The organism is Kribbella sp. CA-245084 (assembly GCF_050942355.1).
Taxonomy (GTDB): Bacteria; Actinomycetota; Actinomycetes; order Propionibacteriales; family Kribbellaceae; genus Kribbella.
The window spans coordinates 6,281,390-6,392,587 of sequence record NZ_CP192053.1; the positions used below are offsets into that span (position 1 = coordinate 6,281,390).

111 protein-coding genes and 3 rRNA genes (2 of these 114 only partly in view) are annotated in these 111,198 nt (G+C 66.9%); 38 read left to right on the plus strand and 76 right to left on the minus strand.

Annotated features, from left to right (window positions below; all coding sequences use genetic code 11):
* From ACQPYH_RS29815 to ACQPYH_RS29825, 3 genes are all read left to right on the plus strand, one after another.
* Positions 1-1,104, plus strand: partial view of a chromosome segregation ATPase gene (locus ACQPYH_RS29815; protein WP_432877961.1) — the 3' end only. 2,013 nt of this gene lie to the left of the window's left edge; only the last 1,104 of its 3,117 coding nucleotides appear in the window; its start codon lies beyond the left edge, outside the window; the stop codon is at positions 1,102-1,104.
* 99 nt (positions 1,105-1,203) lie between these two features.
* Complete coding sequence (locus ACQPYH_RS29820; RefSeq protein ID WP_432877964.1) at positions 1,204-3,063, plus strand: glycoside hydrolase family 76 protein; 1,860 nt, start codon at positions 1,204-1,206, stop codon at positions 3,061-3,063.
* Positions 3,064-3,302: 239 nt separating this feature from the next.
* A complete protein-coding gene (locus tag ACQPYH_RS29825) occupies positions 3,303-3,950 on the plus strand; it encodes a hypothetical protein (RefSeq protein ID WP_432877966.1) in 648 nt (215 codons plus the stop codon).
* A gap of 3 nt (positions 3,951-3,953) precedes the next feature.
* Here the strand turns inward: ACQPYH_RS29825 and ACQPYH_RS29830 are convergent, their stop codons facing one another.
* The gene (locus tag ACQPYH_RS29830) at positions 3,954-4,424 is read right to left on the minus strand and encodes an AAA family ATPase (RefSeq protein WP_432894521.1); all 471 of its coding nucleotides are present in this window, start codon (positions 4,422-4,424) and stop codon (positions 3,954-3,956) included.
* 81 nt (positions 4,425-4,505) lie between these two features.
* Here ACQPYH_RS29830 and ACQPYH_RS29835 point away from each other — a divergent pair, with 81 nt between their 5' ends.
* Positions 4,506-4,784 carry a helix-hairpin-helix domain-containing protein gene (locus ACQPYH_RS29835; RefSeq protein ID WP_432877969.1) on the plus strand — a complete coding sequence of 93 codons (279 nt, stop codon included), beginning with the start codon at positions 4,506-4,508 and terminating at the stop codon, positions 4,782-4,784.
* Positions 4,785-4,852: 68 nt separating this feature from the next.
* Here the strand turns inward: ACQPYH_RS29835 and rrf are convergent.
* The 7 genes from rrf to ACQPYH_RS29870 all read right to left on the minus strand — a co-directional run bounded on the left by rrf (position 4,853) and on the right by ACQPYH_RS29870 (position 13,377).
* Positions 4,853-4,970, minus strand: a 5S ribosomal RNA gene (gene rrf, locus ACQPYH_RS29840).
* Positions 4,971-5,137: 167 nt separating this feature from the next.
* Positions 5,138-8,258, minus strand: a 23S ribosomal RNA gene (locus ACQPYH_RS29845).
* 486 nt (positions 8,259-8,744) lie between these two features.
* Positions 8,745-10,269, minus strand: a 16S ribosomal RNA gene (locus tag ACQPYH_RS29850).
* The 16S, 23S and 5S rRNA genes sit together here, the layout of an rRNA operon.
* A gap of 822 nt (positions 10,270-11,091) precedes the next feature.
* Positions 11,092-12,405, minus strand: coding sequence for a serine hydrolase domain-containing protein (locus ACQPYH_RS29855; protein WP_432877972.1), 1,314 nt, complete (start codon positions 12,403-12,405; stop codon positions 11,092-11,094).
* Positions 12,406-12,471: 66 nt separating this feature from the next.
* Complete coding sequence (locus tag ACQPYH_RS29860; protein WP_371403546.1) at positions 12,472-12,699, minus strand: hypothetical protein; 228 nt, start codon at positions 12,697-12,699, stop codon at positions 12,472-12,474.
* Between the two features lie 69 nt (positions 12,700-12,768).
* Positions 12,769-12,972 carry a KTSC domain-containing protein gene (locus tag ACQPYH_RS29865; protein ID WP_432877975.1) on the minus strand — a complete coding sequence of 68 codons (204 nt, stop codon included), beginning with the start codon at positions 12,970-12,972 and terminating at the stop codon, positions 12,769-12,771.
* A 51-nt stretch (positions 12,973-13,023) separates the two neighbouring features.
* Positions 13,024-13,377, minus strand: coding sequence for a helix-turn-helix domain-containing protein (locus ACQPYH_RS29870; RefSeq protein WP_432877978.1), 354 nt, complete (start codon positions 13,375-13,377; stop codon positions 13,024-13,026).
* Between the two features lie 139 nt (positions 13,378-13,516).
* Between ACQPYH_RS29870 and ACQPYH_RS29875 the strand changes: the two genes are divergently transcribed.
* Positions 13,517-13,810 carry a hypothetical protein gene (locus ACQPYH_RS29875; RefSeq protein ID WP_242000911.1) on the plus strand — a complete coding sequence of 98 codons (294 nt, stop codon included), beginning with the start codon at positions 13,517-13,519 and terminating at the stop codon, positions 13,808-13,810.
* A 59-nt stretch (positions 13,811-13,869) separates the two neighbouring features.
* Here the strand turns inward: ACQPYH_RS29875 and ACQPYH_RS29880 are convergent, their stop codons facing one another.
* Positions 13,870-14,835, minus strand: a complete 966-nt coding sequence (locus ACQPYH_RS29880) for a hypothetical protein (protein WP_432877980.1) — start codon at positions 14,833-14,835, stop codon at positions 13,870-13,872.
* A gap of 231 nt (positions 14,836-15,066) precedes the next feature.
* Positions 15,067-15,696, minus strand: a complete 630-nt coding sequence (locus tag ACQPYH_RS29885) for a hypothetical protein (RefSeq protein ID WP_130449426.1) — start codon at positions 15,694-15,696, stop codon at positions 15,067-15,069.
* Positions 15,697-15,907: 211 nt separating this feature from the next.
* Here ACQPYH_RS29885 and ACQPYH_RS29890 point away from each other — a divergent pair, with 211 nt between their 5' ends.
* Positions 15,908-16,732: an aldo/keto reductase gene (locus ACQPYH_RS29890; protein ID WP_432877983.1), complete on the plus strand. Its 825-nt coding sequence runs from the start codon at positions 15,908-15,910 to the stop codon at positions 16,730-16,732.
* Here the strand turns inward: ACQPYH_RS29890 and ACQPYH_RS29895 are convergent, their stop codons facing one another.
* The 4 genes from ACQPYH_RS29895 to ACQPYH_RS29910 form a co-directional block, all read right to left on the minus strand.
* Positions 16,733-17,134: a hypothetical protein gene (locus tag ACQPYH_RS29895; RefSeq protein ID WP_432877985.1), complete on the minus strand. Its 402-nt coding sequence runs from the start codon at positions 17,132-17,134 to the stop codon at positions 16,733-16,735.
* Between the two features lie 236 nt (positions 17,135-17,370).
* Positions 17,371-20,292, minus strand: coding sequence for a vitamin B12-dependent ribonucleotide reductase (locus tag ACQPYH_RS29900; protein WP_432877987.1), 2,922 nt, complete (start codon positions 20,290-20,292; stop codon positions 17,371-17,373).
* A 105-nt stretch (positions 20,293-20,397) separates the two neighbouring features.
* Complete coding sequence (gene nrdR, locus ACQPYH_RS29905; protein WP_432877989.1) at positions 20,398-20,892, minus strand: transcriptional regulator NrdR; 495 nt, start codon at positions 20,890-20,892, stop codon at positions 20,398-20,400.
* 357 nt (positions 20,893-21,249) lie between these two features.
* Complete coding sequence (locus tag ACQPYH_RS29910; RefSeq protein ID WP_432894523.1) at positions 21,250-21,501, minus strand: glycerophosphodiester phosphodiesterase family protein; 252 nt, start codon at positions 21,499-21,501, stop codon at positions 21,250-21,252.
* Between the two features lie 126 nt (positions 21,502-21,627).
* Between ACQPYH_RS29910 and ACQPYH_RS29915 the strand changes: the two genes are divergently transcribed.
* Positions 21,628-22,578 (plus strand): nucleoside hydrolase, encoded by a 951-nt coding sequence (locus ACQPYH_RS29915; protein WP_432877992.1) that lies wholly within the window; start codon positions 21,628-21,630, stop codon positions 22,576-22,578.
* On the opposite strand, the gene ACQPYH_RS29920 is transcribed toward ACQPYH_RS29915, so the two are convergent.
* Positions 22,571-23,188, minus strand: a complete 618-nt coding sequence (locus tag ACQPYH_RS29920; protein WP_432877994.1) for a TetR/AcrR family transcriptional regulator — start codon at positions 23,186-23,188, stop codon at positions 22,571-22,573. The two genes, ACQPYH_RS29915 and ACQPYH_RS29920, sit on opposite strands and share 8 nt — an antisense overlap.
* A 74-nt stretch (positions 23,189-23,262) precedes the next feature.
* Here ACQPYH_RS29920 and ACQPYH_RS29925 point away from each other — a divergent pair, with 74 nt between their 5' ends.
* Both ACQPYH_RS29925 and ubiG read left to right on the plus strand, forming a co-directional pair.
* A complete protein-coding gene (locus ACQPYH_RS29925; RefSeq protein ID WP_432877996.1) occupies positions 23,263-23,829 on the plus strand; it encodes a GNAT family N-acetyltransferase in 567 nt (188 codons plus the stop codon).
* Positions 23,819-24,628: a bifunctional 2-polyprenyl-6-hydroxyphenol methylase/3-demethylubiquinol 3-O-methyltransferase UbiG gene (gene ubiG / locus ACQPYH_RS29930; RefSeq protein ID WP_432877999.1), complete on the plus strand. Its 810-nt coding sequence runs from the start codon at positions 23,819-23,821 to the stop codon at positions 24,626-24,628. The genes ACQPYH_RS29925 and ubiG overlap by 11 nt, the downstream gene beginning before the upstream one ends.
* Here the strand turns inward: ubiG and ACQPYH_RS29935 are convergent.
* Positions 24,588-25,097, minus strand: a complete 510-nt coding sequence (locus tag ACQPYH_RS29935) for a LysM peptidoglycan-binding domain-containing protein (protein WP_432878001.1) — start codon at positions 25,095-25,097, stop codon at positions 24,588-24,590. The genes ubiG and ACQPYH_RS29935 overlap by 41 nt on opposite strands.
* Before the next feature lie 369 nt (positions 25,098-25,466).
* Here ACQPYH_RS29935 and lexA point away from each other — a divergent pair, with 369 nt between their 5' ends.
* Positions 25,467-26,255 carry a transcriptional repressor LexA gene (lexA, locus tag ACQPYH_RS29940; RefSeq protein ID WP_432878004.1) on the plus strand — a complete coding sequence of 263 codons (789 nt, stop codon included), beginning with the start codon at positions 25,467-25,469 and terminating at the stop codon, positions 26,253-26,255.
* Between the two features lie 48 nt (positions 26,256-26,303).
* On the plus strand, positions 26,304-26,813 hold the full coding sequence (locus ACQPYH_RS29945) for a glutathione peroxidase (protein ID WP_432878006.1): 510 nt from the start codon (positions 26,304-26,306) through the stop codon (positions 26,811-26,813).
* 158 nt (positions 26,814-26,971) lie between these two features.
* Here ACQPYH_RS29945 and ligD read toward each other — a convergent pair whose 3' ends face one another.
* The 3 genes from ligD to secD all read right to left on the minus strand — a co-directional run bounded on the left by ligD (position 26,972) and on the right by secD (position 32,318).
* Positions 26,972-27,949 (minus strand): non-homologous end-joining DNA ligase, encoded by a 978-nt coding sequence (gene ligD / locus ACQPYH_RS29950; RefSeq protein WP_432878009.1) that lies wholly within the window; start codon positions 27,947-27,949, stop codon positions 26,972-26,974.
* Positions 27,946-29,943, minus strand: a complete 1,998-nt coding sequence (locus ACQPYH_RS29955) for an ATP-dependent DNA helicase (protein WP_432878011.1) — start codon at positions 29,941-29,943, stop codon at positions 27,946-27,948. Before ACQPYH_RS29955 ends, ligD begins: the two co-directional genes overlap by 4 nt.
* A gap of 74 nt (positions 29,944-30,017) precedes the next feature.
* On the minus strand, positions 30,018-32,318 hold the full coding sequence (gene secD, locus ACQPYH_RS29960) for a protein translocase subunit SecD (RefSeq protein ID WP_432878013.1): 2,301 nt from the start codon (positions 32,316-32,318) through the stop codon (positions 30,018-30,020).
* Positions 32,319-32,637: 319 nt separating this feature from the next.
* Between secD and ACQPYH_RS29965 the strand changes: the two genes are divergently transcribed.
* Both ACQPYH_RS29965 and ACQPYH_RS29970 read left to right on the plus strand, forming a co-directional pair.
* The gene (locus ACQPYH_RS29965) at positions 32,638-32,895 is read left to right on the plus strand and encodes a hypothetical protein (RefSeq protein WP_130449400.1); all 258 of its coding nucleotides are present in this window, start codon (positions 32,638-32,640) and stop codon (positions 32,893-32,895) included.
* 308 nt (positions 32,896-33,203) lie between these two features.
* Positions 33,204-33,908, plus strand: coding sequence for a hypothetical protein (locus ACQPYH_RS29970; RefSeq protein ID WP_432878016.1), 705 nt, complete (start codon positions 33,204-33,206; stop codon positions 33,906-33,908).
* 348 nt (positions 33,909-34,256) lie between these two features.
* On the opposite strand, the gene ACQPYH_RS29975 is transcribed toward ACQPYH_RS29970, so the two are convergent.
* Both ACQPYH_RS29975 and macS read right to left on the minus strand, forming a co-directional pair.
* Positions 34,257-34,889, minus strand: a complete 633-nt coding sequence (locus tag ACQPYH_RS29975; protein WP_130449394.1) for a response regulator — start codon at positions 34,887-34,889, stop codon at positions 34,257-34,259.
* On the minus strand, positions 34,886-36,001 hold the full coding sequence (gene macS, locus ACQPYH_RS29980; protein WP_432878019.1) for a MacS family sensor histidine kinase: 1,116 nt from the start codon (positions 35,999-36,001) through the stop codon (positions 34,886-34,888). Before macS ends, ACQPYH_RS29975 begins: the two co-directional genes overlap by 4 nt.
* A 190-nt stretch (positions 36,002-36,191) precedes the next feature.
* Between macS and ACQPYH_RS29985 the strand changes: the two genes are divergently transcribed.
* A complete protein-coding gene (locus ACQPYH_RS29985; protein WP_432878022.1) occupies positions 36,192-38,570 on the plus strand; it encodes an immune inhibitor A domain-containing protein in 2,379 nt (792 codons plus the stop codon).
* Positions 38,571-38,620: 50 nt separating this feature from the next.
* Here ACQPYH_RS29985 and hflX read toward each other — a convergent pair whose 3' ends face one another.
* Positions 38,621-40,102, minus strand: coding sequence for a GTPase HflX (hflX, locus tag ACQPYH_RS29990; protein WP_432878025.1), 1,482 nt, complete (start codon positions 40,100-40,102; stop codon positions 38,621-38,623).
* An 84-nt stretch (positions 40,103-40,186) separates the two neighbouring features.
* Entirely contained in the window at positions 40,187-41,029 is an 843-nt protein-coding gene (dapF, locus tag ACQPYH_RS29995; RefSeq protein ID WP_432878027.1) for a diaminopimelate epimerase, read from the minus strand.
* 15 nt (positions 41,030-41,044) lie between these two features.
* On the opposite strand from dapF, the gene ACQPYH_RS30000 reads away from it, so the two are divergent.
* Positions 41,045-41,290 (plus strand): hypothetical protein, encoded by a 246-nt coding sequence (locus ACQPYH_RS30000; RefSeq protein WP_130449384.1) that lies wholly within the window; start codon positions 41,045-41,047, stop codon positions 41,288-41,290.
* Here the strand turns inward: ACQPYH_RS30000 and ACQPYH_RS30005 are convergent.
* Genes ACQPYH_RS30005 through ACQPYH_RS30020 form a run of 4 tightly spaced genes read right to left on the minus strand, consistent with a single transcriptional unit; the run spans position 41,283 to position 45,257 of the window.
* On the minus strand, positions 41,283-42,833 hold the full coding sequence (locus ACQPYH_RS30005; RefSeq protein WP_432878030.1) for an N-acyl-D-amino-acid deacylase family protein: 1,551 nt from the start codon (positions 42,831-42,833) through the stop codon (positions 41,283-41,285). The genes ACQPYH_RS30000 and ACQPYH_RS30005 overlap by 8 nt on opposite strands.
* 4 nt (positions 42,834-42,837) lie before the next feature.
* Positions 42,838-43,968 carry an o-succinylbenzoate synthase gene (gene menC, locus ACQPYH_RS30010; RefSeq protein WP_432878033.1) on the minus strand — a complete coding sequence of 377 codons (1,131 nt, stop codon included), beginning with the start codon at positions 43,966-43,968 and terminating at the stop codon, positions 42,838-42,840.
* Complete coding sequence (locus ACQPYH_RS30015) at positions 43,958-44,602, minus strand: MurR/RpiR family transcriptional regulator (protein WP_432878035.1); 645 nt, start codon at positions 44,600-44,602, stop codon at positions 43,958-43,960. The genes menC and ACQPYH_RS30015 overlap by 11 nt, the downstream gene beginning before the upstream one ends.
* Positions 44,595-45,257, minus strand: a complete 663-nt coding sequence (locus tag ACQPYH_RS30020; RefSeq protein ID WP_432878036.1) for a hypothetical protein — start codon at positions 45,255-45,257, stop codon at positions 44,595-44,597. Before ACQPYH_RS30020 ends, ACQPYH_RS30015 begins: the two co-directional genes overlap by 8 nt.
* Before the next feature lie 68 nt (positions 45,258-45,325).
* Here ACQPYH_RS30020 and ACQPYH_RS30025 point away from each other — a divergent pair, with 68 nt between their 5' ends.
* Entirely contained in the window at positions 45,326-46,402 is a 1,077-nt protein-coding gene (locus ACQPYH_RS30025) for a M20/M25/M40 family metallo-hydrolase (RefSeq protein ID WP_432878039.1), read from the plus strand.
* On the opposite strand, the gene ggt is transcribed toward ACQPYH_RS30025, so the two are convergent.
* The 4 genes from ggt to miaA form a co-directional block, all read right to left on the minus strand.
* Positions 46,395-48,197 carry a gamma-glutamyltransferase gene (ggt, locus tag ACQPYH_RS30030; protein ID WP_432878041.1) on the minus strand — a complete coding sequence of 601 codons (1,803 nt, stop codon included), beginning with the start codon at positions 48,195-48,197 and terminating at the stop codon, positions 46,395-46,397. The two genes, ACQPYH_RS30025 and ggt, sit on opposite strands and share 8 nt — an antisense overlap.
* A 70-nt stretch (positions 48,198-48,267) precedes the next feature.
* Positions 48,268-48,951 (minus strand): hypothetical protein, encoded by a 684-nt coding sequence (locus ACQPYH_RS30035; protein WP_432878043.1) that lies wholly within the window; start codon positions 48,949-48,951, stop codon positions 48,268-48,270.
* An 8-nt stretch (positions 48,952-48,959) separates the two neighbouring features.
* Positions 48,960-49,475 carry a SigE family RNA polymerase sigma factor gene (locus ACQPYH_RS30040; protein WP_130449374.1) on the minus strand — a complete coding sequence of 172 codons (516 nt, stop codon included), beginning with the start codon at positions 49,473-49,475 and terminating at the stop codon, positions 48,960-48,962.
* On the minus strand, positions 49,462-50,424 hold the full coding sequence (gene miaA, locus ACQPYH_RS30045) for a tRNA (adenosine(37)-N6)-dimethylallyltransferase MiaA (RefSeq protein WP_432878046.1): 963 nt from the start codon (positions 50,422-50,424) through the stop codon (positions 49,462-49,464). Before miaA ends, ACQPYH_RS30040 begins: the two co-directional genes overlap by 14 nt.
* Before the next feature lie 155 nt (positions 50,425-50,579).
* Between miaA and ACQPYH_RS30050 the strand changes: the two genes are divergently transcribed.
* The 5 genes from ACQPYH_RS30050 (at position 50,580) to ACQPYH_RS30070 (ending at position 54,375) form a co-directional block, all read left to right on the plus strand.
* Entirely contained in the window at positions 50,580-50,804 is a 225-nt protein-coding gene (locus tag ACQPYH_RS30050; protein WP_130449370.1) for a hypothetical protein, read from the plus strand.
* A gap of 134 nt (positions 50,805-50,938) precedes the next feature.
* Positions 50,939-51,181, plus strand: coding sequence for an antitoxin (locus ACQPYH_RS30055; protein ID WP_432878049.1), 243 nt, complete (start codon positions 50,939-50,941; stop codon positions 51,179-51,181).
* 181 nt (positions 51,182-51,362) lie between these two features.
* A complete protein-coding gene (locus tag ACQPYH_RS30060) occupies positions 51,363-51,953 on the plus strand; it encodes a GNAT family N-acetyltransferase (protein ID WP_432878051.1) in 591 nt (196 codons plus the stop codon).
* Positions 51,954-51,995: 42 nt separating this feature from the next.
* A complete protein-coding gene (locus tag ACQPYH_RS30065; RefSeq protein WP_432878054.1) occupies positions 51,996-52,451 on the plus strand; it encodes an NUDIX hydrolase in 456 nt (151 codons plus the stop codon).
* 70 nt (positions 52,452-52,521) lie between these two features.
* The gene (locus ACQPYH_RS30070; protein ID WP_432878057.1) at positions 52,522-54,375 is read left to right on the plus strand and encodes a LamG-like jellyroll fold domain-containing protein; all 1,854 of its coding nucleotides are present in this window, start codon (positions 52,522-52,524) and stop codon (positions 54,373-54,375) included.
* 338 nt (positions 54,376-54,713) lie between these two features.
* Here the strand turns inward: ACQPYH_RS30070 and ACQPYH_RS30075 are convergent, their stop codons facing one another.
* The 3 genes from ACQPYH_RS30075 to miaB all read right to left on the minus strand — a co-directional run bounded on the left by ACQPYH_RS30075 (position 54,714) and on the right by miaB (position 57,448).
* Positions 54,714-55,175, minus strand: coding sequence for a hypothetical protein (locus tag ACQPYH_RS30075; RefSeq protein ID WP_432878060.1), 462 nt, complete (start codon positions 55,173-55,175; stop codon positions 54,714-54,716).
* A 111-nt stretch (positions 55,176-55,286) separates the two neighbouring features.
* Entirely contained in the window at positions 55,287-55,979 is a 693-nt protein-coding gene (locus ACQPYH_RS30080) for a phosphotransferase (protein WP_432878063.1), read from the minus strand.
* A complete protein-coding gene (miaB, locus tag ACQPYH_RS30085) occupies positions 55,976-57,448 on the minus strand; it encodes a tRNA (N6-isopentenyl adenosine(37)-C2)-methylthiotransferase MiaB (protein WP_432878065.1) in 1,473 nt (490 codons plus the stop codon). Before miaB ends, ACQPYH_RS30080 begins: the two co-directional genes overlap by 4 nt.
* Before the next feature lie 101 nt (positions 57,449-57,549).
* On the opposite strand from miaB, the gene ACQPYH_RS30090 reads away from it, so the two are divergent.
* Positions 57,550-59,070 (plus strand): amidohydrolase family protein, encoded by a 1,521-nt coding sequence (locus tag ACQPYH_RS30090; RefSeq protein WP_432878068.1) that lies wholly within the window; start codon positions 57,550-57,552, stop codon positions 59,068-59,070.
* Here ACQPYH_RS30090 and ACQPYH_RS30095 read toward each other — a convergent pair.
* Genes ACQPYH_RS30095 through ACQPYH_RS30140 form a run of 10 tightly spaced genes read right to left on the minus strand, consistent with a single transcriptional unit; the run spans position 59,006 to position 68,175 of the window.
* Positions 59,006-59,395 (minus strand): ArsR/SmtB family transcription factor, encoded by a 390-nt coding sequence (locus tag ACQPYH_RS30095; RefSeq protein WP_432878070.1) that lies wholly within the window; start codon positions 59,393-59,395, stop codon positions 59,006-59,008. The two genes, ACQPYH_RS30090 and ACQPYH_RS30095, sit on opposite strands and share 65 nt — an antisense overlap.
* Complete coding sequence (locus ACQPYH_RS30100) at positions 59,392-59,586, minus strand: iron dependent repressor, metal binding and dimerization domain protein (protein WP_130449351.1); 195 nt, start codon at positions 59,584-59,586, stop codon at positions 59,392-59,394. Before ACQPYH_RS30100 ends, ACQPYH_RS30095 begins: the two co-directional genes overlap by 4 nt.
* Positions 59,587-59,596: 10 nt before the next feature.
* Positions 59,597-61,246 carry a chaperonin GroEL gene (groL, locus tag ACQPYH_RS30105; RefSeq protein ID WP_432878073.1) on the minus strand — a complete coding sequence of 550 codons (1,650 nt, stop codon included), beginning with the start codon at positions 61,244-61,246 and terminating at the stop codon, positions 59,597-59,599.
* Positions 61,247-61,270: 24 nt separating this feature from the next.
* Positions 61,271-62,296, minus strand: a complete 1,026-nt coding sequence (locus ACQPYH_RS30110) for an NAD(P)-dependent alcohol dehydrogenase (RefSeq protein ID WP_432878075.1) — start codon at positions 62,294-62,296, stop codon at positions 61,271-61,273.
* The gene (locus ACQPYH_RS30115; RefSeq protein ID WP_432878078.1) at positions 62,293-63,042 is read right to left on the minus strand and encodes an iron-sulfur cluster assembly protein; all 750 of its coding nucleotides are present in this window, start codon (positions 63,040-63,042) and stop codon (positions 62,293-62,295) included. Before ACQPYH_RS30115 ends, ACQPYH_RS30110 begins: the two co-directional genes overlap by 4 nt.
* Complete coding sequence (locus ACQPYH_RS30120) at positions 63,039-64,037, minus strand: amidohydrolase family protein (RefSeq protein ID WP_432878080.1); 999 nt, start codon at positions 64,035-64,037, stop codon at positions 63,039-63,041. The genes ACQPYH_RS30115 and ACQPYH_RS30120 overlap by 4 nt, the downstream gene beginning before the upstream one ends.
* A gap of 6 nt (positions 64,038-64,043) precedes the next feature.
* Positions 64,044-64,379, minus strand: coding sequence for a propane 2-monooxygenase effector subunit MimD (gene mimD / locus ACQPYH_RS30125; RefSeq protein ID WP_130449341.1), 336 nt, complete (start codon positions 64,377-64,379; stop codon positions 64,044-64,046).
* A 2-nt stretch (positions 64,380-64,381) separates the two neighbouring features.
* Positions 64,382-65,479: an aromatic/alkene monooxygenase hydroxylase subunit beta gene (locus ACQPYH_RS30130; protein WP_432878082.1), complete on the minus strand. Its 1,098-nt coding sequence runs from the start codon at positions 65,477-65,479 to the stop codon at positions 64,382-64,384.
* A 1-nt stretch (position 65,480) separates the two neighbouring features.
* Positions 65,481-66,518: an FAD-binding oxidoreductase gene (locus ACQPYH_RS30135; protein ID WP_432878084.1), complete on the minus strand. Its 1,038-nt coding sequence runs from the start codon at positions 66,516-66,518 to the stop codon at positions 65,481-65,483.
* Positions 66,519-66,528: 10 nt separating this feature from the next.
* On the minus strand, positions 66,529-68,175 hold the full coding sequence (locus ACQPYH_RS30140; protein ID WP_432878086.1) for a hypothetical protein: 1,647 nt from the start codon (positions 68,173-68,175) through the stop codon (positions 66,529-66,531).
* A 193-nt stretch (positions 68,176-68,368) separates the two neighbouring features.
* Between ACQPYH_RS30140 and ACQPYH_RS30145 the strand changes: the two genes are divergently transcribed.
* From ACQPYH_RS30145 to ACQPYH_RS30170, 6 genes are all read left to right on the plus strand, one after another.
* Positions 68,369-70,021: a sigma-54-dependent Fis family transcriptional regulator gene (locus ACQPYH_RS30145; RefSeq protein ID WP_432878088.1), complete on the plus strand. Its 1,653-nt coding sequence runs from the start codon at positions 68,369-68,371 to the stop codon at positions 70,019-70,021.
* A 142-nt stretch (positions 70,022-70,163) separates the two neighbouring features.
* Positions 70,164-70,925: an amino acid ABC transporter ATP-binding protein gene (locus ACQPYH_RS30150; protein ID WP_432878091.1), complete on the plus strand. Its 762-nt coding sequence runs from the start codon at positions 70,164-70,166 to the stop codon at positions 70,923-70,925.
* 49 nt (positions 70,926-70,974) lie between these two features.
* Entirely contained in the window at positions 70,975-71,811 is an 837-nt protein-coding gene (locus tag ACQPYH_RS30155) for a glutamate ABC transporter substrate-binding protein (protein WP_432878094.1), read from the plus strand.
* Between the two features lie 80 nt (positions 71,812-71,891).
* Positions 71,892-72,581 carry an amino acid ABC transporter permease gene (locus ACQPYH_RS30160; RefSeq protein WP_432878097.1) on the plus strand — a complete coding sequence of 230 codons (690 nt, stop codon included), beginning with the start codon at positions 71,892-71,894 and terminating at the stop codon, positions 72,579-72,581.
* Positions 72,578-73,489: an amino acid ABC transporter permease gene (locus tag ACQPYH_RS30165; protein WP_432878100.1), complete on the plus strand. Its 912-nt coding sequence runs from the start codon at positions 72,578-72,580 to the stop codon at positions 73,487-73,489. Before ACQPYH_RS30160 ends, ACQPYH_RS30165 begins: the two co-directional genes overlap by 4 nt.
* Before the next feature lie 212 nt (positions 73,490-73,701).
* Positions 73,702-73,833 (plus strand): hypothetical protein, encoded by a 132-nt coding sequence (locus tag ACQPYH_RS30170; RefSeq protein WP_432878103.1) that lies wholly within the window; start codon positions 73,702-73,704, stop codon positions 73,831-73,833.
* A 178-nt stretch (positions 73,834-74,011) separates the two neighbouring features.
* Here the strand turns inward: ACQPYH_RS30170 and ACQPYH_RS30175 are convergent, their stop codons facing one another.
* Entirely contained in the window at positions 74,012-75,301 is a 1,290-nt protein-coding gene (locus ACQPYH_RS30175) for an aspartate aminotransferase family protein (protein WP_432878106.1), read from the minus strand.
* A gap of 59 nt (positions 75,302-75,360) precedes the next feature.
* Here ACQPYH_RS30175 and ACQPYH_RS30180 point away from each other — a divergent pair, with 59 nt between their 5' ends.
* The gene (locus ACQPYH_RS30180) at positions 75,361-76,449 is read left to right on the plus strand and encodes an LOG family protein (protein ID WP_432878109.1); all 1,089 of its coding nucleotides are present in this window, start codon (positions 75,361-75,363) and stop codon (positions 76,447-76,449) included.
* Here ACQPYH_RS30180 and pdxY read toward each other — a convergent pair.
* The 5 genes from pdxY to ACQPYH_RS30205 form a co-directional block, all read right to left on the minus strand.
* Positions 76,442-77,293: a pyridoxal kinase PdxY gene (pdxY, locus tag ACQPYH_RS30185; protein ID WP_432878112.1), complete on the minus strand. Its 852-nt coding sequence runs from the start codon at positions 77,291-77,293 to the stop codon at positions 76,442-76,444. The two genes, ACQPYH_RS30180 and pdxY, sit on opposite strands and share 8 nt — an antisense overlap.
* Positions 77,294-77,364: 71 nt before the next feature.
* Positions 77,365-78,483 (minus strand): 23S rRNA (adenine(2503)-C(2))-methyltransferase RlmN, encoded by a 1,119-nt coding sequence (gene rlmN, locus ACQPYH_RS30190; protein ID WP_432878115.1) that lies wholly within the window; start codon positions 78,481-78,483, stop codon positions 77,365-77,367.
* Between the two features lie 41 nt (positions 78,484-78,524).
* A complete protein-coding gene (locus tag ACQPYH_RS30195) occupies positions 78,525-78,833 on the minus strand; it encodes a SelT/SelW/SelH family protein (RefSeq protein WP_202878035.1) in 309 nt (102 codons plus the stop codon).
* Positions 78,834-78,873: 40 nt separating this feature from the next.
* Positions 78,874-79,572 (minus strand): C39 family peptidase, encoded by a 699-nt coding sequence (locus ACQPYH_RS30200; protein WP_432878118.1) that lies wholly within the window; start codon positions 79,570-79,572, stop codon positions 78,874-78,876.
* A gap of 97 nt (positions 79,573-79,669) precedes the next feature.
* Positions 79,670-80,566, minus strand: a complete 897-nt coding sequence (locus ACQPYH_RS30205) for an LLM class flavin-dependent oxidoreductase (RefSeq protein WP_432878121.1) — start codon at positions 80,564-80,566, stop codon at positions 79,670-79,672.
* 62 nt (positions 80,567-80,628) lie between these two features.
* Here ACQPYH_RS30205 and ACQPYH_RS30210 point away from each other — a divergent pair, with 62 nt between their 5' ends.
* Positions 80,629-81,033 carry a MarR family winged helix-turn-helix transcriptional regulator gene (locus ACQPYH_RS30210; protein ID WP_432878123.1) on the plus strand — a complete coding sequence of 135 codons (405 nt, stop codon included), beginning with the start codon at positions 80,629-80,631 and terminating at the stop codon, positions 81,031-81,033.
* 28 nt (positions 81,034-81,061) lie between these two features.
* Positions 81,062-82,012 carry an LLM class flavin-dependent oxidoreductase gene (locus ACQPYH_RS30215; protein ID WP_432878126.1) on the plus strand — a complete coding sequence of 317 codons (951 nt, stop codon included), beginning with the start codon at positions 81,062-81,064 and terminating at the stop codon, positions 82,010-82,012.
* Here the strand turns inward: ACQPYH_RS30215 and ACQPYH_RS30220 are convergent.
* The 6 genes from ACQPYH_RS30220 to rpsB form a co-directional block, all read right to left on the minus strand.
* Positions 82,002-82,592 (minus strand): GNAT family N-acetyltransferase, encoded by a 591-nt coding sequence (locus tag ACQPYH_RS30220; protein WP_432878128.1) that lies wholly within the window; start codon positions 82,590-82,592, stop codon positions 82,002-82,004. The two genes, ACQPYH_RS30215 and ACQPYH_RS30220, sit on opposite strands and share 11 nt — an antisense overlap.
* On the minus strand, positions 82,589-83,437 hold the full coding sequence (locus ACQPYH_RS30225) for a phosphatidate cytidylyltransferase (RefSeq protein WP_432878130.1): 849 nt from the start codon (positions 83,435-83,437) through the stop codon (positions 82,589-82,591). Before ACQPYH_RS30225 ends, ACQPYH_RS30220 begins: the two co-directional genes overlap by 4 nt.
* Positions 83,437-83,991 carry a ribosome recycling factor gene (frr, locus tag ACQPYH_RS30230; protein WP_242000918.1) on the minus strand — a complete coding sequence of 185 codons (555 nt, stop codon included), beginning with the start codon at positions 83,989-83,991 and terminating at the stop codon, positions 83,437-83,439. Before frr ends, ACQPYH_RS30225 begins: the two co-directional genes overlap by 1 nt.
* Positions 83,992-84,087: 96 nt before the next feature.
* The gene (gene pyrH / locus ACQPYH_RS30235; protein ID WP_432878132.1) at positions 84,088-84,849 is read right to left on the minus strand and encodes a UMP kinase; all 762 of its coding nucleotides are present in this window, start codon (positions 84,847-84,849) and stop codon (positions 84,088-84,090) included.
* Positions 84,850-84,898: 49 nt separating this feature from the next.
* Entirely contained in the window at positions 84,899-85,717 is an 819-nt protein-coding gene (gene tsf, locus ACQPYH_RS30240) for a translation elongation factor Ts (protein WP_432878135.1), read from the minus strand.
* 111 nt (positions 85,718-85,828) lie between these two features.
* Complete coding sequence (gene rpsB, locus ACQPYH_RS30245) at positions 85,829-86,875, minus strand: 30S ribosomal protein S2 (RefSeq protein ID WP_432878137.1); 1,047 nt, start codon at positions 86,873-86,875, stop codon at positions 85,829-85,831.
* A gap of 303 nt (positions 86,876-87,178) precedes the next feature.
* Here rpsB and ACQPYH_RS30250 point away from each other — a divergent pair, with 303 nt between their 5' ends.
* Positions 87,179-87,796 (plus strand): M23 family metallopeptidase, encoded by a 618-nt coding sequence (locus ACQPYH_RS30250; RefSeq protein ID WP_432878140.1) that lies wholly within the window; start codon positions 87,179-87,181, stop codon positions 87,794-87,796.
* A gap of 68 nt (positions 87,797-87,864) precedes the next feature.
* Here ACQPYH_RS30250 and ACQPYH_RS30255 read toward each other — a convergent pair whose 3' ends face one another.
* Together ACQPYH_RS30255 and ACQPYH_RS30260 are read right to left on the minus strand one after the other, a co-directional pair.
* Positions 87,865-88,344: an RrF2 family transcriptional regulator gene (locus ACQPYH_RS30255; RefSeq protein WP_134111615.1), complete on the minus strand. Its 480-nt coding sequence runs from the start codon at positions 88,342-88,344 to the stop codon at positions 87,865-87,867.
* A 61-nt stretch (positions 88,345-88,405) separates the two neighbouring features.
* Positions 88,406-89,347 (minus strand): tyrosine recombinase XerC, encoded by a 942-nt coding sequence (locus ACQPYH_RS30260; protein ID WP_432878143.1) that lies wholly within the window; start codon positions 89,345-89,347, stop codon positions 88,406-88,408.
* Positions 89,348-89,483: 136 nt separating this feature from the next.
* Here ACQPYH_RS30260 and ACQPYH_RS30265 point away from each other — a divergent pair, with 136 nt between their 5' ends.
* A complete protein-coding gene (locus tag ACQPYH_RS30265) occupies positions 89,484-91,121 on the plus strand; it encodes an APC family permease (protein WP_432878145.1) in 1,638 nt (545 codons plus the stop codon).
* A 68-nt stretch (positions 91,122-91,189) separates the two neighbouring features.
* Here ACQPYH_RS30265 and ACQPYH_RS30270 read toward each other — a convergent pair whose 3' ends face one another.
* Both ACQPYH_RS30270 and ACQPYH_RS30275 read right to left on the minus strand, forming a co-directional pair.
* Positions 91,190-91,672 carry a DUF488 family protein, N3 subclade gene (locus ACQPYH_RS30270; protein WP_432878147.1) on the minus strand — a complete coding sequence of 161 codons (483 nt, stop codon included), beginning with the start codon at positions 91,670-91,672 and terminating at the stop codon, positions 91,190-91,192.
* Positions 91,673-91,778: 106 nt separating this feature from the next.
* On the minus strand, positions 91,779-92,174 hold the full coding sequence (locus tag ACQPYH_RS30275; protein WP_432894527.1) for a RidA family protein: 396 nt from the start codon (positions 92,172-92,174) through the stop codon (positions 91,779-91,781).
* A gap of 130 nt (positions 92,175-92,304) precedes the next feature.
* Here ACQPYH_RS30275 and ACQPYH_RS30280 point away from each other — a divergent pair, with 130 nt between their 5' ends.
* Positions 92,305-93,279: a helix-turn-helix transcriptional regulator gene (locus ACQPYH_RS30280; RefSeq protein ID WP_432878149.1), complete on the plus strand. Its 975-nt coding sequence runs from the start codon at positions 92,305-92,307 to the stop codon at positions 93,277-93,279.
* Here ACQPYH_RS30280 and dprA read toward each other — a convergent pair.
* From dprA to ACQPYH_RS30355, 15 genes are all read right to left on the minus strand, one after another.
* On the minus strand, positions 93,276-94,508 hold the full coding sequence (gene dprA, locus ACQPYH_RS30285) for a DNA-processing protein DprA (RefSeq protein WP_432878152.1): 1,233 nt from the start codon (positions 94,506-94,508) through the stop codon (positions 93,276-93,278). The genes ACQPYH_RS30280 and dprA overlap by 4 nt on opposite strands.
* A complete protein-coding gene (locus ACQPYH_RS30290; protein WP_432878154.1) occupies positions 94,505-96,082 on the minus strand; it encodes a YifB family Mg chelatase-like AAA ATPase in 1,578 nt (525 codons plus the stop codon). Before ACQPYH_RS30290 ends, dprA begins: the two co-directional genes overlap by 4 nt.
* Entirely contained in the window at positions 96,082-96,438 is a 357-nt protein-coding gene (locus tag ACQPYH_RS30295) for a YraN family protein (RefSeq protein ID WP_432878156.1), read from the minus strand. Before ACQPYH_RS30295 ends, ACQPYH_RS30290 begins: the two co-directional genes overlap by 1 nt.
* A gap of 94 nt (positions 96,439-96,532) precedes the next feature.
* Positions 96,533-96,856 (minus strand): DUF2469 domain-containing protein, encoded by a 324-nt coding sequence (locus tag ACQPYH_RS30300; RefSeq protein WP_012922325.1) that lies wholly within the window; start codon positions 96,854-96,856, stop codon positions 96,533-96,535.
* Complete coding sequence (locus ACQPYH_RS30305; protein WP_130449277.1) at positions 96,853-97,554, minus strand: ribonuclease HII; 702 nt, start codon at positions 97,552-97,554, stop codon at positions 96,853-96,855. Before ACQPYH_RS30305 ends, ACQPYH_RS30300 begins: the two co-directional genes overlap by 4 nt.
* 215 nt (positions 97,555-97,769) lie before the next feature.
* Complete coding sequence (gene lepB / locus ACQPYH_RS30310) at positions 97,770-98,534, minus strand: signal peptidase I (RefSeq protein ID WP_432878161.1); 765 nt, start codon at positions 98,532-98,534, stop codon at positions 97,770-97,772.
* Complete coding sequence (gene lepB, locus ACQPYH_RS30315) at positions 98,531-99,160, minus strand: signal peptidase I (RefSeq protein WP_432878163.1); 630 nt, start codon at positions 99,158-99,160, stop codon at positions 98,531-98,533. The genes lepB (ACQPYH_RS30310) and lepB (ACQPYH_RS30315) overlap by 4 nt, the downstream gene beginning before the upstream one ends.
* A 145-nt stretch (positions 99,161-99,305) precedes the next feature.
* Positions 99,306-99,665: a 50S ribosomal protein L19 gene (gene rplS / locus ACQPYH_RS30320; RefSeq protein ID WP_130449271.1), complete on the minus strand. Its 360-nt coding sequence runs from the start codon at positions 99,663-99,665 to the stop codon at positions 99,306-99,308.
* A 217-nt stretch (positions 99,666-99,882) separates the two neighbouring features.
* Entirely contained in the window at positions 99,883-101,079 is a 1,197-nt protein-coding gene (trmD, locus tag ACQPYH_RS30325; RefSeq protein ID WP_432878166.1) for a tRNA (guanosine(37)-N1)-methyltransferase TrmD, read from the minus strand.
* Positions 101,069-101,611, minus strand: coding sequence for a ribosome maturation factor RimM (gene rimM, locus ACQPYH_RS30330; RefSeq protein WP_432878169.1), 543 nt, complete (start codon positions 101,609-101,611; stop codon positions 101,069-101,071). The genes trmD and rimM overlap by 11 nt, the downstream gene beginning before the upstream one ends.
* Positions 101,612-101,678: 67 nt before the next feature.
* On the minus strand, positions 101,679-102,146 hold the full coding sequence (locus tag ACQPYH_RS30335) for a GNAT family N-acetyltransferase (protein ID WP_432878172.1): 468 nt from the start codon (positions 102,144-102,146) through the stop codon (positions 101,679-101,681).
* Positions 102,147-102,244: 98 nt separating this feature from the next.
* On the minus strand, positions 102,245-102,496 hold the full coding sequence (locus ACQPYH_RS30340; RefSeq protein ID WP_130449499.1) for an RNA-binding protein: 252 nt from the start codon (positions 102,494-102,496) through the stop codon (positions 102,245-102,247).
* A 5-nt stretch (positions 102,497-102,501) separates the two neighbouring features.
* On the minus strand, positions 102,502-103,038 hold the full coding sequence (gene rpsP / locus ACQPYH_RS30345) for a 30S ribosomal protein S16 (protein WP_432878174.1): 537 nt from the start codon (positions 103,036-103,038) through the stop codon (positions 102,502-102,504).
* A gap of 175 nt (positions 103,039-103,213) precedes the next feature.
* Positions 103,214-104,566, minus strand: a complete 1,353-nt coding sequence (locus ACQPYH_RS30350) for a 6-phospho-beta-glucosidase (RefSeq protein WP_432878177.1) — start codon at positions 104,564-104,566, stop codon at positions 103,214-103,216.
* The gene (locus ACQPYH_RS30355; RefSeq protein WP_130449261.1) at positions 104,563-105,315 is read right to left on the minus strand and encodes a DeoR/GlpR family DNA-binding transcription regulator; all 753 of its coding nucleotides are present in this window, start codon (positions 105,313-105,315) and stop codon (positions 104,563-104,565) included. Before ACQPYH_RS30355 ends, ACQPYH_RS30350 begins: the two co-directional genes overlap by 4 nt.
* Positions 105,316-105,441: 126 nt before the next feature.
* On the opposite strand from ACQPYH_RS30355, the gene ACQPYH_RS30360 reads away from it, so the two are divergent.
* The 4 genes from ACQPYH_RS30360 to ACQPYH_RS30375 are packed head-to-tail and all read left to right on the plus strand — an operon-like array spanning position 105,442 to position 109,463.
* A complete protein-coding gene (locus tag ACQPYH_RS30360) occupies positions 105,442-106,407 on the plus strand; it encodes a carbohydrate kinase family protein (protein WP_432878180.1) in 966 nt (321 codons plus the stop codon).
* Between the two features lie 4 nt (positions 106,408-106,411).
* Positions 106,412-107,698: an ABC transporter substrate-binding protein gene (locus tag ACQPYH_RS30365; RefSeq protein WP_432878183.1), complete on the plus strand. Its 1,287-nt coding sequence runs from the start codon at positions 106,412-106,414 to the stop codon at positions 107,696-107,698.
* On the plus strand, positions 107,695-108,639 hold the full coding sequence (locus ACQPYH_RS30370) for a carbohydrate ABC transporter permease (protein WP_432878185.1): 945 nt from the start codon (positions 107,695-107,697) through the stop codon (positions 108,637-108,639). Before ACQPYH_RS30365 ends, ACQPYH_RS30370 begins: the two co-directional genes overlap by 4 nt.
* Positions 108,636-109,463 (plus strand): carbohydrate ABC transporter permease, encoded by an 828-nt coding sequence (locus ACQPYH_RS30375; RefSeq protein ID WP_432878187.1) that lies wholly within the window; start codon positions 108,636-108,638, stop codon positions 109,461-109,463. Before ACQPYH_RS30370 ends, ACQPYH_RS30375 begins: the two co-directional genes overlap by 4 nt.
* Here ACQPYH_RS30375 and ACQPYH_RS30380 read toward each other — a convergent pair.
* On the minus strand, positions 109,429-111,198 hold the 3' portion of the coding sequence (locus ACQPYH_RS30380; RefSeq protein WP_432878190.1) for a caspase family protein. The gene runs 420 nt beyond the window's last position; the window shows 1,770 of its 2,190 coding nt (coding positions 421-2,190); its start codon lies off the right edge, out of view; it ends in the stop codon at positions 109,429-109,431. The two genes, ACQPYH_RS30375 and ACQPYH_RS30380, sit on opposite strands and share 35 nt — an antisense overlap.

The following is a 111,198-nucleotide window of genomic DNA, read 5'->3' on the forward strand; positions in this document are numbered from 1 at the left end:
CGCCGCGACCACGATCGAATCCTCGACGACCTCACCGGCCGCCGGCTCGCGCTGCTGGAAGAGCAGACCACGCTCGACCTCACCACGCGGACCACAGCGTGGGGCGGCACACCCGCTGAGGCGGAGGAGTTCATCCTCGGCCTGCCGGACGACGCGCAACGCCGTACGACGGCCGACTGGAACCACCAGGCCTGCACGCTGCTGGACGACGTCATCCGCCGCTGCTTCCCGAACGCCCGCTCTCGCGAGGAGATCCCAACAGAGCTCTGGGAGATCCTGAACGGCCCCGACGGCTGGACGAGCGGCACTCTCGGCGACCGCGTCGGCCTAGTGCCTGCGCTGCACCGGACGCTGAGCAGCCACCTCGCGCAGCACGAGACGTTCGACAGCCTGCAGCAACAGCAGATCGCCAGCCAGCGCGCCGAGCGGAACGCCGCTCTCGAACGCGCCCGCGAAGGCCTCGACGAAGCGGAGAGCACCGCCCGGGCGCACCGCACCTCGCTTGCCGACGGCATCAAAGCGCGACTTCGCCTGGTATCGCAGGAGTTCGACCGCCTCGACCAGCAGTACGGCGGGTACGGCGCGAAGCTCGAATTCCCCGAGCCCGACCCGCCCGCCGAGCCCGACAAGCCGTGGCGCTGGACGGTCACGCCGAAGTGGCGTCGGTCCGAGGGCGGTCCGTTCTCCGCGTTCAACGTCAAGGGCAACACCGCCCAGATGGACGAGAAGGCGGTCAAGCTCGTCTGCGCCGCGGCGCTCGCCGGTGGCTCGGATCGTCCGCTGCTGTTGATCCTCGACGAGCTCGGCCGCAACCTCGGTTCGCAGCACCGCCGTGAGGCAGTCGCACTGTTCGAGCAGATCGGCCGCGACCGGAACATCACCGTCATCGGCGCGCTGCAGGACGACATGGAGCGGTACGCACTCGCCTCGTCGCGGCTGTACGTGAAGCTTCGGCGTAGCTCGGACACCATGGCCTACAACCAGGCGCCGGTCGTGAAGGGCAACGAGGACAACGCCGCCCGGGTCGAGCTGCTCCGCGAGTGGATGACGTCGTACCGCGGCTCCACGCCGACCCTGGAGCTGGCCCCGCCGACGCTCGCGTAGATGACGCTTTGTGGGGCGCGAGGTCTTGACCTGGCGGCGGTGATCCTCATACTCACGAGGTGAGAGCGCTCTCTTCCCTACCGCCCCAGGGAGATCCACATGCTGTCACGCCAGGCTGTGCTGACCGCGGCCCTCCGCCTGCGACTTCTACTGGCTGCTGTCGTTGGGCTTGCGTTGCCCGCGGGCACGCTGACGGCCGAAGCGCGGGTGCAGGCGGACCAGGTCTGCTCGGTCGCGTGCGACTCGCTCGATCCGTCGAAGGCGCAGGAGGAGACATTCCCTGTGCCGGAGAAGGTGATCAACGGACGTCACGTCGTACTGCATGTGTCTGACAAGGACGCGATGGCGTGGGGCAGCATCGACGGCGGCGCGACCAACGACGCAGTCTGGCTGGACCGCAGCTGGGACGGCGCCGCGACCTGGGACGGGCTGCTCGGCAAGGCGTGGATCCCGTCCGGATGGACCGGCACTCGCACGCTCATGTACAACCTCGCCGATCCGGACGGCCATCGGCGTGGCCTGATCCGCGCGTGCGGCGACGCTGCCGGCGTCGACTGCACCGCCTGGGTACACACCTCAGTCTGCGCCGCAGCCTGCGACGGTAGCGACGGGCCGTCCGGTGACAACCAGCCGGTGCCATCGACGACGTTGTCCAACCGCACGATCTCGCTCCACCTCGACAACCGCGGCATGGCCTGGGGAACGATCGCCAACGGCAGCGCCGGCGACGAGATCTGGCTCGACCGCTCCTGGAACGAGGGAGCATCCTGGCCCGACGGTTCGTCACTCGGCCGGACCAGCGTCGGCTCCGGCGCAACCTCCACGAGCACCCGGCTCTACGCGACAACCGACCCACTCTCCAAGCTGTACGGCGGCGCAGTCCGCGCCTGCGGACGAGCCGTCGAGAGCCAGAACGGCAGCTGTACGGCGTGGGCGCGGCCCGCCTCCGATCGCACCGGTGCAGCCGCTGAGGCGTTGATGTACTCGTACCAGCCGAACACCGCGTGGTGGCTCTCGGGCTGGTGGAACAGCGCGGTCGCGGTGACCACCCTGATGGAGTACCAGCAGCGCACCCGCCGTACTGACCTGCGCTGGGTCGTGAACGAGGTGTTCGAGAAGAACAAGGGCGTCTTCCCGGCCGGGCAGAAGAGCGGGGATGCGCTGGAGGGGAACTTCATCAGCCGCGCGATCGACGACACCGAGTGGTGGGGTATCGCCTGGGTCGAGGCGTACGACCTCACCGGCGACCAGCGGTACCTGGACATGGCGGTCACGATCGCGAATTACGTGCAGGGCTACTGGGACACGGGGACGTGTGGCGGCGGGGTGTGGTGGGACCGCGAGCGCACGTACAAGAACGCTGTGACCAATGGGCTCTACATCCGGCTGACTGCAGCGCTGCACAACCGGATCGCCGGCGACAGCGTCTGGTTGCAGCGGGCGACGACGGGCTGGAACTGGTTCCGCGCCAGCGGGATGATCAACTCGGCCGGCCTGGTGAACGACGGTCTGACGGGCTCGTGCACCAACAACGGGCAGACGGTCTGGACGTACAACCAGGGACTGGCGATCGGCGGTGCGCTCGAACTCTGGCGAGCAACCGGAGACAGTTCGCTGCTGACCGAGGCTCGGCAGCTGGGCGATGCCGCGATGTCGTCGTCCGTGCTCAGCCCGGGCGGCATCCTCAGCGAGTCGTGTGATGGGGCCGGGAACTGCGATGACAACCAGAAGCAGTTCAAGGGCGTGTTCATGCGGTACCTGATGGATCTCGCCGACTCCACCGGCGATGCGTCATACCGGACGTATGCGCAGCGGCAAGCCGACTCGATCTGGCAGAACGACCGCGATTCGCTCGACAGACTCGGCCAGCGATGGGCCGGTGGCGGCACCAACGTTCACGACTGGCGGACGCAGGCGAGTGCCTTGAGTGGGCTGCTGGCAGCGACCTCGAAGAGCTGAATTCTTTGACAGTTGTCCAGATTTCGCTGGGTGGTTACCAAAATCCGACCCCGGTGCTGACCACTGACCGGTAGGTGCAGCAGACTGGTCAGGTGACGCTTCCAGAGATCGATATCACCCGCTCACACCGAGTAGGCGGACCTCTGGTCAAGCGGTCGTATCACGGCGTACCGTCACCTGCATCCGGCGCCGCAGTGTCTCCTCCGCAGATCCGGCCGCCTCATGATCGGAGGGCGTGAATGGCTTCCTGGCTGCTCCGCGCCCAATGGTCGCACCGTGACGAGACCGTCGAGCAGCGTGCCCTCCGTGTCGGCCGTACGCTGACCGCCGTCGCCGTCGCGTTCCCCGACGTCCACAACTGGACCCAGGACGAGCGCTGGGGGTACCACGTCCTCGAGGCCGACGGCTCCACTCCGTTGCAGGAGATGGTCGAGGCCACGACGAAGGTCCTTGCGAACGGCACGAGTACGACGCGGCTGCACCTGCAGAGCACCGGTGAGCTGCCGTGGCTGTTCGACCTGTCCATGGGCGGGACGATGACCACCATCTCCGATCAGCTCACGCTGCACTGGAGCGACGAGGACGCGCTGAGGCAGTCCGAGCGCTTCGCCCAGGTACTGCGTGCGGTCGTCACGATCTGGGGGCCCGACTGGGCCAGCATCGCCGACACCGAGCTTGCCGCCGCGGCCGGCGTCTTCCGTCGCGGCATCCCGATGATGGGCTGGCTGACATACGTCCGCGGCATGGTCGCCGGTGCGCCCGGCATCGACATCACACTCACGCCGTACGAACGTGGCACTCTGCTCCAGGCTCCGGTCTCCCCCGTCGACCTGACACCGGTCCACATCTGCGCCGCGGCCGCGCTCGTCGGGATCGCTCCCGAGTAAGAGTTAGCTGGTCACCACAAGGTGGTGATCCCAGCGCTGAACCTCGTCAGCCGTCGGCACCTCGAACTTGCTGCTCCACTCCTCGAGCTCCTCCCGAGTGACCGGGAACGTCGCATCCGGCAAGTTCTCATTCCGCTGCACAAGCCGCTCCCACAGAACTTCAAGCGGGAGATCCAGTACGACGATCTCCGCGCTCGCGCCCAACTGTTGCGCCCGGGTCCGGAACAGGTCGCGCTCTTCCTCGGACCAGCAGCCGTAGTCGAGGATCACGTCGACCCCAAGCTCCAGCGCCCGCGCCGCAACGCCCCAGAGCATCTCGGACTCCAGCACCCAGCGTCGTCCATCAACCTCGCTGGTGTTGAAGAGCGCATCCATCCACTCGTCCGGCGTCAATCGAACCGCCTTGCGCTCCTCCTCCAGCCGCCGAGCCCACGACGTCTTGCCGGCGCCCGGCAACCCCACGATCAACACCATCACAGCCACGCACCGATCCTAAATGGGCGGATGTCCGATCCGTTCAAGACTGGCGGTGTGCTCCCGAGGCATGGTCGAACCATGCCATCCAAGCAATCGAGCGATCTGACCAGCCTGATGAACGTGGGCGCGGCGGTGGCCGGCTATCTGGGCCGTGCTGGGATCACGCAGGTCGACGACCTGGCCGGCCGCGATCCGTTCGAGATCTACGAAACGATCTGTGAACGGGACGGCGTACGGCACGACCCGTGTCTGCTCGACACGATCATGTCGGCGACTGACCAAGCCAACGGCAATCCGGGCCGTCCGTGGTGGTCGTACACGCCACAGCGCAAGCAGCTCCTCGAGAGGAAGCGCTAGACGCACGAAAACTACCGGCAGAAATGTTAAGGGCCACCCCGTGTGGGGTGGCCCTTAACAGTGTGAATGTCCGGCGGCGTCCTACTCTCCCACGACCTCCCGGTCGCAGTACCATCGGCGCTGGCGGGCTTAACTTCCAGGTTCGGAATGGAGACTGGGTGTTTCCCCGACGCTATGGCCACCGAAACAATATGAGAACACTATCAACCAACCAAGACCACAAACCCCCTCAGGGAGGGTTTGGTGCTGGGGTGACCGTATTCCGGGAACCGTACAGTGAACGCGAACATCGTTACAAGTAGCGCAGGCTCTTCAAAGTCTGACAACACGCTCCCTATGGGGGGTGTTGTGTGTGTGACAAGCCCTCGGCCTATTAGTACCAGTCAGCTCCACACCTTGCGGCGCTTCCACTTCTGGCCTATCAACCCAGTGGTCTACTGGGGGCCTTACCCGGTTAACCCGGTGGGAGACCTCATCTTGAAGCGTGCTTCCCGCTTAGATGCTTTCAGCGGTTATCACTCCCGAACGTAGCCAACCAGCCGTGCTCCTGGCGGAACAACTGGCACACCAGAGGTTCGTCCACCCCGGTCCTCTCGTACTAGGGGCAGCCCTTCTCAAGTCTCCTGCGCGCGCAGCGGATAGGGACCGAACTGTCTCACGACGTTCTAAACCCAGCTCGCGTGCCGCTTTAATGGGCGAACAGCCCAACCCTTGGGACCTACTCCAGCCCCAGGATGCGACGAGCCGACATCGAGGTGCCAAACCATCCCGTCGATATGGACTCTTGGGGAAGATCAGCCTGTTATCCCCGGGGTACCTTTTATCCGTTGAGCGACGGTGCTCCCACATGCCACCGCCGGATCACTAGTTCCGACTTTCGTCCCTGCTCGACATGTCTGTCTCACAGTCAAGCTCCCTTGTGCACTTACACTCGACACCTGATTGCCAACCAGGCTGAGGGAACCTTTGAGCGCCTCCGTTACCTTTTAGGAGGCGACCGCCCCAGTCAAACTACCCACCAGGCACTGTCCCTGATCCGGATAACGGACCAAAGTTAGACAGCCAGAACAATCAGAGTGGTATTTCAACGATGACTCCACCCGAACTGGCGTCCGAGCTTCACAGTCTCCCACCTATCCTACACAAATTGTACCGACCACCAATACCAAGTTGTAGTAAAGGTCCCGGGGTCTTTCCGTCCTGCTGCGCGTAACGAGCATCTTTACTCGTAATGCAATTTCGCCGAGTCCACGGTTGAGACAGCGCCCAAGTCGTTACGCCATTCGTGCAGGTCGGAACTTACCCGACAAGGAATTTCGCTACCTTAGGATGGTTATAGTTACCACCGCCGTTTACTGGCGCTTAAGTTCAAAGCTTCGCCGGCCTAAGCCAGCTAACCTGTCCCCTTAACGTTCCAGCACCGGGCAGGCGTCAGTCCGTATACATCGAATTACTTCTTCGCACGGACCTGTGTTTTTAGTAAACAGTCGCTTGGGCCTGGTCTCTGCGACCATCACCGCTTCCCTTAGCAAGTAAGGTAACGGATCCGGTCCCCCTTCTCCCGAAGTTACGGGGGCATTTTGCCGAGTTCCTTAACCATGGTTCACTCGATCGCCTTGGTATTCTCTACCTGATCACCTGTGTCGGTTTGGGGTACGGGCGGCTCTAACACTCACTGCGAAGTTTTTCTCGGCAGCATGGGATCATCCACTTCCCCTGAACGGGTCCGCCTCGGCTCTCAGGCTATGTGAGACACGGATTTGCCTATGCCTCGCCCTACCACCTTGCCCGCGGATCAGCTTGCGCCTACCATCGCCGCGGTTGGACTACCCTCCTGCGTCACTCCTCAATGCACCTACTACCACCTCGGGTCAAAATCTCCACTCCTCCGTCCGAAGACATCAGAGCTTCAATTCCTTAGCATCAGCGGGTTCGGTCGGGTCGTGTTAATGCCGGTACGGGAATATCAACCCGTTGTCCATCGACTACGCCTGTCGGCCTCGCCTTAGGTCCCGACTTACCCAGGGCAGATTAGCTTGACCCTGGAACCCTTGATCATCCGGCGGACGGGTTTCTCACCCGTCATTCGCTACTCATGCCTGCATTCTCACTCGTGCAGCATCCACAACTCCATCACTAGGCTGCTTCACACGCTGCACGACGCTCCCCTACCCACCCACACACCTGGACCAACAAAGTTGGCCGGGTACTTGTGTGAGTGCCACAGCTTCGGCGGATTGCTTGAGCCCCGCTACATTGTCGGCGCGGAATCACTTGACCAGTGAGCTATTACGCACTCTTTCAAGGGTGGCTGCTTCTAAGCCAACCTCCTGGTTGTCTGGGCAACTCCACATCCTTTTCCACTTAGCAATCGCTTAGGGGCCTTAGCTGGTGATCTGGGCTGTTTCCCTCTCGACTACGGAGCTTATCCCCCGCAGTCTCACTGCCGCGCTCTCACTTACCGGCATTCGGAGTTTGGCTGATTTCGGTAAGCCGGTAAGCCCCCTAGACCATCCAGTGCTCTACCTCCGGTAAGAAACACGCGACGCTGCACCTATATGCATTTCGGGGAGAACCAGCTATCACGGAGTTTGATTGGCCTTTCACCCCTATCCACAGGTCATCCCCCAGGTTTTCAACCCTGGTGGGTTCGGTCCTCCACGCGGTCTTACCCACGCTTCAACCTGCCCATGGATAGATCACTCCGCTTCGGGTCTAGAGCATGCGACTAAAGCGCCCTATTCAGACTCGCTTTCGCTACGGCTACCCCACACGGGTTAACCTCGCCACACACCACTAACTCGCAGGCTCATTCTTCAAAAGGCACGCCGTCACACCCACAAAGTGAATGCTCCGACGGATTGTAGGCAACCGGTTTCAGGTACTATTTCACTCCCCTCCCGGGGTACTTTTCATCTTTCCCTCACGGTACTAGTCCGCTATCGGTCACCAAGAAGTATTTAGGCTTAGCGGGTGGTCCCGCCAGATTCACACGGGATTTCAAGAGTCCCGTGCTACTTGGGAAAACACTCAAGAGTCACTGTCTTACGCCTACAGGGCTATAACCCACTACGGCTCAACATTCCAGAAGATTCGACTTCAACAGTGATTGATAACTCTTTAGTCTCACGGCATTAAGACTAGAATGCTCCCACGACCCCACATGCGCAACGCACGCCGGCTATCACACGCACATGGTTTAGCCTCATCCGCTTTCGCTCGCCACTACTCACGGAATCACTTTTGTTTTCTCTTCCTGCGGGTACTGAGATGTTTCACTTCCCCGCGTTCCCTCCAGAACCCTATGTGTTCAGGCACTGGTAACTGGCTTTAGAATGCCAGCTGGGTTTCCCCATTCGGACACCCCCGGATCACAGCTCGGTTGCCAACTCCCCGGGGCTTATCGCAGGCTCCAACGTCCTTCATCGGCTCTTGGTACCAAGACATCCACCGATTGCCCTTAGTAGCTTGTCACAAAACAAACATACAAAAAGCAAAATTACGCTACAAAGAGATGCTCGCGTCCACTATACAGTTCTCAAAATACGGGCAGGAAAACCAGCCCCAAACCACCACTTACAGCACAGAACCCCACCCCCAGGGAAACAACACACCCAGAAGAAGAACCCCACCGCAGTATGGTGAGAGCCGGCCCCAGCCACCCATCACACCAACTCACATCAGTGTGACCGTGACCCAGAAGAAACAGTCCCAAGACTCATACAAGTCCAGGGCCCGATTCCTCAGGACCCAACAGCGCGCCTCGGCCACTCACTCATCCACCACCCGCGTTCCACGCGTTTCCCTCGAGAGGGGACGCAGTACTAGCATCGTGCAGAAAAGCTCCTGGCCTAATGGTCAATGTTCCACATTCCGAAGCACCATCGCCCAAGAACATTCGCCTTGGAAACGATGAATAGGCACCAAGACTCTGACGAGCCGGCGCCGAATGCTCCTTAGAAAGGAGGTGATCCAGCCGCACCTTCCGGTACGGCTACCTTGTTACGACTTCGTCCTAATCGCCAGCCCCACCTTCGACGGCTCCCTCCACAAGGGTTAGGCCACCGGCTTCGGGTGTTGCCGACTTTCATGACGTGACGGGCGGTGTGTACAAGGCCCGGGAACGTATTCACCGCAGCGTTGCTGATCTGCGATTACTAGCGACTCCGACTTCATGGGGTCGAGTTGCAGACCCCAATCCGAACTGAGACCGGCTTTTTGGGATTCGCTCCACCTTACAGTTTCGCAGCCCTTTGTACCGGCCATTGTAGCATGCGTGAAGCCCTGGACATAAGGGGCATGATGACTTGACGTCATCCCCACCTTCCTCCGAGTTGACCCCGGCAGTCTCCTATGAGTCCCCACCATCCCGAAGGACGTGCTGGCAACATAGGACGAGGGTTGCGCTCGTTGCGGGACTTAACCCAACATCTCACGACACGAGCTGACGACAGCCATGCACCACCTGTATAGGACCCTTACGGACCCCGCATCTCTGCGAGATTTCCCTATATGTCAAACCCAGGTAAGGTTCTTCGCGTTGCATCGAATTAATCCGCATGCTCCGCCGCTTGTGCGGGCCCCCGTCAATTCCTTTGAGTTTTAGCCTTGCGGCCGTACTCCCCAGGCGGGGCGCTTAATGCGTTAGCTGCGGCACGGAGGACGTGGAATGTCCCCCACACCTAGCGCCCAACGTTTACGGCGTGGACTACCAGGGTATCTAATCCTGTTCGCTACCCACGCTTTCGCTCCTCAGCGTCAGGTAAGGCCCAGAGAGCCGCCTTCGCCACCGGTGTTCTTCCTGATATCTGCGCATTCCACCGCTACACCAGGAGTTCCGCTCTCCCCTGCCTACCTCTAGTCTGCCCGTATCGGAAGCAGGCTCGGGGTTAAGCCCCGAGTTTTCACTCCCGACGTGACGAACCGCCTACGAGCCCTTTACGCCCAATAATTCCGGACAACGCTCGGACCCTACGTATTACCGCGGCTGCTGGCACGTAGTTGGCCGGTCCTTCTTCTGCAGGTACCGTCACTCTCGCTTCGTCCCTGCTGAAAGAGGTTTACAACCCGAAGGCCGTCATCCCTCACGCGGCGTTGCTGCGTCAGACTTTCGTCCATTGCGCAATATTCCCCACTGCTGCCTCCCGTAGGAGTCTGGGCCGTGTCTCAGTCCCAGTGTGGCCGGTCGCCCTCTCAGGCCGGCTACCCGTCGACGCCTTGGTAGGCCATTACCCCACCAACAAGCTGATAGGCCGCGAGCCCATCCCCAACCGCCAGAACTTTCAACCAACCACCATGAGACGGTCAGTATTATCCGGTATTAGACCCCGTTTCCGAGGCTTATCCCAAAGTTGAGGGTAGGTTGCTCACGTGTTACTCACCCGTTCGCCGCTCGTGTACCCCCGAAGGGGCCTTACCGCTCGACTTGCATGTGTTAAGCACGCCGCCAGCGTTCGTCCTGAGCCAGGATCAAACTCTCCGTTGAAATCTATATGTCAACCACAACCCCAAAAGGCCATGGAAAACAGACTACTTTGAGTGATCCTTTGAATCAGAAACAACCAATACTGGCTTGTCATCCGTATTAATTTCAAAGGAATCCGTCACAGACAAAACAAACCCGAACCCCAAGATCAAAAGACCCAGGGCTAGGAGAAATGTTCAATGCCTGTGAACGGGGTTAATGCATCTTTCGGCATTGACTTTCGGCACGCTGTTGAGTTCTCAAGAATCGGACGCACACCGCGCTTCAGACTTTCGTTTGAAGCTCCGGGGCAACTCGCCCTACTTTACTGTTTCGCTTCCGGCCGGTCAAATCGGCCTTTTTCGATTCAGTCTCTCTGCGTGTCTCAGTGTCCGAAACCCACCGGGGCGTGTTTCGGCTGCCGAGACCTTCAGGGAGTTTGTTGAAGGGCCGGCCGCTTTCGCGTCCTGCGCCTCGCTCCAACAAGAAGAACATTACTGACATTCATGGTGCGGATGCAAATCGGGGTCCCGGACCCTCGTCCGAGCTCCTCGGCACCCGTCCTCGACACCGGTCAACCGACGTCGAGGGAAGCAGTGCTGATCCCTCTGGTCACATCACTCACTCGCGTCTCCGCGAGTGACACTTCCATCATGCCGCACCCACACAAGTCGTTTTCGCGAGGGTGACAACGAGGTGGGAGCCGGTCAGCCGGCTCCCACCTCGTCAAGCACCGCACCGTCCAGGAGACGCCTCTCGGCGAGTGGCCGCTCGTAGCGGCTTAGGTTGAGGCCCGGGGTCACGAACCGGACGGCATCAGGTGTAACCCGACGTCCCCGGAACCTATTCCCGGACGCAGTCGAGCACGACTCCCTCCTGCTCGAAGACCAGTCCCCCGTCGCGTACCTCGAACCCCGACTCCGTCTCCATGGCGTTGAAGGTTGTCGCCGACCGCGCCATGAAGAGCTGCGGAGGCTGACGATCGAACGTCACCTCGATCCCCCTCCCCCAGCGTTCAACAGCGAACGGAACCCTGCCGTCCAGCCGGTACGCGCCGACCAGCTCCGCCAGGACCTCGTCACTCGGCAGATCCGGCGTATCCACCTCACCCGGGTACCCCTCCCAGCCGTACTCCGCAGCCACCGCAGCGAATGCTCTCTGCACCACCCAGCCACCGTTATCGCTGTTCGTCATCACCACAGCGCCCTGCCCCGAGTCGCGATCAGCGAGCAAGTGACAGCTGAACCCAGCGTTACCCCCGCTGTGCCCGAACCGCCGGCCGGAGTCATCGAGGAAGAACCCGAGTCCCAGATGTCCCAGCCCACCGATCCGCTGTCCCGCAGAGATCTGGTGCGTCAACATCTCCCGCGCGAGCTTGGGCGGCAACAGCGCGCCGTCGGCCCCTGCGTACATCCGCTGCACGCCGATAGCTGCCTTGGCGAGGTCAGTTGGTGTTGTCCAGAGGCCGGCTGCGGCCAGCTCGGGGTACGCATGCCAGCGGCCTTCGAGTGGGCGACCACGTTGGTCGTGCGCGACGGCAGCCCTGCTACGGAGTTCTGGTGGCAGAGGTTGGGCGTAGTCGCTGTCGGCCATGCCGAGAGGCTCGAGCACCAACTCGCGGACCAGTTCACGGAATGGCGTACCCGTCACGTCTTCCAAGAGTTGCTGCATGACGATCGTGCCGCCGCCGGCGTACCGGAACTGTGTGCCTGGCACGAGGTCGACGCGTACGCCGAAGGTGTTGGTCGGCCGGACGCCGTCGAGGATCTGCACCGTTGTGGGTAGCGAGGCTCCCTCGGCGTACCCAGGGAAGCCGTGCACAGTCAATCCGGCACTGTGGCTGGCCAACTGCCGCAGTGTCACGACGGGTTGCCACGCCCCCGTCGGTGGGATCTGCCAAGACTTGAGCTTTTCGTTGACGTCCTCGTCGAGGTCGAGCAGGCCGCGATCGACCAGCCGCAGCATCGCCAGTACGGCGATCGGCTTGCTGATCGACGCGGCCTGGAACAACGTGTCCGGCGCGACGGCCCGAGAGCTGCCTGCCTCCACCAGACCGGCCGTACCGGTCTCGTGGACAGCACCGTCCTCGATCACCACCCAGCTCGCGCCGGGCACGTTGAATCTCTCGAGATCCGCCTTGATCTCCTCTTCCAGCATGTCCGTGTCCCTCCCGATCCAGTTCTTGCTGGAACGGTACGGCGGACACGGCTCGCTGGAGCAGGATCACCGCGACGGCTGAGGTGTGCTGCAGTCGATCTTCGGGTTCGCGCCGATGTAGTTGAGCGGGCCGGCGACGATCGTGACGAGCACCGTCCCGACCTTGGCACAGGAAGTCCGTGAACTCTCGAAGTAGTGGCGCTGGGCCGCGGCCGCGAGGCCGATCAGCAGCCAGACGACGAGAATGATCGTGATCGCGCGGGAACGGGTCGCAGTAGCTCTCCGGGTAGCCATGTGCATCTCCTGGTTCGGCGTGCCCCCGTGCTGCGCTCCTCAGGTGCCCGCCGCGAACCTGACAGAAACTCAGATCTCGCGAAACTCGTAGTGCGGCTTGATGTGCTTGTTGATGTACGCGCCGATGCTGGGCGCGGCCAGGAGCGCGGCGTACGTCGGCTGTGGAACGTCGAAGTACTGGTAGACGTAGCCGTTCACGTACTCGAGCTCCAGCGTGCCGTCGGACCATCCGACCGACCGCACACTCGACGAATTCACCGGGCGTCGCCTCATGCGTGGCTCCTTCCGCACCTCGCGCTGCGGCGCCCAGTCTGCCGCTCGGCGTCAAGCGGTGCGAGATCGCTCCGGGTCATCGGTCTGCAGCCGCGCCAGGGCGCGGGCCAGGTCGCCGAGGGCCGTGTTGAGCTGGGTCAGCACGGTGTCGTCGATCGGCATCTGCCGCTGGTCGAGGCCGAGGTTGGCGGCGAACCGGAGGTGTGCATCGGGGGGCGCCTGTTTGAGGTAGGTGTCGAGCGCCTCCTGGAGAAAGGGACTCGGCACGAGCTCCGGTCTCTCCCGCCATTTCGTCAGTGTGCGCGGCGAGATGCCGAGGTGCTCGGCGAAGGCTTCGTTGGTCAGGCGCAGCGCCGTGCGCAAGGCATGTGCATGCCGACCGGTCCATTCGTCGATGACTGTCATCCTTCTGCTCCCTTGCCTGTCGGTTACTCCCTGCTATCAGAATATGGCGATTCGGTGACCGCTGGTGGGCAGAATTTGTGCGCTGTGGATACCGGTTGAGTTCCTGGTGAGGACACGCGGTCACGCGTTGACTTGGCGCATGGACGAGATCAGCGGAAGAACCGCGACGCTGCCGTGGAGCACGCGGCGACGTCATCTGAAGGTTGCGAGCACGTCCGGGCCACGCTGCTTCCAGCTGATCCGGCACTCCGACCCCTCCGGCGTCAGCGGAACAGGCGTGATCGCCGAAGGAGTCGAGTGGAGCGACGGGACGGTCGCACTGCACTGGGGCGGCCAGTACGCGACGACGACCGTTTGGCCGGACGGCATCGACGCCCTGCTGACGATCCACGGCCACAGTGGATCGAGCACGATCCGCTGGCTGGACGAGTAGCTATGCGTAGCCGATCTCGGTGGGGCGGGTCCACCCTGCAGCCGGCTCGCCTCACCGGCCTACTCCGAGTAGAACTGCTCTCGGTAGGGGGCGTGCCGTGGGACAGGACGCTGGTGCGACTCATCTGTGGGGCTCTTCGCGCCGTTCTGTTCCGGCTCCGGGCTCTCGGAGTCGTCGAGGTCTTTCAGATCGTCGACTGCCGTGCTGAAGGCGAGTTCGGCGCGGGTCGGCCGTTGGCGTTCGATCTCCTCTGCCGAGGTACGGCGGATCGGGAGATCGTTCGCCGCGGCCGACAACTCGGCGAGGGTGTCGAGGAGACCGAGTGCCGTCTCCACGTCACCCGGGTGGTTGACCAGCCACCAGACCGCGGCCGAGCCAGGCGTGGCGAACACGTCGTCCTTCAAGTAGGCGCGTTTGTCCTGCTCCATCCGGCGTTCGAGCAGAGTGGTCTGCTCCCGCCGATGCAGCGCGGCCAGCTGCAGAAGGTGCTTCTGGTCCGCATCCGGCAGTCGCAGTCGCACGTCCGTGGCCCAGCTGCGGACGAGGCCTTTCTCGTCGAGCGCGGGTTCGCCGAGCAGCGCAGCCAGTCGGTGCTGGTTGAGCGACTCCTCCATCACCTGTTGCCTCGCGGTCAGCGATCGCGCCCGCTCCAGCAAGGCGTCGACCGCCACCGCGCCGAGGTCCGCATGGCGCGAGCCCGACAGGACGGTCGACCACTGGACGACGGCCGAGAAGCTGAATTGGAAGTCGGGCGAAGCGGACGGCAGCCGTACGTCGCTCACCGTCCGCGACGGTGGACCGCTGAAGACGGGATCTGGATCCGGGAGGACTACGGAGGGCGGCGCCGGCTTGGTCACTACTGGACGGGGTTCGTCGGGCTGCTTCCAGACGACGGCCAGCAGGACCAGGAGCACCACGGTGAGGACTACGGCCGACCAGCCCGGCAGGCCGATGACCAGCGACACCAGGTACAGCACCAGCACAATCGCGGCAGCAGTCAGGAGGGAGTTCCGGTGGAGCTTCATGGGCGCGTTCCTTCACCGCGTCGGGCGGAGGTCAGCAGGTCGGCCAATGCGCTTCAGACGGCTTCCCCGTCCTCACACCATCCGAGCCACCGGCAACCCAGACCACAGACTGCGCCACACGACGAGTCCACAAAAAGTCTCACATACCTCACTCAAAGTAGCCGCCAAAAGCGTGTCGCCGCCCACGACCTGGACGCGCCGGCGCCTGACCGTCTGCGAGCGATGACCAGGTCAGCCGGTCAGCGACCGGAGGGCCTGGCGAGAGGGGGTGAGGAGGACGGGCTTGTAGGGGCAGCGTTGGTCGGTGAGGGTTTCGTAGGCGCGGATGGCTCTGTTGGCGGCGTCCCAGCCTTGCTCGGCAGGGGTGCGGCCGAGACCTCGGTTGCGGACCAGGGCGCCGTAGAACGCGGAGCAGAAGACGGTCGCCTCGTACCAGCCGATGACGGTGCTGGTGCCGATGTAGGTGATGTCGTCCTGCAGGCAGTCGCGGATCGCGCGTTGCCACTTGCCGATGCCGGTCTTGCAGCCGTCGGCGATGACGACACCGCTGGCGATCCCCCACTGGCGATCCAGGAACCAGTCGGCCAGGGATCGGAGCGAAACCTGGGTCTGGCCGTCGGTGGACAGGAAGGACGGCTCCTCGCTGTGGTCACCGTGTGCCATCACGTGCAGGACCGAGGACGGGGTGGTCAGGGCGGAGAAAGCTGTCTCGTGATCGCGGCTGCGGATGAAGTTCACGTCGATCACCGGCCGGTTCCAGCCTGCGTTGATGTTCCCGGTGATGCCCTGGACGAACGTCATCGACGCGTCGAACGAGCTGTCCAGACCGAGGTCCACCAGAGTGATCAGACGGTTCTTCATTTGCCCACCCCTCCAACGTGTTTCGAGGCCCCACGGGACCATCATGAACCACGGATCCGACAGTTCGCAGGGTGGTTTCCCGGCGCTGAGACAGGTCGTCCCGGCCGTACGGCGTACGGCGGATCCGGCCGGTTCCGGACGGTCGGCACGGAGGGTGCGGACTGTGATCGGCGTACGGTGTCGGGGCAGCGTCAGCCGAAGGAGGAGTTGGATGAGTCAGGCCCCAACCGTCACTTTGAGTCACGGATCTGCGATGCCGCGGATCGGGCTCGGGACGTCGCCGATGAACGATGCGGATGCCGAGCGAGCCGTGAGTACGGCGCTCGAGCTCGGGTATCGGCTGATCGACACGGCGGAGAACTACCGCAACGAGGTCGGCGTCGGGCGCGCGCTGAAGGGTGCGCCGCGCGACGAGGTGTTCGTGACGTCGAAGTTCAACAAGAGGTGGCACAGCGTCGAGGGCGCGCGTATGGCGTTCGAGGCGAGCGCGGAGAAGCTCGGCGTCGAATACCTGGACCTCCTCCTGATCCACTGGCCGAATCCGGACCAGGATCGGTACGTCGACGCGTGGCAGGGGCTGATCGAGCTCCGGGACGCCGGACTGGTGCGCGCAATCGGTACGTCGAACTTCAAGCCGGCGCACTTGCAGCGGCTGATCGACGAGACCGGCGTGACGCCCGAGGTGAACCAGGTCCAGCTGAGCCCGGTGTGGGCCAAGGGGGCCGAGCGCGAGTTCCATGCCAAGCACGGCATCGTCACGGAGGCGTGGAGTCCGCTCGGCAAGGGCACCGACCTGCTGAGCCATCCAACGGTGCAGGACCTCGCGAAGAAGTACGAGCGGACGCCGGGCCAAGTCGTGCTGCGCTGGGAGACGCAGCAAGACGTCGTACCCATCCCGAAGTCAGCCGACCGTGGCCGGCTCGCAGACAACCTAGCCGTTTTCGACTTCGACCTGACCGCCGACGAGCTGACTGCGCTGTCGGATCTGGACGGTACGGCGAAGGCCCCCGCCGATTCCGACCGCGCCGGCCACTGATCAGGTGGCGAAGGAGCCCGTAACGACCGAGTAGGACTCGACGCCGCCCTTGGAGGACCACAAGCGGATCCGAATGAGCGTGCCGTCGGGCACCGAGAAGTTGCAGAAGCTCCAGCCCTGGTAGTCCGCGACCGTGGTGTCGTCGAAGCACTCGTGAGCGTCGTACCAGAAGCCGACCTGGCTTTGGTACAGCTGGATCGCGGCGCGGGCGCTGTAGCCGTCTGCCTGGTCGTCGTGGACGCCGAGCCATTCGCCGTCCGTGCAGTAGACCGCGGCGCTCAGGCGCGAGTTCACCAGTTCCTTGGTGTGGTTGGCGTAGCAGTTGGCGGCAGAGTTCGCGTACGCCGGAGCAGCGGCCAGCACGCCCGCGAGCAAGAACCCGGCGGCGGCAGCAGCAGCCATGCGTCGAAGCGGAGACAGAAACTGCATGGGGCGGCTCCCTGCGATGGCAGATGGGTCGCCGGCGAGCTTAAGCGCCAGGCTGGGAGCGCTTCAGCCTTCTACCTGGGCAACTCGTGAGCAGACGCACCTCGGCCCCCGGGGGAAGTGGGAAGTTCCCGGGGGCCGTGGCGCTATCAGCTACAGAGGCAGCCGGCTGCGGTCAGCTCCACAAAGGCAGCCAGCTACCACCCTTCAGATCAGCTGCAGCCGGAGGTGCTGCCGCAGCCTTCGCAGACGTAGCAGGAGCCGCTGGGGCGCATCTTGGTGCCGCAGGTGAAGCAGAGCGGGGCGTCGACCGAAGTACCCGTGATCAGCTCGAGCATCTCGGCGGTCGTGTGGGCCTCGCCCTTGATCGGCTTGGCGGAGGCTGCCTCGACCGGCTTGTCGGCTCCGGACGGCTCAGACGGCTCAGCGGGCTCAACCGGCTCGACCGACTTCAGGGACTCGGGCTCGGAGACCTCGACCGGGGCCAGCTCGTAGGAGCCGGTGTCGAGCTGCCGGGACCGCTCGTCCGCCGAGTAGATGCCCAGGGCGGCCCGCTCGTCGAACGGCAGGTAGTCCAGGGCCAGGCGGCGGAAGATGTAGTCCATGATCGACTGCGCCATCCGGACGTCCGGGTCGTCGGTCAGACCGGCCGGCTCGAACTTCAGGTTGGTGAACTTCTGGACGTAGGTCTCCAGCGGTACGCCGTGCTGCAGGGCGATCGAGATCGCGATCGAGAAGGCGTCCATCACACCGGCAAGCGTCGAACCCTGCTTGCCCATCTTCAGGAAGACCTCGCCGAGACCGTCGTCCGGGTAGGAGCCGGCCGTCATGTAGCCCTCGGCGCCGCCGACCGTGAAGGACGTGGTGCGCGACGGACGCGACTTCGGCAGACGCTTGCGGGTCGGCCGGTACTCGATGACCTTCTCGACGATCTTCTCGGCGACCGCGGCCTCGGCCGCCACCGCAGCGTCGGCCTCGGAGGCCTTCTTCGCCTTCGCGTCCGCGAGCGGCTGACCGACCTTGCAATTGTCGCGGTAGACCGCGAGTGCCTTCAGCCCGAGCTTCCAGCCTTGGAAGTAGACGTCGGCGATCTCCTCGACCGTCGCGGTCTCCGGCAGGTTCACCGTCTTCGAGATCGCGCCGGACAGGAACGGCTGCGCGGCCGCCATCATCCGCACGTGACCCATCGGCTTGATGGCCCGCTCACCCATCGCGGTGTCGAAGATCTCGTAGTGCTCCGGCTTCAGGCCCGGGGCGTCGACGACGTGACCGTTCTCCGCGATGTACTCGACGACCGCCTCGATCGTCTCCTCGGTGTAGCCGTACTGCCGCAGCGCCCGCGGGACGGTCTGGTTGACGATCTGCATCGAGCCGCCGCCGACCAGCTTCTTGAACTTGACCAGCGAGAAGTCCGGCTCGATACCGGTCGTGTCGCAGTCCATCATGAAGCCGATGGTGCCGGTCGGTGCGAGCACCGAGGCCTGGGCGTTCCGCCAGCCGTTCTTCGCGCCGACCTTCAGTACGCCGTCCCAGGCCGCGGCCGCGTGCTTGTGGACGTCCTTGTCGATCTCGTGGATCGTCCGGATCGCGTCGTTGGCCGCCGCGTGCTTGCGCATCACCCGGGTGTGGGCGTCCTTGTTCCGCTCGAAGCCGTCGTACGCACCGACGATGCCGGCCAGCTCCGCGGAGCGCTTGTACGACGTACCCGTCATCAGCGAGGTGATAGCGCCCGCCAGTGCGCGACCACCGTCGGAGTCGTACGCGTGACCGGTTGCCATCAGCAGCGCACCGAGGTTGGCGTAGCCGATACCGAGCTGCCGGTACGTCCGGGTGGTGACGCCGATCGCCTCGGTCGGGAAGTCCGCGAAGCAGATCGAGATGTCCATCGCGGTGATGATCAGCTCGACCGCCTTGACGAACTTCTCCGAGTCGAAGAGGTCGTCGTCGCGGAGGAACTTCATCAGGTTCAGCGAGGCCAGGTTGCAGGACGAGTTGTCCAGGTGCATGTACTCCGAGCACGGGTTGGACGCGGTGATCCGGCCCGTCTCCGGCGTGGTGTGCCAGTCGTTGATCGTGTCGTCGTACTGCAGACCCGGGTCGGCGCAGGCCCACGCGGCCTGGGCGATCTTGTCGAACAGGTTCCGCGCGTCGACGGTCTCGATGACCGAGTTGTCGAGCCGCGCCCGGAGCCCGAAGTCGCCCTTCTCCTCGACCGCACGCATGAACTCGTCCGAGACCCGGACCGAGTTGTTCGCGTTCTGGTACTGCACGGAGGTGATGTCGCGACCGCCGAGGTCCATGTCGAAGCCCGCGTCACGCAGGATGCGGATCTTCTCCTCCTCGCGCATCTTGGTGTCGACGAACTCCTCGATGTCCGGGTGGTCGACGTCGAGCACGACCATCTTGGCCGCACGGCGAGTCGCGCCGCCGGACTTGATCGTGCCTGCCGACGCGTCCGCGCCGCGCATGAAGGAGACCGGGCCCGAGGCGGTACCGCCGCTGGACTGCAGCAGCTCCTTCGACGAGCGGATCCGGGACAGGTTCAGGCCGGCGCCCGAGCCGCCCTTGAAGATCAGGCCCTCTTCCTTGTACCAGTTCAGGATCGACTCCATCGAGTCGTCCACGGCGAGGATGAAGCAGGCCGACACCTGCTGCGGCGAGGACGTACCGACGTTGAACCAGACCGGCGAGTTGAAGCTGAAGTACTGGTGCAGGAGCAGCCAGGTGAGCTCCTGCTCGAAGACCTCCGCGTCGGCGGGCGTGGTGAAGTAGCCGTGCTCCTCGCCGGCGCGGCGGTAGGTCTTCACGACCCGGTCGAGCAGCTGCTTGAGGCTCCACTCCCGGTTGTCGTGGCTGACCGCGCCACGGAAGTACTTCGTGGTGACGATGGTCGAGGCGTTGACGCTCCAGAAGTCGGGGAACTCGACCCCGCGCTGCTCGAAGACCGTCTCACCCGTCTTCCAGTTCTGCTGCACGACGTCGCGACGCTCCCACGTCACCTCGTCGTACGGGTGGACGCCTTCGGTGCTGAAGACGCGCTCGATGGTGAGTCCCGTGGGCGCGTTCTTCCGCCCGCGGAACCCGGCCGCCGACCGCTTGGTCGACCCCGAGTGGCCGGTCACCGTCTCTGTCATGGTTGCTCCTCGCCCTGTGTCTACTACCGCGGTCTGTCGGGACCGCCCCGTTGAGTAACGCCAGTTACCGCTGGTACCGCTTTGCTGGTGTTGCGATTCCCCGATTTATGTCTGCTGGGTCGGCTTGAGCTGGCTCGGCTCGGTGCCCTGCGGCTCCTTCTCGGCCCGCAGCAGCGCGATCTCGGTCTCGAAATCGTCGGCGGACTCGAACTGCCGGTACACGCTCGCGAACCGCAGGTACGCGACCTCGTCCAGCTCCCGCAGCGGCCCGAGGATCGCGAGTCCGACCTCGTGCGCGGGAACCTCCGGCGAGCCGCTGCCCTTCAGCGCGTCCTCGACCTTCTGACCCAGGCGGGCGAGCTGGTCGGCGTTCACCGGCCGGCCCTTGCACGCCTTGCCGACCCCGTTGATGACCTTCTCCCGGCTGAACGGCTCGGTCGCACCGGAGCGCTTCACCACCGTGAGCTGCATCTGCTCGACAGTGGTGAACCGCTTCTCACAGACCGGGCACTGACGCCGGCGGCGGATCGCTCCGCCGTCCTCGGCCACCCGGCTGTCGACCACCCGTGAGTCGGCGTGCCGGCAATACGGACAGTGCACGACGAATCACTCCTCCCGTGACTACCCCCGAGGGGGCAGGTTGTGGATCAGCCTGGGGACAACTTGTGTAGAACCTGTGTGCAACCAACCACTACCTGTGGAAAATTACACCCGTGTAACCACTACATCTAGGGATCCTAGATCGCTGCTCCGACAGTTTGCAAGCACGCCCCGATCGCCCGCGCGTGTCTAGGTTCCAACACTCGCGCGGGCTCGTGTACTCCCGCGTGGCGTCGCCCGAATGACCCTTTCGAGGCGCAAACTACGGCCTCCGCGGCGAAGCGGTTCGAGGGGCGGTTCGAGACGGTTCGGGCGCGGTTCGAGGGCGGTTGGAGGGCGGCAGACAGCCCGGGTCGCTCAGCCCGCGAGTGCGAAGCGTCCGGCGTTCCAGCCTGCGAGTTCGGCCGGGCAGTTGGTGATGATGCCGTCCACGCCGGCTCGCTCGAGCGCGTCCCAGCGGTCCGGGTCGTCGACCGTCCAGACGTTGACCGCGACGCAGGCCCCGTGCAGCTCGCGGATGATCCCGGGCCCGGCCTGCAGCGCCGCATCGGAGGCGGCGGTGTTCTCGGGGGCGGCCGACGAATTGCCGCGGTGTGCCCAGGTCCGCAGCTGTGTGCCGAGCGCGCGGAGGAACTACTCGGTCTGGGACGTCACCAGGCAGGGAAGCCCGCTGAGACGAACGGTGCCCGAGCCGATGATGAAGCGACGGCCAGCGCCGGATGTGAGGATGTCGGCATGAAGCCGGTGATTCTCGATGTCGACACGGGCCTGGACGACGCCTGTGCGCTGCTGCTCGCCGCTCGGCATCCCGAGCTCGACCTCAAGGCCGTGACCTGCGCCGGCGGCAACGTCGGACTTGATGACGTCGTCCGGAACACCCTCACGGTGCTCGATGCCGCGGGCCGGCCGGATGTGCCGGTCGCGCGCGGCGCCGCCGTACCGCTGCTTCAGCCGGTGCGGATGGCGCGGCATGTCCACGGGGCCGACGGGCTCGGGGACATCGACTGGCCGCGGTCGACGCGGACGACGGATCCGCGGCACGCGGTCGAGTTGCTGCGCGACGTACTGCGGGAGGCTGCGGCGACCGGTGAGCTGATCACACTGATTCCGTTGGCGCCGCTGACCAATATCGCGTTGCTCTTGCGGACGTATCCGGATGCGGCGGCCGGATTGCGCGAGATCGTGTTCATGGGTGGGGCCGCGGGGATCGGGAACGCGACGGCATCGGCGGAGTTCAATATCTGGACCGATCCGGAGGCGGCCGCGATCGTGCTGACCGCGGCCGGTGAACTCGGCGTACCGACGACGATGTACGGGCTGGATGTCTTCTACGACGTGGTGGTCACGCTGGATCAGGCGCGTGGATTGAGCGGATCGCCGTCGGCAGAGCTGGCGCGGAAGCTGATCGAGAAGCGGAGCAGCCTGTACCAATCCGATGGAGCGAGCATCGGCGACGGCGGCGCGGTGTGCGCGGTGATCGATCCGTCCGGCCTGACGACGCAGCCGTTCCCGGTGCGGATCGAGTTGTCGGGCAGCTGGTCGCGCGGGCGGACCATCGTCGATACGCGGGACTGGTCGGCCGATCTGACCAGCGATCCGCATGGGCTGTCGCCGACAACGGTTCAGGTCGCGACGGCGGTGGACGGCAAGCGGTACGCCGAGCTGTGGCTCGCGACCGTCAGCTGACCAGATCGACCAGGCGGGCGCGTACGCCGTACAGGAAAAGGTCGAGGCCGTCGGTGAAGACGTCCGGGCTACCGGCCGACGCTGCCGACCCAGATGACACTGCCGACTCCGCGACGACGGCGGCCAGGCTCCAGCGGGCGGTGACTTCGAACAGGTGACGCGCTTCGGGCTCTGGTACGCCGAGGCGGACGAGGGCGTCGATCTGGGCGCGGATGAGCTCGGCGCGGGATCCGTCGCCCTGGTCGCGATCGGACGTGGCCTTTGACTGGATCAGTCCGGCCAGTCCGGGGTGATCGGCGTAGAAGGCGCGCAGTTCGAGGGAGCCGGATCTCGTCAGCGCAATCCATTCGTCGAGGGTCTGCAGCTTCTCGTACGCCGCGTTGTCGGCGGCGAACTGATCGAACGCGTTGCGGGCCACCAGGTCGAGCAGGTCGGATTTGTTGCTGACGTGGTGATAGAGGGTCGGCGCGCGGACGTTGAGGCGCTCGGCGACCGACCGCATCGTGAGGCCGTCGACGCCGTCTGCGCGGATGACAGCCAAGGCGGCATCGGCGATCGCCGGCACGGTGATGCCGGCCGCCGCGTGGGACGACGGGTCGCGTCTGGTCATGGAATCTCGTTGTCGGAGTGGTCGGGCACGGGTACTGTCTAACGTCATTAGACAGCGTAGCCGAGGATGGTGCCGTGACTGGATTCCGACCCGCGTACCCACTGCGGACCGAGCGGCTGGAGCTGCGGCCGCATCGCATGGACGACCTGGATGATCTTTTCGCCTTCCACTCGCGGCCGGAGGTGGTCCGGTATACGCCGTGGCCGGTCCGTGATCGCGAGGAGACGCGGGTCGCGCTGGAAAAGAAGCTCTCGCAGGGCGAGTTGACGGAGCCGGGTCAGTGGCTGGTGCTCGCAATCGAGCTTCGCGAGAGCGGCACCGTGATCGGTGAGGTCCTGCTGAAGTGGGCGAGCGAGATCGATCGTCAGGGCGAGATCGGGTTCGCGCTGCACACGGCGTACCAGGGCAAAGGGCTGGCGGCGGAGGCGGCGCGGGAGATGTTGCGGGTCGGGTTCGAGGAGCTCGGGCTGCATCGGATCGTCGCGGTGCTGGACGATCGGAACGACGCATCGGCTCGATTGCTCGAGCGGTTGGGGATGCGTCGGGAGGCGCATTTCATCGACGCACTCCAGTTCAAGGGCGAATGGGCGAACGAGTACGTGTACGCGTTGCTGGAGGACGATTGGCGTGATGCCGATTGACAATGCGATCTACGACCGGCTGGGCAGCGGCTGGTGGGACGAGTCGAATCCACTGAATGCGCTGAACGGCAGCTTCACGCCTGCGCGGTTCGCGTACTTCCGCGACGTACTGGATCGGCTCGGACTCGATCCGGCCGGCCTGCGCGCCGTCGACGTTGGATGCGGCGGCGGCTTCCTGGCCGAGGAGTTCGCGCGCATCGGAGGCCGAGTCGTCGGCGTCGATCCGTCGGAGGTGTCGATCAGGACGGCGCGGGAGCACGCAACGGTGTACGGGCTGAAGATCGGGTACGTCGTGAATGCCGGCGAACGGCTTGCGCTCAAGGACGAGAGCGTCGATATCGCGTACTGCTGTGATGTGCTCGAGCATGTCGCGGATCTTGATCGAGTTGTCGCGGAGACGGCCCGGGTGCTGAAGCCCGGCGGGGTCTACCTGTTCGACACGATCAACCGGACGGCGGCGTCGAAGCTGTTCTTCATCAAGCTGCTGCAGGAGTGGCGATTGACGCGGGTTGTCGACACCGGCGTCCACTCCTGGGCGATGTTCATCAAGCCGCTCGAGCTCGAGGAGATTCTGCGGCGGCACGGCCTGCGGCTGGGCGAGATCGTCGGGCTCGGACCGCGGGCAGGTGTTGCGTCATTGGGTTGGAACTTCGTGCGGGTGCGACTCGGGCAGTTGTCGTTCGGCGAGGCAAGTAGGCGGATGGATATCGGTCTGGTGCGGCGGACCGATCTGTCCTACCTGGGGTATGCGACCAAGATCAGCGGGCGATCGGGATCTGGAGAGTCTCCCCAGGGGTGATGTCGGCCGGGCTGGAGAGCTTGTTGAGGTCGGCGATCTTCTCGACGATCGTCGCGGGATCCTCGGTGGGGTTGGTGTTCTGCGCGATCGACCAGAGGGTCTGACCGGGCGCCACCTGGACCGGGACGGTGTGGGTGAAATGCGGGCCGGGCTCGAGGACGCCGGTGACGCGGAGACCCAGGACGACGATCGCCGAGCCGAAGACCAGGACCGACAGGGCGGTCAGCAGCATGCGACCGCGGCCGGTCAGGCGGAGGGCGGACGGATCGACCTCGGGGCGCTGACGGGTCGGCGTCGCGTGCCGGCCGAGCGCCTCGCCGGAGCAGGCCCGGACCGGTAGCGAGTCGGTCGCTCCGTCGATGCGCGGCCGACGGCGCAGCGCTGTCACCGGTGTGGTCACCGGCGCCACGGCGGGCTCGGGTGAGCGGTGTGGTGCCAGTGGGTTTGCCGCCAGAGCTGCTGTGCTCATCGGATCCTCCAGACCTCGGTCAGTGCGCGTCCTGCGGTGTTGAGTCCTGTCTACCGGCCGCCTCCGACAGTTTCTGAAGACCGGCCCATCCGACCCCGACCGAACACCTGTTCGATCGAACGTCTGTACGAATGATTAACCGACAGGCACCCGTCGCGCAACCACTTCCAACCAGGACACGCCCGCGAAATTCCCTGACGCCGAAGTTGCCCGCGTGCGGCTTATAACCTGACACACGAACAGATGTGCGAACCGACACGCCTTCGAACAGATGTTTGAAGAATCTCAGAATTCGGTCTACGGTCATCACAGTCGAGCAAGCTTCGGCCGGTGGTGTGATCGCCGGCCCGACCCGAGGAGCAACCACCGATGGCCAGGACGCCGAGCGGACCCAACAAGGACGAGCGCACCGGTGCGGACAAGGCTAGGGACAAGGCTGCGGACCGGACCGTGAGCGAGCTGCCCGACGGGCCGGCCGACGCGACCGGACTGACCCCGCGCCAGCGCCGCGTGCTGGACGTGATCCGCGATTCGGTGGACAGCCGCGGCTACCCGCCCTCGATGCGTGAGATCGGCGAGCGGGTCGGCCTGACCAGTTCCTCCTCGGTGTCACACCAGCTTCGCGTGCTCGAGCAGAAGGGTCTGCTGCGCCGCGATCCCAACCGGCCAAGGGCGATCGAGGTCCGCTACCCCGGCGAGGTAGATGCTGCCGCCCGCCGTTCGGCGCTCGGCTCGGTGCGGCAGACGACGTACGACGAGACCGGTGCGGGTGACGCGCATCCGGACGCGGTCTACGTGCCGGTGGTCGGCCAGATCGCCGCCGGTAACCCGATCCTGGCCGAGCAGGAGATCGAAGAGGTCTTCCCGTTGCCTAAGGCAATGGTCGGCGAGGGCACGCTGTTCATGCTGAAGGTCAAGGGCGAGTCGATGATCGACGCGGCGATCTGCGACGGCGACTGGGTCGTCGTCCGGCAGGAGCAGACCGCGGAGAACGGCGACATCGTGGCCGCGATGATCGACGGCGAGGCGACCGTGAAGACGTTCAAGAAGACCAAGACCGAGATCCTGCTGCTGCCGCACAACCCGGCCTTCGAGCCGATCGACGGTAAGGACGCCGTCATTCTCGGAAAGGTCGTAACAGTTCTGCGCCGAGTCTGACATGTCAGACGGCGAGCGAAGTCCGGCGTGTCGTGTCAGCATTGAGCTATGACGACTGTCTATGACTTCAGCGCCACGCGGATCGAAGGCAATGAACAGTCTCTTGCCGATTTCCGCGACCAGGTGCTCCTGGTGGTGAACACGGCGTCGCAGTGTGCCCAGACCCCGCAGTACACGGGTCTTCAGAAGCTCTACCGGAGCTACCGCCGGCAGGGCTTCTCGGTGCTCGGCTTTCCCTGCGACCAGTTCGGCCACCAGGAGCCCGGTGACGAGAACGAGATCGCGAACTTCTGCTCGACGATCTACCACGTCACGTTCCCGATGTTCGCCAAGATCGATGTCAACGGATCGAGGACGATCCCGTTGTACAACTGGCTGAAACGCGAGCAGGGCGGCCTGCTCGGCGGCCGGATCAAGTGGAACTTCACCAAGTTCCTGGTCGGCCGCGACGGTGGGGTGATCGCGCGCTACGCGCCCACCCACTCGCCGGAGAAGCTGGCCGACAAGATCGAGGCAGCACTGGCGGTGCCGGCACCGTCGCGGGAAACGAACGACTGACCCTGACCGCGATTCGGGGCCGTATGCAACTGTTGGTTTGCTGAATTCCTGCGACAGCTGAACAGACGGCGTCGCAGCACCTCAGAATCTTCTCCGCATTTCGAACATTTCCTGCTGCTGCCTGCATGTCGCGGCGGCCTGCAAATGCAGCTGCACAGTCAGTCCCGCGAGACGAGAACCGTTTCCGGGTTGATGTCGAGGCGCAATCCACGCCAGACCGGATGCCGGAGCCGGCCGTCGCCGGCCCAGCCGGAGAAGGTGACCTCGGCGACCAGGACGGGATCGAGCCAATGCGCCCGCCGCCGGTCGGTCATCGGGATGCTCGACGGGTCGAACGACGGGCGGTCGATCTCGAGCCCGGCCAGCTCGGCGCTGAGCATGTCGAGGGTCGCGAAGTCCAGGCCGGATCCGACCTTGCCGATCAGCACGAGCTCGCCGCCGGGTTCGGCGTACGCGCCGCAATAGAACGAGCCGATCGTCCCTTCGCGGTTGCCCTCCCCCGGATGCCATCCGCACAGCACGACATCCCTCGTCTGCACAGGCTTGATCTTGATCCAGTCGGAGCTGCGACGGCCGGGGAGGTACCGCGACTTGCGCCGCTTCGCCACGACGCCTTCGAGTCCTTGCGCAGCGGACTGGTCCAGGGCTTCCGAACCGTCCTGCAGCGCGGGCGGGATCTCCCAGAACGGGTCGCCGATGTCGAGCGAGTCGAGCAGTCCGCGCCGATCGTCGTACGTTGCCTCCAGCAACCACTTGCCGTCGAGGCGGAGGACGTCGAAGAGCCGGACCGAGACCGGCACCTCGGTGATCAGATGCCTGAGCTGGCGTGGATCGCGCACGTGCATCCGCCGCTGCAGCAGGCCGAACGACGGTGCGCCCTTCTCGTCCAGCGTGACGATCTCACCGTCGAGTACTGCGGGTAGGCGCAGGCCCGGCGCTTCGGCGAGACCGATGAGCTCCGGGTATCCGCCGGAGACGTCGTGGCTGTTGCGCGACCAGAGCCGGCACACGCCGTCGTCGACCTCGGCGATCACGCGGATGCCGTCCCACTTCAGTTCGTACGACCAGCCCGAACCCGAGGGCATCTGCCCCAGCGACGCCATCATCGGCAGCACGGGCGGACCGGCCGGACTCATGTCGACTGCAGTCGTTTCAAGGCGCCAAGCACCTTCTCACGATCGGCGGTCGGCCACATCGGGGGCAAGGAGGCGCGCAGGAACGCGCCGTACCGCTGGGTGACGATGCGGGGGTCGAGGATCGCGACGACGCCGCGATCGCTACTGCGGCGGATCAACCGGCCGGTCCCCTGCGCGAGCAACAGCCCGGCGTGCGTGGCCGCCACGGCCATGAACCCGTTGCCGCCCGCTTCGTCGACCGCGCGCTGACGGGCCGCCATCAGGGGCTCGTCGGGCCGCGGGAACGGGACGCGGTCGATGATCACCAGGTTGCAGGTCGAACCCGGCACGTCGATCCCCTGCCAGAGCGAAAGGGTGCCGAACAGCGAGGTCTCCGGATCGTCGACGAACTCGCGGGCCAGCTCACCGAGCTGTGCATCGCCCTGGCACAGCACCTTCAGGTCGGTGGCCTCGCGTACGGCGGCTGTCGCTGCCTCGGCGGCGCGGCGGGACGAGAACAGACCGAGCGTCCGGCCGCCTGCCGCGGTGATCAGGTCGATGATCTCCTCGAACTGCTTCTTGCCCAGCCCGTCACGGTGCGGTGGCGGCAGGTGCTTCGCGACGTACAGAATCGCCTGCTTCTCGTACTCGAACGGGGAGCCGACGTCGAGACCGCGCCATGGAAGCGGGGCGGTCTGGTCGTCGGAGTCGACCTCCGGCATCTCGTCGTCGTCAGCGAGCTTGTCCGCGGGCCGGAGACCGACCTGGCGGGCGATCGCGTCGAAGTCACCGCCGAGCGTCAGCGTCGCGGACGTCAGGATGGCGGTGCGGTCGCGCAGCACCAGCTCGCGAAGCAGACCGGCCACGGTCAGCGGGGCGATCCGGAGCTCGCGGCCGAAGCGGTCGCGGTCGATCATCCAGACGACGTCGAGGTCGCTCAGCGCGGCGACGCGTTCGGCGACGTCGAAGATCTCCTTCACCGCGCCCTTGGACTGCCGCTTGGCGCCGTCCGGGTCGTCGTCTTTGTCGTCGGACTTCTTGTTGAGGTCGGAGTACATCCCGCGGGCCGCGTCGCGGACGAGGGCGGCGGCCTCGAGGACCGGCCCGTTCGATGCCTCGATCCGCCCCTCGCGGGTGCCGTCGAGAGCCGCACGGAGAGCGTCGGAGGCGTCGATCAGGTCGTCGGCCTTGTCGTCGTCGACGAACCGGCGGGCCCGCTTGGCGGCGCGCTCGACCATCTGCGGCGACAGCTCGTCACCCGCGGCACCGGTGACCCGGGCGGGCAGCTCGTGCGCCTCGTCGACGATGACGACGTCGTGCTCGGGCAGGACGGTGCGGTTCTCGAACGCGTCGATCGAGAGCAGAGCGTGGTTGGTGATGACGATGTCGGCCTTGCGGGCGTGCTCCTTGGCCTTCTCGGCGAAGCACTCCTCGCCGTACGGGCATTTCTGCGCGCCGAGGCACTCGCGCGCGGCGATCGCGATCTGCTGCCAGGCCTGGTACTGATGGGAGGGCGCATGGTCGCGGTCGCCGGCCTCGCCGTCGGCCAGCTGCTGCTCGGCCCAGTCGCGGAGCTCGATGACCTGGCGACCGACCTCGCCCGGCGGCGGCACGTCGACGAGCATCCCGTCGTCGTCCGGCGCGCCCTCGCGGATCCGGTGCAGGCAGGCGTAGTTGTTCCGCCCCTTCTGGATCGCGTACTTCGGTCTGCGCGGCAGGAGCTTCTCGGTCGCGTCGAGGAGCGCCGGGACGTCGCGATCGACCAGCTGAGACTGCAGCGCGAGGGTTGCCGTCGAGACGACCACGCGCCGGTCCTCGATCGCGTGCAGCAGCGCGGGCACGAGGTACCCGAGGGACTTGCCGGTGCCGGTGCCGGCCTGCACGAGCAGATGCGATCCGTCGTGCATCGCGGTGTCCACGGCTTGCGCCATCTCCACCTGCCCCGGCCGTGTCTGACCGGCGATCCCGGCCACGGCAGCTTCCAGCAGATCCCGCACATCAACACCCACCGCCACACCCTAGCCCGACGGGCCGACAGATTTCCGGTCCGGCGGGCGGGGGTGTGGATAACCCTGTGTGGTACCTCGGCCTACACGACCGCGCCACGGTCGGGCTGGGCGTCGCGGTCGACCTGGGAGCGCTTGGGACGCGGCGGCGGGGCCGGGTAGCGGCGTTCGAGTTCGAGCAGAAGAGGCGCCGCGGTGAGGTTCGACGAGTAGGTGCCGACCAGGATGCCCAGCAGCAGCGCGAGGGCGAAGTCGGCCAGTGAGTCGCCGCCCAGGAACAACAGTGCGCTGAGGATGAACAGGGTGGAGATTCCCGTATTGATGGTCCGCGGGAGGACGTTGATGATCGCGGTGTCGATGATCTTGCCGAGGTTGTCCGTCGCTCGGGCGTTGCGGGTCTCCCGGATCCGGTCGAAGACCACGACAGAGTCGTTCACCGTGTAGCCGATGATCGTCAGGATCGCGGCCAGGAAGATGCCGTCGATCGGCTTCCCGGTCCAGGCGAAGACGCCGACTACGACCGCGACGTTCTGCACGAGTGCGAGTACTGCGCCGGCGCCGAAGGTCCAGCGGAACCTGGCGGCGAGGTACGCCAGCTGGGCGAGCAGGGCGATGCCGAGCGCGATCAGGCCCTTGTTCCGCAGTTCCTCACCGAGCGACGGGCCGATGCTCTCGTTGCGGATCACCTCCGCGCCGCCGCCGATCAGCGAGATCGACTCCTTGATCTTCTCGGCTTCGTCGTCGCTGATCGTCCCCGTCCGGACGGTGATGTCGTCGGCTCCGGACGCCTGCACGACCGCGGTCGGGTACCCGGCTTCGCCCACGGCGGCACGTGCTTGGTCGGGCGTGACCGGTTGCGTCGTACTGACCTCGATCAGCCGTCCGCCGGTGAACTCGACCCCGAGGTTCAGTCCGCGTACGGCGACGCCGGCCACGCTCACGATGATCGCGACAGCTGTGATCACCAGCCAGCGGCGGCTGTGCTTCATCAATGCCGGCTGCCTGGACTCGAGCCAGGTCCGGACCTTGCCGTGGCCGGCGATCCCGCTCAGGCGCGGGCGCCGCAGGACGAAGCCGCGCGACACTGCGAACTCCGCGAGCACTCTTGTCACAACGAGCGCGGACAGCATCGAGGCGAGAACACCGATCGACAATGTGACGCCGAAGCCGCGGACCGGGCCTGCCGCCAGGAAGAACAGCAGACCGGCTGCGAGGAGCGTGGTGATGTTGGAGTCGGCGATCGCGGACAGCGCGTTCTGGAAGCCGCTGCGGAGCGATCTTCGGAGGCCGTCTGTTCGGCCGGCTATGTAGTCCTCGCGGGCGCGTTCGAAGACCAGGACGTTCGCGTCGACCGCCATACCGATCGCCAGCACGAAGCCGGCGAGGCCGGGCAAGGTCAGAGTTGCTCCGAGCGCGGTCAGGGCGGCGTACGACATGGCGGCGTACCCGAGGAGGCCGAACACTGCCATCAGGCCGACGAGGCGGTAGACCACGATGATGAACAGCGCGGTCAGCGCGAGGCCGATGATCGCGGCGAGGGCGCTGGCCTGGATCGCGTCCTGGCCGAGCGACGGGCCGACCGTCCGCTGGTCGATCACCTGGACCGGGACGGGCAGCGCGCCGCCGGAGATCAGCGCGGCGAGGTCTTTCGCCTCTTCTTCGGTGAAGGCGCCGGAGATCGTCGTGTTGCCGCCGGTGATGCCGATGTTGCAGAGCTGGTTGCCGCCGTTCGGGTCGACCTGCGGCGAGCTGATGATCTCGTTGTCCAGCACGATCGCGATCAGCCGCGGCGCGGTGTTGACCGGGTTGCAGGCCGCCTTGCCGGTGATCGACGACCAGATCTTGCCGCCGTCGCCCTTGAAGTTCATCTCGACGAACCAGCCCTGCGCGACCTGCTGCGGATCGAGCCTGCCCTCCGCGCCGGACACGAGCTCGCCGGTCATCGCGGGTTTGGCGAGCTTCAGGAAGCCCTGGCCGCTCTCGCTGGGCAGATAGAGGTCGCCTGCCGCCGGCTTGGCAGGCTTCTCCGCGACCTGGTCGAGGACCTCGTGGAACGTGAGTTGTGCGGTCTTACCGATCACCTTCGCGGCCTCGCGCGGATCCTGCACGCCGGGCAGCTCGACGATGATCCGGTTCTCGCCCTGGCGGGTCACGTTCGGCTCGCTCACCCCGAGCGCGTCGATCCGCCGGTGCAGCACCTGGGTGGCCTTGTCGGTGGTCTCCTTGGTCGCCTTGACCGTCGGAGAGTCCTTGGCCTCCAGCACGATCTGCGTCCCGCCACGCAGGTCGAGACCGAGCTGTGGTTTGGCGGTCAACGTGACGTACGTCGACGCCGCCAGGACCAAGAACGCGAGGAGTACGCGGACAAGGGACGACCGGTTCACCGAAGCCTCCGGAGGTGGGCACCCGCGGTGCGGATGTCGTGACAGAGAGCACCCACGCAAGCGTGGACGCACAGTGTACGAATCCATTCAAGCCGCACGACGAACAAATGCACAAGCGACTGGGTCGCGGGTGGTGGATGGTCCCCACGTACCGGCGGCCGGAAGTAGCCGGCCCTCTGGGTGTTGTTGCCCAAGGCACTTAATCGTCACACGGGATTCGACTGGGGTTGAAACGTTTGCTTGCTGATCGACGCCGGTACTAGCGTGACGGAGAGTTGCATTGGGCAACGATCTAATTGATGCGAAAGGTAGATGCTTCATGAGATCGATCGGGCGAATGGTTGCGATGGGTGCGGCCGCGGTGGCTGTGGTTGCCGGTGGGGCGACGGTGGCGCAGGCGCAGACCCAGACCATCCACACCGTCACCTGCGCGACCCAGGACGAGTGCATTCAGAAGCAGAACGTGTACCGGCACTACGGGTACGCGGTGTCCGACGTCTGGTACCACGATCCGAACTCGACCTGCGCACCGGAGTGGCCCTGCGCTCCGGGCTGGCAGTTCCAGTGGGAGGAATGAACTAGACGCCAGGGCGGCGCGGGTGGCATCCCCTCTCGGAGGTGGGATGCCACCCGCGGCTCAGTTACGCGGGGTGGGGCGGTAGGTGAGCTCCTGCGTGTGACCTGTTGCTCGATCAGTTCCAGGCCGAAGTCGCCGGTGCCGGTCGGTGAACCGTAGCCGTCATCCGACACTGCGTACGCGACGACATCAGCCGCTGCAGGTCCTTTGTTGGTGGTCGGGCGTGGGTGCACACTCGGACTGGGGTACGTCGTGGCGCGGGGCAGGGTGTGGCGCCTGCGGCCGGGGCCCCGACCGGGGAGGGCGGGATGGATGAGTCACGGGCACTTCGGCGTGCGGGGTGGGCGGGTGCCGCTTCGCTCGTACTGCTCGTTGCCGCGGTGGCGCTGGGGTATCTGGTCGGCGTCGACGACGCGAGCATGTCGGACTCGGACATCCTCGAGAGGCTCAACGACGACGGACGACAGGCCGCCGCGGGGTTCGCGCCGCCTGTGCTGGCTGCTGGGGTCGCGCTGCTGCTCTGGTTTGCTGCAGGTCTGCGGCGAGTGCTGGAGCGGCTATCCGGAGGCGACCCGCTCACGCACGTGATCGTGCCGGCCGCGGCAATGTTCGGCGGGCTGATGATCACCGGTGTCTCACTCGACCTGGGTAGTGCGTTCGCGGCCTGGTCAGACGAATTCACCCCCGACCCGAACACCGTCCGCTCACTCGGCATGGCAGGCCAGATCCTCGCACTCACAGGGCTGATCGGCTGCGGTGTGATGGTTGCCGTCACGACGCGGATCGCCCGGCAGGCACACGCTCTGCCTACGTGGGCGACCTGGGCGTCGTACGCGGTCGTCCTACTGTGCCTGTCCGGCTTCTGGAGCGGGGGTATGGCGTCCGCGGCGTTCGGACTGTGGCTCATCGGTGCGGTCGTAGGGGTACTGCGCGCTGCGCGGAGTGCGGCGCCGATGCAGGGCGGGCTTGCACCGGAGACGGCCAGCACACCACCCACCACGACCAACAACTGACGCAGCACGCTGGCCTAGCGCCGTCGACCGCAGGCGGGCAGCCCGAAGGCCAGGCGGTAGCCGGAGAGAATGCACGGTGATGAGCCGGGGTGGGTGGGAGCGCGCGGAGCAGCCGCGCTGAGGAGCGCAGCGACGAAGGAAGCGGCTGCGCAGCACGCGTGGGAATGAACCACACAGCTGGCTCACGCAGCCAAGGCCCGCCCCGGGGCCGTCGACCGCGGGCGGCAGCCCGCAGCACCCGGCGATAGCCGGAAATACGGCGATGAGCCGGGGGTGGGTGGGAGCGCGCGGAGCAGATGCGCTGAGGAGCGTAGCGACGAAGGAAGCGGCTGCGTCGTGGGCGTGGGGTTATGTGTCCAGCCCGTGTTCTATTGCGTAGCGGACTAGTTCGGCTCGGTTGTGGAGTTGGAGTTTTCGGAGGGTGTTTTGGACGTGGTTCTCGACGGTGCGGTGGGAGAGGACCAGGCGGGTGGCGATTTGTTTGGCGGTGAGGCCTCGGGCTACGAGGCGGAGGACTTCGGTTTCGCGGTCGGTGAGTTGGGGGACCTCGGGGCCGGTGGCGCCGAGGCGGCGGTATTCGCCCAGCAGCAGTCCGGCGAGGCCGGCGCTGAAGATCGCATCACCTTCAGCAGTACGGCGTACTGCGTCGTCGAACTCGTCCAACGACGCGGACTTCACCAGATACCCGGACGCCCCGTTCTTCACGGCCGCGAGTACGTCGTCCTGCTCGGCGCTGGCCGACAACACCAACACGCGCGTGTCAGGCAACGCAGTGGTGATCTCGCGCGTCGCGTCCACGCCTGAGCCGGAGCCCAGCTGCAGATCCATCACCACGACATCCGGACGGGTCGCCAGCGCGATCTTCACCGCGCTCGCGACGTCGGAGGCGGTCGCGCAGACGTCGTACCCGCGACCTCCCAGGTCCCGTGCGACGCCTTCGCGCCACATGGGATGGTCGTCCACGATCATCACCCGTGTCATACCTTCAGCTCCCATTCGGTCCCCTCGCCGGGGGCGGTGCGGACGGTGACAGTGCCGCCCAGATCGGCGATCCGGCCGCGGATCGACTGGCTGACGCCGAGATGCCCGTCGACGCGAGCCTGCTCCAGCCGCGCAGGCGTCGTACCGACTCCATCGTCACGGATCGACACCACGACCTCCTCGCCAAGGTCCTCGACAGCCACCCAGGACCGGGCGTCAGGCCCGGCATGTTTCGACACGTTGCTCAAGGCTTCCTTGACCGCGGCAACCAGTTCGCTAGCTGTGGCTGCGGGCAACAGTACTTGCGCGGCCGGTACGACGACGTCCACCCGCGTCGTGGCCAGCGGCAACAACAAGCCGCACAGATCAACCCGATCCCCGTCCGCCACAGCAGGCCGCGTCGACATCAAGGTGCGCAGGGCAACTTCCTGCTCTGCGGCCAGTTGGGCGAGTTCGAGCGCGTCACCGCCGATCGCCGTGCCGCGGCGCTGAACCTGCGCCAGCACCTGCAGTACGCCGTCATGGATCGAGCGACTGAGCCGCAGCCGCTCAGCAGTAGCGCTCTCCGCAGCGATCGCCGACCGGAGCCGGGCACCCGCGCGGCGCATGGTCGAGGCGGCGTACCCGACGACCAGACCGGCGACCAAAAGCAGCTGCACGTTGCTGAGGATCTTGGACGCGTTGTCGACACCGCGCAGCGACAGCAGCGCCAGGCTGATCGTCGCCGCGCCGAGCAGACCACCGTCGCGGCCGCGGGAGATCGCCAACGCGAGCACCGGGCCCGCCACCCAGAGCGAGGTCAGCACGGAGGCTCCCCCGCGGATGTCGATCAGCGGCTGCGCCCACAACGTCGCGTACATGCAGCCGACCGTGACGATCAGGTCCGCGAACGCGAGCCGGGTGTTGCGGCGCCCCCAGCGTCGGCTGTAGCCGAGCGACGAGATCAGCGTCCAGATTCCCATCACCGCAAGCTGGAGCAGTGCACCGGTAGGCCGGGCGATGCCGTCCCAGCGAGTCCACACGCCGAGGCAGGCGAAGCCCCAAGTGATGATGCGGAACACCACCAGCGCACGCCACAGCGGCTGCAGCAGGTCGACCGTCTCGCGCTCCACGCGCCCCAGTCTGCCAAGGACCGCCACCGCAAAGCGTGAGCCCAACTACTCAAGGGTGCAGGTTTCCCCGCACCTTCACAGGTTTTCCTCAGCTTCTCCTTCAGCTCAGCGGATTTTCCCCGTACTCTCGCGCAAAACACGCTCGGGGGAGCTTTGATCACACTGCGTTACCAAGACACGGAGGGGAATCGTGCGCAAGCTACCCGCCGGGCTGTTCAGCCTGGCTCTGGCGGCGACGACCGGGCTCGGCATGGCCGCCGCCTCGGCAACGAACGCCGCCACACCGCCCAAACAAGGGTCGGCGCCGATCGCCAGTGAGGCCGCGCCGGCGCCGGACGAGCTGTCCAGCCCGCAGGAGGACAAGCGTCGCGAGCTGCGGCAGGAAGCCCTGACCCAGGTCATCAACGGACAGGCCACGCCCGAGCAGCGCAACGGCAGCACTGTCGTCAAGGTCGGTACCAAGGCCAACGGCGCCAAGGGCACCAAGAACGCCAAGGGCAAGGTCGACCAGTACGTCGAGCTCAGCCGGGAGAAGACCGACCGGATCTTCGTCGTACTCGCGGAGTTCGGCAACGAGCGCGACCCGAGGTACCCGGACCAGGACACGGCACCCGCCGTCCCGGGCCCGGCGCGCTTCGACGGCCCGCTGCACAACCAGATCCCGGAGCCGGACCGCTCCGTCGACAACTCGACCGTCTGGCAGGCCGACTACACCCAGCAGCACTTCCAGGACCTGTACTTCGGCAACGGCAACTCGGTCAAGAAGTACTACGAGAAGCAGTCGTCCGGCCGGTACTCCGTGTCCGGCGAGGTCACCGACTGGGTGAAGGTCAAGTACAACGAGGCCCGCTACGGCCGCTCGAACGGCTACCCGTGCGCCGGCAACGTCTGCAACAACACCTGGAGCCTGATCCAGGACGCGGTCAACCAGTGGGTCGTGGACCAGGAGGCCAAGGGCCGGACCAAGGCGCAGATCACCGCGGACCTGAAGTCGTTCGACCAATGGGACCGCTACGACTACGACGGTGACGGCAACTTCAACGAGCCGGACGGCTACATCGACCACTTCCAGATCGTGCACGCCGGCGGCGACCAGGCCGACGGCGACCCGTGGCAGGGCGAGGACGCGATCTGGTCGCACCGCTGGTTCGCCGGCTTCCCGGGCGGCCCGGTCACCAACCCGACCGGCGGCGGCGCGCAGATCGGCGACACCGGCATGTACGTCGGTGACTACACGATCCAGCCGGAGAACGGCGGCATCAGCGTCTTCGCGCACGAGTACGGCCATGACCTCGGTCTGCCGGACGAGTACGACACCTCCGGCGCAGCCGTCGAGAACGGCGTGAACTGGTGGACGATCATGTCCCAGAGCCGCGTCAGCAAGCCCAGCGACGGCGGAATCGGCGAGCAGGCGGCCGACTTCAACGCGTGGGACAAGCTGCAGCTCGGCTGGCTGGACTACGAGATCGTGACCGCCGGCCAGAACCGTACCGTCGACCTCGGCCCGCACGAGTACAACTCGAAGAAGGCCCAGGGCCTGGTGGTGACGCTGCCGAAGAAACAGGTCGAGCACCAACTCGTCCAGCCGCCCGTCGGGACCAAGGACTGGTGGAGCGGTGAGGGCAACAACTTCACCCACACGATGAGCCGGCAGGTCACACTCCCGGCCGGTCAGCCCGCCAGCCTCACGTTCCAGGCCAACTGGGACATCGAGGACTGCGGTCCGGACCCGTGTGACTACGCGTACGTCGACGTGAACGACGGCAGCGGGTTCAAGACGATCAAGGGCAGCATCACGAAGGATGCCGAAGGCAACGGTATCGACGGCAAGAGCAACGGCTGGGTGCCCGCGACCTTCGACCTGTCGGCGTACGCCGGCAAGTCGATCACGCTGCAGTTCCGCTACGCCACCGACCCGGCGGCCGGCGGGATCGGCTTCTTCGCCGACGACATCAAGGTGACGTCGGGCTCCACTACGGTGGTCACCTCCGGTGCGGAGACCTCGCCGGACGGCTGGACGCTGAACGGCTTCGCTTCGGCCGGTTCGTCGTTCACCACCCAGCACGACAACTACTACCTGGCGTCGAACATCAACTACGTCGACTACGACAAGAACCTGCAGACCGGCCCGTACAACTTCGGTTGGGCGAGCACGCTGGGCGACAAGGTCGAGCACTTCCCGTACCAGGACGGTCTGCTGATCTGGTACTGGGACACCTCGCAGGAGGACAACAACACCAACGAGCACCCCGGTGAGGGTCTGATCCTTCCGATCGACTCGCACCCGACGCCGATCAACCGTCTCGACGGGCTGCTCTGGCGCCCGCGGGTCGCGGCGTACGACGCGCCGTTCAGCCTGGAGAAGGCCGACTCGTTCAGCCTGCACGTCAACGGACAGGCAAGCTACATCCGTGGCCAGAACGCCGTACCGACGTTCAACGACAGCAAGTCGTACTGGACCGCGGACCAGCCGACGAGCAGCGTCAAGGTCCCGAACAACGGCGTCAACATCAAGGTCGTTTCCAAGACCGGCACCTCGATGAAGGTCCAGGTCAGCAAGCGCAAGTGAACGTAGAACAGCCCCCGAGGTCAGCTGACCTCGGGGGCTGTTTCTATGTCTCAGGCCGTTTGGTACGGCGTCAGGTCGCCGGCCAGGGCCGGGTGGACCCGGGCCGTCACCCGCGTGCCGTCGGCGGTGTGTTCGAGTTGCTCGACCGAGCCCTCGGAGTGGATCCGGGAGACCAGGTCGCCGCGGTCGTACGGCAGCAGGACGTCGAGGGCGACGTGCGGCTGCGGCAGTCCACCTTCGATCAGCTCGCGGAGCTTGTCCATGCCTTCACCGGTGCGGGCCGAGACCACGATGGCGTGCGGCTCGCGGTGCAGGATCGGCGCCAGCGTCATCGGGTCGGCCAGGTCGGCCTTGTTGATGACGATGATCTCCGGCACGTCGATCGCGTTGATCTCGGTGAGTACTTCGCGCACGGCCTGGATCTGCGCCATCGGGTCGGGGTGCGAACCGTCGACCACGTGCAGGAGCAGGTCCGCGTCCGCGACCTCCTCCAGCGTCGAGCGGAATGCCTCGACGATGTCGTGCGGCAGGTGCCGGACGAACCCGACGGTGTCGGTCAGCGTGTACACGCGCCCGTCCGCGGCCGTCGTACGACGGGTCGTCGGGTCCAGGGTCGCGAACAGCGCGTCCTCGACCAGCACGCCCGCGCCGGTGATCTTGTTCAGCAGCGAGGACTTGCCGGCGTTGGTGTACCCGGCGATCGCGACCGACGGGACCAGGTTGCGGCGACGCTCCTGGCGCAGGGTCGAACGCTTGCCCTTGAGGCTCTTCAGCTCGCGGCGCAGCTTGGCGATCTTGGTGTTGATCCGGCGGCGATCGGTCTCGATCTTCGTTTCACCGGGACCACGACCACCGATACCACCACCGGCCGCACCGACGCGTCCACCGGCCTGGCGGGACAGGTTGCCACCCCAACCACGCAGGCGCTGCTTCATGTACTGCAGCTGCGCCAGCTCGACCTGGGCCTTGCCTTCCTTGCTCTTCGCGTGCTGCGCGAAGATGTCCAGGATCAGCGCGGTCCGGTCGACCACCTTGACCTTGAGCCTGTCCTCCAGGTTGCGCAGCTGCGCGGGGGCCAGCTCGCCGTCGGCGATCACCGTGTCCGCGCCGAGCGACGCGACCAGGTTGCGCAGGTCGGACACCTTGCCGGAACCGATGAACGTCGCCGCGTCCGGCTTCTTCCGCCGCTGGATCACGCCGTCCAGAACCTCGGAACCGGCGGTCTCGGCGAGCAGCTTCAGCTCGGCCAGCGAGTTCTCCGCGTCCTCGGCGCTGCCCTCGGTCCAGACGCCGACCAGCAGCACCCGCTCGAGCAGCAGCTTGCGGTACTCGACCTCGCTGATGTCGGTCAGCTCGGTGGACATCCCGACCACGCGGCGAAGCGCTAGGCGCTCCTCCAGGTCGAGGCCCTCGGTACTCAGCTCGTGGTCATACTCATCGTGACCCGTCAACGAATCGCCGGAGTCCTCGCCCTCGATGAGGTCAAGTTCGACGTCGGTGGTCTCGTCGTATGCATGTGAATGGGTCGTCATATACCTTCCATGGTGGCACGGGCCTCCAGTACAAGCGACCCGTTTACCTCCGTCAACGCCCCACGCGGCATTGGGATTCCCGGTCTAGGCAGGTAGCCAGGCCCGGTCGAACTCGCCGCGAGCGTGCAGAACGGCCGGTCCGGTCAGCTCGAGATGGTTGTCAGCACGCCAGGTCACGCTCACTTCACCGCCTGGTACGCCGACGCGGTACGTCACCGGGAGCTCGTCGCGGGCCTGGCGTGCCGCCGCAACGGTCACGGCGCACGTACCCGTGCCGCAGGACCGGGTCTCCCCCGATCCGCGCTCGTGGACCCGCATCTGTACGTCGTGCGCATCCCGGCGTACGACGAACTCGACGTTGACCCCGTGCGGGAAAGCGCTGGTGGGCGACCAGGTCGGCTGGTCGCAGAGGTTGCCGGGCTCGTCCAGGCTGTCGACGAACGCGACAGCGTGCGGATTCCCCATGTCGACGTGTACTGCGGGCCATTGGTGGCCGTTGGCCTCGACCACGATTCCGGCTGGGCCGGGCAGCGTCGGCTCGCCCATGTCGACGGTGAGCGTGCCGTCGTCGTTCTGGGAGACCGCCTTGACACCGGCGCGGGTGCCGACGCGGACTGGCTTGCCGTCGATCAGACCCGCGTCCGCTAGGTACTTCACGAAGACGCGGACGCCGTTGCCGCACATTTCCGCGATCGAACCGTCCGCATTCCGGTAGTCCATGAACCAGTCGCCGCCGTCCTCGACGTACGACTGCTTGTCGCCCTGGATCACCCGCAGTACGCCGTCGGCGCCGAGGCCGGCGTGGCGGTCGCACAGGAATCGGACCAACTCCACGTCGAGCTCACCGTGCAGCGAACCGTCGGGATCGGGCAGGATCACGAAGTCGTTCTCCGTACCATGACCCTTCAACCAGGGAAACGTGCTCATGAAGGAGATCGTACGGTGCAGCTCGCGTACTTCTGGGAGCAGGAGGACGCCGAGGCCGTCGCCGAGCTACTCGGCGGTGAGGTACGGCGTGGGCGCTTCCATGGCGAGGACGACGACGAGGACCACCCGTGGGTGGTCGCTGTTGATCATCCTGATGCGGAGCGGGTCGTGGCCGAGCACGACGGATGGCTCGAGACGGGGACGAATGAGGTAGGTGGTGCGCCCGCACCACTCCCCCAGGAACCCAAACGCTTCAAATAAGCACGCGGCCGGGGCGCCGGCCGGTGGGTTCGGCGTTGGTGAGGACCGGTTGGCCTGCGACCAGGACGTGTTCTACGCCGACAGAGAGTTGCCAGGGGGCGTCGTACGTCGACCTGTCGGCGATCGTCGTTGGGTTGAGGACTACGAGGTCGGCCACAGCGCCGGGGGTGATTGTGCCCCGGTCGGTCAGACCCAGGCGGGACGCGGGCAGCGATGTCATTCGGCGGATGGCCTCGGCTAGCCCGAGAACGCCTAGGTCGCGGGCGTAGTGGCCCAGGACTCGGGGGAACGTGCCGAAGTTGCGGGGGTGGGGGTGGCCGGGGCCGGTGGCGTCCATGATCCAGCCGTCGCTGGCGATTGCTGTGCGGGGGTGTTCCAGGACGGTGATGACGTCGTCCTCGCTCATGGCGTGGTTGACGACGCTGACGGCGGCCTGGTGGTTCTCGAGGATGCGGAGGACGATCTCGGCGGCGTCCACTCCATCGCGCTGGGCGATCTCGGTGAGGCTGAGGCCGCGGCTGTCCTCGTAGGGACCGGGTGGCAATGAGGCGATGACGACCGAGTCCGGCGACAGCAGGTTGTCGGAGCGGAGGGCTTCGGCGATGCGCTTGCGCTCGTTCGGATCCGCCAGGCGGTCGAGCAGCGTGCCGTCGGCCAACGCCCAGGTGGGGAGGCGGGTGGTGAGGGTCGTGCTGGTTGCGGTGTACGGGTAGGCGTCCCAGCCAATGTCGAGGTCATCGGCCTGCTCGAGGCGTTCGAGCGCCGCGGAAACCAGACCGTGGTTCGCCTTGCCGACTGCCTTCAGATGGGAGATCTCGAGGCGCGCACCACCGGCGCGAGCCGCTGAGATCGCCTCCTCCAGTGCTCCCAGCAGGCCGGCGCCCTCGTTGCGGATGTGGGTCGAGTAGAGCAGGTCGCATTCGGCGGCGGTGGCGACGAGCGCGGCCACCTCCTCCGGCGATGCGTAGGCGCCCGGCGCGTAGATCAGCCCGGTCGAGAACCCGACCGCGCCTTGGTCGGCAGCCGCCCGGAGCAGATCCTGCATCTGCCGGAGCTCGTCCGGCGACGGCGCCCGCCGCGCGTTCCCCATGACCGCGATCCGCAGCGTGCAGTGACCGACCTGAAGAGCGAGGTTCACGGCGGATTCCAACGTTGCGCCGAAGCCCGCGAGATCGGTCCACGACCAGTCGTGCTTCGACCCGAGGAACGCCGTACCCGCCCGGAGGGTTTCGAGGTCGGTGATCGGGAACGGCGACCAGCCGCAGTTGCCCGCGACCAGCGTCGTCACGCCCTGCGCGAGCTGCGACTCGGCGGCCGGACTTGTGCGCAGACTGAAATCCGCATGTGAGTGAAGATCGATGAATCCCGGTGCAACAATGTTGCCTGTGGCATCGATGACCTCTGCCCCGGACGGCGTCGTACCGGGTGGCAGCACCGCGGTGATGCGATCGCCGTCGATCAGCACGGTCCCGGGCACGGGTTCCGAGCCGGTGCCGTCGGCAACCAGGCCGCCGGTCAATGCCACCCGCCCCGTCACTCGCACTGAATCACTCCTGTTCTGGACCGAGGGCGAGCTCGGCGACAGTGTTCGCCTCGATCAGCGCCCGGTCCACAGCGTGCCCGAGACCGGTTCCCCCAGGCACCTGTACGACGCCTTCGACGGCGACAACGGCGGGTTCGATGACGTCCCGGGCGTAGTACTTCTCCGAGGCGGACACGTCCGATGGGAGGGTGAAGCCGGCGAGACCGGAGAGTGCGACGTTCGCGAGCCGGCCGATGCCGAACTCGTGCATACCGCCGCACCAGACCGGGATGCCGGCGTCCTGCGCCCGGTCATGCGCTTCACGCGCTGGGGTCAGGCCACCCATCCGCGACACCTTGATGTTGAGGACCTGCAGCGCCTCTAAGGTCAGCGCGGTCTCCAGATCGTCGACGGTCTCGATGCTCTCGTCGAGGCAGACCGGCGTCTCGATCGTGCGCTGCAGCCGCGCATGAGTCAGCAGGTCGCGCGGCGCGAACGGCTGCTCGATCATCGTCAGGCCGAACTCGTCCAGCTCTTGCAGGAGTTCGAGATCGTCCGCGGTATAGATGCCGTTGGCATCCACATGCAGATCGAGATCCGGGTACGCCGCACGCACCGCCCGCACCGGCTCCACGTCCCAGCCGGGCGCGATCTTCAGCTTCACCCTGGGGTAACCGGCGGCCACCTGACTGGCGACCTGGGTGAGGAGGTCGTCGATCGTCGGCTCGATGCCGAGCGAGACGCCCGCGACAACCTCGGTCCGCTTTCCACCCAGGGCTGTTGCCAACGGCATGGAGTTGGCCTCGGCGTACAGGACCCAGGCGGCAGTGTCGACGCCGGCCTTCGCGAAGTTGTTGCCGCGGACCTTCGACCAGACCGCCGCCAGCTGGTCAGGGTGCGTCCAGGGGCGGCCGAGGACGGCGGGCAGCAGGTACTGCGAGGCGATGTGCCAGCAGGACTCGACGGTCTCCGGGGCATAGTACGGATCGGAGGACGACGCGATCTCGCCCCAACCGATCGCGCCGGACGCGTCCTCCAGCTCGACCAGGATGTGGTCGAGGAACGCCTTGCGATGCGAGCTGGTCTGGAACTCGTGCACCAGCGGCATCCGCACCCGATGCAGCCGCGCCGCGACGATCTTCAGTTCAGTCGACATACAACCCCAGCTCCGTGTTCAGCCGATCGCGCTCGAGCAGCCGACGCCGCGCGCCCTTCGCGCTCGCCGTCGTCAGCGTCGCGAGCACATGCAGCACAGAAGCGACGACGGTCGGCGAATCGACGTACGACGCGCTCCCGGTCGCGACGTAGATGCTCTGGTCGGCGATCTTGGCCAGCGGCGCGTCCTCGAAATCCGTGACCGCGACCAGCTCGCCGCCGGCCTCGACGAACCGGCGCGCGATCTCGACCGTGTCGCGACGGTACCGGCGGAACGAGAACGCGACCATCAGATCGTTCGACCGGACATCGGACAGTACGTCGACGCCGCGGACGACCGTGCCGTCGATCAACGTCACCTGCGACAGGCCGGCGCCGAGGTCGAACGCGAGCAAGGACGCGTACGAGAACGACTTCGCCGAACCGACGATGAAGCGCCGGCGCGCGGCGACGATCCGCGCTGCGGCCTGCGCGATCGACTCGTCGGCGAGGATCTGGTCGAGGGCCTCGTCGATCGAGGCGCGCTCCTGCTCGACCACGCGACGCTGCAGGAGCGTCGACGATCGCCGTTGCAGGCGGGCGTCGTACCGCTCGTGGGGGCTGGTGAGCTCGCGGTTGCGTGGGTCGTCAGGCATCGTCGGCCGGCCCGAAGTAGTACGCGCCGTTGCCGTCCGGACGGCGACGGCACGAGACGGCGACGAGTCCTTGCGCCAGCAGACCCTCGAAGGACCTGCGGAGCTCGGCCGGGTCGGTCGGCAAGACCAACTCGGTCAATGCGCCGGGGACGATGGGGTGCTCGCGGGTCAGGTCCCACTCGACGATCACGCGGTCGGTGCCCGGACCGTACATATCCGGAGCGAACCAGCGACCCCGGGCGCCGAGGACGTCGAGGTTGAAATGCGCGTTGCGGAGCTGCATCGGGTCGTACGTCCAGCGCATCCGCGACATACCGTGGCTCAGGGCAACTTCTCGCTGAGCGTGCTTGAGCATCCGGCCGAGGCCGTGCCCCTGCTGGTCGGCGGCGACCACGGCCGACTGCGAGTAGTGGTAGTAACCGCGCCGGTCGGTGCCGCAGAAGCCGTACGCGAACGCGACCACCTTGTCGCTCCCGTCGAGGATGCCGACCACCGATCCGCCGTTGCTCGCCAGCGCGCCGAGCAGTCGCGGATTCAGCCCGTACGCCGGGTCGAGGTAGCCGAAGACCGCGCGGTACAGCTCCGAGGCCTCGGCGAACCTGGACGCCGTGGTGAGCGAGACCGCACGGAAGCTCACCTCGGAGATACGATTCATATCTTGAGTAGATCCCATGGTTCTCAAGGGAGTCAATCGGTGATCAGATGATGATACGTTGACTATCCATGATCATCGAGCGACTCCAGGAGTACGTCGGCGCCGAGACCCCGACCGGTGACACGGCCGCGCTGAACGCCTTCGCCGACCGCCTCTCCGATCGGTACGCCGCACTCGGCGCGACCGTCCGCCGCGACCCGCAGCCGACCGGCGATCACCTGGTCGCGGACTTCCCGGGCCGACCGGGTGAGGCTCCCCTGCTGTTCCTCGCCCACCACGACACCGTCTGGCCGATCGGGCAACTGCACGACGCGATGCCGTGGCGCGAGGAGAACGGCGTCATCTACGGCCCGGGCGTCTTCGACATGAAGGGCGGACTCGTCGTCCTCGAAACCGCCCTGGAGCAGGTGCACGACCGTCGGCCGGTGCGCGTCGTAGTGGTCGCCGACGAGGAGGTCGGTTCGCCGTCCGCCCGCGAACTCGTGACGGCCGAATCAGCAGGCGTGTACGCCGCCTTCGGGCTCGAGCCGCCGCATCCGAACGGCGATCTCAAGACGTCGCGCTGGGGCAGCACGCGGGTCCGCATCGAGATCACCGGCCGCGAGGCGCACGCCGCGCTCGATCCTGACAGCGGGATCTCCGCGATCGACGAGCTCGTCGATCAACTGATCGCGGTACGGGCAATCGTCGCGCACTACGACGAGGTGTTGTGCAACGTCGGCACGATCAGCGGCGGCGGGCGGACGAACGTCGTACCGGGATCGGCGTCGGCTGATATCGGGTTCCGCTTTGTCGATCCGGAGACAGAGCGCGCTGTACTGGACGCGGTCACCAACCTGACGCCTGTGCGGAAGGCTGAATTGCAGGTGCGGGTGATGTCGAATCGCCCGGCCTGGCAGCCTTCGCAGGCGACCGATGAGCTACTGGCAAAGGTGATCGAGGCCGGGCGATCTGTTGGTCAGGAAGTCGGTGGCGCGGCCGCGTCGGGAGCGGCCGACACCAACCTGACCGGGTGGCTAGGGATACCGACCCTGGACGGCCTGGGCCCGGTAGGCAAAGGGGCCCACGCCGTCCACGAGCAGGTGATAGCGGCGAGCCTGAGCGAGCGAGTCGAACTGGTCGCCGCGATCATGAGGTCTATCTAGGCCAAGCGACTCCGGCCGCTCCCCCGCCGCGCCTCGTCGGCTCGGCGGCCGCGAGGATCGCTCCGCCGGGCAAGAACTCCAGGGCTGCGACCGCACCGATCTCGGCGGCTGACGATCCCGGAGCACCGGCCGGCGTGAACGTGTGGCCGTACGGCGCCAGCGCCGCGCCATAGGTGTCGATGAAGGATTGCTCGGCCGTCACCGACGCGGTGTTGCGCTGCGACGCCCGCGGCGCCGCGATGGCCTCCGGCAACGTCATGCCCCGGTCGACCCGGTTCGTCAACGTCTGCAGAACGGTCGTGATGATCGTCGACCCACCCGGTGAGCCGAGCGCCAGGTACGGCTTGCTGCCGCGCAGCACGATCGTCGGCGACATCGAGGATCGCGGCCGTTTCCCGCCCGCGACGGTGTTCGGGTCCGTTGGGACGGGTGCGAAGGAGAAGTCGGTGAGCTCGTTGTTCAGCAGGAACCCACGGCCCGGCACGGTGATGCCGCTGCCGCCGGTCTGCTCGATGGTCAGCGTGTACGAGACCACGTTGCCCCACTTGTCCGCGGCAACCAGGTGCGTCGTCGAGCGACCCTCGGTGTCCGGGCGCTGCTCGGCCGCGCTGCCCTTGGCGCACGGCGAGTACTTGCCGTCCGGCGAGCCGGCCGGCACCGGCTTGGTCGCGGCGTGCTGCGGGTCGATCAGGCAGGACCGCTCCGCGCCGAACCCCTTCGAGAGCAGCTCCTTCTGCGGTACGTCGACGTACGCCGGGTCGCCGATGTACGCGCCGCGGTCGGCGAACGCCAGCGCCGATGCCTCCAGATACGTGTGCAGCGCCTGGGTGGTCGACAGCTGACCCAAGTGTTGCGGTTGCAAGATGTTCAGCGCTTCGCCGACGGTGATGCCGCCGGAGGACGACGGCGGCATGCCGTAGACGTCGAGACCGTCGTACCGGACCTTCGTCGGGGTGCGGTCGATCGCCTTGTACGACGCGAGGTCGCCCGTGTGGAGGTAGCCGGGGTAGAACGGCAGCGTCGCGTCGGCAGTCTTCGGCGGGTTCTGCGCGACAGCTGCCATCTCGCCCGCGAGCGGGCCGCGGTAGAAGACCGACGCGCCCTTGCGCGAGATCAGCTTGTAGGTAGCGGCGAGCTCCGGGTTCTTGAACAGCGTGCCGACCTGCGGCGCGTCGCCGTTCGGCAGGAACAGCTTCGCGGTCGGCACGACCTGCGCGAACCGGGCCTTGTTCTCCATCGTCTGCAGGTGGAACGTCGGGTCGACGACGAACCCACGCTCGGCCAGGTCGGCGGCCGGTTCGAGCGCCTTGCCGAGCGGCAGCGAACCCCACTGCTTCAACGCGCTGTCCCAGGTCGCGAGCGTCCCCGGTACGCCGATCGACACGCCGGACGTCACCGCATCCGCGAACGCGTACGGCTTGCCGGTCCGCTGGTCGATGAACGCGTCCGACGGCATCGTCGCGGGAGCGGTCTCGCGGCCGTCGATCGTGAACACCTTGTGCTTCTTGGCGTTGTAGTACACGAAGTAACCACCGCCGCCGATGCCGGCCGAGTACGGCTCGGTGACACCGAGGGCGGCCGCGGTGGCCACCGCGGCGTCGACAGCGTTACCGCCGCGACGCAGTACGTCGAGGCCGATGTTCGTCGCGTCGGGGTCGACCGAGGCGACCGCGCCGCCGAAACCGACCGCGGTCGGATGCCGCGGCGGGGCAGTCGGCGGACTGGCCAGGGCCGAATTACTCAGACCAGCCAGGACAAGGGCACCTGCAGACAGCGATGCGACCAGCTTCTTCACCAGTACTCCCGCGGGGCGTCGGTGACAGGGACATGCCCTTGCTATCCCACCGACAGCCTTCGCGCTAGTGCTAGTTCACAGTGCATGAGTCCATGAAGCGGCGCAGTACGTCGTCCGGCCACTCGACCGTGCCGACCGGAAGCTCGACCAGCAGCCATTGGTCGGACAGCTTCACCTGCCCGGCCAGGCGGCCGTCGAGGGTGCCGATGTGGAAGGTCTTGCCGCTGCCGTCGGTGACCCGGACCGCGGACAGGCCGCGAGCCTGCGGGGCCGCTTGCACAACCACCTTCGCGGCGGCGTCCGCCGTACGCATCGTCGGTTGGGAGAGTACGACGCGGTTGGCGGCGATCGGGGTCTCCGCGGTCCAGCCCTTCGGCGCCAGGGTGCAGTCGATCGTGCTCCACGGCTGGTTGTTGGCGACCAGCTCGACGACGGATGCCCCGAACATCGACATCGTCTCGCCGCTCGACGGTTTGGCCGCCGGTGCCGTCGCGGGCGTCGCGGCGGTCTTTTCCGGCTCGCTCGTGCCGCCGGCGACTTCGCTGGTGTTCCCCCACCACTTCACCTGGTTGCCGATCGCGAGCGCGAGGGCCGACACCGCGGCAACGCACAACACACCGGTGACGCGACGGCGGCGCTTGATCCGGCGCAGCGCGCGGCGGCCCCGGGTGACATCGGCCTCGATGTCAGCATCCGGCAGCGCATCGGCCGCGCGATCCGCGAAGCCCTCCAACAGCCTCTTCACGTCGTCCATCGGTGTTCTCAGCCACTCCCCGTCGTACGATCCGTCTCTTCCGTCATCAGGTCCTTCAACCGCTTCAGCGCCTTCGCCGTCTGGCTCTTCACCGTGCCCTCGGTGCACTCCAGGATCCGGGCGCAGGTCGCGACATCGAGATCCTGGAAGTACCGCAGTACCAGCACCGCCCGCTGCCGCGGCGCCAGGTCCAGCAACGCGTCCCGGATGGCGAGGGTGTCGGCCTGATCAGGTACGTCGGTCAGGCGCGGCTCGAGCGTCTCCGCGGTCACCACCTCGGGATGACGGCCGGCGCGGCGGCGCTCATCCAGGAAGGCGTTGACCAGGATGCGGTGCGCATACGGGCCCGCGCCTTCGTGCTTGATCCGGTGCCAGTGCACGTAGACCCGCGTGCAGGCGGTCTGGACCAGATCTTCGGCAGTGTGCACGTCACCCGCGGTGAGCAGCAACGCCGTTCTCATCAGCCTGGTGCGGTCCGCGAGCAGGTACTCACGGAACTCGGCCTCACGGTCACCCCCTCGCATTCGATTCCACCCCGACTACGCCGCCGGTCCCCCTGCGGTTGCCCTGGGCTATCACTCGAATTGCCTTCTCCACCAGATCGGGGTCGTCGTACTGCAGCCAAGTAATGCGTTGGTCCTTACGGAACCACGAGTCCTGCCGGCGCGCGAACCGGCGCGTGGCCTGGGCGGTCCGTTCCCGGGCCTGCGTTTCGTCGATCTCACCGTTCAGCAACGCGATCACCTGCGAGTACCCGAGTGCGCGGTTGGCCGTCTTCCCCTCAATCAAACCCTTGTCCAGCAGTCCTCGCACCTCGGCGACGAAACCCGCGTCGAACATCCGGTCCACCCGGAGGTCGATCCGCGTGTCCAGTTCGGGCCGCGGTACGTCGAGACCGAGCTGGATCGCGCCCGGGTACACGTAGCGGTGCTCGGGCAGCGTGGCGACGTACGGGCCGCCGGTGATCTCGATGACCTCGAGCGCGCGGACGATCCGCCGGCCGTTGCTCGGCAGGATCTGCTCGGCGGCCTTCGGGTCGATCGCCTGCAGCCTGCTGTGCAGTACGCCGGAGCCGTGCGCTTCGAGCTCGGCCTCGAGGCGGGCGCGGACGACCGGGTCGGTGCCGGGGAAGACGAAGTCGTCGAGGATCGCGCGGATGTAGAGCGCGGATCCGCCGGCGAGGACCGGCGCCTTGGTCCGGCTGATGCAGTCGTCAATGGCCGCGCGGGCCAATTGCTGGAATTCCGCGACGGTCGCGGTCTCGGTGACGTCGAGGATGTCGAGCAGATGATGCGGTACGCCGGCGCGCTCGGCGGCGCTGATCTTCGCCGTACCGATGTCCATACCGCGGTACACCTGCATGGCGTCCGCGTTCACCACCTCGCCGTCCAGGTGCTTGGACAGCGCGACGGCCAGGTCGGACTTCCCGGCCGCGGTGGGGCCGACGACCGCGACGACGAGTGGATCGGACATCGCTCCAGTCTGGCAGTGCAGATTCCTTCCCCACCCCACCACCCCGGTCGGCCCTACGAAGAGTTCGCCAAGAGGTATGGACCGGCCTTGTGGATGACCCGGAATCTTCGGTAAGAACACGGAGAGTTGTAAACATTTCTACGGGAGGAACACACGTGACGAACGGTTTCGAGGAAGAGTCGGACGCGGCCAAGGACGCGCTCGGCCTGGGGGAAGAAGTCGACGACCTGGCGGCCGCGAAGCGCAGCGGCGGCGATGTCGAGGCGAAGAAGAGCGGCGGCGACGTCGAGTTCAGCGGTGGCGATGTCGAATCCACCGGTGACGAGAGTGAAGACAGCGGCGGCGACGTAGAGTCGGAACCGTCGGGCGACGGCGTCTGAGCGGTTGCCCGGCACCCGTTCGACGCGCGTCAGCATGGCGCTCGCGGAGATCCCACAGTTCCGGTGTTGCAGGTGCGAAGATCACCGCTAGCTGTCTGTAAGCACTCAACTACGCAGGAATGGGAGCCCCCGAGATGGGCATCTTCGACAAGTTCAAGGGCAAGGCCGAGGACCTGAAGGACAAGGCCACTGACCTGGTCAACGAGCACGGCGACAAGGTCGGTGAAGGTCTGGACAAGGCCGGCGACTTGGTCGACGAGAAGACGGGCGGCAAGTACGGCGACAAGATCGACACGGGCGTCGAGAAGGCCAAGGAAGGGTTGGACAACCTGGACGGCCAGAACGACGACATCCCGGACAAGCCGAACCCCGCCTGATCCCCCGAAGGGCCGCAAGCACCCGCTTGCGGCCCTTCGCCATGCCCAGCCGACGCCGCGGGCGGGCGGAGGCTTGGATAGCTGACGGGGACTGGGGACAAGCTATTGCTTGTGGTCAGTCACCAGGATGTATGTCGACTTCCGGACGTGGATCGTCCGGATAGCGTCGTACGCTCAGGTCATGGTCAAGGTGGACGTTGAGCAGTTGACGGTCCGGGCGCTCGGGCCTGAGACGTGGGATGCGTTCGCGGCGCTGGCGGAGCGCCATAACGGGGTGTGGGGCGGGTGCTGGTGTACGTATTTCCACACCATGCACGACGAGAAGACGTTCGACGCGGACAGCAACCGCGAACTCAAGCATCGCCTGGTGATGGAGGGGCGCGCGCATGCGGCGCTCGTGTTCGACGGCGAGCTCGCGGTGTGTTGGCTCGAGTACGGCCCGCCGGTCGAGCTGCCGAACATCAACCACCGCAAGGACTACGAGGCCGGCATGGACCGCCCGCCGGAGTACCGCCTCACCTGCTTCTTCACCGACCGCAACTACCGCCGCCAAGGCGTCTCAGCCCTGGCCCTCCAGGGTGCCCTCGACCTGATCGCGAAGTCCGGCGGCGGAGTCGTCGAGGCCTACCCGCAGGACACCGCCGGCAAGAAGATCACCGCCTCCTTCCTCTACAACGGCACCCGCTCCCTCTTCGAACAAGCCGGCTTCACCTACCTCCGCCCCAAAGGCAAAAACCACACCGTCATGACCAAGACAGTCCCCGCCACCTGACCTTCATGTCCCACTGTCGGTCGGGTTGTCTAGGGTGCTGGCATGGATCGGTTTCGGGTGGTGCCGGCGGCTTATGTGGTGGTGCGGCGGGGCGATGAGGTGTTGCTGTTGCTGCGGGCCAATACCGGATATATGGACGGGTACTGGGCGGTGCCGGCGGGGCATGTGGAGCATGGGGAGTCGGCGATTGCGGCTGCGGTGCGGGAGTTGAAGGAAGAGGTGGGGATCGACGTCGAGCCGGCGGATCTGGTGCCGGTGACGGCGATGCACCGGACGGGTGGGAACGGGGACCCGATCGATGAGCGGGTGGACTTCTTCTTCATGGCGTCGAAGTGGTCGGGCGAGCCGCGGTTGATGGAGCCGGAGAAGGCTGCGGGGCTGGAGTGGTACTCGCTGGATAAGTTGCCCGAGCCGTTGGTGCCGCATGAGGCGCGCGTGCTGGCGGCGGTGGCGGACGGGCGTGGGCTTCCTGCGGTGATCGCCCAGGGTTTCGCCTGAGTTCACCGTTGTTAGCCTCGCTTCGCTCTAGTGTTCGCTGCGGTGTCAGCGAGCTTGGGAGCGTGGGGCGATGAACGAGCGGTACGACGGAACGAGCCGGCGGAAGCTGTTGCAGGCGGGCGCGCTCGGCGCGGGTGCGGTCTTCACCTCAGGCGCCCTCAGCGCGGGGAACGCCGCGGCGACAGGCACCGGGCAGGCGGGCAGGACGAGCGCCGAGGCTGGCAGCAGCAGGACGGCTGGTCGGATCGACACTGAGCACCCGCGGTTCACGCTTGCCGTGGTGCCGGACACGCAGTACCAGTTCGATGAGGATCGGGGCGATCCCGCGCCGTTGACGGCGACGTTCGACTGGCTGATCGACAACCGCAGCGACGAGAACATCGTGTTCATGGCGCACCTCGGTGACGTCACCCAGAACGCGCTCGCGATGGAGTTCGCGCAGGCCGACCCGGTCTTCAAGATCCTCGACCGGGCCCGCTTCCCGTACTCCGTGCTGGCCGGCAACCACGACATCGACGGGTCGAAGGACGACACCCGCGGCGCGTCGCCGTACCTCGACACGTTCAACCCGAAGCGGTTCCGCTGGATGCCGACGTACGGCGGATCGACGGCGAACGGGTACAACTCGTACCACGTGTTCCGCGCGGCCGGCCGGCAATGGTTGCTGCTGGCAATGGACTGGCGGCCGTCGGATGCGAGCTTCGCCTGGGCCCGCGACGTGATCGCGAAGCACCCGAAGCTGCCGGTCATCCTGACCACGCACGAGATCGTGTACGCCGACGCGGGCGACCCGACCGCCTACTTCAGTGACCAGGGCAACCGCGTCTGGGACCAGCTGATCGACAACAACGACCAGATCTTCATCACGATGAACGGCCACTACTGGCCGCCCGGCCGGGTCACGCGGAAGAACGCGGCGGGCAACGATGTGCACCTGCACATCACCAACTACCAGGATCGCTTCTACGGCGGATCGGGCATGGTCCGGCTGTACCACTTCGACCTGGCCCGGAACACGATCGACGTCGAGACGATCTCGCCGTGGATCATGGGCCAGGACCCGGCCGAGCGCAACGAACTCGAAGAGCACGAGATCGAGCTGACCGACGACGTCAACCGCTTCAGCATCCCGATCGACTTCGACGAGCGGTTCTCCCGGTTCGCACCGGCAACGGTCCGCCCGGCCCGGCCGGCATCCCAGCTCGTCATTCCGGGTACGGCGGCGTACTGGCGCTTCGACGGACCGGTCGCGGATCAGGTGATCGACCAGTCGGGCAAGGGCAACCACCTCACCCGCAAGCAGCTGTCGAGCGACGCACCGACGGCGAGCACCGAGTTCCACCCGGACCAGCCGGGGCATGCAAGCTGGCTGTTCCCGGGCAACAAGAACCCGGCCCGCGGCGGGTACCTGCAGACTGCCGACAACGCGCCGCTCAATGCGCTGACGTTCCAGGGCGGCTACACGATCGAGGCGTTCGTGAAGCTGGCCGACGACGGGCAGGACCACTCATGGGAGGGCCTGTTCACGCGGCTCGGCACCGGACGCGACGCGGGCAAGACCGGCAGCGACCCGGATGAGCCGACGGTGAAGCTCGGGTTCTCCGGCGGGCGTGAGGTGCAGTGGGCGGTGTACCCGTTCGACAAGAACGACACCTTCACGAACTGGGGCCACGAGATGGTCGCCGGCCGCTGGTTCCACCTGGCGATCGTGAATGACGGCCGGCACAGCATCGTGTACGTCGACTCGTCGGAGCTCCTACGCAACCCGGCAACCCCGTCCAACGGCCTGGCGACCGCCGGCAAGCCGTGGCTGGTCGGCGCCGGCCACTACGCCAACACAATCGACCAGGGCTTCGCCGGCAACATCGGCGAACTCCGCATCGTCACCCGCCCCCTCAAGCCGTCCCGGTTCCTCAACGCCTGACCTGCATTACGGAGCGTCTCCCTGCTTCCACGCCGAGCTGTCCCAATAGGCGTGCGAACGGTCGCCGAGTACCACGTGGTCCCCTGGGGGCCATGCAGTAGCCGGCGAGGCCGTCACCGGTGGGGCGCCAAGGATGAGGTCGGCGAAGGTCGGTGGTACGACGTGGTCGGCGGGTGTGAAACCAGCGTCTGCCGACGCAGCGGTGGCCATGGGTTGCGCGGTCACCGTCACATTGGCTGTCGCGGGCGCCGACTGGCCAGCGGGTGGGTCCTGATGCGTGATGACGTCGGAGTCCGACGCGTCGGGTGGGGTCACGACCAGCACCAGGTTCTTTCCACTCAGCTGTTTGTGCGCGCGACGACCCGCTGGTTCATAAGGTTGGGCACGATGATCCGTCCCCCGGTCGCAGTCAGGAGATCTTTGCGTGCATCGGCGGCGCCACTCGAGGAGAAATAGAATGCGACGGCCGCGGACGACAAAGAGATGACGGCGCCGGTCAGCAAGAGTTGCAGTTGACCTTCTGGGTTACCGAAGCCCATTGACCACACGGTCAGCAGAATGAGCCCGCCGACCAGGATGATCGCGATCACCGGTCTCGTCATCCGCAGATCGGAGGCGTGATCCGGCGCTTTCTTGATGAGACTCAGCCGGTGCCGGAGCACCGCAGCCACCCCGGCCAGAACAATCACCGCTACGCAGAGGATGAGGATCCAGGCCAGGGTCTTGGAGTTGACGACCGGTGACTGCTGACCGTCCGCCGACGCCGTCAATCTCAGCAGGAAAGAAAAGCGACCAGGCATTTGAACACCACCTCCGAAAAACCACCACGACTGCGGCAGGCTCAAACGTTTGAGCCTTTCGGGAGGGACATTCAATTCTTTGTCACGATTTTATCGTGACGGCACGGCATTTCATAGATGCTGCCGGATCAGCGCTTCCTGGGCGGGGAGGAGAGCAAGTTCCTCGGGGGTGAGGGTTGGGTTGTTGCCGCGGTATTCGAGGGCGGTGGGTAGGCCGGGTGTCGGGTCGATCGAGTTGGCGAGGTAGATGCCGAGGGCCTCGCGGAGCAAGTCGGTGAGGGTCTCGAAGGCCGGGTCGAGGGCGACCTGCGCGAAGATGATCGCGGTCAGCGCCACGTCGAACTCGGGAATGCCTTCCTCGGCGTTGCGCCAGTCGATGACGACCGGGCCGGCCGGGGTGGCGATCACGTTCAGCGGGTGCAGGTCGCCGTGGACGACGACCAGGCCCGGCGTACCGCTGGGTGCGGGGATGGCCTGCAGGCGGCGGTGCAGGTCGGCGTGGATCAGGCCGACCTCTGCCGCGGTCAGGTCGCCGGCGATGGCGGCATCACCCAGCGTCGGACCGTCGAGGCGCTCGACGACCATGTCCGGACCGCTGACCTCTCGGACATTCGGGACCGGGTAGTCGTACTTCGCCACGTGCCGCATGAAGTCGGCCTCGTCACGGACCGGGTAGCTGTTGCGGTAGCGCCGCAGCACCCACTGGTCGTCGATGGCGTAGACGTCGGCGTCGCGACCGGCGGCGAACGGCTCAGCGCCCGGAGGAAGCAGCGCCGAAAGCCCGGGCTGCGAGCTGTCCGTCATCCGACCTGGCAGCCGCCGACTGCCGGTTCGAAGGGCTTCACACCAAGAGTTGGCATGCCGAGCATTACACCAGGCGACGGGGCCGGGGCGTCCTGAGCTCGCTCCCACGCGTCGCCGGCCCGAGTACGGCGTACCGCACCGAAGACGTCCGCGTTCAGGTGATGGGGCGCTGCGTACGTGACCTCGACTGTGACCACATCGCCCGGCCGCGGCGTCTCGACCTCCGCAGGCAACGCGAAGTGGACGAGCCGGTTGTCGCGGGCGCGACCGCTGAGCCGGTGGGTCGCGGCGTCCTTGCGCCCCTCCCCCTCCGCGACGAGCACCTCGACGGTCCGGCCGACCATCGTCTTGTTCTCGCCCCACGCCATCTCGTCCTGCAGCGCGACGAGTCGCTCGTACCGATCCTGTACGACGTCGCGCGGGACCTGGTCCTCCATCGACTCGGCCGGCGTACCAGGACGCTTCGAGTACTGGAAGGTGAACGCGCCTGCGAACCGCGCCTGCCGGACCACGTCGAGCGTGCCCTGGAAGTCCTCTTCGGTCTCCCCCGGGAACCCGACGATGATGTCGGTGGTGATCGCCGCATCCGGCATCGCAGCTCGGACGTCCTCGATGATCTTCAAATACCTATCGCGACGGTAAGAACGCCGCATTGCCTTCAGCACCGTGTCCGATCCGGACTGCAGCGGCATGTGCAGGGAAGGCATCACGTTCGGCGTCTCGGCCATCGCCTCGATCACGTCCGCGGTGAAGTCCCGCGGGTGCGGCGACGTGAACCGCACGCGCTCCAGCCCGTCGATCTCCCCGCATGCGCGCAGCAGCTTGCCGAACGCGAACCGGTCGCCGAACTCCACGCCGTACGAGTTCACGTTCTGACCGAGCAGCGTCACCTCAAGCACACCTTCGGCAACCAGCGCCTCGACCTCGGCGAGCACGTCACCGGGGCGGCGATCCTTCTCGCGGCCGCGCAGCGACGGAACGATGCAGAACGTGCAGGTGTTGTTGCAGCCGACGCTGACCGAGACCCAGGCGGAGTACGCCGATTCGCGCCGCGTCGGGAGCGTCGACGGGAAGACGTCGAGCGATTCCAGGATCTCGACCTGGGACTCCTCGGCGACCCGCGCCCGCTCCAGCAGCACCGGCAGCGAGCCGATGTTGTGGGTGCCGAACACAACGTCCACCCAGGGGGCTTTACGAACGATCGACGCCTTGTCCTTCTGCGCCAGGCACCCGCCGACGGCGATCTGCATGCCGGGCTTACGGGCCTTCACCGGCGCCAGGTGGCCGAGATTCCCGTACAGCTTGTTGTCGGCGTTCTCCCGGACCGCGCAGGTGTTGAAGACGACCACGTCGGCCTCGTCACCCTCGGGCGCGCGGACATAGCCCGCATCCTCCAGCAGGCCGCGCAGCCGCTCGGAGTCGTGGACATTCATCTGGCACCCGTAAGTGCGGACCTCGTAAGTACGCATAACAGCCACCAAGAGTACGTGCCGGGGTAGACAAATCCCTACCTGGGACCGGCGGGCTGCGACCCGTGTGCCGACCGGCGCGCAGAACAATAGTGAGGGGCATGAACAGTTCTCGCCGTCAGTTCCTCGCCCGTACCGCCGCCGGAGCCGCTGTCCTCGCGGGAGGTAGCTTCACCACGACCACCGCCTCGGCCGTGGTCAAACCGCGCAAGATCACGGCGCTCACCAATGTCACCGTCATCGACGTCGCCACCGGTCGCCGCGATCGCAACCAGACCGTCCTGATCAGCGGCGAACGCATCGTCGCCGTCGGCCGCCTCCCGATCCCCGACAACGCAACGACGATCGACCTCACCGGCAAGTACGTGATCCCCGGCCTCGCCGACATGCACGTCCACAGCCTCGGCGACGAGCATGTCTCGCCGCCGCTCTACCTCGCGAACGGGCTGACCACGGTCCGCGAGATGGCCGGCACGGACCCGATCCTGTACAAGTGGCGCGACCGGATCGCCGCCGGAACTCTGCTGGGGCCGCGGATGGTGGTCGGCAGCAAGATCATCGACGGTGACCCGACCCTGTGGGACCCGAACCTGACCCCGGTCATCGTCGCCGGCGACGAGCAGTCCGCCCGGGCCGCCGTACGCCGGGTGCACGCCGAGGGCGCCGACTTCGTCAAGGCGTACTCGCGGCTGAGCCGGGCGGCGTACGCCGGCCTCATCGACGAGGCCCGCAAGGTCGGCCTGACCGTCCACGGCCACGGGCCGGACCAGCTGACCACGAAGGAGGTCAGCAACGCCGGGCAACGCAGCATCGAGCACATCCACTCGATCGGGCTCGCGGTCTCCACCCGCGAGGCCGAGGTACGGCGGATGGTCCTCGCGATCACCGTGCAGAAAGGGGACTACAACAGCTGGTTCCGGCAGATGCACCCGATCGAGTGGATCGCCGCGAACACGTACAGCCCGGCCCGGGCCGCCGACGTGTTCGGCACGCTCCGACGGAACCGGACCCGGGTCACACCGACACTGACCATGCACAACGTCCTCGACCAACCCGACTACACGCAGCTCGATCCCGCACTGGCCAAGTACATGAATTCCGACGAGATCGACGTCTACAACTACGCGATCCAGACCCTGTACACCCCCAATCGGACCGCCGAGGAGATCTCGCACCAACGGCAGATGTGGGCCTGGCGGCAGCGGTTCGTCGGGGAACTGTTCGCGCACGACGTACCGATCATGGCCGGCACCGACACCGGTACGCCGTACTCCGTGCCGGGGTTCGCGCTGCACGACGAGCTCGAGCATCTGGTCGGCGCCGGAGCCACGACGCGTCAGGCGCTGTACGCCGCAACGGTCGAGCCGGCCAAGTTCCTGGGGCTGTCGAAGGACCTCGGCTCGGTCGAACCGCGGAAGATCGCGGACCTCGTCGTACTGGACGCCGACCCGCTGACCGACATCCGCAACAGCCGCAAGATCCACACCGTCGTCACCCGCGGCCGGGTCATCTCCCCCGCGCAACGCCGGCAGATGCTCGCCGACGTGGAGGAAGCCGTCAAGGCACCGCCCGCGGCGACGGCACTCGCAGCCGGCGGCTGCTGCGGCCGATCCAACCACTGAGCGCTCGCCGAGGCGGATCTGGTGCGAGCGTGCCGTCTGGCGCGACATGCTCGAAGATCTGCTCGACGAGGGCCACGACGTGCGGGTCGTCGACGGTGTAGAACTGCCGCCGCCCCTCACGTCGTGCGCTGACCAGCCCGGCCAGGCGGAGCTTGGCCAGGTGCTGGCTCGCCGTCGGCACGCTGACACCCACCCTGGCGGCCAGCGTGCCGACGTCGTACTCACCACAGCTCGCCAACGCGACCAGATGCAATCGGACCGGCGCCAGCAACAGGCCGAAGGTCCTGGCCGCGGTGGCGAGCTGGGGCGCGGTCGGCTCGATCACACCCGCACCTTGGGCTCGATCGGCTCCCCGAACGGGTCCCGGGCCGGATACCCGAGCGCCGCGTCGATCAGCTCCTCGAGCCGATCACTCAACCCGTACTCGAGCAGGAGCGCTTCCCCGTGCACCTCGTCCAGGGGTACGCCGAGAACTCGGTGCAGGAAGGTCTCCAGGAGTTGGTGCCGTCGGTTCATGGCCGGCTCCTCAATAGATGTTCGACGGACGGACCATGCCCTCGGCGAGATCGCCGAAGCCGGGCGCCATGATCGCGCCGGGGTTGCCGATGATCTCCTCGACGACCGCGGTCTCGGTGGTGAGGATCAGCGCGGCGATCGAGGCCGCGCTCTCCAGCGCCGCCCGGGTGACCTTGAGCGGATCGATCACAGCGTCCTCGACGAGGTCGCCGTACCGACCGGTCAATGCGTTGAAACCGTGTCCCGCCGGCAAGGACGCGACCTGTGCCACGACCTCGTCGCCGTCGTACCCGGCGTTGATCGCGATCCAGCGCAGCGGCTCCGGGAGCGCGCGGCGGACAACCTCGCGTCCGATCGCCTCGTCGCCGGACAGCTCCAGCTCCGAGAGCGCAGCCTGGGCCTGCACCAGCACAGTCCCACCGCCGGCCACGATGCCTTCCTCGAGCGCGGCCCGGGTCGCGGCCAGCGAGTCCTCGACGCGCAGCATCCGTTCCTTCAGCTCGACACTCGTCGCGCCACCGACCCGGATCACCGCGACCTTGCCGGCCAGCCGGGCCATCCGCAACTGCAGGCTGTCCTGGTCGGCGTCGATCTTGGACCGCTCGAACTGCTTCTCCAGCTGGGAGATCCGCGCCTCCACCAGCGACGCGTCTCCGTGCCCACCGACGATCGTGGTGGTGTCCTCGGTGATCGTGATCCGGTCGCACGTGCCGAGGTGCTCGCGGGTCACGTCGGTCAGGTCGAGCCCGGTGTCCTTCGCGATCACCGCACCGCCGAGCGCGGTCGCCAGATCCTCCAGCTCGGCGATCCGGCGATGGCCGAAGCCGGGCGCCCGTACGACGACCGACCGCATCGTGTTGTGCATGTTGCCGCCGACAAGCAGTTGCAGCGCCGGCCCGTCGACCTCCTCGGCGAGCACCACGAGCGGACGGTCCGCACGCTGGGCCGCCTCGAGGGTCGGCATGATCTCCTGCACCTGCGTGATCTTCTTGTTGGTCAGCAGGATCAGCGGATGGTCGTAGACGGTCTCCATCCGCTCCCGGTCCGTGACCATGTACGCCGACACGTACCCGTGGTCGAACTCGATGCCGTCGACGACCTCCACCGACATCCCGAGCGTGTCCGACTCTTCGGTCGTGACCACGCCGTTGCGGCCGACCCAGTCGACCGCGTCCGCGATCACCGTGCCGATCACCTCGTCGTCACTGGCCGCCAGGGTCGCGATGTGCTGCAGTTGCTCGCGGCCGCGAACCTCGACGGCCCGGCTGCGCAACGCCTCGACCACGACCGGTACTGTCCGCTCGATGCCGCGGCGTACCCGCATCGGGTTGGCGCCGGCGTCGACCTCACGCAAGCCCTCGCGGACCATCGCCTGGGCCAGCACGGTTGCCGTTGTGGTGCCGTCGCCGACCACACCGTTGGTCTTCATCGCGACTTCCTTGACCAGCTGGGCGCCCATGTTCGCGAAGGGTTCGCGCAGCTGGATCTCGCGGGCGATCGTGACGCCGTCGTTCGTGATCGTCGGCGGGCCGGTCAGCTTCTCCAGCACCGCGTTGCGGCCCTTGGGCCCGAGCGTCACCTTGATCGCATCGGCCAGCGCGTTCACACCGGATTCGAGCAACCGCCGGGCATCGGTGTTGAACCGCAGTTCCTTCGCCATGGTCTGCCTCCTGCCAGAGAATTGTTAGGGGATGAGGATTGCCCGGCCGCGGACCTTGCCGCGGTCGAGGTCGTCGAGGGCTTGCTGGAACTCCTCCAGCGGGTACTTCGTGGTGTGCAGCGCGACCTTGCCCTGCGCCGCGAGCTCCATCAGGTCCTGCAGGTCGTTGTACGACCCGACCAGGTTGCCGATGAAGTTGATCTCGGTGGAGATCATGTCGATGGTCGGTACGTCGAGGTTCTCGCCGTACCCGACCACGTAGTAGTTGCCGGCCCGGCGCAGCATCTCGATCCCGTCGGCGGTGGAACCGCCCTCGCCGACGAAGTCGACCACCGCCTCCGCGCCGTGCCGTCCGGTCAGGGCCCGGACCTGTTCCACGTGCGTGCCGTCGGCAACGATTCCGTGGTCGGCGCCGATCTCCACGGCGAGGTCGACCGCTGCCTGATTGCGATCGACGACGACCAGGGTCGCGGCCGAGATCGCCTTCATCACCTGGATGCCGATGTGACCGAGTCCGCCGGCGCCGATGATGACGCAGACAGCGCCCGGACGGAGCGTTCGCGCCGCCTTCGCCGCGGCGTGGTACGCCGTCAGCCCGGCGTCCGCGAGGGCCGCGACGTCCGCGGGCTCCAGCGAGTCGTCGATCCTGACGACGCTGCGTGCCGTCGTCCGCAGGTATTCGGCGTACCCGCCGTCGGCGTCGATGCCCGGGAACGCCGACGCCTCGCAGTGCACGTCGTCGCCGGACCGGCAGGCCCGGCAGAGTCCGCAGGTGATCAACGGGTGCAGGATCACCTTGTCGCCGACGGCAACGTTCGTGACGGCGTCGCCGATCGCGTGCACCCAGCCGGCGTTCTCGTGACCGATCGTGTACGGCAGCAGTACGCCGCTCTTCTCGGCCCACTGTCCTTCGAGGATGTGCAGGTCGGTCCGGCAGACCCCGGCGCCGCCGATCCGGACGACGACGTCGAGCGGGCCGGTGATCTTCGGTTCGGGAACATCGGCCAGTTGAAGCTTGGTGTGATAGCCGACGACCTGTACGGCCTTCATCGAGTCCTCCTCGTATTGGTGATCCGGGTTGCCAGCGGGTCGTCATCGTCGTACCGGGTCGTCAGCAGGCCACGGCAGAAATGCGCGTTGCCTTCGACCGAGATCCGGACCGCCTTCGCGAACCGCAGTCGCATCGGCGCCGCGTCCGGCGGCACGGGTACGCCGTCGTCGTCGACCAGCACGAGATCCTCCGGCCGGATCCCGAGCCCGATGTCGGTCCGCCGGCGAAGCAGTGCGTCCTTCTTCGGACCGCCGGGCAGGTGCCAGAGCGTGAGCCCCGGCATCTCCTCGATGGTCTTGCCGGTCGACCGGAGCAGTGCCATCACGCACCGCTCCATCGCCGCCGTGTGCGCCTTGCGCTGGAACGTACGACGCAGTTCGTCGAGGTCCTGATCGGCCTCGTTGCCGAAGGTGCCGACGTAGCCCGCGTTCGCGGCCAGGCCGGCGTTGATCTTGTCCGAGTCGTGGTGGTCGTCGAGCAGCACGGTCACCACGCCCACGCCCGGCACCCGACGCAGGGCGTCAACTGCGTCGGATGCCATCAGGTAGGCGAAGTTCGGGGCACAGAACGACGTCGGCAACCGCAGGTGGACGGTCACGCCGTCGTCGTCGATCAGCACCGACCGAACGAAGCCCAGCTCGGTGATCGGCTGGTCCAGCTCGGGGTCCACGACGGTCGCCAGCGCCGCCGTGATGTCGGCTTCCAGTTCCGGCGACTGTGCCGGCGACGAGGCGACCGCGATCATGACGCCACGGCCTCGGACAGCCGCAGTTCCGCCGGCACCTCGAGGCCGTACAGCGAAGCCGCGTTGAGGCCGAGGATCTTCTTCTTCTGCTCGACCGTGATCGGCGCGTACTCGGTCTGGTCCGCCGGGATCTGGAAATCGACGAACTGCTCGATCAGCCACTTCGGCGTCCAGAGCGCGTAGTCGGAGGAGAACAGGATCCGGTCCTCGCCGATCCAGTAGAGCAGCTCGCCGATGATCTGCGCGAAGTACCCGGGCCGGCTGTGGATGAACGGCATCGCGACCGCGAGACCGCCGTACACGTTGGGCTCCTGGGTGGCGATCCAGCAGAAGTCCTCGAGCCGGGGCAGGCCGACGTGCTCGACGATGAAGTTCAGCTCGGTGTAGTCGGTCGCCACCTGGTCGATGTCGGCGACGTCGAAGGCGTCCCGGTCCAGGGGCCTGATGGTGGGGCCCTTGTGGACGTGGATGTTCTTGATACCGAGCTTCAGGCACTCTTCGAGATAGCGCCGCGACCACTTGCTGTCGAGCTTCCACCCGCGGGAGTCGCCGTTCCACTCGGCCGTGTAGAGCTTGACGCCCTTCAGGCCCATCCGGTCGGCGTCCTTGCGGAGCTGTTCGAGCCCGGCCTCCTCGTGACGCGGGTCGAACGCGTGGTTGTAGGTCAGCTTGTCCGGGTGCGCCTTGGTCAACGCCAGGGCGTCCTCGGTCTGACCGAACCCGCGCTTGTAGAAGTCGCTCAGGATCGCGGGCTGGAAGATCGCGTGATCGACGTACCCGTCCTCGAAGAGGTCCTTCAGCAGCCGCTGCTCGCCGTAGTACGTGTAGGTGTCGTAGTCCCACACGACCTCGGCCGGGCTGAGGTTCTTGTGGTAGTCGTAGAAGCAGTCGATGAACTGCTTGCCGTGGATGTTGCGCTGGTTCTCCGGGCGCGCGTCCCACAACGCGATGTGCGCGTCGCAGATGTAGTACTTCTCACCGTTCTTCTCGTACATGCGCGCTCACTTCGTGGTGAGGTCGAAGCCGATGTACTCGGCGGCGTCCTCGGGGCTGGCGAACAGGATGGTCTTGTCGTCCAGGTGCACCATCCGGCCGTAGTGCGTCGAGGAGATCTCCTCGAACACCGACCCGTCGAACTCCATCCCGAGCGCGTCGGACAGCTCCGCGTAGTCGAAGTCGAGCAGCCCGGTCCCGTCGACGCGGATCATCGACGGGTACTCCGTCAGCTCGACCCCGTCCTTCGCGCCCATCACCTGCGCGACGACGCGACCGATCGGGGTGTTCATCAGGGTCACGCCGGTCTTGTTGGAGAACTCGGCTTCAGATCCGAACTGCATGCTCACTGGTCCAGCTCCTTCGGAGTGTCGAGCCCGAGGTCCTCGAGCAGGGAACGGAACTTCTGCTTGGCCGCGTCCAGGCTGTCCGCGAACGTGACCGACTTGTCGGCCGGCTGCGACCAGATCGGCTGCAGGGCGTGCGCGGCGTCGAGGCAGCGCGGTACCCAGGTCGCCATCCATTCGCCGAACAGCACCTTGTTGCTCTCGCCGAACTCGCTGTCGCGGGTCAGCAGCCGGAACAGGTTGCGGCTGTACGAGAGGTCGCGGTCGTAGTCGTGCTCGCCGGTGCCGACGATCGTCGGCGTGATGTAGTCGCCGTTGCGGGCCGCGATCTGCATCACCAGCTCGGTCCGGAACAACGACCCGACCAGCTGCTCGAACACGATGTTGGTGGCGAACAACAGCTCGCACCAGTCGCCGACGGCGGTCAGCCGCTCGACCACCTCACGCGTCGGCTGCCATTCCGGCGCGCTCTGCCAGACCTCCTTGTGCGCCGACCCGTCGAACGGTACGTCGGCCTCGGACAGGTCGAGGTTGAACAGCGCGAGGTCCTGGGCGAACCGCATCTTGTGCGCGGCGTTCACGGCGACCGCGGTGTTGATCATGTTGGTCGGGCCGGAGCGCTGGATGCTGGTGAAGACGTGCAGCGCGAGCCCGTTCTCGGCGTGCATCCAGGCGCCGAGGTTGCGCTCGACGAACTTCAGCCAGGCCGGGTTCCAGGCGTCGTACGCCCTGGCCCGCTTGGCGTTCTGCAGGCCGAGGTCGACCTGGCGGACGACCGCGGAGTTGTTCCGGTAGATCGTCTGGTTCCACTCCTCGTTCGGGTCGAGGAACGCGTGCCAGTTCGAGGACTTCGCGGCGGTCCACTCCTTCGGGTAGCCGCCGGGGCCGTTCCCGAAGCCGTAGATCCAGCCCTGGCTCAGGTGCCGGTCGGGGTCCGGCTGGACGTCGACCGTGACGTCCTCGTACATCGTCGCCCGCAGCTTGGCCGGCTTGTAGTAGTTGTACGACCGGCTCTGCGAGCTCGGGAACTCCAGCGCGCCGGCCTCGGAGTCGGTGAACTCGATGCTGGGAAAGCTGCGCTGTTTCGTTTCTGTCATCTCAGGCTCCATCGGTAGCTGGGCTGGTGAACTTGTCGTAGAAGACCTGGTCCTTCGGCACGCTGCTTGCCTCCAGCAACGCCAGGGCGGCGTCGACCATCGGCGGCGGGCCACACAGGTAGACCTCGCTGCGGTGCAGCTCCGCCTCCCGCCGCTCGACGATCTCGGTGACATTGCCTTCCTCCACCTGGAGCCCGTCTGCGTCCTGAGCCGACTCGGACAGGCAAGCGATGAACTCGAACCCGGTGAGGTCGGCACCGAGCTCCTTGATCGCCTCCAGGTAGAACAGGTCGGCCGCCGTCCGCGCGCCGTAGTAGAACCGGACCGGGCGCGTGCTGCCGGTCTCCTTCAGGTGCCGCAGGATCGACAGGATCGGCGCCATCCCGGCACCGCCCGCGACGCAGACGACCGGCAGCACGTGGCCGTCCTTCAGCGTCGACGAGCCGTACGGCCCGGTCAGCGACAACGCGTCGCCGACCGCGAGCTCGCCGTCGAGCAGGGCGGAGAACCGGCCGCCCGGATACTTCTTGATCAGGAACTCGATCTCGTCCGGTGTCGACTGGGTCGTCGCCATCGAGAACGAGCGGTGATCGTCGGTGCCCGGGATCGTGATGTCGACGTACTGCCCCGGCTTGAACTCGAAGGGCACTCCGGTCTTCAGCCGGAGCGACACGATGTCCCGAGTGACCGGGTCGATCGCCGTCACCGTTGCGTCGACGGTCTGGATCGGGATACCGCCGAGCAACTCTTCCTCGTCGTAGTTGAGCAGCTCGATCGTGCAGTCGCTGTACGCATGCGACTTGCAGAGCAGCACGTAACCCTCGGCCACTTCCGCGTCGTTGCAGGCGAACGTCGAGTAGCGCTCCATCTGGATGTCACCCTCGAGCAGGTACGACTTGCACGCCGAGCACTGCCCTTCCCGGCAGCCGTGCATGAGATGGATCCCCTGCCGGAACGCGGCGTCGAGGATCTTCTCCTCCTCGCCGACCTCTATCTCGATGCCGACCGGTTCGAACTGGATGCGGTGTTTGTCGGCCACCGGGTCCTCCTCAGGCTGCCGTGTGGGTCGAGGCAGTGCCGTTGGCCTTGTACGCGGCCACGTGGGCCTCGCGCTCGGCGTCGGACATCTCGTTGAGCAGCACGTTCGGGCTCATGAACGTGTTGCCGCGGACGTCGTCGAGGGTCCACATCTTCTTCGGGTCGTCCAGGTCCAGATGCGGCTGGCCGATCAGCGTCTTGCCGTCGTCGCGCACGTACCCGAGGTCCTGCACGATGTCGGCCAGGTCCTTGTTGTGGTGCAGGGTCTCCCACTCGCGGAAGCCGGTCAGGCGGCCCATGTTCGGGGTCGGCCGGCCGTCGTACTCACCGCGGAACGCGACCGCGTCGGTCCAGTAGCAGGTCTCCGAGCAGTACGTGCGCCACTGGTCGTCGACCTTCTCGGTGACCATGTCCTCGCGGATCAGCGCCGGCACCATGCAGGTCCAGCAGCGGTGCGGGTACTGGTAACCGACCTCTTCGAACGCGATCGGCTTGTTCTTGCCGGGGTACGCGAGCCGGTTGTAGTTCTCCCACCACTTGCCGTACTTCGAGTACCAGCCTGGGTACTTCTCCTCGAACCACTCGAAGTCCTTGTCGGTCATCGCGTCGATCCGCCAGTAGTTCACCGGCCAGCCGGTGGCGAAGAACCGCGCGACCTCGTGCACGTAGCCCTTGTTGGTGATCCGGTTCCACGCTTCCTCGACCAGGTCGTGCGGAATCGTGAGGCCGTACTTCTCCAGCGGCAGCAGGTAGCTGCGGTAGTAGTCGTCGTAGATCCACCGGCGCCACATCTCGGCGTACGACTCCCGGTCCTTGCGGCGGTCCTTCGTGCCGTACTCGATGAACGTGCCGATGGCCGCGTCCACGACACAGTGGTTGTTCCACCACGCGTACCGCAGGTCGCGCTCCAGCAGCGGCCGGTTGCGCTCGTCGGCCAGCGCCATCAGCAGGATCGAGTACCCGTTGCTGATGTGCCGCGACTCGTCGGACTGGACCGAGTGGAACACCGTCGGCAACAGGTAGTCGCCGTTGGCCGCGGCCTCGTCCGGCATCGCCACGAACAGCGTGTTGGTGAAGGCGGTCTCCGCGACGACGGTGAGGTAGATGTTCGCCGCGGTGATCGCGTCACCGGTGATGAACCCCTCGCCGAACTGCCGGCCGATGGTGCCCGCGTAGTTGTTCGCGAACGCCTTCTCGGTCATGTCGAAACCGGCCGGGTCGATGTAGTTGTTCATGTACAGGCGCTTGAGGTTCATCTGGATCGTCGAGTGCCTGACCTCGTCGATCATCTGCACCGCGAGCCCGTTGTGGATCTCCGGGTTCGGTACGGCGTCGATCGCCATCGGCATCGCCCGGGCCGCGGAGATCTCCGGGAACGGGATGATGCTGAGGAACAGCTTCTGCCACTCCAGCCAGCGCTGCTGGACCTGGCGGAACATGTTGCCGCGGATGGCGCCGTCCATGGCGCCGTACACGCGGTTGTCCTTCTCTTCCTCCATCGGGAAGTAGGACCGCATGATCTGCTTCAGCGGGTCCTTCTTCGGCGCCTTCTCGAACGTGTAGTCGGTGCCGAACCGGGTCGCGGGGGTCGCGAACGTCGGTTCCCAGGACAGCTCAGTGATCTTGGCGTGGGCCTTGGTGAGACTCTGCCTGCTCAATGTGGGCCTCCATCATCGGGGTTGATAGGAGATGAAAGCCGCCTAGTGGACGTCTCCGTGTCTCAATGTGAGATGGCGGTCACAGCCCAGCGAGCTACCGTTGGTCGGAGTTCCGCTGGTGACGGACGTGAAGGAGACCGCTATGGGCGCTGCACAGCCGGTCCGAACTGCAACATCAAGAGCGGAGATCCGAGTGTCGTGGGAGCGCTCACAGGCGTCGCAGGTCGACGTGGACCGCCCCGCCCCGAAGTACTTCGACCGGATCGACCGCGAGACGACTCTGATGCGGGCGGCCCGTCCGGTCATCGACGCACTGTCGTCGGAGCTGCACAACGAGCCGGTCTGCATCATCCTGACCGATGCCAAGGGTGTCGTCCTCGACCGCCGCGGCGGCGATCCGTCCCTGCTCCGGCGCCTGGACTCCGTCGACCTCGCACCCGGATTCCAGTACGTCGAGTCCACCGTCGGCACGAACGGGATCGGTACGGCGCTCGAGGTGGGCGGACCGATCCAGATCGACGGAGCCGAGCATTACAACGGGAAGCTGCGAATGTTCTCGTGCGCCGGCGCGACGATCACGCATCCCGTCACCGGCGGGCTGCTCGGCGTACTCGACATCACGACGCAGGCGAAGAACTCGAACACGATCCTGCTGTCGTTCGCCAAGCTCGCCGCGCGGCGGATCCACGAGCGCGTCGTCGAGGAGGCGAACGCGCTGGACCACGCCTTGCTGAGCGACTACTACGCGGCCTGCCGGCACAGCGGCGGTCCGGTGCTCGCGCTCGGCGACGAGGTGTTCATGATGAACGCCTATGCCCAGGCACGGTTCGACGCGATCGACCAGGCGGCACTCATCGACCGCACCCGGGATGCGCGCGGCGGGACCAAACCGCTTGTATTCATTACCGATCTACCCAGCGGGACCACTGCACGACTGGCCTATCGGCCGACGTTCCTCGGCGACACGCTGGCCGGCGGCGTCATCCAGATCAAGGAGCAACGGGCACCGGTCCGCAGCGTTGCCCCCCGGGCTCCGCTGATTCCCGGGACGACCGGCACGAGTGCGGTCTGGCAGCACGTCACGCAGGAGCTGCTCGAGGCATGCAGCCGTTCCGAGTGGCTGATCGCCGACGGCGAAGCGGGGACGGGCAAGCTCTCCATGCTGCGTGCGGTACGTCGGCATGTCGCGCCTGAGCGTCGCCTCGTCGTACTCGATCCCGAGGCGATGGGCGACGACCTGCTGACCGAGGCACGCGCCGAGCTGGATTCCGGCGCCGACCTGATCATCCGGCGGGCTCATCTGTTGACCCGCGAGGTCCTCGACGGGCTGACCGAGTTGCTGCAGAACGTCCGTGACGGCGCGATCGCCGGGGACGCGTGGGTCGCGCTCACCTTGCCGGCCGACCGGTCCGAGATCGCCGACGAGCTACTGGCGTTCTTCCCCCGGACCGTCGAGGTGCCGCCGCTGCGCCATCACGTCGAGGATGTTCCGGCCCTGGTCCGGTCATTGCTGGCGAAGGCCGGCATCAGCGGCCTCACCTTCTCTACTGCCACGATGAACCAGCTGATGCGCCTGCCGTGGTCGGGCAACATCACCCATCTGCGCGCCGTCCTGACCGCGGTGGCCAGGCGACGTCGCTCCGGAGTGGTCGAGCTCGCGGACCTGCCGCCCGAGTGCAGGGCCACCACGCGCCGGCAGCTGACCCCGATCGAGGCCCTCGAACGGGACGCGATCGTCGACGCGCTGTCGACGTACGACGGGGACAAGAAGGCCGCCGCGGCGGCGTTGGGAATGTCACGCGCGACGATCTATCGGAAGATCCGCGAGTACGGAATCGTCACCTGAGCGGGCGGGTCGCTCACAAACGAACAATCGCCAGCAGTCCGTGATCACCCGGCTACGGTCAGCGCCGCTATATTGCAGATCGTTACCAAGGGGGTACCACCCGGGCCTGCGACCGCACCCCCGGCTCCAGTAGGTTCTGGCCATGAGCGATTCCGGCACTCTGACGAAAACCGGGCTGGTGGATCTGTCCGGTGTCAACAAACACTTCGGCGAACTGCACGTCCTGAAGGACATCAACCTGTCCATCGCCAAGGGTGAGGTCGTCGTCGTGATCGGCCCGTCGGGATCCGGGAAGTCGACGCTCTGCCGCGCGATCAACCGGCTGGAACCGATCGACAGCGGCTCCATCACGCTCGACGGCCAGCCGCTCCCCAGTGAGGGCAAAGCACTGGCGAGACTGCGCGCCGACGTCGGCATGGTGTTCCAGTCCTTCAACCTGTTCGCGCACAAGACAATCCTGCAGAACGTCACCCTCGGCCCGATGAAGGTCCGCGGCCAGTCCAAGTCCGAGGCCGAGGAGAAGGCCCAGGCGCTACTGGACCGGGTCGGCGTCGCCGCGCAGGCCGCGAAGTACCCGGCGCAACTGTCCGGTGGTCAGCAGCAGCGGGTCGCGATCGCTCGCGCACTGGCGATGGACCCCAAGGTGATGCTGTTCGACGAGCCGACCTCGGCTCTGGACCCGGAGATGATCAAAGAGGTCCTCGACGTGATGGTCGACCTGGCCGGTCAGAGCATGACCATGGTCGTGGTCACCCACGAGATGGGCTTCGCCCGCCGTGCGGCGAACCGGGTCGTCTTCATGGCCGACGGTCAGATCGTCGAGGAAGCCGAGCCGGAGAAGTTCTTCACCGATCCGCAGACCAAGCGGGCGCAGGACTTCCTCTCGAAAATCCTTACCCACTGAGCGTTCCGGCCTTTCCCAGCGCAGTATCGAACCAACGGAGGAAATGACAATGCGACAGCGAATCATCGCTGCCCTCGCGATCGCGGGTCTGACTGCGACCGGACTGGCGGCCTGCGGCGACGACTCGGGCTCCGGCTCAGGATCCAGCGGTGGCGAGAAGGTCACCATCGGCATCAAGTTCGACCAGCCCGGTATCGGCCTGAAGGAAGGCGCGAACTACACCGGCATGGACGTCGACGTGGCGAACTACGTCGCCAAGGAGCTCGGCTACGGTGACGTCACCTTCAAGGAATCGCCGTCGGCACAGCGCGAGACGCTGCTGCAGAACGGCCAGGTGAAGATGATCTTCGCGAGCTACTCGATCACCGACGCCCGCAAGGAGAAGGTGTCCTTCGCCGGCCCGTACCTGGTGGCCGGCCAGGACCTGCTGGTGAAGTCGGACAACACCGACATCACCGGTCCGGACACGCTGAACGGCAAGAAGCTGTGCTCGGTGACCGGCTCCACGTCGGCGCAGAAGGTCAAGGACAAGTTCGCCAAGACCGTGCAGCTGCAGGAGTACGACACCTACTCCAAGTGTGTCGAGGCCCTCGGCGCCGGTGCGATCGACGCGCTCACCACGGACAACACCATCCTGGCCGGCTACGCCTCGCAGGAAGCCAACAAGGGCAAGTTCAAGGTGGTCGGCAAGACCTTCTCGACCGAGCGGTACGGCGTCGGCCTGAAGAAGGGCGACACCGAGACCTGCACCAAGGTCAACGACGCGCTGAAGAAGATGGTCGACTCCGGCGAGTGGCAGAAGGCCTTCGACAAGAACCTCGGCGCCTCCGGGCTGAAGCTCGACCCGGCGACCAACCCGCCGAAGACGTTCGACGCCTGCGCCTGATCTGACATCGCCGGGGAGGGGCCGCTCGCGCGGTCTCTCCCCGGCGTGCTGATCTCCACCTCGTTCCCAGCAGGAGAAACATGGATGTGATCTCGGAGTTCTTCTCCCAGTACGACGGTCTCGCGGCCTTCCGGACGACGATCTACCTGACGCTGCTGTCGGCGCTGTTCGCGCTCGTGATCGGCACCGGCGTGGCAGTGATGCGAGTCTCGCCGGTCCGGGTGCTGCAGCTGATCGGCACCGCCTACGTGAACATCGTCCGGAACACCCCGCTGACCCTGATCATCGTGTTCTGCAATCTCGGGCTGTTCCTGCAACTCGGTGTCGCGCTGGCGAACAAGGACTCGAGCACCTTCCTCGACGACAACAACTTCCGGCTCGCCGTCCTCGGCCTCTCGGTCTACCACGCGGCTTTCGTCGCCGAGGCGATCCGCAGCGGTGTCAACACGGTTCCGCTGGGTCAGGCCGAGGCTGCCCGGGCCATCGGGCTGCCGTTCCTGAAGACCCTGCGGTACGTCGTACTGCCGCAGGCGTTCCGTGGTGCGATCGCCCCGCTGGGCAACGTCCTGATCGCCCTGACCAAGAACTCGACGGTCGCCTCCGTCATCGGCGTCACCGAAGCGTCCGCGGTGATGAAGGTGATGATCGAGAACCGGCCCGACGTGCTCTTCCTGGTGTTCGGCATCTTCGCGATCGGCTTCGTCATTCTGACGCTCCCGGTCGGCGTGCTGTTCACCTCGATGTCCAAGCGGCTGGCGGTGAAGCGATGAGCGGCAGTGTTCTGTTCGATGCCCCTGGCCCGCGCTCGAAGCGCCTGTACGCCGCGGTCGGCGTGGGCAGCATCGTCGTTCTGCTCCTGGCCCTGTGGTTCGTCATCGACAAGTTCAATGAGAAGGGACAGCTCACCGCGGCGAAGTGGAAGCCGTTCCTGACCGGCGAGATCTGGACCCAGTACCTGATTCCCGGCCTGATCGGCACGCTGACCGCCGCCGCCATCTCGGTCGTCCTGGCGATGATCCTCGGGATCCTGCTCGGCGTCGGGCGGCTGTCCGCCGCGGCCTGGATCCGGTGGCCCTGCAGCGTGGTCGTCGAGTTCTTCCGCGCCGTGCCGGTGCTGCTGATGATGCTGTTCACCTTCGCCCTGTACGCCAAGTACGAACTGTTCCCACCGGAACGGCTCGCGCTGGCCGCCGTCGTCACCGCCCTGATGCTGTACAACGGCGCGGTGGTCGCCGAACTCGTCCGCTCCGGCGTGTACTCCCTGCCGAAGGGACAGAGTGAGGCAGCGCTGGCGATCGGTCTGACCGGCGGCAAGACGATGCGGCTGGTTCTGTTGCCGCAGGCAATCACCGCGATGCTGCCGGCGATCGTCGGCCAGCTGGTGGTGATCCTGAAGGACACCGCGCTCGGCTACATCATCACCTACGAGGAACTGCTCCGGAAGGCAGAGCAGATCGGCAACTACAAGTCGAATCTGCTCCCGGCCCTGATCGTCGTCGGCGCGATCTTCGTGATCGTGAACTACCTGCTCGGCCTGCTCGCCCAGCGGGTCGAGGCCATGATGCGCCGCCGCGGCCGCTCCGCCGGCGGCCCCCTGACCGCCGACCCGACTGATCAGTCCGGCCTCGGCGGCCCGGGCGCGGCCGGCCTCGTGGACGTCGGACAAGCCCCGAACTGAGCACGATTCACCAACGGCCCCGGGACGACATCGTCCCGGGGCCATTCTTTTGCTCACGGCAACGACCAGACCGGCGGATGGTGGGCGGTCACGATCGACATGCACTGCAACTTCAAGTGCACGAAGGAGTACGTGGTCTCGGTCTACAACCGCCGTACCCGTCAGCCCTACTTCTTCCAGACGCTGCCGCCAGCTATCACAAGGTGGTCACCGTGCCCTCGACGCCGCCGAGCGCGCGGGAGTCCGCATGCGTCGACGCCTCCGCCGCGATCTACGGACCCGACGAGGATCCGCTGGACAGCCAACGCACGTACGACTGCTTCCCGATCACGTCACCTTCCTGAGGAGCGGACCATGACTGGACTTCGACGAACAAACGCGGCAACTACGTGTGGGCGAAGGTCACCTACAAGGCCGGCGACTTCTGGGAGAACACGTACCGGGAAGAGCTCGGCTGGTTCCCCTGTAAGAGCTGTAACGGCTAGCTGACGGGGCCCCTCCGGTGCGGAGGGGCCCCGTTGCTCAGCGGAGGGTGTTGAAGGAGTCGCGGATGATGTCGAGGGCTTCGGCGGCTTCTTCTTCGGTGAGGGTCATGGGGGGTGCCATGCGGAGGACGTTGCCGTAGAGGCCGCCCTTGCCGACCAGGAGACCGCGGTTCTTGGTCTCCTGCTGGAGTTTGGCGGTGCTGGCGGCGTCGGGGGTGTTGCCGTCCGGCTTGATGATCTCGGCGGCGAGCATGAGGCCCTTGCCCCGGACGTCGCCCAGCTCGGGGAACTCGTCGGAGATCCCGCGCAGCCCGTCGACCAGCTGGGCGCCGCGCTTGGCCGCGTTCGCCTGCAGGTCCTTGTCGAGCAGGTAGTCGATCGTCGCCTTCGCCGCGCTGGTCGAGATCGGGTTGCCGCCGAACGTCGACAGCGAGTTCGCCTTGACGCTGTCCATCAACTCAGCTTTTGCGACAACCCCGCCGATCGCGAACCCGTTGCCGAGTCCCTTCGCGAACGTCATCGCATCCGGTACGACGTCGTGCGCCTGGATGCCCCAGAAGTGGTCACCGGTCCGGCCCCAACCGGTCTGTACTTCGTCGGAGATGAAGAGGATCCCGTACTCGTCCAGCACTTCCTTGAAGGCGGCGTACAGCCCGTCGGGAGGTGACGAGAACCCGCCGACGCCCTGGATCGGCTCCGCGATCAAGCAGGCGACGTCGCCGGAGGTCGTGGTCTCGATGACGTTCCGCAGGTCGTCGACGCAGACCTTGATGTAGTCGGCGTCCGACAGATCGCGGAACGGGCTGCGGTACCGGTACGCGCCTTGCACGTACTGCACGTTCACCGGCGACAGACTGCTCGCGGACCAGCCGCGGTTGCCGGTGATCGCGACCGTGCCGAACGCGCGGCCGTGGTACGAGTTCCGCATCGCCAGCACCTGGTTGGAGCGGCGGTTCTGGGTGGCGAGCAGCAGGGCCGTCTCGTTCGCCTCGGTGCCGGAGTTGGCGAAGAACACCTTCGCGTCCGGGATCCCCGACAGCTCGGCGATCTGCTCGGCCAGCTCGATCTGCTTCCGGATCAGGTACACCGTCGAGGTGTGCGCGATCCCGGTGCCGAGCTGCTCACGCACCGCGTCCGAGATCTCCGCGATGTCGTACCCGATCGCGTTGGTCAGGATGCCGGCGAAGAAGTCGAGGTACGTGTTGCCCTCACCGTCGGTGACCCGGCGGCCGGAACCTTCCACGATCTCGATCGGCTCCTCGTAGTACAACGCGAGCCAAGCCGGCATGACGGCCTTGTGACGCTCCCAGAGCTCCGCATGTGTCATGGGCCAAGCATTACACCGCATCCGCGATAGTGCAGGTCTATGACGTTAGGGTGCTCTCCGTGACGTTGCCGAGCATCCCGCATGTGGATATCGAGTCCCTGGAGCACTTCGACCGTCTGCTCGCCGCGGGGGCCACGGCGATGGCCGGGTGGCGGGTGCAGTCGGTGGATCTGACTCGGCGTACGGCGGAGATCACCGGGCTGAAGCCGATGGGCTCGGTCTTCCTCGGCTGCGTGCTGGAGGAGAAGGCGGACGCCTGGGTCCGCGACGGCGGCGGACTGGTGTTCCCGGCGATCCCGGCACTCCCCTTCGATGCCTACCGCGGGCGCCTGTACGACGCCGATGAGCTGTACGCCGGCCTCGAGCACGGGTACGACGCCACGCCGGACGCCCGCATCTACGCCTGGTCGCGCCAGCAGGACGAGAAGGGCGACACCAGCCGCACCCTGGCCGCTGCCCTCCACGACCACGCCATCGCGGACGCCCTCACCGAACTACCCGACGACAAGCCCTGGGTCGGCGTGATGGGCGGCCACGGCGTACTGCGTGGCACCGACGACTACCGCTCCGCCGTACTGCTCGGCCGTGCGCTCTCCCGCGCCGGCCGCGTGGTCGTGACCGGCGGCGGTCCGGGCGCGATGGAGGCCGCCAACCTCGGCGCGTCGCTGGCGTCGTACGACGATGCCGCCGTCGACGATGCTCTCGCCGAGCTGGCCGCCGTACCGTCGTTCCGCCCGTCGATCGGCGCGTGGGCGTCCACGGCCCTCGCCGTCCGGGCGCAGTACCCCGGCGACGGCGGGGTGTCGATCCCGACCTGGTTCTACGGTCACGAGCCGCCGAACGTGTTCGCCTCGGCGATCGCGAAGTACTTCTCGAACGCCCAGCGCGAGGACGTTCTCCTCGGCCGCGCCCACGGCGGCATCGTCTACCTGACCGGCGCCGCCGGCACCGTCCAGGAGATCTTCCAGGCCGTCACCCCGAACTACTACGGTGACGCGGCGACCCATATCCCGCTGATCCTGGTAGGCACCGACTACTGGACCACCCAGCTGCCCGTCTGGTCGCTCCTGCAGGCCCTAGCAGCTGACCACGCGATGCCGATCCACCTCGTGGAGACCATCGACGAGGCCGCCGGCCTGGTCAGCTGACTCGCTGTGGCTTGAACTGCATCCGCGGGTTGGCGTAGGCGTCCTGCGACTCGACCAGCTGCAGCTCGCGCTCGCCGGACTCGTGGGTGCGGGTGAGCAGGTCGAACACGCTCGACGTCGTACGTGCGAGAGCCTCTGCGAGATCGCCCGTACTGCGGTAGTGCGCCGTGAAGAGCGCGGCCGTCACGTCGCCCGAGCCGTTCGCCTTCATCGGGATGTGCGGCGTCTGCACGAGCCATGCGCCGCTGTCGTCGACGGCCAGCATCTCGATCGTGCCGTCCTCGCAGTCGGGGCGCTCGACGCTGGTGACCAGCACCGTACGCGGGCCGGTCGCCCGCACCAGCTCCACCGAGGCCAGCGTGGACTCGAGCGTGTCCGGCTCGGTGTCGGTCAGGAAGCCCAGCTCGAACTGGTTCGGCGTGATGATGTCGGCCGCCGGCACCACTCGGTCGCGCAGCAACACCGGGATGGCAGGCGCGACGAAGCACCCGGACTTGGCGTTGCCCATCACCGGGTCGCAGGAGTACACGGCGGCCGGATTGGCCGCCTTGACCCGCTCCACCGCCTCGAGGATCACGTCGGCGATCCCCTCGCCGCCCTGGTAGCCCGAGAGCACCACGTCGATCTGCGGAAGAACACCGCGGTCCTCGATTCCCAGGAGAACCTCGCGTACGTCGTCCGGGCTGATCATCGGCCCACGCCACGCGCCGTACCCGGTGTGGTTCGAGAAGTTCACCGTGTACACCGGCAGCACCTCGACCCCGATCCGCTGCAATGGAAACACAGCCGCCGAGTTACCCACATGCCCATACGCAACAGCCGACTGAATCGAAAGGATCTTCACCCCCCGATCATCCCATCCAGCCTGTTCCGTCCTCATCGGCGACTAGAACGACCATGCGCCCAGTCTGTCGACTACTTGCTGGCGGCGGCGAGTTGGCCGCAGGCGCCGTCGATTTCTTGGCCGCGGGTGTCGCGGACGGTGGTGGGGATGCCGGCGGCCTCGAGGCGGCGGACGAACTCGCGCTCGTCGGCCGGGTCGGAGGCGGTCCACTTCGAGCCGGGGGTCGGGTTGAGCGGGATCAGGTTGACGTGCACCCAGCCCCAGTCGCCGCGCGCGTTGAGCTTCTCCGCGAGCAGGTCGGCCCGCCAGGCGTGGTCGTTGATGTCGCGGATCATCGCGTACTCGATCGAGACGCGCCGCTTGGTCTGCCGCGCGTACCCCCAGGCCGCGTCGAGGACCTCGTCGACCTTCCAGCGGTTGTTGATCGGCACGAGCTCGTCGCGCAGCTCGTCGTCCGGCGCGTGCAGCGACAGCGCGAGCGTGACGGGGATCCCCTCGGTCGCGAGCTGGTTGATCCGCGGCACCAGCCCGACCGTCGACACCGTCACACCCCGAGCCGAGATCCCCAGCCCCTCGGGCGACGGATCGGTGAACCGGCGTACGGCGCCCATCACGGCCTTGTAGTTGGCCATCGGCTCGCCCATACCCATGAAGACGATGTTGTTGACCCGGCCCGGCCCGCCGGCGATCTCGCCGCGCGACAGCGCCCGCGCACCGTCGACGACCTGCTCGACGATCTCGGCGGTCGACATGTTTCGCGTGAGGCCGCCCTGGCCGGTCGCGCAGAACGGGCAGGCCATCCCGCAGCCGGCCTGGCTCGAGACACACATGGTGGTGCGACCTGGGTACCGCATCAGGACGGACTCGACCAGCGAGCCGTCGAGCAGCTTCCACAGCGTCTTCCGGGTCTCCCCGTTATCGCACTCGAGGTCGCGGACGCGGGTCAGCAGCGGCGGCATCAGGTCGGCGACCAGCTTGTCGCGAGTCGCGGCCGGCAGGTCGGTCATCTCGGCCGGGTCGGACACCAGCCGGGAGAAGTAGTGGTTGGACAGCTGGTTGGCCCGGAACGCGGGCTCACCCAGCGCGGCAACCGCAGTACGGCGCTCCTCCCCCGTGAGGTCGGCCAGGTGCCGCGGCGGCTTCTTGGCGCGGCGCGGCTCATCGAACACAAGGGGAAGGGAGGTAGTCATAACCGATCTATTGTCGCAAGGCCGGTCAACCGTTCACAAATTCACATCCCATGACCCGCGTCACCAGCGGGCTTGCGGTCGGAGTGGCCGAGCTTGCGGTCCGGGGCGATCCGGTCCCGCACCATCTGCTTGAGCAGCGGAATCTCGGCGAACCCGCCCTCCGCCTTCCGCGACCACAGCAGCTCCCCGTCCAGGCTGATGTCGAACACCCCACCGGTCCCTGGGACCAGCGCCACCTCGCCCAGCTCCTGGGGGAACGTGGTCAGCAGCTCCTGAGCAGTCCAGGCCGCCCGCATCAACCACCGGCACTGCGTGCAGTACTCGATCTCCAACCGCGGTTCCCTCGTCACGGCGAACAAGGTATCTCGCCGTGACGAGGGACAGGTGCAGTCAGGCCGAGTAGCCCTTCGGCGGGATGAGGGTGGCGAGCTGGTTGAACGTCAGCCAGTACGTCGCAGTCGGTGCGAATCCGGCTGGGTCCGCGATCAGTACGGTCTGGTCGCTGTCGTCGTACCCGATCACCGTGAAGTAGTGGTAGATCGTGTAGTTCGGGTAGCCCGGCGGGTGGTTGCTGGCCGGGGCAACGATGTTGGCGACGATCGGGTAGTTGTTGTTGATGTCGAGGACGACGTCCCGCCAGAGCAGGTCACGCTGCGCCTGGGTGGGCGGGTCGTTCGGCATCTCCTTCGTCTCGTACCAGCCGGTGCCGACGTGGTTGTTGAGCACGCGGGTGACCTGGCCGATCCAGTCGGTTCCGTTGGTCGTGGTCGGCAGCTCGTTGGCCAGCTGCTGCTGGCTCGGCGGCGAGATCCGGGCCGAGAGCGCGATCCGGGTCGCGGCCGGGCCGCACCAGTAACCGGTCTGCTGGTACTGGAAGTCGATGTTCAGCGTCCTGACGGTCTGCGTCGAGAAGCCGAGCTTCGGCACCGGCTTGGTCGCGGCAGCTGCCTCCGCCGAAACGGTCGGGGACGGGGCAGGTGCTGCGGCGGCGGGTGCTGCAGTGGCGGGGGCCGCGGCCAGCGGGAGGGCTGCGGCGGCAATCAGGGCGAGACCGCACAGGGCGGCCTTGAACTTCGTCGTGGGGGTCATGTCAGCTCCTCACTGGACGACCGGGGCGGATCGTCCTGTGTTTGATACTGACACAGGTTGTGGCAGTGCGGTGAAAAAATCACCAACCCTTTCCAGCTCAGTGGAAAGGCTCGATGATCTCCCGTACCAGCCAGCGCACGGCGTGGTCCGGGTACGGGCGCGGCAGCGACAGCACGATGTGGTGGAACCCCAGCCCGACCGCTCGTTGCACGATCGCCCGCGTATCGGCCGGGTCGTCGTACGAGACGATCTGCTGCAGCGATCGGCTGAGCGTCGCCGGGTCCCGTCCGATCCGGTCGCATTCCGCATCCAATCGGCGTACCCGATCAGTGAGGGTGTCGAAGTCGGTGTGCGGCGGACCGCTGATGTTCCAGACGTCGGCGTACTGCGCGACCAGGCGGAGCATCCGGTTGCCCCAGCCGCCGATCAGGAGCGGTGGCCCCGCGGGCTGGATCGGCTTGGGCTCGTTGCGGTTGCGCTCGAGCTGGTAGTAGCGGCCGTGGAAGTCGAACTCGTCCTCGGTCCACATCCGGCGCAGGATCTCGATGGTCTCGCGGAGCCGGTCGACGCCCTCCCCCGGCGGTACGAGCGTCAGCCCGTAGGCGGCGTACTCCTCGATCGCGGGATTCGGGCCTGCGATGCCGCTCAGGCCGGCCGGTTGATGGGTGCCGCCGGCACCGAGGCCCATGATCAGCCGGCCATTGGAGATCACGTCGAGCGTGCTGGCGATCTTGCCGAGGACGGCCGGCAGGCGGATCCGGTTGCTCGTGACGAGCAGGCCGAGGCGGAGCCGGGTGGTCTGTGCGGCCAGCGCGGTGAGCAGGGTCCAGCCCTCGAGGACCTCGCCGTTCTTCGGGCCGGCCAGCGGGAGGAAGTGGTCCCACAGCCAGGCGTCGCGGATCTGTGGGGTTTCGTCCGCCTCGAGCCAGACGCGGCGGATATCGGCGTACGGGACGTGCATCGGGGTGGTCTTGAGACCGAAGGTCAATTCCATAATCGTCAGGGTAACTGATGATCAGTCTTCCTGACGATCAGTTGCCCGGTAGATTTGACGGTATGGCGTCCGACCGGCTGGGGTATCTGCTCAAACACGTCCAGGCGAAGCTGACCGAGCTTCAGACCAAGGCGCTGGCTCCGCACGGTCTGAACGGTCGTGATCTGGCGGTCCTGTCCGCGATCGTGTCCGGCGAGCCGCTCTCCCAGCTCGAGGTCGCGGCCCGGCTGCGGGTGGACCGGACGTCGATCGGCGATCTGCTGGACGGGCTGGAGGAGCGTGGATTCGTCGAGCGCCGGCGCAGTCCGGAGGACCGGCGGCGGAATGTCGTCGTACTGACGGCTCTTGGTCAGTCGACCTTCGAGACGGCGGAGCGGATCCGGCTGGAGGTCGAGCGCGAGTTCCTCGCTCCCCTGGCGGCGCCGGAGCGTTTCCGGGACGACCTGCAGTTGCTGCTCGGGGAATGAGGGCTCCTGCGGACCCGTTGGACTGAATATGCTCTCCGTCCCGCTGTCAGTCCTGGACCGTTCTCGGACGCGCGTAGGCGAGACGGAGCCGGAGACGCTGCGGGCGACGGTGGCGTTCGCTCAGCAGGTGGAAGACCTTGGCTATAAGCGTTTCTGGGTGTCGGAGCATCACAGCGTTCCCGGAGTGGTCGGCTCGGCCCCGACTGTCTTGGCTGCGGCGGTTGCTGCTCGCACGTCGCACATCCGCGTCGGCACCGGTGGGGTGATGCTGCCGAACCACAAGCCGCTCGTGGTGGCGGAGCAGTTCGGCGTACTGGAGTCGCTGTACCCGGGCCGCATCGACATGGGCCTCGGGCGCTCGGTTGGCTTCACCAACGGAGTACGGCGTGCGCTCGGCGTCGAGAAGGACGCTGCGGACGACTTCAGCGCACAGGTGGAGGAGCTGCTCGGCTATCTCGTCGGTACGTCGGACGTGCACGCCCGACCAGGCGACGGGCTGCGGATCCCGCCGTTCATCCTGGCCGTCGGCGAAGGCGCGGCGATCGCTGCATCGCTAGGCCTACCTGTGGTGCTGGCTGCTCGCCCTGACTCTGTGGACCTGGTCTCCGAGTACCGGGCGGCCTTCCAGCCGTCAGGGTGGGCACCGGAGCCTTACGTCATCCTCGCCGTCACCGCTGCCGTTGCGGACACCACTGAGGCGGCCCGTCAGCTGTTGTTGCCGGAGGCATGGGCCAGCGCCTACTCACGCACCCGCGGAGTTTTCCCGCCGCTGCAGCCCGACGTGCCTGCGTCCATGAACGCCCGCGAGCAGGAGTTCTTCGAGAACGCATTGCGTGGTCAGTACTACGGAACCTCCGACGAGGTGCACGCCGCGCTCGAGGAGCTCGTGCAGCGCACAGCTGCGGACGAGGTCCTGATCACGACCAACACCTACGACCGGGACGATCTCCTGGCCTCGTTGGCGAAGCTCATCGGTTGATCCGGGCCTCGAGCCGCTTCCGCACATCCGGCCACTCGTCGGCCAGGATCGAGAACACGACCGTGTCGCGGAACGAGCCGTCAGCCATCAGCATGTGCCGCCGCAGTACGCCCTCGCGGGTCGCGCCGAGCTTGGCGATCGCGGCCTGCGAACGGGTGTTCTTCGATCCGGTCTGGATCTTCACGCGGCCGAATCCACACACCTCGAAGGCATGCTCGAGCAGCAACAGCTTGGCCGCCGGGTTGATCGCGGTCCCCCACACGGCCGGCGCATAACCCGTGTAGCCGAGGTGGATCCGCTCGTTCACCAGGTCGACGTCGGCGAGGCTCGACGTACCGACAACCGTGCCGTCGGCAACCGTTCGGACGACGTACGCGAACCGCTTGGCCGCGGCCGGGATCCACTTCGCCCGCATCTCGTCCGCGCTCTTCGGCATCGCAGCGGGACCGCCGGCGAAGCCTCCGGCGTACACCTGCTCGTTCGCGATCGCGGCGTACAACTCGTCGATATCGGTTTCCTGCATCCGATCCAGTCGTACGACGTCGCCGACCAGGGACCGTCCGTCCGGTGCGATCGTCATGCCTTCACCAGCAGGTGCAGCAGCAGCCAGACGACGGGAGCCGTCGCGAGCAGCGAGTCCAACCGATCCATCACCCCTCCGTGGCCGGGCAACAGGTTCGACATGTCCTTGATGCCCAGATCGCGCTTGATCATCGACTCGGCGAGGTCGCCGACCGTTGCGGTCAGTACGGCGACCGCGCCGACGATCGCGCCGACCCACCAGTCGCCGTCCAGCAGGAAGACCACGGCGGCGATACCGGCGCCGATGCACGCCAGCGCCGAGCCGGTGAAACCCTCCCAGGACTTCTTCGGGCTGATCGTCGGCGCCATCGGGTGCTTGCCGAACAGCACGCCCGCGACGTACCCGCCGACGTCACTCGCGACCACGACCGCGAAGAACGTCAGCACCCGCCCCGGGCCGTCCGCGTCCGGCTGGACCAGCAGAATCGCGAATCCCGCCAGCAGCGGGACATAGCCGATCAGGAACACTCCCGCGCTCACGTCGCGGACGAACCCGATCGAACCACCTGGCATCCGCCAGAAGATCGTCCCCAGCACCGTGAGCCCCAGCGCGACCAGCAGCGCCATCGGTCCCCCGAAGTACGCCGCGGTCAGCATCGCCGTAGTACCGGCGAACAGCGGGATCCGCGGGATCGCCGCGCCCCCGGTGCGCAGAGCCTTCATCATCTCGTCCACGGCGACCAGGACGACCGCGAGCACCAGGACGGCGAACAGGACCTTCTGCCAGTACAGCGATCCGAGGATCAGTGCGCCGAGCCCGACTCCCACCGCGATCGCAGCAGGCAGATTGCGCCCGGCACGGCTCGGGTTGGGACTCGGCGCGGGCGTGCTCTCGACGCCCATCACACCTCGAGCAGTTCGGCTTCCTTGTGCTTGAGCAGGTCATCGACCGAGTCGACGTACTTCTTCGTCAACCCGTCGAGCCGCTTCTCAGCACTCTTGCCCTCGTCCTCGCCCGCATCGCCGTCCTTGACCGTCTTGTGCACCTGGTCCATGGCGTGCCGGCGGATGTTGCGGACCGAGACCTTGGCCTCCTCGGCCTTGGTCTTGGCGACCTTGATGTACTCCTTGCGCCGCTCCTCGGTCAGCTGCGGCATCACGACCCGGATCACCGCGCCGTCGTTGCCCGGGTTCACACCCAGGTCGGAGTCGCGGATGGCCTTCTCGATCGCCGTCATCGCACCCTTGTCGTACGGCGAGATCAGCACCGTGCGGGGCTCGGGGACCTGGAAACCGGCCAGCTGCTGCAGCGGCGTCGGGCTGCCGTAGTAGTCGGCCAGGATGCCCGCGAACATCTGCGGGTGCGCACGGCCGGTGCGGATCGCGGCGAAGTCGTCCTTCGCGACCTCCACGGCCTTCGCCATCTTCTGCTCGGCTTCGCGGAGAGCTTCGTCGATCACGACATTCCTCGCTTCCTCTGGGCCGCGTCCATGCGGCCACTCCTACTGCGCCTTGTGACACCCGATCCTAGTGGTACGCCGCCCTGCGCCGGGTTATTGCCCCTGCGAGACGACCGTGCCGATCTTCTCGCCGTGGATCACCCGGGCGATGTTGCCCTCTTCGAGGCCGAAGATCACGATCGGCAGCGCGTTGTCACGGGCCAGGCTGATCGCGGTGGCGTCGGCGACCCGGAGGCCGCGGGCCAGGAAGTCGTCGTACGACAGCTGGTCGAACTTGACCGCGTCCGGGTTCTTCTTCGGGTCGGAGTCGTAGACGCCGTCCACGCCCTGCTTGCCCATCAGCAGCGCCTCGGCGCCGACCTCGAGCGCGCGCTGGGCGGCGACGGTATCGGTGGAGAAGTACGGCATACCGGAGCCGGCGCCGAAGATGACCACGCGGCCCTTCTCCAGGTGCCGCTCGGCCTTGCGCGGGATGTACGGCTCGGCGACCTGGCCCATCGTGATGGCGGTCTGCACCCGGGTCTCGATACCGAGCTTCTCCAGGAAGTCCTGCAGCGCCAGGCAGTTCATCACCGTGCCGAGCATGCCCATGTAGTCGGCGCGGTTGCGCTCCATGCCGCGCTGCTGCAGCTCGGCGCCGCGGAAGAAGTTGCCGCCGCCGACCACCACGGCGACCTGGACACCGGCCCGGGCCACCTCGGCGATCTGCTTGGCGATCGAGTTCACGACATCGGGGTCGACGCCGAGCTTGCCGCCGCCGAACACCTCACCCGACAGCTTGAGCAGCACCCGGTGATAGGCCGGGGCGAACGGCGAAGAGGCCGGATTCGTCTCGGTACCCAGGGTTTCCGTCACGATTCCGGCCTCCTCGTTCGTTGCTGTCCTGTTCAGATCCTCGTCGGGATCAGGCGCCGACCTCGAAGCGGGCGAACCGCTTCACGGTCACGCCGGCCTCGTCGAGCACGGCCTTCACGGACTTCTTGCTCTCGGTCACCGACGGCTGCTCGAGCAGGACGACGTCCTTGAAGAAGCCGTTCACCCGGCCCTCGACGATCTTCGGCAGCGCCTGCTCCGGCTTGCCCTCCTCGCGGGCGGTCGCCTCGGCGATCCGCTTCTCGTTCTCGACCGTCTCGGCCGGGATCTCGTCGCGGGTGGTGTACAGCGGGCGCATCGCGGCGGCCTGCATGGCAGCGCCGCGGGCGGCCTCGACGTTGTCGCCCTCGAACTCGACCAGTACGCCGACCTGGGCCGGCAGGTCCGCGGCACGCTTGTGCATGTACGCGGTCACCTTGCCGTCGAACACGGCCACCCGGCCGAGCTCCAGCTTCTCGCCGATGACGGCAGCCAGGGCCTCGATGTTCTCGGCGACGGACTTGCCGTCGGTCAGCTTCTCGGTCAGCAGGCCCTCGACGTCGCCGACCTTGCTCGCCGAAGCGTGCGCGACGATGTCGGCGGCGAGCTGCTGGAACTGCTCGTTCTTGGCGACGAAGTCGGTCTCGCAGTTGAGCTGGACCAGCGCGTTCTCCGCCGCGGCCACCAGGCCGTTGGTGGCGGACCGCTCGGCGCCACGCTTGGCTGCCTTGGCCGCGCCGTGGATGCGCAGCTCCTCGATCGCCTTCTCGAAGTCGCCGTCGGTGGTCTCGAGCGCCTTCTTCGCGTCCATCATGCCCGCGCCGGTGGCGTCGCGGAGCTTCTTCACGTCAGCGGCGGTGTAGTTCGCCATTCCTCGTTCTCTCGTCTTGTCGATGCGGCTGGATGGGCGGGGCAGGCCCGGTTGCGGACCGTGCGACGCAGCGGGGTGCCGCCCGGCAGGACCGGGCGGCATCCGTGGCTGTCAGGCCTCGTCGGCCTTCGCCTCGGTCGCGGCCGGGGTCTCCTCGGCCTTGGCCTCGGCGGCTTCCGGCGCGGTCTCGATGACGGCGTCGGTCGCGACCGGCTCGGTCAGGACGTCGGCGGCCGGAGCGGCCTCAGCAACCGGAGCGGCCTCAGCAACCGGGGCAGCTTCCGCAACCGGGGCAGCCTCGGCGGCCGGAGCAGCTTCCGCGGCCGGAGCAGCGTCGGCGGCCGGGGCGGCCTCAGCGGCCTTCTCGGTCTTGGCGGTGCCGTTCTGGCTCTCCAGCAGCTCGCGCTCCCAGGCGGCCATCGGCTCCTCCTGGCCCAGCTCCTCGCCGGACGCGGCAGCGCCCTGGCCGGAGCGGCCCATCAGACCGTCGGCGACGGCGTCGGCGACGACCCGGGTCAGCAGGCCGACCGAGCGGATCGCGTCGTCGTTCCCCGGAATCGGGTAGTCGACCTCGTCCGGGTCGCAGTTGGTGTCGAGGATGCCGATGATCGGCAGCTTCAGCTTGCGCGCCTCGTCGACGGCGAGGTGCTCCTTCTTGGTGTCCACGATCCACACGGCGGCCGGAACCCGGGCCATGTCGCGGATACCGCCGAGGGTCTTGAGCAGCTTGTCGTGCTCGCGACGCTTCTGCAGCAGCTCCTTCTTCGTGACACCGGAGGCGGCGACGTCGTCGAAGTCGATGAGCTCGAGCTCCTTGAGGCGCTGGAGCCGCTTGTTCACGGTCTGGAAGTTGGTCAGCATGCCGCCCAGCCAGCGCTGGTTCACGTACGGCATCCCGACGCGGGTCGCCTGCTCGGCGATCGCTTCCTGGGCCTGCTTCTTGGTGCCGACGAACAGGATCGCTCCGCCCGACGCGACCGTGCTGCGAACGAACTCGTACGCGCGGTCGATGTAGGACAGCGACTGCTGCAGGTCGATGATGTAGATGCCGTTGCGCTCGGTGAGGATGTAGCGCTTCATCTTCGGGTTCCAGCGACGGGTCTGGTGCCCGAAGTGCACACCGCTCTCGAGGAGCTGCTTCATGGTTACTACGGCCATGACTGTCTGGTTCTCCTGTCACGCTCGCCGGGGTGCTCGTCCCGGGTCAGCGCGTTGTCTCGGTTGTCTCGCGTCGGATCGGATGATCCGCAGCTCCTGATGCCCGTCGTACGGCTCCGCCCGGATCGCTCCGGGACCGTTGGAACCGCACACTGGTGCGGGCATGCGTAGTCGTCCCACTCACATGGGACGCCACCGGAAGTGTACGTGACCGGCGGCGGGCAACGCGAACCGGCCCTGGGTTATCCACAATCGTGCGATCGAGGGTCCGTGGCCGTCCCCGACGACGGCATCTTCCCTGGCATGAACCTCGCCTTGCTCTCCCTCGCCATCCTGCCCGGTGCCACCTCCGACTGGCCGCTCCAGCCCCGCCCGGAGGTGGTGCACGGCTTCGAACTGCCCGCGAAACCGTGGCTCCCCGGCCACCGCGGCGTCGACCTGGCCGGCCGCCCCGGCCAACCCGTCCTCGCCGCGACTCCCGGCACGATCACGTACGCCGGTCCGCTCGCCGGCCGCGGCGTCATCACGATCACCGCCGGAGCGCGTCGTACGACGTACGAGCCTGTCGTGCCGGCGGTCTCCGTCGGGGCCACCGTTCGTGCCGGGACTGTGATCGGGCGCCTGTCCGCCGCCGGCTCGCACTGCCTGCCGAGGGCCTGCCTGCACTGGGGTCTGCTTCAGGGCAAGCAGTACCTCAACCCGCTGACCCTCGTCCGGAACCGACCGGTCCGACTACTCCCGCTCACCAATCAACAGGCTCAACCTGCCCGCGCTCCATCCCCGGTGCCTTCAGGGCCGCCGTCGCGCGCTGCGGACGTATCCCCTGCCCCGCCCGACAGCAATCAGCGAACGGCGAAGCTCATCATCGCCGCCACCGCGGCCCTCACCCTGACCGCCGGCCTGCTGATCAGACGCGAGTAGGAGTCACCGGCAGATCGGGCAGCACGTGCGCGACCTCGGCTGGCTACGTCCGGCGTCGGCTCGGCCGGTCAGCTGCCGGGGACTCGGGCCTGCCAAGCGTCCTCGTCCTTCGAGCGGCGCTCGACGCCGGCCGGGAGCTTGTTCTTGGCGAGATCGATCAACGTCGTGTTCTCGAGTACGTCGCGCAGGCTCGCGCGAGCCGCGATCCAGACCCGTTGGAGGACCACCGCATGCTCGTTGTAGGAAACGCTCTCCGGCCGCACACCGGAGATACTCACGATCGGACCGTCCACCGCGCGCATCACATCGGCGACGGAGATGTCATTGGGGTCGACGGCCAGCCGCCATCCGCCCGACTGCCCACGCTGGCTGGACAGCACGCCCGCCCGGCGGAGGTCGGCGAGGATGCCCTGCAGGAAGCCATGCGGAATGCCCTGCGCCCGGCTGAGCTCCTCGGCCGACACCACCGAAGGATCGTTGGCCACCCACCGTTGGGTGATCTCGATCAGAGCTCGCAACGCATAGTCAGACTTCGCCGAAACCCGCATGTCCCGCAGTCTGCCGCATTCGGCCGCTCACGCGCCGCATCCCCCGCACAGAGACGCCTGGTCAAGCCCGCGGATGCGCCTGCAGGTAGGCCTTCCGAAGCCGCTCGCTGGAGACATGCGTGTAGACCTGCGTCGTCGCCAGGGACGCATGCCCCAGCAATTCCTGCACGCTCCGCAGATCCGCGCCACCCTCCAGGAGATGCGTGGCCGCCGTATGCCGCAGTCCGTGCGGTGCCAGATCCGGTGCGTCGACGGCCGCGATCCGCTCGTGCACCAACCGTCGTACGGCTCGCTGATCGATCCGCCCACCACGCGCGCCGAGGAAGGCGGCCGGCCCGCTCCCCTCGCGCGCCAGCTTCGGCCGCGCTTCAGCCAGCCAGCGCTCGAGCGTTTCCGCAGCCGGTACGCCGTACGGGACAGACCGTTCCTTGCGGCCCTTACCGAACACCCGGACGACTCGGCGCGACCGGTCGATGTCGTCGACGTCGAGTGCGCACAGCTCGCCGACGCGGATCCCCGTTGCGTACAGGAGCTCCATGATCGTGAGGTCACGCAGCCCGACCGGACTTCCGTCGTCAGCGGCGACGGCTGCGGCGTCGAGGACGGCTCGCGTTTCGGCCTGGCCGAGAACGCCCGGCAGGCTCTTGTGCGGCTTGGGACTGGCGAGCAATGCTCCCGGATCCGTACCGATCCGCTCGGTCCGCTGCGCCCACGCCGTGAACACCCTTGCGGCCGTGGCCCGGCGAGCCATCGTGCTGCGGGATTTCCCCAGACTTTGCTGTTTGGCCAGCCAGGACCGCAGCCCCCGGATGTCCAACCCGCCAAGATCATCGTGACCAAGCCGAATCAAATGTTCGAGTAAATCCGCGACATCCCCGATGTAGGCTCTGACCGAGTGAGTGCTGAGGTCTCTCTCCGCCGTCAGATGCCGTTCGTAGTCAGCCAGTAACTGAGTGAAACCTTCCGGCCAGGAAGGGTTTCCACTGACATCGTCCGGCGCCATGTCTCGACGATGCGTGAGGCGGCCCGGCATCGCAAGCCACCGCGCGGTGACCGGCGAGAGGAGGTCTGGTCGATAACCCGACGGTCGACTACTGTTCGGCCCGATTGCCCTAGTAGCAACGGAGGCACCCCTGACCATGGCCCCCTCAGCGAACGGACAGACCGTAGGCCGGCGCCTGCCGGTCGAGTCGGCGTTCACTCGAGTCGAGGACGCGCGGCATCGTCTGCCGCGCTTGTTCGGTCGTCGCGACCTGGTTGTACTCGGCCTGGGCGTGATGATCGGCTCCGGCATCTTCAGCATCAGCGGCGTCCAGGCGGCCAATGTCGCCGGCCCGGCAGTGATCCTGTCGTTCGTCATCGCCGCGATCGTCTGTGTGCTGGCCGCGGCCTGTTACGCCGAGCTGTCCTCGACGATCCCTGTCTCCGGTAGCGCGTACACCTTCAGTTACGTCACTTTCGGTGAGATGTGGGCCTGGCTGGTCGGTTGGGCGCTCGTGCTCGAACTCGTCACCGCGGCCGCGATCGTCGCCCGGGTCTGGTCGGCGTACTTCCTGGCCACGTTGGACGGATTCGGCGTCACGCTGCCCAGTGGAGTGGCGCAATTCTTCGGTCCCGAGGCCAAGCTCAACCTCGTTGCCCCGTTACTTCTGCTGGTCCTGACCGCGCTGATCGTCACCGGCACAAAGCTTTCGTCCCGGGTGCTGACCGTCGTCGTGATCGCGAAGGTCGCGGTGATCCTGCTCGTGGTGATCGTCGGTGCGGCGCACGTCAACATGGCGAACTACCACCCGTTCGTGCCGCCGGCCAGGGCCGCGCCCGCGACCGCGAGTCCGACGTTGCTGGGCTGGATCCTGGACTCGTCGTTCGGTTCGTTCGGGACGATGGGCATCTTCACCGCCGCCAGCACGATCGTGTTCGCCTACATCGGCTTCGACCTGATCGCGACCGCGTCGGAGGACGCCCGCAGCCCGCGGAAGACTGTCCCGCAAGGGATGCTGCTCGGCGTCGGCGCGGTGACGATCCTCTACATCGCGATGGCCGTCGTCCTGGTCGGCATGCGCCCGTACGGCAAACTCGGCGGAGCCGCGCCGGTCTCCGAGGCGTTAGCCGCCGTCGGAGTCGGGTGGGCCGCAAAAGTGGTCAATCTAGGCGCGTTGCTCGCGCTGATGACCGTGATCATGGTGGTCCTCATCGCGCAGAGCCGCGTCTTGTTCAACATGGGTCGTGACGGTCTGCTGCCGAAGAGCCTCGGCCGCGTCAGCCGGGTGTACTCCTCCCCCGCCCGCGCCGCCGCCTTCGCAGGTCTCGCCGCGCTGGCGCTCACGCTGTACCCGAAGGTCCTCGAGCTCGAGGAGCTGCTGGTCATCGGCGCCCTGTTCTGCTTCGCGTTCTGCGCGGTCGGCGTGCTCACGCTGCGTCGCTCGGAGCCCAACCTGGAGCGCGGCTTCCGGGTGCCGATGGTCCCGCTGATCCCGCTGCTGTCGCTCGCGGCCACGGTGTGGTTGATGCTGAACCTGAAGACCAGCACCTGGACCAAGTTCGGCGTCTGGATGGTCATCGGTATCGCGATCTACGCCCTCTACGGCCGCTGGCACAGTCGCCTCGCCAACGAGGACAGCTGGGACTTCGACCTCGGCGACACCGACCCCGGCACCGGCGGCCTGCAAGCCATCCGCCCCGACCAGGACCGCCCACCCGAGCTACGCGCAATCCGCACCCCACCCGACCAGCAACAACCCCAAAAACCCACCCGCGGCAAACACATGCGCAACTGACCTCCACGCCAGCCCCGCTCAAGTTGCACACCCAGACACCGGCGGGATGGTGCGCTGGAGTCCGTGCGTTATAAGGGGCGTAGGTGCTCGATCAGGACGTTGTGCTGGTTGGTCAGTCGGTTGGCGATCAGGGAGCGATGGCAGGCGGCGGGGTCGAGTTCGACGCAGAGGAGTGCCGCGATTCCGTTGGTTGGTAGGGCTGACACGATCGACGTGAGGTCAGCGTGGTCGAGGATCTCGGTCGTGTAGCGCCGGACGTAGTCGGCGGCTAGCTCGCGACGCGAACGCTTGCCCACCCCTCGCCGATTGTCCTCGGCGTACTGCAGTTCGCGTAGTTCGGTGGTCGGTGCGAGCTCAGGGTGATGTTCGTACGCGATGCGGGCATCAGCGAGAGCCGCCTGCAACCGAAGCGAGTTCGCCCAGGCGTACTCAGGTCCCCGTACGCCACGCCGCTGCCGTACGTCGAGCAGCAGCCGAACGTCGGCGTCCTGCAGTCGCTGCAGGAACGACCCGACGTCGAACTCGTAGACGCCGATCGTCGCCACCTTCACCACCGGGAACCACGCACCGCTGACCGAGGCCAGGACGACACCCGCATTCGCCCGCGTCGTACGGCGCTGCCGTGCCTGACGCCGGGGCCCGTGCTCAGCACCGGAATCATCCGACGGCTGTCCCTTCGAGTTCGACCAGCAGGGTGGGGATCGCGAGTCGGGTCACTCCGAGCATCGTCGTTGGCGGCGCGACCCCGGAAGCACCCAACCGCGATGCCAGCACGGCGTAGTGCTGGAACAGCAGGTCGACGTCGGTGGTGTACACGTTGAGTCGGACGAGATTCGCGAGGGACATGCCGGCGTCTCCGAGTACGGCCTCCAGGTTGTCGAGGCTCAACGCCAATTGCGCTGCCATGTCACCAGCATGCTCGGGCTTTCCGTCGTCGCTCATCGCGGTCTGCCCGGCGCAGTACAGCGTCCGGGTCTGTCCGGAGACGATCTCGCCCTGGTTGTAGCCCAGATCCAGCGACCAGGTCCACGGGTTGACCGTCGTTCGCTCCACAGCCACATCAGCTCCATTCGATTGATCGACAGGCTCGTCCGTCGGCCCAAGCAGCGGGGCCTGACGTCGTACTGAAAGCCTCCCAACGAATCACGACATCCTGTGTCGTGTATGGCGGTAGAGTCCTTGGATGCGCGCCAACCGGTTGGTCTCACTGGTTCTGCTGCTGCGCCAACGCCGTCGACTGACCGCGCCGACGCTCGCCCGCGAGCTCGAGGTATCCACCCGCACCGTGCTCCGCGACATCGAGGCCCTGTCCGCAGCCGGCGTACCGGTTTATGCCGAACGCGGGAGGTATGGCGGGTTCGAGTTGTTGCCCGCTTTCCAGACGGAGCTCACGGGACTGAACAACGACGAGGCGCTCGCCCTGCTGGTCGCCGGATCGCGCCGTGGAGCACAGGTGTTCGGCCTCGGCTCGGCGCTCGCTTCGGCCATGCTCAAGGTGGTTGATGCCTTGCCAGAGGGTTATCGGGACACCGCGGCCGGCGCAGTACAGCGGTTGCTGATCGACCCGGAAACCGACCTCCTCTCGCGTCGGCAGGTCGCCGAGGAGGTGCCGGACGAAATCGCAGCCGAGATCCGGAGCGCCGTGTTCACCGGACACAAGTTGCGGCTCCACTACGCGGCCGTCGACCAGACCCCGAAGTGGCGCACCGTGGACCCGATCGGCCTGGTCACAGTACGAGACCAGGGGTACCTGCTGGCGAAGAGGTCCGGCGAGGACCGCACTTATCGGCTGTCCCGAGTGCTGGCCGCCGAGGAACTCGACGAACCCGCGCAACGACCCGACCAGGTTGACCTGCACCGCACTTGGCAGGAACGCAGCACAAACTTCCGAACCGGCGGCGACCAGATCACCGTGCTGCTAAGCCTGAACCCAGCGCGGCGAGAGGACCTCATGGCCACCGCGCTAGCCGTCACCACCGAACAAGCCGACCCAGACGGCTGGCTCCGCCTCGAGGTGACCTTCCAAGACTCGCGCCACGCGGAATGGGCCCTCTGGCAACTAGCCACCAACGCAGAAGTCCTCGCACCCCAATCCCTACGGGCCACCCTGCACACCCGAGCCACCAAAATCGCCACCCGCTACGCCCCCTCCTCCTAAGCACCACCAGGTGGGGATGGGAGGCGCCAGCCGGTTGGGGTTTGGGTTATTAGGTTTAGGGCGCTTAGGGCTTCTAGGGATTGTTGGGTGGTGGGGAGGTCGAGGCCGGCGGTGACGGCTATGCGGGTGGCCGGGGCTGGGTGGAGGACGGGGACTGCGTCCAGGGTGCGTTGGAGGTCGGCATCGAGGGTGTCTGCGAGGGATTGCGGGGCTCGCGGGGGGTGGGTGAGGCCGGCGCCGTACGGCGAGATGGCTTCGATGATGTCGGCGACGTTGGTGGCTAGTACGGCGTTGCGTTCGCGGACCAGCAGGTGGCTGCCGGCGGACATGCGGGAGGTGACAGGGCCGGGCACAGCGAGGACGGCGCGGCCGCATTGTTCGGCCCAGCCGGCGGTGTTGAGGGCGCCGCTGCGGATCGCGGCTTCTATGACGACCGTGCCTTGGGTGGCGGCGGCGATGAGGCGGTTGCGGGCGAGGAAGCGGAGCTTGGTCGGTGAGCAGCCGGGTGGGAGTTCGGCAACGACCAGACCCTCCTCGGCGACGCGACTGAGCAGGGCTGAATTGCGTTTCGGGTAGCTGACGTCGACACCGCAGGCAAGTACAGCGATCGTCGTTCCGGGAACTGCGAGCGCGCCGCGGTGGGCTGCGGCGTCGATGCCGAAAGCGCCACCGGACACCACGGTCACACCAGAGTCGGCCAAGCCGGCGGAGAGCTCGGCGGCAACGTGTTCGCCGTACGACGAGCAGGCGCGGGCACCGACGACCGAGACGGAACGCTTCAACGCGTGACGGAGATTCGCCCGACCGCGGACCCAGAGACCGAACGGGGCACCGGCGCGGCGGCTCAGCTGGCCGGCTTCGGTGAGAACGTCTACTGGGTCGGGCCATTCCTCGTCACCGGGGATCACGAACCTCGCACCGGCGGCTGCGGCCCGTTCGAGATCTCGCTCGGGATTGACCTCGGCGAGGCGGGTGGACCAGCGCTCGAGGCCGTGTGATCTGCACTGGAGGCGGTCCCAGATCTCCAGCGCGGACATCCCGTCGAATGCCTTCAGCGCGGCGAGGTCACCGGGCTCGACGACGCGGGACAATCCGGCGCGGGCCAGGCGTTCCCGATCGCCGTTGCCGTCAGCAAGCACCTCGGATCCGCCCGCTCCTCCCCCGGAGCCGATGACATCAGCCATCAGGGCCACGTTCGTCAGGGCAAGGTTCTGAGCATGGTTCGTCATCGGGCGATTCCTTTGAGGGGACGGAGATCGGAGAGCTGCACCAATGGCTCGCCGGCGCGCAGCTGGAACGCTTCGTGGGTCAGCTCCACCGTTGGCCTGTCGGCACCGGCAAGGTCGGCAAGGGTCCAAGCGAGTCGGACGACGCGGTCGAAGCCTCGCGCGGTCAGGCGCCCGCTCGCGTAATGGTTCTCGAGGAGTTTGTTGCTCGCGGCATCCAAGGGATGTTCGCGGCGCAGGATCGGCCCGGGGACCTCGCTGTTCAGAATCCAGGCTGTGCCTTTGTGACGGTGAGCCTGGCGGTCGCGGGCGAGCTGCACGCGCTCGGCAACAACAGCGGTGGACTCCGCGGGCTCGCCGTCGGTGACGGTGCGCGCCGCCGGGAGGATCTGCCGTTGGATGTCCAGGCGGTCCTTGATCGGGCCGCTGATCCTTTGGCGGTAGCGAGCAAGGACCTGAGGGGTGCAACTGCAGATGCCTTGATTGGTGCCGGACAGCCCGCAGGGACAGGGATTGGCCGCCAGCACGAGCATGAAGCGGGCCGGGAACTTCGCGACCGCAGCAGCCCGATGGACTTCGACGAACCCGGACTCAAGCGGCTGGCGCAGGGTGTCGAGAGTGAGCGGATGCATCTCGGGCGCCTCGTCGATGAACAGGATGCCGCGATGCGCGCAGCTGATGGCACCAGGTCTGGGCACGCCCGACCCGCCGCCGACGAGGCTGACCAGGGAGGCAGTGTGGTGCGGCGCGATGAACGGTGGGCGGACGACGAGCTCGGCATCGTTGGTGAGCAGGCCGGCGAGTGAGTGCACGGCCGACACCTCGAGCGAGTCGTCCGTGGTCAGGTCGGGCATCAGCCCGGCCAGGCGTTCCGCGAGCATCGTCTTGCCGGAGCCCGGCGGCCCGTGCAGGAACAGGTGATGGCCACCGGCTGCAGCGGCCTCGATAGCGCGTCGGCCTTCGCGCTGGCCGATGACGTCGTCGAGATCGACCGCTGGAACGCGGGTCAGCGACTCCGACACCAGGCGTGGCTCGGCGCGGGGCGGCGCTTCGTCGGGGATCTCGACACCGCGGAGCAGCGCGAGGACCTGACGGAGCGAGCGTGCGCCGTACACCTCGATGCCGGGGACGAGACGTGCCTCGCCGACGTTGAGGTCTGGGACGACGATGCGATCGAAGCCGGCTCGGGCGGCGGCCAAGGTCATGGCCAGTGCGCCGCGGACCTCGCGGATGCGGCCGTCGAGGCCGAGCTCGCCGATGATCGCCGTCTGCCGGAGAGAACTGGGATCGACGACCCCGGCCGCGGTCAGAAGCGAGAGGGCGATGGCGACGTCGTAGTGCGAGCCGGTCTTGGGCAGAGTGGCGGGTGACAGGCCGATGGTGACCTTGCGGTCGGGGAATCGCTCACCGCTGTTGACCACGGCGGCGCGGACGCGATCGCGGGCTTCGGACAGGGACGTGTCGGGGAGACCGATCAGGGTCGTCTTCGGCAGGCCTTGGGCGATGTCGGCCTCGACCTCGACCAAGTGGCCCTCCAGGCCGACGAGCGCGACCGACCACGTCTGTGCGAGCGCCATCAGGCCACACCCCGCACGTGGTCCACGGTGGGTGGCGTGTTGTGGTCGAACAGGACACCGACGACGTCGATCCGGATCGCCGCCGGTCTGACCTGATGGGCCTGCAACCAGCGGCCGGACAGCTTCCGGAGCGTGGTCAGCTTCCGGTAGGTGATCGACTCGAGCGGGCTGCCGTAGTTGAGCCCACGCCGGGTCTTCACCTCACAGACTACGAGCGTGTTGCCTTCGCGCGCGACGATGTCGATCTCGCCGAGCTCGCAGCGCCAGTTGCGCTCGAGCACCGCGAAACCGTGCTCGCTGAGATACCTCGCGGCGAGATCCTCGCCGTACCGTCCGACGGTGTTCCTGGTCCGCATCGTTGACCACCTCCGGCAGAGAACATGCCGGGATCAGGCCTGCGAAACGGACCTCACTTTTCCGCCTGTGGAAAAGCTCAGCCTGTGGAAAAGCTCAGCGGCCGAAGTCGGAGTCCTTCGGGACTTCCAGGTCGGACTTGGCGAGCTCTTCGATGTTGACGTCGCGGAAGGTGACGACCTTGGCGTTCTTCACGAAGCGGGCCGACCGGTAGACGTCCCAGACCCACGCGTCGGCCATCGTCACCTCGAAGTACACGTCGCCGCCCTCCGTACGCACCTTCAGGTCTACCGCGTTGCACAGGTAGAACCGGCGCTCGGTCTCCACGACGTACTTGAAGATCCCGACGACGTCCTTGTACTCCCGATAGAGCTGCAGCTCCATATCGGTCTCGTACTTCTCGAGGTCATCGGCACTCATCGATTGCTCTCCACTCCGGTGGGACTGGTCACATTCTGTCCCATATCGGGCCGCAGACTGCGGCGGACATTCTCAAACCGCCGTCGATGTTGCGGGCACGGGCCGTATTCGTCCAGTGCCGCCTGGTGTTCGGGCGTGCAGTACCCCTTGTGGATCGCGAACCCGTACTGCGGGTACACGGTGTCCCAGTGCTGCATCACCCTGTCACGGGTCACCTTGGCGATCACGGAGGCGGCCGCGATACACGCCGCCACGCGGTCACCCTTCCAGATCGACAGCCCCGGTACGCCGAGACCGTCGACACCGAACCCGTCCGTCAGCACGTACGACGGGCGCACGTCGAGCCTGAACAGCGCCCGACGGAGCGCCTCCACGTTCGCGACATGCATGCCGAGCCGGTCGCACTCCGCGGCCTCGATCGAGACCACCGACCAGGCCAGCGCCCGCTTCCGGATCTCCTCGTAGCAGCGGTCCCGCGCCTTGGCGGTCAGCAGCTTGGAGTCGGCCAGCTCCGGGATCTGGCCCCGTTTGCCGTCCGGCAGGATCACCGCGGCCGCCACCAGCGGGCCGGCACAGGGCCCGCGACCGGCCTCGTCGACGCCGGCGATCGGGTCCAGGCCGACGCGGCGCAGGGCACGCTCGTACCCATACAGCCCGGCGTCTCGCCGTACCGTGCTCCCGCGCGGCAACGCGCTCATTCAGCCCTCCGCATCACACAACTCACCCTAGGGGATGTCGCTCGGCCCCACGCCGTCGCGAGCAGGTGCTCGGCGGAGTGCCTCGGTGTGCTGGAGGGAAGGGCTCGATGCGGAGCATCGTGACCTTTCCTCCAGTGCAGCGAGGTGCCCGCCGAGTGCCGCGCAGCAGGCGTGGGGCCGAGCGACATGCCCCACGCGTCAGAGGCGACAGGTTCTCACTTAGGTGGTGGCGTGAGGGATATCGAAGGTTTGTTCGGCGCCGGGCCTGGGGCCGGCACCGCTTTGAACGTGTCGGGTACGCCGAGTTTGCTCCAGCGGCCCGCCGGCCAGACGATCGCTATGGCTCGCCCGGTGACCTTGTCGAGCGGCACGAACGCCGCGTCGCCCTGGTTGCTGCCGTTCGCGTCGAGGTCCTGCAGGTGCACGCGGGAGTCTCCGGAGGCGGACCGGTGGTCGCCCATCACGAAGATCCGGCCGGCCGGGACGGTGACCTGGAACTCCATCTGGGACGGGGCATCCCCCGGATACAGGTACTTCGTCTCGTCGAGCGGCTGGCCGTTGACCAGCAGACGGCCCTTGGAGTCGCAGCAGGCGACCTTGTCGCCGGGCATGCCGATCAGGCGCTTGATCAGGTGGCCGTGGCTGGAATCGGGCAGCAGACCGACGATCTCGAAGAACCGGCCGACCGAACCGCGCTTCTGGCCGCTCTCCTCCGGGCCGAGCCAGCCGCCCGGGTCCTCGAACACGACCACGTCACCGCGCTTGACGTCGGTGAGCTTCTCCACCACGACCCGGTCACCGACCAGCAGCGTGTTCTCCATCGACTCGCTCGGGATGATGAACATCTGCCCGACGAACGCCCGCAGGATCGACGAGACGATCAGGGCCCCGACCACGATCAGCACGAACTCCCGGGCTGCAGCTCCGAAGCCCGAACGATGGGCGGGTTTGGGGTCCGTCTTGGTCGGTGTATCGGTCACTTCTTCAGCCCCGGCTTCTTGAAGGTTTCCGGAGGACGCAGCATCGTCATCCGGTCAGACGGCCAGATTACGCAACATGCCCGGCCAACCACGTTCTCGACCGGTACGAATCCGCCGCCGGGGGCGCCCATATGGGCACGCGAGTCGGCCGATTCGGCGCGGTTGTCCCCCATCACCCACAGATGGCCGGCCGGCACCAGCACGTTGAACGGCACCTCGGAGGGCTTGGCGTCCTTGAGCAGGTACTCCCGCTCGTCCAGCGCGATCCCGTTGACGGTGATCTGGCCCTGCTTGTTGCAGCAGATGACCCGGTCGCCGCCGATTCCGATCACCCGCTTGACCAGGTGACCCTCGCCGCTGCGGGGCAGGATGCCGACGAACTCGCCGACCCGGCGCAGCGTGCCCGGCTTGGCCTGCTCCTCGTTCAGCCAGTTGCTCGGGTCCTTGAACACGACGATGTCGCCGCGGTCGACGTCCCGGTGCAGGTAGCTGATCTTCTCGGCCAGGATCCGGTCGTCCTTGGTCAGCGTGTCGTACATCGACTCCGACGGGACGTAGAACGCCTCCGCGACGAACAGCCGCAGGACCACGGTGATGACGAGCGCGAGCACCGTGACGGTGCTCATCTCGACAAGCAGGCTGAGCAGCGGATTCCGCTGCTTCAGCCTGCGGTGACGTCCCTTGCTGCGACGTGCCCTCGAGGCTACCGGGCGAGGGCGAGCTCGAGTCGCAGTGCTCGGCGCCATCGGAGACCGTCGTCGTTACGCGGCGTCAGGAGGCCGGGATCTCGCGCTTCTCCTTGATCTTGGCCGCCTTACCGCGCAGCTCGCGCAGGTAGTACAGCTTGGCGCGGCGGACGTCGCCGCGGGTCACGACCTCGATCTTCTCGACGATCGGGGTGTGCAGCGGGAAGGTCCGCTCGACACCGACACCGAAGCTGACCTTGCGGACCGTGAAGGTCTCCTGCAGGCCGCCACCCTGGCGCCGGATCACGACACCCTTGAACACCTGGACGCGGGACCGGTTGCCCTCGACGACCTTGACGTGCACGTTGACGGTGTCGCCGGGCCGGAAAGCGGGGATGTCGTCGCGCTTGCTCGCGTTGTCGAGCTCATTCAGGATGTTGCTCATCAGGTGTCTCTTCCTCGCGCGTGCCACAGGTCACCCACGAATGTCGGTGGTGATGAAGTCATCAAGAGGCTGCCGGTCGGTGGTCACCCCCTGTGGCAGGAGCACCGAAGGGCAGCAGCAGACAATCTTGCCACACGCCCCACACCGTGACGAAATCAGCCCGATTCCACAGCACAGGGTGAGCGTGACCCCCGACGTGACCCCGACGTGACGACCGTCACTTCCGGCGACGGCGTTTGGTCAGGTAGACCAGATCCACCTTCGGCGTCTGCGCCTCACGGCTGCTCTCCCGGTAGCCCGCCTTGCGGTACAGGGCGAGGTTGCGCTCGCTCTTGGCACCGGTGTTCAGCACGTACGACGTCACGTCGGACGGGGCCAGCTGTTCGGCGGCGCGGAGCAGCCGGGCACCGAGGCCGCGGCCCTGCCAATCCGGGGCGACGACGAGCCGCTCTATCTGCCCCACCGGCCCGTCGACGGCCAGCTGGACGGAGCCGACGATGCGGGCACCGGCGACCGCCTTCAGGGCGACGGAGCGCTCCAGACGGTCCGCTGTGTCGGCTACGTCCGCCGTCAGGGGCGGGAGCGTGTAGTCGTCGTACAGGCGGGCCTCGGAGAGGAAGGCGGCCAACTGCAGCACGTGGACCTCGCCTGCGTCGGCTGAGGTGGCCGGGAGGATGCGGACCGCGTCGGAGTCGTCCTTGGCGGCCAGTACGTCGCCCCACGCGGCCAGTAGGTCCGGCCGGCGTTCCGCAGTACGGCGTACTGACTCCTCGTGGTGCCAGTCGGCAATCAGGCCGTGGTTCCCGGACAGCAGGACCTCAGGTACGTCGTGTCCGCGCCAGCTCGGCGGTTTCGTGTACACGGGGTACTCCAGCAAGCCATCGCCCGAGTGCGACTCCTCCGCCAGGGACTCCGGGTTGCCGATGACGCCGGGGAGCAGGCGGGCGATTGCCTCGACCATGACGAGTACCGCGACCTCGCCGCCGTTCAGCACGTAGTCGCCGATGGACACCTCGTCCACGCGCATCCGCTCACCGGCGTACGACGCTACGCGCGCGTCGATGCCCTCGTACCGGCCGCAGGCGAAGGCCAGCCACGGCTCGGCCGCCAGCTCGTACGCGAGCTCCTGCGTGAACGGACGCCCCGCCGGAGTCGGCACGATCAGCCGCGGCTGGGCCGGACCGTCCGCGGGAGCGATCGCGTCGAGCGCCAGGCCCCAAGGCTCCGGCTTCATCACCATGCCCGCTCCCCCGCCGTACGGGGTGTCGTCGACGGTCCGGTGGCGGTCGTGGGTCCATTCGCGCAGGTCGTGCAGGTGGACGTCCAGGAGGCCGCTCTTCGCCGCCTTGCCGACCAGCGAGACGTCCAGCGCGGCCAGGTACTCCGGGAAGATCGTGACGACGTCAAGCCTCATCGGTCGGGACCACCTCGGCGCCCTCCGGGTCCAGCAGACCTGGCCGGTCGGCCACGACGACGTACTGCTTCTCCAGGTTGAGCTCCGGGACCAGCTCCTCGACCAGCGGAACCAGCACGGCGTTGCCGCCGGGACGGCGGATCTCCAGGAGGTCCTGCGAGGGGAGGTGGACCACGTCGATCACTTCACCGACGTCCGCGCCGTCTGTGGTGCGTACGGCGAGGCCGATGAGCTCGCGGTCGTAGTACTCGTCCGGGTCCTCGGGACGCTCGTCCTCGTCGATTTCGGACTGTACGGACAGGTTGCGCAGCAGCTCTGCGGCAGTCCGGTCCGGCACATCGGCGAACTTCACCAGCAGCCGGCCACTGTGCCAACGGCTCGACTCCACCGTCAGCGTCCGAGACACCTTGGCCTCCGTCACCAAGGTCGCGCCGTCCGCGAACCGCCGGTCCGGCTCGTCGGTCCGAACCTCAACCCCGACCTCACCCTTGATCCCATGCGCCCGGCCGATCCGCCCGACTGTCACCAACACCTGCAGTTCCTCTCCCAAAGCCCCGACAACAACACCACAGTGTGTCAGGCGTTCCGATGCCGCACGCCTAGAGGTCTGCTTGCAGGGTGACGCTTTGCGGGACGAAGCCGTGCCGCTGGTAGAACCTCTGCGCGGCCTCGTTCGCGGCGTACGCACTGACCAACACAAAGGCTGCGTGCTGTTCCCGGGCCCACGTCAGGAACTGCTCGGTGAGCAGGCCACCGATGCCCTGACCGCGGGCATCTTCGAAGACATAGATGCTCTCCAGTACGGCGGCAAGGCTCGCGCGGGTCGGTGTCGGGTCACTCAGCCGACCCACCAGATGGCCGATCAGCCGATCCTGGTCGTCGTACGCGACCAACTGCAGCCAGGCGGGATCCCCGACCAGAGCGCCGTACCTGGCGTGGCCCTCGCGTTGCGGCCAGCTGATGTCGGTGAAGCGGTCGTGCTGACCGGCGTCGTCCCGGAACAGGTTGGTGACCGACTCGACCAGCTGGTTCACGTCCGCGGCGGCGGCGACTCGAATCCTCGGCATGCCGCTGAAGCTAACTCACCGGCAGGCCGCTCTCGGAACCCCCTCAACAGCGCAAAGGCCGCGGCCCCCGAGGGGGACGCGGCCTTTGGGTGAGTTGGTCAGCGCCTGGGGCGCCGGTTGAACTCGTCGACGAAGTCGATGCGGAGGGAGGACTCTGCGCTGAGGGCGCCGACGACGGTGCGGATCGCGGTGGCGGTGCGGCCGTTGCGGCCGATCACCTTGCCGATGTCGTCGGGGTGGACATGCACCTCGAGGGTGCGTCCGCGGCGCAGGTTCCGGGACCGGACACTGACGTCGTCGGGGTTGTCCACGATGCCTCGGACCAGGTGCTCGAGCGCCTCGGTCTCCATCATCGTCAGGCCTCGGTGGTCTCGGCCGCTGCCTCGGCGGCGGGCGCCTCGTCAGCCTTCGGAGCCTCTTCAGCCTTGGCGGCGGGAGCCTCGTCGGCCTTGGGAGCCTCGTCGGCCTTGGCCGCCGGAGCCTCGTCCTTCTTCTCGGCCGTCTTCTTGGCCGCGGTCTTCTTGGCGGTGACGGCCTCGGTCTTCAGCGAGCCGTGGGCCTCGGCCAGCGCCTCGTTGAAGATCTCCTGCTTGTCCCGCTTCGGCTCGGCGACACGGAGCGGCGCCGGAGCCGGCTCGCCCTTGAACTGCTGCCAGTCGCCGGAGGCCTTGAAGATCGCCTGGACGGCCTCGCTCGGCTGCGCGCCGACGCCCAGCCAGTACTGCGCCCGCTCCGACTCGACCCGGATGAACGAGGGCTCGGTCTTCGGGTTGTAGATGCCGATCTCCTCGATCGCCCGGCCGTCCCGCTTGGTGCGGGCGTCCATGACGACGATGCGGTAGTGCGGGGTGCGCTTCTTGCCGATGCGCTTCAAACGGATCTTGACTGCCACTTTTGGGTGGTCTCCCTTGGAATTCCTGTCTTGGTGAGCAGCACGACGCGTCGTGGGGACAACGCAGTAACGGCTCGATGGGCCGGCCGGGCAGTGGAGTTAGAGGGCTGCACAGAACCTGGACGGACTCAGCAGGCCATTGTGCCAGATACGGCGTGTCCCAGACCAATCGGCCTCACGCGCGGAGATAGGCGAGATCCGGCAGGCTCTCGACGTACGTGTCCAGAAGGCTACGCGCCACCGTCACCGAGTCGATGAGCGGGTGATAGGCGAGTGCCTTCAGGGCAGCCGACCTCGAGGACGTCGTGGCGGCCTCGATCGTGGAGCGCTCGACGGCCTTCACCGAGCAGACCAGGCCGGCCTGATGGTCGGTGAGCTGGGACACAGTCACCGGCAGCGCGCCGTTGGCGTCCACCGTGCACGGGATCTCCACCACGGCGTCGTCGTCCAGATGATGCAGTACGCCGCGGTTCCGCACGTTCAGGATCAAGGAAGCCCGCTCGTTGTGGGCGATCGCCCGCATCAGCGACAGCGCGACCTGCTCGTAGCCGCCCGCCTCCATGTCCCGCTCGTCCCGCTCCCCCGCGTCCGCCACCTCGCGGCTCTCCACGCCGTACGTCGACTCGCGCTCGGCCCGCGTCTTCTGCCACCGCTCGAGCGCCTGCTCCGGGTGCTTCCCGGTCTCGGCGTAGAACGCGGACTGCTGCTCCAGCAGGAAGGTGCCGCGCGTCTGCCGCACAGCTTGTACGGCGGCCAGGGTCTCGCGCGCGAAGTAGTAATAGTGCAGATACTCGTTCGGGATCGAGCCGATCGACCGCAGCCAGTCCGGACTGAACAGCCGTCCCTCCTCGAAGGAGCTCAGGGCGTCGTCCGACTGCAGCAGGTCAGGCAGCCGATCCACACCGCCGGACCGCAGACCGCGAAGCCAGCCGAGGTGATTGAGTCCGGCGTAGTCGTAGAACGCGGTCGACGGGTCCACTCCGACCGCCAGAGCGGCCCGGCGCCCCAGCCCCGACGGTGAGTCGCAGATGCCGATCACCCGGTCGCCGAGGACCGGGATCATCGCCTCGGTCACCATGCCGGCCGGGTTGGTGAAGTTGATGGTCCACGCTTCCGGTGCGACCGCCGCGATGCGCTGAGCGATCCGTACGGCGACGGGCAGCGTCCGTAGTCCGTAGGCGATCCCACCGGCGCCGACCGTCTCTTGACCGAGTACGTCGAGGCCGAGCGCAACCCGCTCGTCGATAGTGCGTCCTTCGAGGCCGCCGACCCGGATGGCCGAGAAGATGAAGTCGGCGCCACGCAGCGCCTCGTCCAGGTCAGTCGTCTCCGTAACCACCGGAGGCGGAAGCGGATGCTCAGTGGTGGCCGCCTGCTGACGGAGGACCGCCCCGATGGCTCCGAGCCGGGTCCGGTCGGTGTCATAGAGGACCACTTCGGTGATCCGTCCGGCGCCGCGGTCGCCCAGCAAGGCGTGGTACACGAGCGGAACCCGGAAGCCGCCCCCGCCCAGGATCGTCAGCCTCATGCCAGCACCACCTGTACTCCCGCCTCAGTCAATTGGGTCCGGGTTGCCTCGTCGGCGCCTGGCTCGGTCACCACCATGGAGAGCTCCCCCGGCTCACACACCCTGGCCACCCCATGGCCCGGGAACTTCGTCCGGTCAGCGAGTAGCACGACCTGGTCGGCCGCCTTGATCATCGCTCGCTTGACCGGAACCTCGATCATCGTGCTGTCCATCACCCGGCCGTCCGGCCGCACCCCGCTCGTCCCCAGGAACAGCCAGTCGACGTGGATCTGCCGCAGGCTCTCCTCGGTCAAGTATCCGACCAGGGACCGGTAGCTGCGCCGCACGAATCCGCCGAGCACGATCAGCTCGATCTGCTCGTCGTTCTGCAGCTCCTCGAGTACTGCGAGGTTGCTGGTCACCACGGTCAGCGAACGCCCGTGCAGATGCTGCGCGACCCGGAGTGCGGTCGTACCGATGTCCAGCAGGACGGACTCGCCGTCGTGCACCAACTCGGCGGCGCGGCGAGCGATCCGGTCCTTCTCCTGGGCATGTACGGCGTTGACGTCCGCGAAGGGCTCGTCCCCGCCGTCGACGGCGAGCGCACCGCCGTACACCCGGGTCAGCCGGCCCTCGGCATGCAGCTGCTCGAGGTCGCGCCGGATGGTCGCCTCACTGACGCCGAGCTTGGTGGCAAGCACCTTGACGCCCCCGGCCCCATCGGCCCGGAGCGCGCGGACGATCTGATCCTGTCGCTGCTTCGGCAACACATCGCAGACCGTATCACGCAAACTCCGTCATTCTCAGTCAAATCTTTGATCAGGTATTGCGGATCTTGCGCAACCGACCTTAGATTCACGAAAGAGTTTGATCGACCCTGCAGGAGTGTGCTGAGCATGCACGAACTGGACGTCGCGCCTCTGGATGTCCTTGTGTCCGGTCTGGTCTTCCAGGACCTGGTGCTAGGCCTGCCCACCGCGCCCCGGCCCGGTACCGAGGTCTGGGCCACCGAGTCGCACGAGAGCCCCGGCGGCATCGCGAACTTCGCCGTCGCGCTGGCGCGGCTCGGTCTGCGCACCGGGATGGCCGCGGTGTTCGGCGCCGACGACCTGGGCGACCGCGTCTGGCGCCGGCTCGTCGACGACGAGGGCATCGATCTGACTCTGTCCCGAAGACTCGCCGGCTGGCAGACCCCTCTGACCGTGGCCCTTGCCTATGACAACGATCGGGCACTGGTCACGCGTGGGTCGGAACCCCTGCTGTCGGCCGACGAGCTGATCACCACGCTGCCGGCTGCCCGAGCAGTCGCCGCCCACATCGGTCCCTGGCGCAACGAGTGGCTGGCGAAAGCGAAGGCAGCAGGCAGCGTGGTGTTCGCCGACGTCGGCTGGGATCCGTCCGAGCAGTGGGACCCGGCAGTGCTCGACCAGCTCGAGCACTGCGACGTGTTCCTGCCGAACGCCGACGAAGCGATGGCCTACACCCGTACGACGTCACCCGGCGACGCGCTCGAAGCCCTGGCCGAGCAGGTCCCGCTGGTGGTCGTGTCGAACGGCGCTGACGGCGCGGAAGCGCTTGACGCCAGTACCGGCGAGCGCGTCGCCGTACCTGCGTATCCGGTCTCGGCGGCGGACACCACCGGGGCGGGTGATGTGTTCGCCGCCGGCTTCATCGCCGCCACGCTCTGGGAGCTGCCGCTCGAGCAGCGGCTGCGGTTCGCCGCGCTCACGGCGGCTCTGTCGGTCACCCGGCTGGGCGGGGCGGACGCCGCACCGCGCTGGGAAGACCTGGCCGCGTGGCAGGCGGCGCACCCCGAAGACCACCACCTCCACGCGCTGATCAGCGCACACTCAGGAAGGTAGAACCATGGAGCTCTCACGTCGGACCTTGCTCGGGGGCTTCGCAGCCGTAGCCGGCGGCACTCTGGTCGGCTGTTCGTCCGGGATGGACACCGGCAGCACGGCGAAGAAGAACACCACCACCGAGTTGACCATGTGGTGCTGGCCGGGCGGTCTGGGCAAGTCGGTGATCGACGACACGATCGCGCACTTCCCGGACCCGAAGATCAAGTACTCCGAGATCGGCGGCGACTACAAGCAGAAGCTGGTCACCACGTTCAACGGCGGCACCGGGATCCCGGACATCACCGGCATCAAGGGCGAGGACATCGCGTCGCTGCTCCCCCAGGCGTCGCGGTTCGTGGACCTGAAGTCGGTCGGCGCGGACTCGGTCCTCGGTGACTACCTGGAGTGGAAGGTCAACCAGGCAACGACGCTGGACGGCAAGGTGATCGGCCTGCCGATCGACGTCGGCCCGACCGGGCTGTTCTACCGCGAGGACATCTTCGCCGCGGCCGGTCTGCCCAGCGACCCGGCCAAGGTGGCCGACCAGCTGAAAACCTGGGACGACTACTTCGCGGCCGGCGTACAGCTGAAGGCGAAGAACCCGAAGGCGCTGCTGGTCTGGGACGCAACCGACCTCTACGACATGGTCGTCGGCCAGGGCACCGAGCGGTACATCTCCAAGGACAACAAGTTCATCGGCGATCAGGACCACATCCGCAAGGCGTGGGACACCTCGGTCAAGGCGATGACGATGAAGATCGACGGCAAGACGCCGAGCGGCAGCCCGGACTGGAACGCCGGGCTCGACCAGGGCACGATCCCGACCCACATCGGCGCCGCTTGGGTCGCGCTGGACATCAAGTCCGCGGTGAAGACCAGCGTGGGCAAGTGGCGGCTGGCGCCGACGCCGAGCGGACCGGCGAACTTCGGCGGCTCGTTCCTGGCCATCACCAAGAACGCGGCCGACCCGCAGAAGGCGTTCGACGTCATCAAGTACATGCTCAGCGCCGACAACGAGGCCAAGGCGTTCACCGATGCGCAGATCTTCCCGTCCGCGCCGGCGGCGTACGACAAGCCGGAGCTGAAGGCAGCGGACAAGTTCTTCGGCGGCCAGGTGCCGATCGACGTGTTCGGTCCGGCCGCGAAGGCGATCCCGGTCGCGTACCAGAGCCCGTACGACGACTCGGTCGCCGCACCGTTCCACGACGAGCTCAAGACCGTGCAGACCGGCTCGAAGACGTCCGACGCCGCATGGGCCAGCGCCATCTCCAAGGCGAAGGCGATCGCCAAGCGGCAGGGGGTTCAGTGACCAGTACGGCGACTGTGCCTGCTGCCGCGACCGCGCCGCTGACCGGAAAGGGGCAGCGGCCCGGGCGGCGGATCTGGTCGTACTGGCGGTTCTATCTGGCGCTGTCGCCGTTCTACGTCCTGTTCGCGGTGTTCGGGCTCTACCCGATGCTGTCGACCATCGTGCTGGCGTTCCAACGCTGGGACGGCCTCAGCGCCCGCAGGTTCACCGGGCTGGGCAACTTCGAGTTCCTGGTCCAGGACCCGACGTTCTGGACGGCGCTGGAGAACACCATCGTGCTGTTCTTCATGTCGACGGTCCCGACGCTGGTGATCGCTCTCCTGCTCGCGGTGATGCTCCAGTCGGCGGTCCGGTTCACCAACGTGTACCGGATCGCGTACTTCATCCCGAACGTCACCTCGCTGGTCGCGATGGCGATCTTCTTCAGCTCGATCTTCAGCACGAACTTCGGTCTGGTGAACGCCGCCTTGCGCTCGCTCGGCATCCCGCAGCAGGACTGGCTCGGGCAGCCGTGGGGGATCAAGATCGCGATCTCGACGATGATCGTGTGGCAGTGGGTCGGGTACAACACGCTGATCTACCTGGCCGGTCTGCAGGCGATCCCGAAGGAGCAGTACGAGGCAGCCAAGGTCGACGGCGCCGGCCCGGTCCGGACGCTGTTCTCGATCACGTTGCCGCAACTGCGTCCGGTCATCCTGTTCACCGTGGTCATCTCGACGATCGGCGGACTGCAGACGTTCACCGAGCCGCAGGTGATGGTCGGCAACAGCGGCGGCACCGGGCAGAGCGGGATGACCGTGGTGCTGCTGTTCTACCGGACCGCGTTCCTCGACAACGACTACGGGTACGCCGCCGCGATCGCGCTGAGCATCTTCCTGCTCGTGTTGTTGTTCACGGCAATCAACTGGCGGATCTTCCGCGGACGGAGCGACGACCGATGACGCGTTACCGCTGGCGCGGGATCGCGCTGCACGCCGTACTCGTGCTGGCTCTGCTGGTGTTCATGTTCCCGTTCGTGTGGACGATCATCATGGCGTCGAACACGACCGCGGACATCTACCGGTTCCCGCCGAAGTTCACCTTCGGCGGGCATTTCGGCGACAACGTCCGGCAGGTGCTGGACAACGTCGCGTTCTTCCAGTCGATGGCGAACACCGCGACGGTGGCGATCTCGACGACGTTGCTGGTGTTGTTCTTCGACTCGCTGGCGGCGTTCACGTTCGCCAAGTTCCGGTTCCCGGGGCGGAACGCGCTGTTCGTGATCCTGCTCGCGACGATGCTGCTGCCGGCGCAGTTGTCCGCCGTACCGCAGTTCCAGACGATGGCATTGCTCGGGTGGGTCGGTTCGCTGAAGGCGCTGATCATTCCGGGTGCGGCGAACGCGTTCGGCATCTTCTGGATGAGGCAGTACTTCCAGAACTCGATCCACGACGAGTTGGTCGAGGCGGCGACGCTGGACGGCTGCGGGTTCTTCGGCACGTACTGGCACGTGGCCTTGCCGTCGGCCCGGCCGGCGCTGGCGTTCCTCGGCATCTTCACGTTCGTCGGTTCGTGGAACGACTACATGTGGCCGCTGATCGTGCTGACCAACCCGAACCACCTGACGCTGCAGGTCGCCCTGTCGACTCTGAACCGCTCGCACGGCGTCGACTACAGCATGGTGATGACGGGCGCCTTGATGGCGATGGTGCCGCTGGTCATCGTCTTCGGGATCTTCGCCCGCCAATTCATCAAGGGTGCGACGGAAGGCGCCGTCCGAGGCTGATGAGGACACCGGTCGCGACCAGTGCGTTGCCGAACAGGCCGGTGAGGAAGTCGGCCGCCGAATGTCCCTGGGTCAGGGCCGGAACGCCCCCGAGGATGCCGATGGCCGAGTAGGTCACGACGGCCGCGGTCAGCCAGGTCTTCGTCCTGGTGTCGACCGCGGCCAGGGCCGGCCAGGCCAGAGCGACCGCCACGATCGGGTCCAGCAGCGCCAGCGGGGTGACCTCGAAGAACGAGATGCCGTCGCTGTGCGGGACGACCGCGCTCAGCAGCAGCAAGATGCCCCCGGCAACGATCAACCCGGCGGCCGGCAACCAGACCGGCCACAGCGGCCTGACGGACGGTTTCAGGACGATCACGAGTACGACGCCGAGCGCGATCGAGGTCACGGCCGAGACGACCCACGCGGAGGTCTCGTCGCCCGAGATCCCGCCGCCGACGATCAGTACGGCGCCCTCGACCGCGGACACCGCGCAACCGGCCACGACGCCGAGCGCGATCGTGCCGGCCCAGCGCGCGACAACGGCCGCGAGGAGAGCGACGAGCGAGCCCCAGATGGCCGGGTCGTACCAGGTTCGGTACAGGTACCAGCCTTGGTTCGAGTCGTACCAGAGCTTGCGGGAGTAGGCCGCGCCGGGCCAGTTCACAAGGACGAGAAACGCACTGCCTGCGATCAGTACGGCGATCAGCCACCACGGCGGGACGAGTGCGCCGTCGGTCAGGGACGCGACGGGTTGAGGCCGCTTGGCCCGAGTCGGTTCGGGACGGGTCGGTTCGGGACGGAGCGGTTCGGCGCGTGGTGGTTCCGGGACGGGAGCCGGGGTGGGGTCGGGTTGCGGTTGGGGTTCGGGAGGTGGCGCCGGCGGCTCCGACTCGGTGTCGGGGACCGTCAGACGAACGGGTACGACGTGCTCCCCGGCCGGCCCCGCGAGGGCAACCGACCCTTCGTGGACACCGGGGGCGGACTGCTCGGCGTGCACCCGGATGACATCGCCGTCCTGGGCGAGCTTCAACCACGGATCGCTGGGAGATGCGGCGGCGGTCAACGCGATCGGCGGACCGGACAGGCGTAGCTCGGCGGGCGTCGTGCCGACCAGGTCCACCGACGAGGGCGTGACCTTGAGCTCCGCCGTGGACAGCGCCTCGGACGCGGCTTCGGAGACCTTGCGGCTGTCGTCGTCGATCATCTGGCTCAGCGCACGCCACGCGGCGTACGCCTGCCCGAGGTCCTCGTCGTACAGGCGTTCGCGCAGGTAGTCGACCACGCCGAACCTTGCCGCTGGCAACGGACTTTCCATCGCCTGGGTCAGTTCCGGCGCGAGCGGCGCCGGCGTGATCCGGCGTACCCGGCTGCGGGCGATCAGCAGCTCGCCCTGCGAGCCGAAGGTCCACATCTGCGGGTTCTGGTTCGGCGTGACCCGGTGGATCCGGTCGGTGACGAACCCGACGAGCTCGGTCAAGCCAACCCAACCGTCGCCGTCGCGGTCGGCCTCGCCGGTCGTCAGGCCGTCGACCACAGCGCCGGTGAAGACCGACGGTGCCGGCTTGGACGCATCGGAGGCCAACTGGCCGCCTTCGAAGGCGTACTCCATCGCGCTCGACGCAGTGATCACCACCCGCCCGCGCCCGCCGCCGACCTCAGCCTGCTTGGCGAAAGCGTCCTGTACCTGTGCCTCGCCGGCCGCCCGTACGACCATGCCTCGCGGGAACGCACCGCCGTAGCAACAGTCCAGGAA

Excerpts from the sequence above, each read along its gene's own strand:
- menC (WP_432878033.1), bottom strand. The coding sequence starts at position 43,968 with ATGTCGACTGAACTGAAGATCGTCGCGGCGCGGCTGCATCGGGTGCGG.
- ACQPYH_RS30225 (WP_432878130.1), bottom strand. The coding sequence starts at position 83,437 with ATGGGCGTCGAGAGCACGCCCGCGCCGAGTCCCAACCCGAGCCGTGCC.
- ACQPYH_RS29855 (WP_432877972.1), bottom strand. The coding sequence starts at position 12,405 with ATGCTGGAAGAGGAGATCAAGGCGGATCTCGAGAGATTCAACGTGCCC.
- ligD (WP_432878009.1), bottom strand. The coding sequence starts at position 27,949 with ATGAGTCCGGCCGGTCCGCCCGTGCTGCCGATGATGGCGTCGCTGGGG.
- ACQPYH_RS29880 (WP_432877980.1), bottom strand. The coding sequence starts at position 14,835 with ATGAAGCTCCACCGGAACTCCCTCCTGACTGCTGCCGCGATTGTGCTG.
- ACQPYH_RS29965 (WP_130449400.1), top strand. The coding sequence starts at position 32,638 with ATGAGATCGATCGGGCGAATGGTTGCGATGGGTGCGGCCGCGGTGGCT.
- ACQPYH_RS30260 (WP_432878143.1), bottom strand. The coding sequence starts at position 89,347 with ATGGCGCCGGACGATGTCAGTGGAAACCCTTCCTGGCCGGAAGGTTTC.
- ACQPYH_RS29870 (WP_432877978.1), bottom strand. The coding sequence starts at position 13,377 with ATGACAGTCATCGACGAATGGACCGGTCGGCATGCACATGCCTTGCGC.
- dprA (WP_432878152.1), bottom strand. The coding sequence starts at position 94,508 with ATGACGAACCATGCTCAGAACCTTGCCCTGACGAACGTGGCCCTGATG.
- trmD (WP_432878166.1), bottom strand. The coding sequence starts at position 101,079 with ATGAGGCTTGACGTCGTCACGATCTTCCCGGAGTACCTGGCCGCGCTG.
- ACQPYH_RS30365 (WP_432878183.1), top strand. The coding sequence starts at position 106,412 with ATGGAGCTCTCACGTCGGACCTTGCTCGGGGGCTTCGCAGCCGTAGCC.
- ACQPYH_RS30300 (WP_012922325.1), bottom strand. The coding sequence starts at position 96,856 with ATGAGTGCCGATGACCTCGAGAAGTACGAGACCGATATGGAGCTGCAG.
- miaB (WP_432878065.1), bottom strand. The coding sequence starts at position 57,448 with ATGCGTACTTACGAGGTCCGCACTTACGGGTGCCAGATGAATGTCCAC.
- ACQPYH_RS29970 (WP_432878016.1), top strand. The coding sequence starts at position 33,204 with ATGGATGAGTCACGGGCACTTCGGCGTGCGGGGTGGGCGGGTGCCGCT.
- ACQPYH_RS30090 (WP_432878068.1), top strand. The coding sequence starts at position 57,550 with ATGAACAGTTCTCGCCGTCAGTTCCTCGCCCGTACCGCCGCCGGAGCC.
- ACQPYH_RS30360 (WP_432878180.1), top strand. The coding sequence starts at position 105,442 with ATGCACGAACTGGACGTCGCGCCTCTGGATGTCCTTGTGTCCGGTCTG.
- ACQPYH_RS30200 (WP_432878118.1), bottom strand. The coding sequence starts at position 79,572 with ATGACCCCCACGACGAAGTTCAAGGCCGCCCTGTGCGGTCTCGCCCTG.
- ACQPYH_RS30020 (WP_432878036.1), bottom strand. The coding sequence starts at position 45,257 with ATGAATCGTATCTCCGAGGTGAGCTTCCGTGCGGTCTCGCTCACCACG.
- ACQPYH_RS30375 (WP_432878187.1), top strand. The coding sequence starts at position 108,636 with ATGACGCGTTACCGCTGGCGCGGGATCGCGCTGCACGCCGTACTCGTG.
- ACQPYH_RS29975 (WP_130449394.1), bottom strand. The coding sequence starts at position 34,889 with ATGACACGGGTGATGATCGTGGACGACCATCCCATGTGGCGCGAAGGC.
- hflX (WP_432878025.1), bottom strand. The coding sequence starts at position 40,102 with ATGACGACCCATTCACATGCATACGACGAGACCACCGACGTCGAACTT.
- ACQPYH_RS30100 (WP_130449351.1), bottom strand. The coding sequence starts at position 59,586 with ATGAACCGACGGCACCAACTCCTGGAGACCTTCCTGCACCGAGTTCTC.
- ACQPYH_RS30130 (WP_432878082.1), bottom strand. The coding sequence starts at position 65,479 with ATGACAGAAACGAAACAGCGCAGCTTTCCCAGCATCGAGTTCACCGAC.
- ACQPYH_RS30155 (WP_432878094.1), top strand. The coding sequence starts at position 70,975 with ATGCGACAGCGAATCATCGCTGCCCTCGCGATCGCGGGTCTGACTGCG.
- ACQPYH_RS30305 (WP_130449277.1), bottom strand. The coding sequence starts at position 97,554 with ATGAGCGCGTTGCCGCGCGGGAGCACGGTACGGCGAGACGCCGGGCTG.
- ACQPYH_RS30335 (WP_432878172.1), bottom strand. The coding sequence starts at position 102,146 with ATGCCGAGGATTCGAGTCGCCGCCGCCGCGGACGTGAACCAGCTGGTC.
- ACQPYH_RS30290 (WP_432878154.1), bottom strand. The coding sequence starts at position 96,082 with ATGGCGCTCGCACAGACGTGGTCGGTCGCGCTCGTCGGCCTGGAGGGC.
- ACQPYH_RS30035 (WP_432878043.1), bottom strand. The coding sequence starts at position 48,951 with ATGGACGACGTGAAGAGGCTGTTGGAGGGCTTCGCGGATCGCGCGGCC.
- miaA (WP_432878046.1), bottom strand. The coding sequence starts at position 50,424 with ATGTCCGATCCACTCGTCGTCGCGGTCGTCGGCCCCACCGCGGCCGGG.
- ACQPYH_RS30280 (WP_432878149.1), top strand. The coding sequence starts at position 92,305 with ATGCGCGCCAACCGGTTGGTCTCACTGGTTCTGCTGCTGCGCCAACGC.
- mimD (WP_130449341.1), bottom strand. The coding sequence starts at position 64,379 with ATGCAGTTCGGATCTGAAGCCGAGTTCTCCAACAAGACCGGCGTGACC.
- dapF (WP_432878027.1), bottom strand. The coding sequence starts at position 41,029 with ATGAGCACGTTTCCCTGGTTGAAGGGTCATGGTACGGAGAACGACTTC.
- ACQPYH_RS30115 (WP_432878078.1), bottom strand. The coding sequence starts at position 63,042 with ATGATCGCGGTCGCCTCGTCGCCGGCACAGTCGCCGGAACTGGAAGCC.
- rlmN (WP_432878115.1), bottom strand. The coding sequence starts at position 78,483 with ATGACTACCTCCCTTCCCCTTGTGTTCGATGAGCCGCGCCGCGCCAAG.
- ACQPYH_RS29900 (WP_432877987.1), bottom strand. The coding sequence starts at position 20,292 with ATGACAGAGACGGTGACCGGCCACTCGGGGTCGACCAAGCGGTCGGCG.
- ACQPYH_RS29935 (WP_432878001.1), bottom strand. The coding sequence starts at position 25,097 with ATGAGCACAGCAGCTCTGGCGGCAAACCCACTGGCACCACACCGCTCA.
- ACQPYH_RS29885 (WP_130449426.1), bottom strand. The coding sequence starts at position 15,696 with ATGAAGAACCGTCTGATCACTCTGGTGGACCTCGGTCTGGACAGCTCG.
- groL (WP_432878073.1), bottom strand. The coding sequence starts at position 61,246 with ATGGCGAAGGAACTGCGGTTCAACACCGATGCCCGGCGGTTGCTCGAA.
- lexA (WP_432878004.1), top strand. The coding sequence starts at position 25,467 with ATGGCCAGGACGCCGAGCGGACCCAACAAGGACGAGCGCACCGGTGCG.
- lepB (WP_432878163.1), bottom strand. The coding sequence starts at position 99,160 with ATGAGCACCGTCACGGTGCTCGCGCTCGTCATCACCGTGGTCCTGCGG.
- ubiG (WP_432877999.1), top strand. The coding sequence starts at position 23,819 with ATGCCGATTGACAATGCGATCTACGACCGGCTGGGCAGCGGCTGGTGG.
- tsf (WP_432878135.1), bottom strand. The coding sequence starts at position 85,717 with ATGGCGAACTACACCGCCGCTGACGTGAAGAAGCTCCGCGACGCCACC.
- ACQPYH_RS30040 (WP_130449374.1), bottom strand. The coding sequence starts at position 49,475 with ATGCGAGGGGGTGACCGTGAGGCCGAGTTCCGTGAGTACCTGCTCGCG.
- ACQPYH_RS30175 (WP_432878106.1), bottom strand. The coding sequence starts at position 75,301 with ATGACACATGCGGAGCTCTGGGAGCGTCACAAGGCCGTCATGCCGGCT.
- ACQPYH_RS29945 (WP_432878006.1), top strand. The coding sequence starts at position 26,304 with ATGACGACTGTCTATGACTTCAGCGCCACGCGGATCGAAGGCAATGAA.
- rpsB (WP_432878137.1), bottom strand. The coding sequence starts at position 86,875 with ATGGCCGTAGTAACCATGAAGCAGCTCCTCGAGAGCGGTGTGCACTTC.
- ACQPYH_RS30205 (WP_432878121.1), bottom strand. The coding sequence starts at position 80,566 with ATGGAATTGACCTTCGGTCTCAAGACCACCCCGATGCACGTCCCGTAC.
- ACQPYH_RS30150 (WP_432878091.1), top strand. The coding sequence starts at position 70,164 with ATGAGCGATTCCGGCACTCTGACGAAAACCGGGCTGGTGGATCTGTCC.
- ACQPYH_RS29890 (WP_432877983.1), top strand. The coding sequence starts at position 15,908 with ATGAGTCAGGCCCCAACCGTCACTTTGAGTCACGGATCTGCGATGCCG.
- ACQPYH_RS30215 (WP_432878126.1), top strand. The coding sequence starts at position 81,062 with ATGCTCTCCGTCCCGCTGTCAGTCCTGGACCGTTCTCGGACGCGCGTA.
- ACQPYH_RS29895 (WP_432877985.1), bottom strand. The coding sequence starts at position 17,134 with ATGGCTGCTGCTGCCGCCGCCGGGTTCTTGCTCGCGGGCGTGCTGGCC.
- ACQPYH_RS29830 (WP_432894521.1), bottom strand. The coding sequence starts at position 4,424 with ATGGTGTTGATCGTGGGGTTGCCGGGCGCCGGCAAGACGTCGTGGGCT.
- ACQPYH_RS29920 (WP_432877994.1), bottom strand. The coding sequence starts at position 23,188 with ATGACCAGACGCGACCCGTCGTCCCACGCGGCGGCCGGCATCACCGTG.
- ACQPYH_RS30160 (WP_432878097.1), top strand. The coding sequence starts at position 71,892 with ATGGATGTGATCTCGGAGTTCTTCTCCCAGTACGACGGTCTCGCGGCC.
- ACQPYH_RS30025 (WP_432878039.1), top strand. The coding sequence starts at position 45,326 with ATGATCATCGAGCGACTCCAGGAGTACGTCGGCGCCGAGACCCCGACC.
- ACQPYH_RS30055 (WP_432878049.1), top strand. The coding sequence starts at position 50,939 with ATGGGCATCTTCGACAAGTTCAAGGGCAAGGCCGAGGACCTGAAGGAC.
- ACQPYH_RS29865 (WP_432877975.1), bottom strand. The coding sequence starts at position 12,972 with ATGAGGCGACGCCCGGTGAATTCGTCGAGTGTGCGGTCGGTCGGATGG.
- ACQPYH_RS30060 (WP_432878051.1), top strand. The coding sequence starts at position 51,363 with ATGGTCAAGGTGGACGTTGAGCAGTTGACGGTCCGGGCGCTCGGGCCT.
- ACQPYH_RS29875 (WP_242000911.1), top strand. The coding sequence starts at position 13,517 with ATGGACGAGATCAGCGGAAGAACCGCGACGCTGCCGTGGAGCACGCGG.
- ACQPYH_RS29835 (WP_432877969.1), top strand. The coding sequence starts at position 4,506 with ATGCCATCCAAGCAATCGAGCGATCTGACCAGCCTGATGAACGTGGGC.
- ACQPYH_RS30220 (WP_432878128.1), bottom strand. The coding sequence starts at position 82,592 with ATGACGATCGCACCGGACGGACGGTCCCTGGTCGGCGACGTCGTACGA.
- ACQPYH_RS30265 (WP_432878145.1), top strand. The coding sequence starts at position 89,484 with ATGGCCCCCTCAGCGAACGGACAGACCGTAGGCCGGCGCCTGCCGGTC.
- ACQPYH_RS30070 (WP_432878057.1), top strand. The coding sequence starts at position 52,522 with ATGAACGAGCGGTACGACGGAACGAGCCGGCGGAAGCTGTTGCAGGCG.
- ACQPYH_RS30250 (WP_432878140.1), top strand. The coding sequence starts at position 87,179 with ATGAACCTCGCCTTGCTCTCCCTCGCCATCCTGCCCGGTGCCACCTCC.
- ACQPYH_RS30080 (WP_432878063.1), bottom strand. The coding sequence starts at position 55,979 with ATGACGGACAGCTCGCAGCCCGGGCTTTCGGCGCTGCTTCCTCCGGGC.
- ACQPYH_RS30210 (WP_432878123.1), top strand. The coding sequence starts at position 80,629 with ATGGCGTCCGACCGGCTGGGGTATCTGCTCAAACACGTCCAGGCGAAG.
- ACQPYH_RS30065 (WP_432878054.1), top strand. The coding sequence starts at position 51,996 with ATGGATCGGTTTCGGGTGGTGCCGGCGGCTTATGTGGTGGTGCGGCGG.
- ACQPYH_RS30340 (WP_130449499.1), bottom strand. The coding sequence starts at position 102,496 with ATGGAGACCGAGGCGCTCGAGCACCTGGTCCGAGGCATCGTGGACAAC.
- ACQPYH_RS30120 (WP_432878080.1), bottom strand. The coding sequence starts at position 64,037 with ATGTACGAGAAGAACGGTGAGAAGTACTACATCTGCGACGCGCACATC.
- ACQPYH_RS30255 (WP_134111615.1), bottom strand. The coding sequence starts at position 88,344 with ATGCGGGTTTCGGCGAAGTCTGACTATGCGTTGCGAGCTCTGATCGAG.
- ACQPYH_RS30015 (WP_432878035.1), bottom strand. The coding sequence starts at position 44,602 with ATGCCTGACGACCCACGCAACCGCGAGCTCACCAGCCCCCACGAGCGG.
- ACQPYH_RS30350 (WP_432878177.1), bottom strand. The coding sequence starts at position 104,566 with ATGAGGCTGACGATCCTGGGCGGGGGCGGCTTCCGGGTTCCGCTCGTG.
- rplS (WP_130449271.1), bottom strand. The coding sequence starts at position 99,665 with ATGAGCAACATCCTGAATGAGCTCGACAACGCGAGCAAGCGCGACGAC.
- ACQPYH_RS29860 (WP_371403546.1), bottom strand. The coding sequence starts at position 12,699 with ATGGCTACCCGGAGAGCTACTGCGACCCGTTCCCGCGCGATCACGATC.
- ACQPYH_RS30110 (WP_432878075.1), bottom strand. The coding sequence starts at position 62,296 with ATGAAGGCCGTACAGGTCGTCGGCTATCACACCAAGCTTCAACTGGCC.
- ACQPYH_RS30295 (WP_432878156.1), bottom strand. The coding sequence starts at position 96,438 with ATGCGGACCAGGAACACCGTCGGACGGTACGGCGAGGATCTCGCCGCG.
- ACQPYH_RS29825 (WP_432877966.1), top strand. The coding sequence starts at position 3,303 with ATGGCTTCCTGGCTGCTCCGCGCCCAATGGTCGCACCGTGACGAGACC.
- ACQPYH_RS30165 (WP_432878100.1), top strand. The coding sequence starts at position 72,578 with ATGAGCGGCAGTGTTCTGTTCGATGCCCCTGGCCCGCGCTCGAAGCGC.
- ACQPYH_RS29915 (WP_432877992.1), top strand. The coding sequence starts at position 21,628 with ATGAAGCCGGTGATTCTCGATGTCGACACGGGCCTGGACGACGCCTGT.
- ACQPYH_RS30075 (WP_432878060.1), bottom strand. The coding sequence starts at position 55,175 with ATGCCTGGTCGCTTTTCTTTCCTGCTGAGATTGACGGCGTCGGCGGAC.
- ACQPYH_RS29820 (WP_432877964.1), top strand. The coding sequence starts at position 1,204 with ATGCTGTCACGCCAGGCTGTGCTGACCGCGGCCCTCCGCCTGCGACTT.